General features: G+C 71.5%; 105 protein-coding genes and 1 pseudogene (1 of these 106 running past the window's edge). 48 read left to right on the forward strand and 58 right to left on the reverse strand.

All coding sequences use genetic code 11. From position 1 onward, the window contains the following. Positions 1-2,274 (forward strand): FxSxx-COOH system tetratricopeptide repeat protein (fxsT, locus tag ACZ59A_RS31385; RefSeq protein ID WP_470965622.1); only part of this gene is annotated, 2,274 nt, incomplete at its 5' end. Between the two features lie 22 nt (positions 2,275-2,296). Here fxsT and ACZ59A_RS31390 read toward each other — a convergent pair. The 5 genes and pseudogenes from ACZ59A_RS31390 to ACZ59A_RS31410 form a co-directional block, all read right to left on the reverse strand. Then, the gene (locus ACZ59A_RS31390) at positions 2,297-4,069 is read right to left on the reverse strand and encodes an HEXXH motif domain-containing protein (protein WP_470965625.1); all 1,773 of its coding nucleotides are present in this window, start codon (positions 4,067-4,069) and stop codon (positions 2,297-2,299) included. Beyond that, positions 4,066-4,242 carry a hypothetical protein gene (locus ACZ59A_RS31395; protein WP_470965628.1) on the reverse strand — a complete coding sequence of 59 codons (177 nt, stop codon included), beginning with the start codon at positions 4,240-4,242 and terminating at the stop codon, positions 4,066-4,068. Before ACZ59A_RS31395 ends, ACZ59A_RS31390 begins: the two co-directional genes overlap by 4 nt. A gap of 97 nt (positions 4,243-4,339) precedes the next feature. Then, positions 4,340-5,086 (reverse strand): DUF4232 domain-containing protein, encoded by a 747-nt coding sequence (locus ACZ59A_RS31400; protein ID WP_470965631.1) that lies wholly within the window; start codon positions 5,084-5,086, stop codon positions 4,340-4,342. A gap of 154 nt (positions 5,087-5,240) precedes the next feature. Next, positions 5,241-5,510, reverse strand: a complete 270-nt coding sequence (locus tag ACZ59A_RS31405; RefSeq protein ID WP_468044235.1) for a DUF1876 domain-containing protein — start codon at positions 5,508-5,510, stop codon at positions 5,241-5,243. 38 nt (positions 5,511-5,548) lie between these two features. Further along, positions 5,549-6,190 (reverse strand): annotated as a pseudogene (locus tag ACZ59A_RS31410) (phosphoribosyltransferase); the annotation flags it as partial. Between the two features lie 90 nt (positions 6,191-6,280). Between ACZ59A_RS31410 and ACZ59A_RS31415 the strand changes: the two are divergent. Next, a complete protein-coding gene (locus tag ACZ59A_RS31415) occupies positions 6,281-7,072 on the forward strand; it encodes a DUF72 domain-containing protein (protein ID WP_470965635.1) in 792 nt (263 codons plus the stop codon). Here the strand turns inward: ACZ59A_RS31415 and ACZ59A_RS31420 are convergent. The 4 genes from ACZ59A_RS31420 to ACZ59A_RS31435 are packed head-to-tail and all read right to left on the reverse strand — an operon-like array spanning position 7,062 to position 11,342. Continuing rightward, positions 7,062-7,886, reverse strand: coding sequence for a carbohydrate ABC transporter permease (locus ACZ59A_RS31420; RefSeq protein ID WP_470965637.1), 825 nt, complete (start codon positions 7,884-7,886; stop codon positions 7,062-7,064). The two genes, ACZ59A_RS31415 and ACZ59A_RS31420, sit on opposite strands and share 11 nt — an antisense overlap. After that, positions 7,883-8,791 (reverse strand): carbohydrate ABC transporter permease, encoded by a 909-nt coding sequence (locus tag ACZ59A_RS31425; RefSeq protein WP_470965640.1) that lies wholly within the window; start codon positions 8,789-8,791, stop codon positions 7,883-7,885. The genes ACZ59A_RS31420 and ACZ59A_RS31425 overlap by 4 nt, the downstream gene beginning before the upstream one ends. Beyond that, positions 8,788-10,221 (reverse strand): extracellular solute-binding protein, encoded by a 1,434-nt coding sequence (locus ACZ59A_RS31430; protein WP_470965643.1) that lies wholly within the window; start codon positions 10,219-10,221, stop codon positions 8,788-8,790. The genes ACZ59A_RS31425 and ACZ59A_RS31430 overlap by 4 nt, the downstream gene beginning before the upstream one ends. Before the next feature lie 11 nt (positions 10,222-10,232). Then, positions 10,233-11,342 carry a carbohydrate kinase family protein gene (locus ACZ59A_RS31435; RefSeq protein WP_470965646.1) on the reverse strand — a complete coding sequence of 370 codons (1,110 nt, stop codon included), beginning with the start codon at positions 11,340-11,342 and terminating at the stop codon, positions 10,233-10,235. 121 nt (positions 11,343-11,463) lie between these two features. Between ACZ59A_RS31435 and ACZ59A_RS31440 the strand changes: the two genes are divergently transcribed. From ACZ59A_RS31440 to rox, 8 genes are all read left to right on the forward strand, one after another. Continuing rightward, on the forward strand, positions 11,464-12,225 hold the full coding sequence (locus ACZ59A_RS31440) for a DeoR/GlpR family DNA-binding transcription regulator (protein WP_470965649.1): 762 nt from the start codon (positions 11,464-11,466) through the stop codon (positions 12,223-12,225). Then, complete coding sequence (locus tag ACZ59A_RS31445; RefSeq protein ID WP_470965652.1) at positions 12,222-13,595, forward strand: 6-phospho-beta-glucosidase; 1,374 nt, start codon at positions 12,222-12,224, stop codon at positions 13,593-13,595. The genes ACZ59A_RS31440 and ACZ59A_RS31445 overlap by 4 nt, the downstream gene beginning before the upstream one ends. Positions 13,596-13,871: 276 nt before the next feature. Continuing rightward, positions 13,872-14,633, forward strand: coding sequence for a DeoR/GlpR family DNA-binding transcription regulator (locus ACZ59A_RS31450; protein WP_468044254.1), 762 nt, complete (start codon positions 13,872-13,874; stop codon positions 14,631-14,633). Between the two features lie 68 nt (positions 14,634-14,701). Next, on the forward strand, positions 14,702-16,057 hold the full coding sequence (locus tag ACZ59A_RS31455; protein ID WP_470965655.1) for an ABC transporter substrate-binding protein: 1,356 nt from the start codon (positions 14,702-14,704) through the stop codon (positions 16,055-16,057). Continuing rightward, positions 16,050-17,015: a carbohydrate ABC transporter permease gene (locus ACZ59A_RS31460; RefSeq protein WP_470965658.1), complete on the forward strand. Its 966-nt coding sequence runs from the start codon at positions 16,050-16,052 to the stop codon at positions 17,013-17,015. Before ACZ59A_RS31455 ends, ACZ59A_RS31460 begins: the two co-directional genes overlap by 8 nt. Next, positions 17,012-17,890: a carbohydrate ABC transporter permease gene (locus ACZ59A_RS31465; protein ID WP_470965661.1), complete on the forward strand. Its 879-nt coding sequence runs from the start codon at positions 17,012-17,014 to the stop codon at positions 17,888-17,890. The genes ACZ59A_RS31460 and ACZ59A_RS31465 overlap by 4 nt, the downstream gene beginning before the upstream one ends. Next, entirely contained in the window at positions 17,887-18,876 is a 990-nt protein-coding gene (locus ACZ59A_RS31470; RefSeq protein ID WP_468044262.1) for a zinc-dependent alcohol dehydrogenase family protein, read from the forward strand. The genes ACZ59A_RS31465 and ACZ59A_RS31470 overlap by 4 nt, the downstream gene beginning before the upstream one ends. 184 nt (positions 18,877-19,060) lie before the next feature. After that, positions 19,061-20,488 carry a rifampin monooxygenase gene (gene rox, locus ACZ59A_RS31475; protein ID WP_470965664.1) on the forward strand — a complete coding sequence of 476 codons (1,428 nt, stop codon included), beginning with the start codon at positions 19,061-19,063 and terminating at the stop codon, positions 20,486-20,488. Positions 20,489-20,903: 415 nt separating this feature from the next. Here rox and ACZ59A_RS31480 read toward each other — a convergent pair whose 3' ends face one another. Continuing rightward, a complete protein-coding gene (locus ACZ59A_RS31480) occupies positions 20,904-21,674 on the reverse strand; it encodes an HpcH/HpaI aldolase family protein (RefSeq protein ID WP_470965667.1) in 771 nt (256 codons plus the stop codon). A gap of 224 nt (positions 21,675-21,898) precedes the next feature. Here ACZ59A_RS31480 and ACZ59A_RS31485 point away from each other — a divergent pair, with 224 nt between their 5' ends. Further along, entirely contained in the window at positions 21,899-22,690 is a 792-nt protein-coding gene (locus ACZ59A_RS31485; protein WP_470965670.1) for a DeoR/GlpR family DNA-binding transcription regulator, read from the forward strand. Between the two features lie 66 nt (positions 22,691-22,756). Here ACZ59A_RS31485 and ACZ59A_RS31490 read toward each other — a convergent pair whose 3' ends face one another. After that, a complete protein-coding gene (locus ACZ59A_RS31490) occupies positions 22,757-23,305 on the reverse strand; it encodes a snapalysin family zinc-dependent metalloprotease (protein ID WP_470965673.1) in 549 nt (182 codons plus the stop codon). Positions 23,306-23,552: 247 nt separating this feature from the next. Here ACZ59A_RS31490 and ACZ59A_RS31495 point away from each other — a divergent pair, with 247 nt between their 5' ends. Further along, positions 23,553-24,098, forward strand: coding sequence for a YceI family protein (locus tag ACZ59A_RS31495; RefSeq protein WP_470966507.1), 546 nt, complete (start codon positions 23,553-23,555; stop codon positions 24,096-24,098). 34 nt (positions 24,099-24,132) lie between these two features. Then, the gene (gene recQ / locus ACZ59A_RS31500; protein ID WP_470965676.1) at positions 24,133-26,007 is read left to right on the forward strand and encodes a DNA helicase RecQ; all 1,875 of its coding nucleotides are present in this window, start codon (positions 24,133-24,135) and stop codon (positions 26,005-26,007) included. 157 nt (positions 26,008-26,164) lie between these two features. Here the strand turns inward: recQ and ACZ59A_RS31505 are convergent, their stop codons facing one another. Both ACZ59A_RS31505 and ACZ59A_RS31510 read right to left on the reverse strand, forming a co-directional pair. Further along, positions 26,165-28,324, reverse strand: a complete 2,160-nt coding sequence (locus ACZ59A_RS31505) for an OmpL47-type beta-barrel domain-containing protein (RefSeq protein WP_470966509.1) — start codon at positions 28,322-28,324, stop codon at positions 26,165-26,167. A gap of 65 nt (positions 28,325-28,389) precedes the next feature. Then, a complete protein-coding gene (locus ACZ59A_RS31510; protein ID WP_470966512.1) occupies positions 28,390-30,780 on the reverse strand; it encodes a ThuA domain-containing protein in 2,391 nt (796 codons plus the stop codon). Positions 30,781-31,097: 317 nt separating this feature from the next. Here ACZ59A_RS31510 and ACZ59A_RS31515 point away from each other — a divergent pair, with 317 nt between their 5' ends. Next, positions 31,098-32,120, forward strand: a complete 1,023-nt coding sequence (locus ACZ59A_RS31515; RefSeq protein WP_470965679.1) for a multicopper oxidase domain-containing protein — start codon at positions 31,098-31,100, stop codon at positions 32,118-32,120. Positions 32,121-32,164: 44 nt separating this feature from the next. On the opposite strand, the gene ACZ59A_RS31520 is transcribed toward ACZ59A_RS31515, so the two are convergent. Together ACZ59A_RS31520 and ACZ59A_RS31525 are read right to left on the reverse strand one after the other, a co-directional pair. After that, positions 32,165-33,121, reverse strand: coding sequence for an FG-GAP repeat domain-containing protein (locus ACZ59A_RS31520; RefSeq protein WP_470965682.1), 957 nt, complete (start codon positions 33,119-33,121; stop codon positions 32,165-32,167). Positions 33,122-33,302: 181 nt separating this feature from the next. After that, a complete protein-coding gene (locus ACZ59A_RS31525; RefSeq protein WP_470965686.1) occupies positions 33,303-34,013 on the reverse strand; it encodes a FadR/GntR family transcriptional regulator in 711 nt (236 codons plus the stop codon). A gap of 185 nt (positions 34,014-34,198) precedes the next feature. On the opposite strand from ACZ59A_RS31525, the gene ACZ59A_RS31530 reads away from it, so the two are divergent. Beyond that, positions 34,199-35,464 (forward strand): SLC13 family permease, encoded by a 1,266-nt coding sequence (locus tag ACZ59A_RS31530; RefSeq protein ID WP_470965689.1) that lies wholly within the window; start codon positions 34,199-34,201, stop codon positions 35,462-35,464. Positions 35,465-35,488: 24 nt separating this feature from the next. Here the strand turns inward: ACZ59A_RS31530 and ACZ59A_RS31535 are convergent, their stop codons facing one another. Together ACZ59A_RS31535 and ACZ59A_RS31540 are read right to left on the reverse strand one after the other, a co-directional pair. Beyond that, positions 35,489-35,944: a lamin tail domain-containing protein gene (locus ACZ59A_RS31535; RefSeq protein WP_470965692.1), complete on the reverse strand. Its 456-nt coding sequence runs from the start codon at positions 35,942-35,944 to the stop codon at positions 35,489-35,491. Positions 35,945-36,191: 247 nt separating this feature from the next. Next, positions 36,192-36,935 (reverse strand): SDR family NAD(P)-dependent oxidoreductase, encoded by a 744-nt coding sequence (locus tag ACZ59A_RS31540; RefSeq protein WP_470965695.1) that lies wholly within the window; start codon positions 36,933-36,935, stop codon positions 36,192-36,194. 178 nt (positions 36,936-37,113) lie between these two features. On the opposite strand from ACZ59A_RS31540, the gene ACZ59A_RS31545 reads away from it, so the two are divergent. After that, positions 37,114-39,723, forward strand: coding sequence for a PA14 domain-containing protein (locus tag ACZ59A_RS31545; RefSeq protein WP_470965698.1), 2,610 nt, complete (start codon positions 37,114-37,116; stop codon positions 39,721-39,723). Positions 39,724-39,791: 68 nt separating this feature from the next. Here ACZ59A_RS31545 and ACZ59A_RS31550 read toward each other — a convergent pair whose 3' ends face one another. Both ACZ59A_RS31550 and ACZ59A_RS31555 read right to left on the reverse strand, forming a co-directional pair. Then, positions 39,792-40,265, reverse strand: a complete 474-nt coding sequence (locus ACZ59A_RS31550) for a hypothetical protein (protein ID WP_470965701.1) — start codon at positions 40,263-40,265, stop codon at positions 39,792-39,794. A 50-nt stretch (positions 40,266-40,315) separates the two neighbouring features. Continuing rightward, entirely contained in the window at positions 40,316-40,783 is a 468-nt protein-coding gene (locus ACZ59A_RS31555) for a hypothetical protein (RefSeq protein ID WP_470965704.1), read from the reverse strand. Between the two features lie 227 nt (positions 40,784-41,010). Here ACZ59A_RS31555 and ACZ59A_RS31560 point away from each other — a divergent pair, with 227 nt between their 5' ends. From ACZ59A_RS31560 to ACZ59A_RS31585, 6 genes are all read left to right on the forward strand, one after another. Then, complete coding sequence (locus tag ACZ59A_RS31560) at positions 41,011-42,600, forward strand: fatty acyl-CoA synthetase (RefSeq protein ID WP_470965707.1); 1,590 nt, start codon at positions 41,011-41,013, stop codon at positions 42,598-42,600. A 93-nt stretch (positions 42,601-42,693) separates the two neighbouring features. Continuing rightward, positions 42,694-43,602, forward strand: a complete 909-nt coding sequence (locus tag ACZ59A_RS31565; protein WP_470965710.1) for an amino acid ABC transporter permease — start codon at positions 42,694-42,696, stop codon at positions 43,600-43,602. Then, positions 43,599-44,387, forward strand: coding sequence for an amino acid ABC transporter ATP-binding protein (locus ACZ59A_RS31570; protein ID WP_470965713.1), 789 nt, complete (start codon positions 43,599-43,601; stop codon positions 44,385-44,387). The genes ACZ59A_RS31565 and ACZ59A_RS31570 overlap by 4 nt, the downstream gene beginning before the upstream one ends. Continuing rightward, a complete protein-coding gene (locus ACZ59A_RS31575) occupies positions 44,384-45,637 on the forward strand; it encodes a dipeptidase (RefSeq protein WP_470965716.1) in 1,254 nt (417 codons plus the stop codon). The genes ACZ59A_RS31570 and ACZ59A_RS31575 overlap by 4 nt, the downstream gene beginning before the upstream one ends. Before the next feature lie 71 nt (positions 45,638-45,708). Next, positions 45,709-46,656, forward strand: a complete 948-nt coding sequence (locus tag ACZ59A_RS31580) for a transporter substrate-binding domain-containing protein (protein WP_470965719.1) — start codon at positions 45,709-45,711, stop codon at positions 46,654-46,656. 11 nt (positions 46,657-46,667) lie between these two features. Next, the gene (locus ACZ59A_RS31585) at positions 46,668-48,533 is read left to right on the forward strand and encodes a CocE/NonD family hydrolase (RefSeq protein WP_470965723.1); all 1,866 of its coding nucleotides are present in this window, start codon (positions 46,668-46,670) and stop codon (positions 48,531-48,533) included. A gap of 37 nt (positions 48,534-48,570) precedes the next feature. On the opposite strand, the gene ACZ59A_RS31590 is transcribed toward ACZ59A_RS31585, so the two are convergent. The 13 genes from ACZ59A_RS31590 to ACZ59A_RS31650 all read right to left on the reverse strand — a co-directional run bounded on the left by ACZ59A_RS31590 (position 48,571) and on the right by ACZ59A_RS31650 (position 57,309). Continuing rightward, positions 48,571-49,662, reverse strand: a complete 1,092-nt coding sequence (locus ACZ59A_RS31590; RefSeq protein WP_470965726.1) for a DUF5937 family protein — start codon at positions 49,660-49,662, stop codon at positions 48,571-48,573. A gap of 36 nt (positions 49,663-49,698) precedes the next feature. Then, on the reverse strand, positions 49,699-49,962 hold the full coding sequence (locus ACZ59A_RS31595; protein ID WP_470966515.1) for a gas vesicle protein K: 264 nt from the start codon (positions 49,960-49,962) through the stop codon (positions 49,699-49,701). A 79-nt stretch (positions 49,963-50,041) separates the two neighbouring features. Next, positions 50,042-50,257 carry a gas vesicle protein gene (locus ACZ59A_RS31600; protein ID WP_470965729.1) on the reverse strand — a complete coding sequence of 72 codons (216 nt, stop codon included), beginning with the start codon at positions 50,255-50,257 and terminating at the stop codon, positions 50,042-50,044. Next, entirely contained in the window at positions 50,251-51,060 is an 810-nt protein-coding gene (locus ACZ59A_RS31605) for a GvpL/GvpF family gas vesicle protein (protein ID WP_470965732.1), read from the reverse strand. Before ACZ59A_RS31605 ends, ACZ59A_RS31600 begins: the two co-directional genes overlap by 7 nt. After that, complete coding sequence (locus tag ACZ59A_RS31610) at positions 51,057-51,443, reverse strand: gas vesicle protein (RefSeq protein ID WP_470965735.1); 387 nt, start codon at positions 51,441-51,443, stop codon at positions 51,057-51,059. Before ACZ59A_RS31610 ends, ACZ59A_RS31605 begins: the two co-directional genes overlap by 4 nt. Next, positions 51,440-51,811 (reverse strand): gas vesicle protein GvpO, encoded by a 372-nt coding sequence (gene gvpO / locus ACZ59A_RS31615; RefSeq protein WP_470965737.1) that lies wholly within the window; start codon positions 51,809-51,811, stop codon positions 51,440-51,442. Before gvpO ends, ACZ59A_RS31610 begins: the two co-directional genes overlap by 4 nt. Before the next feature lie 3 nt (positions 51,812-51,814). Further along, on the reverse strand, positions 51,815-52,066 hold the full coding sequence (locus ACZ59A_RS31620; RefSeq protein ID WP_468044311.1) for a gas vesicle protein GvpG: 252 nt from the start codon (positions 52,064-52,066) through the stop codon (positions 51,815-51,817). A 2-nt stretch (positions 52,067-52,068) separates the two neighbouring features. Continuing rightward, positions 52,069-52,851, reverse strand: a complete 783-nt coding sequence (locus ACZ59A_RS31625) for a GvpL/GvpF family gas vesicle protein (protein ID WP_470965740.1) — start codon at positions 52,849-52,851, stop codon at positions 52,069-52,071. After that, the gene (gvpJ, locus tag ACZ59A_RS31630) at positions 52,851-53,339 is read right to left on the reverse strand and encodes a gas vesicle protein GvpJ (protein ID WP_470965743.1); all 489 of its coding nucleotides are present in this window, start codon (positions 53,337-53,339) and stop codon (positions 52,851-52,853) included. The genes ACZ59A_RS31625 and gvpJ overlap by 1 nt, the downstream gene beginning before the upstream one ends. Before the next feature lie 27 nt (positions 53,340-53,366). Beyond that, positions 53,367-54,284: an SRPBCC family protein gene (locus tag ACZ59A_RS31635; RefSeq protein ID WP_470965746.1), complete on the reverse strand. Its 918-nt coding sequence runs from the start codon at positions 54,282-54,284 to the stop codon at positions 53,367-53,369. After that, complete coding sequence (locus ACZ59A_RS31640) at positions 54,284-54,793, reverse strand: hypothetical protein (RefSeq protein WP_470965749.1); 510 nt, start codon at positions 54,791-54,793, stop codon at positions 54,284-54,286. Before ACZ59A_RS31640 ends, ACZ59A_RS31635 begins: the two co-directional genes overlap by 1 nt. A 115-nt stretch (positions 54,794-54,908) precedes the next feature. Then, a complete protein-coding gene (glpK, locus tag ACZ59A_RS31645; protein ID WP_470965752.1) occupies positions 54,909-56,426 on the reverse strand; it encodes a glycerol kinase GlpK in 1,518 nt (505 codons plus the stop codon). A 10-nt stretch (positions 56,427-56,436) separates the two neighbouring features. Next, positions 56,437-57,309 carry an MIP/aquaporin family protein gene (locus tag ACZ59A_RS31650; RefSeq protein WP_470965755.1) on the reverse strand — a complete coding sequence of 291 codons (873 nt, stop codon included), beginning with the start codon at positions 57,307-57,309 and terminating at the stop codon, positions 56,437-56,439. Between the two features lie 229 nt (positions 57,310-57,538). Here ACZ59A_RS31650 and ACZ59A_RS31655 point away from each other — a divergent pair, with 229 nt between their 5' ends. Next, positions 57,539-58,828, forward strand: coding sequence for an FAD-binding protein (locus ACZ59A_RS31655; protein WP_470965758.1), 1,290 nt, complete (start codon positions 57,539-57,541; stop codon positions 58,826-58,828). A gap of 8 nt (positions 58,829-58,836) precedes the next feature. Here the strand turns inward: ACZ59A_RS31655 and ACZ59A_RS31660 are convergent, their stop codons facing one another. Continuing rightward, complete coding sequence (locus ACZ59A_RS31660) at positions 58,837-61,257, reverse strand: phosphoketolase family protein (protein ID WP_470965761.1); 2,421 nt, start codon at positions 61,255-61,257, stop codon at positions 58,837-58,839. A 156-nt stretch (positions 61,258-61,413) separates the two neighbouring features. On the opposite strand from ACZ59A_RS31660, the gene ACZ59A_RS31665 reads away from it, so the two are divergent. From ACZ59A_RS31665 to ACZ59A_RS31680, 4 genes are all read left to right on the forward strand, one after another. Then, entirely contained in the window at positions 61,414-62,043 is a 630-nt protein-coding gene (locus ACZ59A_RS31665; RefSeq protein ID WP_470965764.1) for a CBS domain-containing protein, read from the forward strand. Continuing rightward, positions 62,043-62,951: a universal stress protein gene (locus tag ACZ59A_RS31670; protein WP_470965767.1), complete on the forward strand. Its 909-nt coding sequence runs from the start codon at positions 62,043-62,045 to the stop codon at positions 62,949-62,951. Before ACZ59A_RS31665 ends, ACZ59A_RS31670 begins: the two co-directional genes overlap by 1 nt. An 849-nt stretch (positions 62,952-63,800) precedes the next feature. Further along, on the forward strand, positions 63,801-64,868 hold the full coding sequence (locus tag ACZ59A_RS31675) for an alcohol dehydrogenase catalytic domain-containing protein (RefSeq protein WP_468044330.1): 1,068 nt from the start codon (positions 63,801-63,803) through the stop codon (positions 64,866-64,868). 41 nt (positions 64,869-64,909) lie between these two features. Further along, positions 64,910-65,575 (forward strand): CBS domain-containing protein, encoded by a 666-nt coding sequence (locus ACZ59A_RS31680; protein ID WP_470965770.1) that lies wholly within the window; start codon positions 64,910-64,912, stop codon positions 65,573-65,575. A gap of 28 nt (positions 65,576-65,603) precedes the next feature. Here the strand turns inward: ACZ59A_RS31680 and ACZ59A_RS31685 are convergent, their stop codons facing one another. Next, positions 65,604-66,185: an Rv1733c family protein gene (locus tag ACZ59A_RS31685; RefSeq protein ID WP_470965773.1), complete on the reverse strand. Its 582-nt coding sequence runs from the start codon at positions 66,183-66,185 to the stop codon at positions 65,604-65,606. A 180-nt stretch (positions 66,186-66,365) separates the two neighbouring features. On the opposite strand from ACZ59A_RS31685, the gene ACZ59A_RS31690 reads away from it, so the two are divergent. Further along, complete coding sequence (locus ACZ59A_RS31690; protein ID WP_470965776.1) at positions 66,366-67,088, forward strand: response regulator; 723 nt, start codon at positions 66,366-66,368, stop codon at positions 67,086-67,088. Positions 67,089-67,195: 107 nt separating this feature from the next. After that, positions 67,196-68,227 (forward strand): Acg family FMN-binding oxidoreductase, encoded by a 1,032-nt coding sequence (locus tag ACZ59A_RS31695; RefSeq protein ID WP_470965779.1) that lies wholly within the window; start codon positions 67,196-67,198, stop codon positions 68,225-68,227. On the opposite strand, the gene ACZ59A_RS31700 is transcribed toward ACZ59A_RS31695, so the two are convergent. Genes ACZ59A_RS31700 through ACZ59A_RS31710 form a run of 3 tightly spaced genes read right to left on the reverse strand, consistent with a single transcriptional unit; the run spans position 68,166 to position 71,221 of the window. After that, positions 68,166-69,878, reverse strand: coding sequence for a sensor histidine kinase (locus tag ACZ59A_RS31700; protein WP_470965782.1), 1,713 nt, complete (start codon positions 69,876-69,878; stop codon positions 68,166-68,168). The genes ACZ59A_RS31695 and ACZ59A_RS31700 overlap by 62 nt on opposite strands. Before the next feature lie 20 nt (positions 69,879-69,898). After that, positions 69,899-70,381: an NUDIX hydrolase gene (locus tag ACZ59A_RS31705; protein ID WP_470965785.1), complete on the reverse strand. Its 483-nt coding sequence runs from the start codon at positions 70,379-70,381 to the stop codon at positions 69,899-69,901. A 36-nt stretch (positions 70,382-70,417) separates the two neighbouring features. Further along, complete coding sequence (locus tag ACZ59A_RS31710) at positions 70,418-71,221, reverse strand: methyltransferase domain-containing protein (RefSeq protein WP_470965788.1); 804 nt, start codon at positions 71,219-71,221, stop codon at positions 70,418-70,420. Positions 71,222-71,291: 70 nt separating this feature from the next. Here ACZ59A_RS31710 and ACZ59A_RS31715 point away from each other — a divergent pair, with 70 nt between their 5' ends. The 5 genes from ACZ59A_RS31715 to ACZ59A_RS31735 all read left to right on the forward strand — a co-directional run bounded on the left by ACZ59A_RS31715 (position 71,292) and on the right by ACZ59A_RS31735 (position 75,223). After that, complete coding sequence (locus ACZ59A_RS31715; RefSeq protein WP_470965791.1) at positions 71,292-71,798, forward strand: winged helix-turn-helix transcriptional regulator; 507 nt, start codon at positions 71,292-71,294, stop codon at positions 71,796-71,798. Between the two features lie 298 nt (positions 71,799-72,096). Next, on the forward strand, positions 72,097-72,774 hold the full coding sequence (gene def / locus ACZ59A_RS31720) for a peptide deformylase (protein WP_470965793.1): 678 nt from the start codon (positions 72,097-72,099) through the stop codon (positions 72,772-72,774). A gap of 141 nt (positions 72,775-72,915) precedes the next feature. Next, entirely contained in the window at positions 72,916-73,674 is a 759-nt protein-coding gene (locus ACZ59A_RS31725; protein ID WP_470965796.1) for a GNAT family N-acetyltransferase, read from the forward strand. A gap of 74 nt (positions 73,675-73,748) precedes the next feature. Then, a complete protein-coding gene (locus tag ACZ59A_RS31730) occupies positions 73,749-74,507 on the forward strand; it encodes a lysophospholipid acyltransferase family protein (protein ID WP_470965799.1) in 759 nt (252 codons plus the stop codon). Positions 74,508-74,692: 185 nt separating this feature from the next. Continuing rightward, positions 74,693-75,223 (forward strand): hypothetical protein, encoded by a 531-nt coding sequence (locus ACZ59A_RS31735; protein WP_470965801.1) that lies wholly within the window; start codon positions 74,693-74,695, stop codon positions 75,221-75,223. Between the two features lie 33 nt (positions 75,224-75,256). On the opposite strand, the gene ACZ59A_RS31740 is transcribed toward ACZ59A_RS31735, so the two are convergent. The 8 genes from ACZ59A_RS31740 to ACZ59A_RS31775 all read right to left on the reverse strand — a co-directional run bounded on the left by ACZ59A_RS31740 (position 75,257) and on the right by ACZ59A_RS31775 (position 84,273). Next, positions 75,257-76,015 carry a sugar phosphate isomerase/epimerase family protein gene (locus tag ACZ59A_RS31740; protein WP_470965804.1) on the reverse strand — a complete coding sequence of 253 codons (759 nt, stop codon included), beginning with the start codon at positions 76,013-76,015 and terminating at the stop codon, positions 75,257-75,259. Then, a complete protein-coding gene (locus ACZ59A_RS31745; RefSeq protein WP_470965807.1) occupies positions 76,012-77,967 on the reverse strand; it encodes a DUF2264 domain-containing protein in 1,956 nt (651 codons plus the stop codon). The genes ACZ59A_RS31740 and ACZ59A_RS31745 overlap by 4 nt, the downstream gene beginning before the upstream one ends. 70 nt (positions 77,968-78,037) lie before the next feature. Further along, positions 78,038-79,018, reverse strand: coding sequence for a hydroxyacid dehydrogenase (locus tag ACZ59A_RS31750; protein ID WP_470966517.1), 981 nt, complete (start codon positions 79,016-79,018; stop codon positions 78,038-78,040). Between the two features lie 62 nt (positions 79,019-79,080). Next, a complete protein-coding gene (locus ACZ59A_RS31755) occupies positions 79,081-79,968 on the reverse strand; it encodes a carbohydrate ABC transporter permease (protein ID WP_468044358.1) in 888 nt (295 codons plus the stop codon). Further along, the gene (locus ACZ59A_RS31760) at positions 79,965-80,915 is read right to left on the reverse strand and encodes a carbohydrate ABC transporter permease (RefSeq protein ID WP_470966519.1); all 951 of its coding nucleotides are present in this window, start codon (positions 80,913-80,915) and stop codon (positions 79,965-79,967) included. The genes ACZ59A_RS31755 and ACZ59A_RS31760 overlap by 4 nt, the downstream gene beginning before the upstream one ends. A gap of 77 nt (positions 80,916-80,992) precedes the next feature. Then, positions 80,993-82,342 (reverse strand): ABC transporter substrate-binding protein, encoded by a 1,350-nt coding sequence (locus ACZ59A_RS31765; RefSeq protein ID WP_470965810.1) that lies wholly within the window; start codon positions 82,340-82,342, stop codon positions 80,993-80,995. Between the two features lie 107 nt (positions 82,343-82,449). After that, positions 82,450-83,535 carry a LacI family DNA-binding transcriptional regulator gene (locus ACZ59A_RS31770; protein WP_470965812.1) on the reverse strand — a complete coding sequence of 362 codons (1,086 nt, stop codon included), beginning with the start codon at positions 83,533-83,535 and terminating at the stop codon, positions 82,450-82,452. A gap of 135 nt (positions 83,536-83,670) precedes the next feature. Further along, positions 83,671-84,273: a hypothetical protein gene (locus tag ACZ59A_RS31775; protein WP_470965815.1), complete on the reverse strand. Its 603-nt coding sequence runs from the start codon at positions 84,271-84,273 to the stop codon at positions 83,671-83,673. A 776-nt stretch (positions 84,274-85,049) separates the two neighbouring features. On the opposite strand from ACZ59A_RS31775, the gene ACZ59A_RS31780 reads away from it, so the two are divergent. From ACZ59A_RS31780 to ACZ59A_RS31790, 3 genes are all read left to right on the forward strand, one after another. Beyond that, a complete protein-coding gene (locus ACZ59A_RS31780; RefSeq protein ID WP_470965818.1) occupies positions 85,050-85,691 on the forward strand; it encodes a DUF4142 domain-containing protein in 642 nt (213 codons plus the stop codon). A 20-nt stretch (positions 85,692-85,711) separates the two neighbouring features. Continuing rightward, a complete protein-coding gene (locus ACZ59A_RS31785) occupies positions 85,712-87,259 on the forward strand; it encodes a DUF1996 domain-containing protein (protein ID WP_470965821.1) in 1,548 nt (515 codons plus the stop codon). Positions 87,260-87,435: 176 nt separating this feature from the next. Continuing rightward, entirely contained in the window at positions 87,436-88,251 is an 816-nt protein-coding gene (locus tag ACZ59A_RS31790; protein ID WP_470965824.1) for an RNA polymerase sigma factor, read from the forward strand. A 60-nt stretch (positions 88,252-88,311) separates the two neighbouring features. Here ACZ59A_RS31790 and ACZ59A_RS31795 read toward each other — a convergent pair whose 3' ends face one another. Then, the gene (locus ACZ59A_RS31795) at positions 88,312-89,490 is read right to left on the reverse strand and encodes a PucR family transcriptional regulator (RefSeq protein ID WP_470965827.1); all 1,179 of its coding nucleotides are present in this window, start codon (positions 89,488-89,490) and stop codon (positions 88,312-88,314) included. A gap of 511 nt (positions 89,491-90,001) precedes the next feature. Between ACZ59A_RS31795 and ACZ59A_RS31800 the strand changes: the two genes are divergently transcribed. The 4 genes from ACZ59A_RS31800 (at position 90,002) to ACZ59A_RS31815 (ending at position 93,997) form a co-directional block, all read left to right on the forward strand. Beyond that, complete coding sequence (locus ACZ59A_RS31800; protein ID WP_470965829.1) at positions 90,002-90,727, forward strand: hypothetical protein; 726 nt, start codon at positions 90,002-90,004, stop codon at positions 90,725-90,727. Beyond that, positions 90,724-92,235, forward strand: a complete 1,512-nt coding sequence (locus ACZ59A_RS31805; protein WP_470965832.1) for an NADH-ubiquinone oxidoreductase-F iron-sulfur binding region domain-containing protein — start codon at positions 90,724-90,726, stop codon at positions 92,233-92,235. Before ACZ59A_RS31800 ends, ACZ59A_RS31805 begins: the two co-directional genes overlap by 4 nt. Before the next feature lie 194 nt (positions 92,236-92,429). Further along, on the forward strand, positions 92,430-93,413 hold the full coding sequence (locus tag ACZ59A_RS31810) for an SCO0930 family lipoprotein (RefSeq protein WP_470965835.1): 984 nt from the start codon (positions 92,430-92,432) through the stop codon (positions 93,411-93,413). Between the two features lie 83 nt (positions 93,414-93,496). Then, complete coding sequence (locus tag ACZ59A_RS31815; RefSeq protein WP_470965837.1) at positions 93,497-93,997, forward strand: hypothetical protein; 501 nt, start codon at positions 93,497-93,499, stop codon at positions 93,995-93,997. Positions 93,998-94,025: 28 nt separating this feature from the next. On the opposite strand, the gene ACZ59A_RS31820 is transcribed toward ACZ59A_RS31815, so the two are convergent. After that, the gene (locus ACZ59A_RS31820; RefSeq protein ID WP_470965840.1) at positions 94,026-94,703 is read right to left on the reverse strand and encodes an HAD family hydrolase; all 678 of its coding nucleotides are present in this window, start codon (positions 94,701-94,703) and stop codon (positions 94,026-94,028) included. Between the two features lie 303 nt (positions 94,704-95,006). Next, the gene (locus ACZ59A_RS31825; RefSeq protein ID WP_470965844.1) at positions 95,007-95,945 is read right to left on the reverse strand and encodes a ScbA/BarX family gamma-butyrolactone biosynthesis protein; all 939 of its coding nucleotides are present in this window, start codon (positions 95,943-95,945) and stop codon (positions 95,007-95,009) included. A 109-nt stretch (positions 95,946-96,054) separates the two neighbouring features. Here ACZ59A_RS31825 and ACZ59A_RS31830 point away from each other — a divergent pair, with 109 nt between their 5' ends. Beyond that, positions 96,055-96,687 (forward strand): ScbR family autoregulator-binding transcription factor, encoded by a 633-nt coding sequence (locus ACZ59A_RS31830; protein WP_470965846.1) that lies wholly within the window; start codon positions 96,055-96,057, stop codon positions 96,685-96,687. Between the two features lie 12 nt (positions 96,688-96,699). On the opposite strand, the gene ACZ59A_RS31835 is transcribed toward ACZ59A_RS31830, so the two are convergent. From ACZ59A_RS31835 to ACZ59A_RS31875, 9 genes are all read right to left on the reverse strand, one after another. Beyond that, positions 96,700-97,497 (reverse strand): endonuclease I family protein, encoded by a 798-nt coding sequence (locus tag ACZ59A_RS31835; RefSeq protein ID WP_470965849.1) that lies wholly within the window; start codon positions 97,495-97,497, stop codon positions 96,700-96,702. A 137-nt stretch (positions 97,498-97,634) separates the two neighbouring features. After that, positions 97,635-98,339 (reverse strand): SDR family NAD(P)-dependent oxidoreductase, encoded by a 705-nt coding sequence (locus ACZ59A_RS31840; protein WP_470965852.1) that lies wholly within the window; start codon positions 98,337-98,339, stop codon positions 97,635-97,637. Beyond that, positions 98,332-99,546 (reverse strand): sialidase family protein, encoded by a 1,215-nt coding sequence (locus ACZ59A_RS31845; protein ID WP_470965854.1) that lies wholly within the window; start codon positions 99,544-99,546, stop codon positions 98,332-98,334. The genes ACZ59A_RS31840 and ACZ59A_RS31845 overlap by 8 nt, the downstream gene beginning before the upstream one ends. 116 nt (positions 99,547-99,662) lie before the next feature. Then, positions 99,663-100,682 carry an aldo/keto reductase gene (locus ACZ59A_RS31850; protein ID WP_470965857.1) on the reverse strand — a complete coding sequence of 340 codons (1,020 nt, stop codon included), beginning with the start codon at positions 100,680-100,682 and terminating at the stop codon, positions 99,663-99,665. Next, positions 100,679-101,575: an ATP-binding cassette domain-containing protein gene (locus ACZ59A_RS31855; protein WP_470965859.1), complete on the reverse strand. Its 897-nt coding sequence runs from the start codon at positions 101,573-101,575 to the stop codon at positions 100,679-100,681. Before ACZ59A_RS31855 ends, ACZ59A_RS31850 begins: the two co-directional genes overlap by 4 nt. Next, entirely contained in the window at positions 101,572-102,438 is an 867-nt protein-coding gene (locus ACZ59A_RS31860; RefSeq protein WP_470965862.1) for an ABC transporter ATP-binding protein, read from the reverse strand. Before ACZ59A_RS31860 ends, ACZ59A_RS31855 begins: the two co-directional genes overlap by 4 nt. Beyond that, positions 102,438-103,400: an ABC transporter permease gene (locus ACZ59A_RS31865; protein WP_470965864.1), complete on the reverse strand. Its 963-nt coding sequence runs from the start codon at positions 103,398-103,400 to the stop codon at positions 102,438-102,440. Before ACZ59A_RS31865 ends, ACZ59A_RS31860 begins: the two co-directional genes overlap by 1 nt. A 3-nt stretch (positions 103,401-103,403) precedes the next feature. Further along, complete coding sequence (locus ACZ59A_RS31870; protein ID WP_470965866.1) at positions 103,404-104,333, reverse strand: ABC transporter permease; 930 nt, start codon at positions 104,331-104,333, stop codon at positions 103,404-103,406. 3 nt (positions 104,334-104,336) lie between these two features. Further along, positions 104,337-105,911 (reverse strand): ABC transporter substrate-binding protein, encoded by a 1,575-nt coding sequence (locus ACZ59A_RS31875; RefSeq protein ID WP_470965869.1) that lies wholly within the window; start codon positions 105,909-105,911, stop codon positions 104,337-104,339. Positions 105,912-106,150: 239 nt separating this feature from the next. Here ACZ59A_RS31875 and ACZ59A_RS31880 point away from each other — a divergent pair, with 239 nt between their 5' ends. The 4 genes from ACZ59A_RS31880 (at position 106,151) to ACZ59A_RS31895 (ending at position 110,811) form a co-directional block, all read left to right on the forward strand. Continuing rightward, the gene (locus ACZ59A_RS31880; RefSeq protein WP_470966522.1) at positions 106,151-107,401 is read left to right on the forward strand and encodes a four-carbon acid sugar kinase family protein; all 1,251 of its coding nucleotides are present in this window, start codon (positions 106,151-106,153) and stop codon (positions 107,399-107,401) included. Continuing rightward, entirely contained in the window at positions 107,398-108,447 is a 1,050-nt protein-coding gene (pdxA, locus tag ACZ59A_RS31885; protein ID WP_470965872.1) for a 4-hydroxythreonine-4-phosphate dehydrogenase PdxA, read from the forward strand. The genes ACZ59A_RS31880 and pdxA overlap by 4 nt, the downstream gene beginning before the upstream one ends. Before the next feature lie 54 nt (positions 108,448-108,501). Beyond that, on the forward strand, positions 108,502-109,278 hold the full coding sequence (locus ACZ59A_RS31890; RefSeq protein ID WP_470966525.1) for a DeoR/GlpR family DNA-binding transcription regulator: 777 nt from the start codon (positions 108,502-108,504) through the stop codon (positions 109,276-109,278). A 564-nt stretch (positions 109,279-109,842) separates the two neighbouring features. Then, complete coding sequence (locus ACZ59A_RS31895) at positions 109,843-110,811, forward strand: alpha/beta hydrolase (RefSeq protein ID WP_470965875.1); 969 nt, start codon at positions 109,843-109,845, stop codon at positions 110,809-110,811. 27 nt (positions 110,812-110,838) lie between these two features. Here ACZ59A_RS31895 and ACZ59A_RS31900 read toward each other — a convergent pair whose 3' ends face one another. Beyond that, positions 110,839-111,429, reverse strand: a complete 591-nt coding sequence (locus tag ACZ59A_RS31900) for an HhH-GPD-type base excision DNA repair protein (RefSeq protein ID WP_470965877.1) — start codon at positions 111,427-111,429, stop codon at positions 110,839-110,841. Between the two features lie 235 nt (positions 111,430-111,664). Here ACZ59A_RS31900 and ACZ59A_RS31905 point away from each other — a divergent pair, with 235 nt between their 5' ends. Continuing rightward, entirely contained in the window at positions 111,665-112,450 is a 786-nt protein-coding gene (locus tag ACZ59A_RS31905; protein ID WP_470965880.1) for a sigma-70 family RNA polymerase sigma factor, read from the forward strand. 41 nt (positions 112,451-112,491) lie between these two features. Then, a protein-coding gene (locus tag ACZ59A_RS31910) for a dienelactone hydrolase family protein (protein ID WP_470965882.1) crosses the window boundary here: on the forward strand, positions 112,492-112,565 show its 5' end (the start). It continues 589 nt past the right edge of the window; the window shows 74 of its 663 coding nt (coding positions 1-74); it begins with the start codon at positions 112,492-112,494; the stop codon falls past the right edge of the window.

Here is a 112,565-nt window from a genome sequence, read left to right on the forward strand (position 1 = left end):
GAGCAGATCCGCCAGGCGCTGGTGCAGCTCGCCGACCGGCTCGGGCTGCAGGCGGGCATGGAGGCGAACACGGCGGTGCCCACCGTGCTCGACGCACTGCGCACCGGGCGCCCCTGCCGCAACTGGCTGCTGGTCTTCGACAACGCGGAGGAGCTGGAGACGGTCCGGCCGTTCTTCCCCGCGGGCGGCCCCGGCCGCATCCTGGTGACCTCGCGGAACGCCCAGTGGTCGCGGGCCGCCCGTACCGTCGAGGTGGATGTCTTCGAGCGCGAGGAGAGCATCCAACTCCTGCTGCGGCGGGGGCCGGAGCTGCCGCACGAGCAGGCCGACCGGGTCGCCGAGACCCTGGGCGACCTGCCGCTGGCGATCGAGCAGGCGGCGGCGTGGCTGACCGAGACGGGGATGCCGGTCGACGAGTATCTCCAGGTCTTCGAGGACGAGCGGGCCGACGTCAGCACCCGGCGCAACGAGCTGCTGGCGGCCGGGGTTCCGGTCGACTATCCCGAACCGGTCGCCGCCGCCTGGAACATGTCGCTGCGTCGCCTCGCGGAGCACCATCCGGGCGCCCTGCAACTGCTCCAGATGTGCTCCTTCTTCGCCCCCGAGCCCATCTCCCGGCGGCTCTTCTCGGGCATCCGGGGTGTCTCCCTCTCCCCCGAGCTGTCGGAAGTGCTTCAGGATCCGATCAAGCTCGGTCATGCGATCCGGGAGATCAACCGCTACGCCCTGATCAAGATCAATCACCGCAGCAACACCATCGAACTGCACCGGCTGGTGCAGGCGGTGCTGATCGGCCAGATGTCCCCGCAGCAGCAGGCCGACATGCGGCACAGCGCCCATGTGCTGCTGGCCTACGGTGACCCCAACGACGTCTCGCCCGCCAACTGGAGCCGCTACGCGGACCTGCTGTCGCACGTCCGGGCCTCTCGCGCGATGGACTGCGACGACAAATGGGTGCGGCAGATGGTCCGCAACCTGGTCCGGTTCCTCCATGTCTGGGGCGACCACGGGGGCGCGCTCGAACTCGGCAGCCGGGTACGGGACAAGTGGCTGGTCTCGCTCGGCGAGGACAACCCGGAGACGCTCGCCATCTCCCGCACGCTCGGCCATGTCCTCACCCTGCTCGGCCAGTTCGAGCAGGCCCGGGAGCTGAACAGCCGGACGCTCGAGCTGACGCGCGCCGGTCACGGCGACGACCACGAGAACACGCTGGTCACCATCGGGGCGGTCGCCAAAGACGCCCGCTACCAGGGTGACTACGCGCGCTCCGTGGAACTGGAGGAGGACCGCTGGCGGCGGACCATCCGGCTGTTCGGCGACGAGGACCCGTACACCATCGCCGCCGCGAACGACTACGCCCTGGCGCTGCGCTCGGCCGGTGACTACGCCCGCGCCCGCGAGGTGGACCAGAAAGCCCACAACATCGCCAAGGTCGTCCTGGGCGAGGACTCGCTGCTGACGATCCTGCTGGAGGCCAATCTCTCGATCGACGTCCGGGAGAGCGGCGACTACGTGACCGCCCGCACCATGCTGGAGCAGACCTGCGCCCGGGTCCGCCGACAGCTTCCGCAGAACGCGCCGATCGGCGTCTTCGCCCTGCGCAACCTCGCCGTGGCCCGCCGCAAGGCGGGCGACCACGAGGGGGCGCTGGAGGTCACCCGGGAGGTCCTGGAGCGGTATCGGCTGCGCTACAGCGAGCCCAATCTCCACATCACGGCGACCTCGCTGAACCTGACCATGGACCTGCGCCAGACCGCCGACCTCGACGGCGCCCGTGAGCTGGGCCGCACCTGCCTGGACGACATGCGGTCCGTGCTCGGGCCACGGCACCCGGTGACGCTGAGCGCGGCCATCGACCTGGCCGTCACGCTGCGGCTGCTGGGAGATACCGAGGCGGCGCTCGCGCTCAACAAGGAGACGCTGCCGGTGCAGGTCGAGCAGCTGGGAGCGGACCATCCGATCGCCTTGGCCTGCGCGATCAATCTGGCCAGCGACCACTACACGCTGGCGGACTACCAGGAGGCGCGGGACCTCGACACGGAGACGCTCGCGGCCTGCCGGTCACGGCTGGGCGAGGACCACCCCACCACGCTGGCCTGCGCGGTCAATCTGTCCGGGGATCTGCGCGCGCTCGGTGAGGGCCGGTCCGCCGAGGAGCTGCACAACGACTCCCTCGCCCGGATGCGCGCCGTCCTGACCCCCGGCCACCCGGCCACGGTCGCGGCGGCCCGGGGCATCCGCGCCGACTGCGACGTGGAGGCCATCGCCTTCTGACACCACTCCGTCGTCGGAGTCGTCAGAGGGAGTCCCCGATCCAGGTCGCCAGCGCGGCCGGATCGGGCACCTCGCCGCCGTCGTCCCGCAGCGCCCGGTGGACGGCGAGGACGGTCTCGGGCGCGCGGCGCAGCGCCGTCCTGGCCGCGCCGTCCGGCAGGGTGAGGGCAAGGCCCGCCCAGGCCGCGACATCGTCCGGGTCCCGGGCCAGCCGGCCGCGGTAGCCGTGCAGCGCGGCCGCCCGGTCGCCCCTGGCCCAGGCGAGATCGGCGCCGTCGCCGCCCTGCCCGGCCCGGAGCCGCTCCGGTTCGGTGAACCGGAGCCTGGCGAGCGCCGTCCGCGGCACCGTCTCCACCGGGGCGGGCTCGACCGAGGCGGGGGGCACCTCCCGGGGCGGCGTACCGCGCGTCCGCCAGGCCCGTACCCACCGGGCGAGCGGCGCGGGTTCGGGGCGCAGATGGCGCATGCGGTACACGAGCCGGTGGTCGATGACCAGATCCGCCGCCAGCCGCCGGGGTACGGACGGGACGGGCTCCACGAGCCAGTCGGCCAGCCGCTCCGCCACCTGATCGAGGAAGCTCCGTCCCAGGGGCGTCAGTTCGGCGTGGGTGCGCAGCGTCTCCAGCCCGTGGGCGGTCTGCTCCCGCCGGAGGGCGAATTCGAACGCGGCGGTGTCCCCCGCGGGCCCGCCGTCCGTACGGCGCAGGCGGTCCTGCCAGAAACCGGTCACGCCCAGGAACGCGTACACCCCCTGCAGCAGCCCCCGCAGCGGCCTCGGATCCAGCCGCCACGGCGCGTGATGGACCTCCTCCCGTCCCCCTTCGAGCAGGGGCACCAGATCCATCAGCGCGCTGAGCTTGATGTGCTGGGCCTCGTGCACCAGCGCGGCGGCCAGGTCCGGCTCGTCCACGGGCTCGTTCATCAGGACGCAGCCGTATGCCTCCGGGGACGAGGCGCTGAATGGTTCGGGGTGGGCCGCGTACGGTACGGGGACCACGGAGGCGATGCAGGCGGCGACCCCCGACGGATCCACGTTGCGCTGCTCGGCGACCAGCCGCCAGGCGCCCGCGAAACGTTCCTGCCAGCGCTTCCACGCGTCGTCGGTGAGCTGGTCCGGCGGTCTGCGGCAGAAGAAGTCGCGATAGGGGTCGAGATCGTCGAGGAACGGCGAGCAGATGTGGCCCTGATGGTCACCGCGCAGCCGTCTCAGGCCGCGCCACCCGGGGGCGTCCCGGGCGAAGCCGGGAGCGGGCAGCGGCACCGCGTGCGGCCCGGCCACCACGGCCGCCGTCCCCTCCGCCGTACGCACCACCTCGGCGAGGTCCGGCGCGCGGTCCGGTACGAGGGCGAAGCCCAGCGCGGGCAGCATCACCCCGCCGTCGCGCACCACGACCGCGATGCGGAAGTCGATGCCCGCGAGGAGCGCCGCCGAGGCCGCCATCGCGTACAGATAGCCGGTCTCGCTCCACAGGGGCGCGTCCGCCGGTTCCCGGCCGCGCAGCTGCCGCAGACACCGGCTCAGCCACACCCCCGTCTGCGGATGCAGCAACAGCCGCTCCACGGCGGCCGGGGAACGGCGCTCGGCTCGTATCAGCAGCCGCCAGGCCTCCCCGGCGGGCGGCAGCGGGCCGGGCAGGGCGGGGTGCGCGGCGGCCACGTCGACCAGTGCCCGCAACAGCAGCATCGCGCGGCTGCGCTGACCCGATCTCAGCTCGGCGACGGATGAGGCGCTTCCCGAACCCGCGGCCAGCTCGGTGAAGCACAGCGCCGATAAGTGATGGCGGGAGTCCGTCAACTAATGCAACCCTGCTGCGCATCGGAGGAGCTGGCGGACGTCGCCGGGTTCCGGACGGCGCCGATCAGCCGCAGCGCCACCGCGGCGATCCCTTCATCCCGGTCGAGGTCTTCCAGTGTCGCTCCCGAAAGGTCCAGCAGCTCCGTCTCGACCTCGGTCGCGACTCGCTCCATGACACCGCCCTCCTCCGGACGTTCCACACCGCCTCACGTGAGGCATCCCTATGGTGGCCTACCCCTAATGATTGCGAAAGGGTGAACACGGCCAGCGTCAGGCGCCCTTACCGGAGTGGACGGACTCGACCTCGAACACTCCACCGCAGACGCGGAAGGAGTGCGCCGGCACGGTCATGGAGGTGAAGGAGTCCGGCGGATAGGCCCGGATCCGGGCGGGGGTGCGCCAGCACGGTTTGTCCGTCGTGCCCTCGTTGAGGGTGTGCAGCATCGTGGAGGCGCTGCCGCCCGGCGGCAGGGCGACCGTGGAGCGCGAGGCGCCGCGCCGGGTGGCGGGGTCGCCGACCGCGGAGCCAGCGGAGTCCAGCAGCGAGACTCCGGGGAAGCCGCTGAGCGTGCAGGCCGTGGTGGATTTGTTGGTGAGCACCAGCGGCATGTACACGTTGCCCGCGCCCACGTCCTTCCGCCCGAGGGAGAGCCTCAGCTGTTCGGTGGGGCATATGCGCCGGGCGCCCGGACGCGACGCGGCGGTGTCCGCCACCGCCGCCGACGAGGAGCCGGAGGCGGGGTGCGTCGCGGGGTGCGAGGAGGCGTGGCGCGATGACGCGGGGCGCGATACGGGCGGTGCCGTGCGCCCGGTGTGCGCCGCGGACCGGGTGACGGACGAGGCGGCCGCGGCACCGCTGCCCGAGGCGCCGGACGAACCGGGCGGCGCGGATCCCTGGTCGCCGGTGTCGGCACCGCAGGCCGTCACCACGGCCATCGCGCCGAGGAGCAGTGCGCATAAGGGCCACGGCCGGGACCGCCGGGGCCCGGGCGTCGTGGTGTCGTTCCGTTGCGCCATGAGCGACCTCCCGGGGTCGTGTCCGCTCTCTTTTGGCTCCCCCTTCCCCGCATGGACGCCCTTATGTCTCCGGGAACATTGATCGCATTCCCCGGCAATTCCGCGCGCTGGTCAGCCCGCGCCCCGGTGACCCGGGAGCCACCGGAGCCGCCGGTCACATCGCCAGGTGTGCCTTGCTGTGGGTGACTTCCTCGATGTCGCCGCCCGCCTTGCCGATCAGCCGGTGGGCCAGGTTGCTCAGCGCCCTCGCCGCCGCGATCTCCTCGCCGACCCGCGGCTGTGCCGGGTCGTCGGGATTACGGTTCGCGCGGCCCTGGGCGAGCATCTCGGTGCCGTCGTGCATCCGCAGCCGGACGACCGCCTCGGTCAGCGGACCGATCTCACGGAATTCCATCTGTAGGTCGCATCCCACGATCGTCTCCATCACGATCACCTCCTGCGTCACCTTCCAGGATGCGCCTCCCCCCGCTGTCCGGTCGACCTGGTCAGCAGTTCCACCACCTCGGCGTCGCCGGTCTGGGAAAAGTCCTCGTACCACTCGCCGACCGCGGAGAAGTCCGGCGGCGTGGACAGGCACACCACCTCGTCCGCGTCCTCGCGCAGCGACGCGACCGCGTCCGGCGGCGCCACGGGCACGGCCAGGACGGACCGGGCCGCCCCCTGGGCCCGGGCGACCCGGCAGGCGGCCCGCGCCGTGGCGCCGGTCGCGATCCCGTCGTCCACGATGATCGCCGTACGGCCCTCCACCGGGATCCGCGGCCGGTCGCCGCGGAACCGCCGCGCCTGCCGGGCCAGCTCGGCCTGCTCGGTCCGCTCCACCTCGGCGATCTCTTCCTCGTCCGCCCGGCTCATCCGGATGATCGTCTCGTGGACGACCCGTACCCCGCCTTCGCCGATGGCGCCGAAGCCCAGCTCGCGGTGGGAGGGGACGCCGAGTTTACGGACGATGATCACGTCCAGTGGGGCGTTCAGCGCCCGGGCCACCTCGAAGGCCACCGGCACCCCGCCCCGTGGCAGCCCCAGCACCACGGGCTTCTCCTCGGTCAGCGGCCTCAGCCGCTCGGCGAGACGCCGTCCGGCGTCCACCCGGTCAGTGAAGATCATCGCTCACCCCCGGCACGTATTCCTCTCCTTCGAATCAAGCGGACAATTCCCCGCGCCGCAAACCGGCGGCCGCTCCGGCACCCTGGAGGCATGGGCGTCCTGGTCGGCACCTCGGGGTGGCAGTACAAGGACTGGCGCGGTGTTCTCTACCCCGCCGACTGTCCGCTACGGCTGTGGCTGGAGGAGTACGCCAAGGGCTTCACCACGGTCGAGAGCAATAACGCGTTCTATCGACTTCCCGATCACGATCAGTTCGCCGTGTGGCGGGATCGCACCCCCGACGGGTTCGTGATGGCGCTCAAGGCCAGCCGCTATCTCACCCACATCAAGCGGCTGCGCGACCCGAAGGAACCGGTGGCGCGGCTGATGTCCCACGCGGCCGGGCTCGGCGACCGGCTGGGCCCCGTCCTGCTCCAGCTCCCGCCGACCCTGCGGGCCGACCCCGGACTGCTGGACACCTGTCTCGCCTGCTTCCCGGCCGGTACCCGGGTGGCGGTCGAGCCGCGCCATGACTCCTGGTGGACCGGGGAGATCCGGGCGCTGCTGGAGGAGCACGGCGCCGCGCTGTGCTGGGCGGACGCGGGCTCGCGCCCGGCCGCCCCGCTCTGGCGGACCGCCGGGTGGGGGTACGTACGGTTCCATGGCGGCCGTGCCGAGCCCGCACCGCGCTACGGCCGCCGGGCGCTCGCCACCTGGGCGCGCCGCATCCAGGACACCTGGCCCGGCGAGGCCGACGTCTACGCGTACTTCAACAATGACACGGGCGGGGCGGCGGTCCACGACGCCGTCGTCTTCGCCCGTGCCGTCGCCGGGCCGGGCCGCGCGGTCAGCCGTACGCCCGCGCTCCGGCCCGCCTGCGGTCCGGGCGCCGCTACTCCTTGACCGCGCCGCCCAGCATGCCCTCGATGAACCGGCGCTGGAGTGCCACGTAGACCACCACCACCGGCAGTGCGATGAGCACCGACGCCGCCGCGAGCAGCGACGCATCCGAGCTGTGCTGCCCCTGGAAGAACGCGAGGCCGAGGGGGACGGTGCGATGGGCCTCGTCGCTGACCATCACCAGCGCCATCAGGAACTCGTTCCACGTCCACATGAAGGTGATGACGACCATGGTGGAGATCGCCGGACGGCCCATCGGGACCAGCACCCGCCACAGCGTGGTCCAGCTGTTCGCCCCGTCGATCCGGGCCGCCTCGATCACCGCCCGCGCACTGCCCCGGAAGTACGTCCGCATCCAGAACACGCCGAACGCCAGGGACTGCGCGGTCTGCGGAAGGATCAACGCCCAGTAGGTGTCGGTGAGTCCGGCGTACCGCAGATCGAAGTAGAGCGGGACGACCAGGGCCTCCTGGGGCAGGGTCAGCCCGATCACGAAGAGGTAGAACAGCAGGGTGGAGCCGGGGAAGCGCATCACCCCGAAGGCGTACGCGGCGAGCACCGCCAGCACGGTGGTGGCCGCGACCACGGCCGTGGTGACCAGTACCGAGTTGCCGAGGTAGGTGCCGAAGTGGCCGCGGCTCCAGGCGTCGGCGAAGTTGCCCCAGTGCGGCCCGCCGCGCGGCAGCGAGAAGCCGGTGTCCAGGGAGCCCTGCGAGCCGAAGGCGGTGGAGAGGATGCCGACGACGGGGACGAGCGAGAAGACGGCGAACAGGGTGAGAAGGGCGTAGGTGAGGCCGCGTTCGAGGCGTGTGGTCATGCCCTCCGCCCTTCCACGAGCCGGGAGACCGTGACGGTGAGGGCGAAGATCAGGACCGTGAGCGCCACCCCGACGGCGGCGGCCGAGCCGACCTGGTTGGTCTCGAAGGCCCGGTGGTACACCTCGTAGGCGGGTACGGAGGTGGCGTTCCCGGGGCCGCCGCTGGTCGTGACGTAGATGAGGTCGAAGTTGCGCAGGCCCGCGACGATGGTCAGGGTCAGCGCCACCGCGATGTGCGGCCTCAAGGCCGGGAGGGTGACGGCGAGGAACTCCCGGACCGGCCCGGCGCCGTCGATCCGCGCCGCCTCGTACAGCTCGCGCGGGATGCGCTGGACCCCGGCGAGGAAGAGCACCACGCACAGCCCGGTGCCCACCCAGGTGCCGACGACCCCGACGGCGGGCAGCGCCCAGGTGTAGTCGCCGAGCCAGGGGCGGGCGAGCGAGCCGAGACCGACCGCGCGCAGGGTGTCGTTGAGCAGTCCGTCGGGGGCGAGGATGGACCGCCAGGCCACCGCGACCACGATGAGCGCCAGGACCTGCGGCAGGAACAGCACGGTGCGGAAGAACGTCATGCCGTGGATCCGGACCCGGGACATCGCGGCCGCCAGCAGCAGCCCGATGGCCACCGGCAGGGCCGAGTAGAACACGAGCAGCAGCAGGGCGTGGGCGAACGGGGCGCGCAGCGCGGGGTCGCCGAACAGGTCACGGTAGTTGTCGAAACCGGCCGGGGTGGCGGCGGTCAGCCCGTCCCAGTGGAGGGACGACAGCCACACCGACTGCCCGAAGGGGTAGAGCAGGAACACCGCGTACACGAGCAGCGCGGGCAGGATGTAGAGATAGCCGACGGCGCGCGGTTCGCCGGGCGCACGGCGGCGGTAGCCCCTGATCGGGGCGGTGGGCCTCATCGCGACTCCGCCGGTGCGGGCTCGGCCGGGGCGTGGCGCTGCCGCTGCTTGCCCATGAAGGCGCCGTAGTCCTTCTGCAGGGTGGTGGCCAGCTTGTCCGGGGAGGTCTGGCCGCTGACGACGCCCTGGAGGGCGGCCGAGAGCGTGTCGTAGAAGGTGGGCGTGGCGTAGTCGAGGTACGGGACGAGGCCGTCGACGGCGCTGAGCCGCTTCCAGCCGTCGATCATCTGGCCGTCCACGGTGTCCGGGGCGACCCGTGCCGCGGCCGGGCCGGGGACGGCGGGCAGCACTCCGTGCCGGGTCATGACGTCCGAGGCGTGCGCGCTGGTGAGGAAGTCGAGGTAGGCGGCGGCCACTTCGGGGTGGCGGGAGCGGGAGGTGACGGACCAGGCGAGGCCCTGGCCGCCGGTGGTGACGGGGGCGCCGCCGGGCTTCGCGGGCGGCGGGGGCATGAGCCCGAGCTTGTCGCCCATCGTCTTCTTGAGGTCGGCCAGCAGCCAGGTGCCGGTCATCAGGTAGGCGCCGTCGCCGGAGGCGAACTTCTTGGCCGCGTCGTCGTATCCGAGGCCGTTGGCACCCTTCGGCAGATACCCGCGCTTCATCCAGTCGGTGAGGGTCGCGGCGGCGTTCCTGGTGGCCGCGGTGTCGAAGCCGGTGCCGCGGCCGAGGACGGTGTCGCGGGTCGCGGCGGCGGCTTCCTGGTCCTGGAGCACCCCGAAGGTGTGGATCGCGGGGTACTTGTCGAGGTTGCCGAACTGGACGGGCAGTTCGCCCCGCTCCTTGAGGCGGGCGAGCCCGGCGGTGAACTCGTCCCAGGTCTTCGGCGGCTTCAGGCCCGCCTTCCGCAGCAGGTCCTTGTTGTAGTAGAGGCCGACGAACTCGCCGGTCTGGGAGATGCCGTAGAGCCGTCCGCGGCCGAAGTCGGTGCCGTCGGCGGAGACCCGGTTGAGGTTCAGGAGGGTGTTCGGGTAGCGGGTGTTCCAGTCGTAGATCCCGGCGTAGTTGTCGAGCGGGGCGAGCAGCCCGGCCCGGACGAAGGAGACCATGTCCGGGTAGCCCTGGTTGGCTTGGACGACGTCGGGCGGGTTGTTGCCGGAGACGGCGAGCTTGAGCGTGGTCTTCAGATCGGTGAAACTGCGCGCCACCCGCTTGATGCGCACATTGGGGTACTTCTTCTCGAACTCCCGGTTCAGCTGGGTGATTTCGCCGTTCGTGCCGCCGCGGATTTCCTGGTCCCACACGGTCAGCGTGGTCTTTCCGGCCCCTCTCGGGTCGGGTACGGCGGTGGCGGCACCGGTTCCGGACCCGGCGGCCCCCGAGCCGTCGGTGCCGGGCACACAGCCCGCGGCGAGCAGGGTGGCGCCGAGGGCGAGGACGGCCGAGAGCGCTCGTGCGGGCCGGTGGCGCGCCCCGTAGCGGGGACATCCCATGCGGTTCTCCTTCAGGCCCCGCGGGCGTCGGCCGCCCGGAAGCCGATGGTGGGCAGGGCCCGCAGCCGCGGCCAGTCGTGCGCGCCGGCCGGGATCAGGCCGTCCAGGAAGCGGTGGCGGGCCACCAGTTCGCGGTCCGCCGAGCGTGCCGTACGGTCCCACCACGCGGCGACCTCGGCCCAGCCGGGCGCGGCGAGCGAGCCGCCGAAGTGCTGGACGGACAGGGCGGCGGTGAGGTTGGCGAAGGCGAGCCGGTCGGCGAGCGGCCAGCCCGCGAGCGTTCCGGTCATGAAACCGGCGACGAACACATCGCCCGCCCCGGTGGGGTCGAGCGCTTCCACGGCGAGGCCCGGCACCTCGGCGCTCTCCCCGGTGAGGGAGTCGATGCCGACGGCGCCCCCGGCTCCCCTGGTGACCACCGCGATCGGCACCAGCTCGGCCAGGGCGCGCACCGCCCGCTCGGGCGTGTCGGTGCGGGTGTAGCGCTGTGCCTCGGTGGCGTTGGGCAGGAAGGCGTGGGTGTACGGCAGGTCGGGGAGGGTGGCCAGGTCCCAGCGGCCGGACTCGTCCCAGCCGACATCGGCGAAGACCTTGGCTCCCTGGGCGTGCGCCTGGCCCACCCAGTCCTCCTGGCGGCCCGGTTCGTAGGCGGTCACACACGCCCGGGAGCGGGGCGGCGCGGGCCGGGTGGCGGGCGGCGGGGCGGGGTGTTCGTGCGTGACCATGGTGCGCTCGCCCTCGTACGCCATGGACACGGTGACCGGCGAGTGCCAGCCGGGGACGCGCCGGGAGTGGGCGAGGTCGACGCCCTCGTACTGCGCCAGGCTCTCCCAGCAGTAGTCCCCGTAGACGTCGGCGCCGAATGCCGCGGCGAGGGTGGTGTGCAGGCCGAGGCGGGCGAGGGCGGTGGCCATGTTGGCGATGCCGCCGGGGCTGGAGCCCATGCCGCGGGCCCAGGACTCGGTGCCGCGCACCGGGGCGTGGTCGAGGCCGGTGAAGATGATGTCCAGGAAGACGGTGCCGGTGAGGTAGACGTCGTGTTCGGGGTCGGCGGGGGTCCGCAGCGCGGCGAGCGGGTCGACCGGCTGTATCGGACCGGGGGCTGCGGACGTGGGGCTCACCGGCGCGCCCTTCCTTGTGTGTCGTGACGTCGGATGAGCGACACCATGCACCTCAGAGGGGCTTTGTGCAAGAGGTCGGTCATAGTCGCGCAGAGTCGCTCAGGTGGAGTACGTTGCCACCATGCTGCGAGAGACCCGCCACGAGAAGCTGCTGAGCATCCTCGGCGCGGAGGGCGTGCTGCCGATCGGGGAGATCGCCAAGCGCCTGGAGATCAGCGAGGCCACGGCCCGCCGGGACCTCGCCGAACTGGGCCGGGCCGGGCGGCTGACCCGGGTCTACGGCGGCGCGGTGGCCGCCCCCACCCCGGACGAGGAGCGCCCGTTCGGCGAGGTGGCGGTCGACGAGCCGGAGGAGAAGGCGGACGTGGCCCGGTGCGCGGCGGAGCTGATCGCGGACGGCGATGTGCTGCTGCTGGACATCGGCACCACCACGCTCCACCTCGCCCGGCTGCTGCGCGGCCGTCCGGTCACCATCGTGACCAGCAATCTGGCGATCTACGACGAGCTGCGCGACGACCCCGAGGTGACGCTGATCCTGCTCGGTGGGCAGGTGCGCGCCAACTACCGTTCCGTGGTCGGCTTCCTCACCGAGTCCAACATCCGGCAGCTGCGCGTGGGCCGTCTCTTCCTCGGCGCGAGCGGGGTGCTCTCCGACGGCAGCGTGCTGGACAGCACGCATGTGGAGGTGCCCGTGAAGCGGGCCATGCTCGCCTCGGCCCGGGAGGTGGTGCTGCTGGTCACCGCGGGCAAGTTCCCGGGCGACACCGGGCTGGCCCGGATCTGCGGCCCCCGGGAGATCGACACCCTGATCACCAACAAGACGGCCGATCCGGCGACGCTCGATGTGTTCCGAGCGGCCGATGTGGAGGTAGTGACCGTATGAGGCTGACCGTGCTGGGCGGCGGCGGTTTCCGGATGCCGCTGGTGTACCGGGCGCTGCTGGAGGACACCGGGGACGACGCCGGGCGCTGCACCGAGCTGGTCCTGTACGACACCGACCCCCGCCGGCTGGACGCGATCGGCGCGGTTCTGGCCGAGCAGGCGAAGGACCGCCCGGCCGGCCGGCCCGCCGCCCCCGCGGTGCGGGCCACCACCGACCTCGACGACGCGCTGCGCGGCACCGACTTCGTGTTCTCGGCGATCCGGGTCGGCGGCCTGGAGGGCCGCGCCCGCGACGAGCGGATCCCGCTCGGCGAGGGTGTCCTCGGGCAGGAGACCGTCGGTGCGGGCGGGGTGCTGTACGGGCTGCGCACCCTGCCGGTGGCGACGCGGATCGCCGAGCGGATCGCCGCCGTGGCCCCGGACGCCTGGGTCATCAACTTCACCAACCCCGCGGGCATGGTCACCGAGGCGATGCGGCGGGTGCTGGGCGACCGGGTGATCGGCATCTGTGACTCACCCGTCGGGCTGTGCCGCCGGGCGGCGCGGGCGCTGGGCCTGGACCCGGACCGGGCCGTCTACGACTACGTGGGCCTCAACCACCTCGGCTGGCTGCGGGGCGTGGTGGTGGACGGCCGGGACTGGATGCCCGAGCTGCTGGCCGACGCCGGAGCGCTGGAGTCCTTCGAGGAGGGCAAGCTGTTCGGGGCGGAGTGGCTGCAGACCCTGGGCGCCCTGCCCAACGAATATCTGCACTACTACTACTTCAACCGCGAGGCGGTGGCCTCCATCCGGCAGGCCCCGGCCACCCGGGGGGAGTTCCTGCGCGAGCAGCAGGCCCGGTTCTACGAGACGGCCCGCACCGCCGAGGGCGGGGCGCTCGGCGCCTGGGAGCGGACCCGGCTGGAGCGCGAGACCACGTATCTGGCCGAGAGCCGGGAGGCCACCGGCGGCTGGGAGCGCGACTCCTGCGATCTGGACGGCGGCGGCTACGACCGGATCGCGCTGGCCATCATGCGGGCCATCGCCCGCGACGAGCGCACCACGCTGATCCTCAATGTCGCCAACCGCTCGGCCGTCCCCGGGCTGGAGGCGGACGCGGTGGTGGAGGTGCCCTGCTTGGTGGACGCGGGCGGGGCGCGCCCCATGGCCACCGGCGCGGTGGCCCCGGACCAGCTCGGGCTGATGCTGACGCTGAAGGCGGTCGAACGCGCGACGGTCGAGGCGGCGGAGGCAGCCGGGACGGCCGGGGCCGGTGGCACCGCCGCCGCCCGGGGCGCGGCCCTGCGCGCCCTCGCGCTGCATCCGCTGGTCGACTCGGTCAACGTGGCGAGCCGCATTCTCGACGCCTCGGGGCTGCCGGCGACGGCGTAGCACATGTCCGAACGGGCTTTCCCTAGACCTTGATCACGCCCGAACGGGCTGCTTTTCGGTCGGGTTTTCGGAAGCGGGCGGGAAACGGGCACGCCCCGTGCCGACCCGGGCGTCCGCGATCCTCGCCGCGTACCCACTTACCGAAGCTGACCTGCTGAGATAACGTTCGGGAAACGGGCACATCCGGTCATGATCTGCCCCGTGCCAAGCCTGGCCTCCCCCGTTGCGCGCTTGTAAAACTTCTGGCCAAGGCCGAAGAGAAGCAGGTGATGCGGTGTGGACGCGGAGGAACGCCGTCGGGAGATCCTCGACATGGCGCGGCGTGCCGGAGTCGTCGACGTCGGCAAGCTCGCCGCGGACCTCGGGGTGTCCAAGGAGACGGTGCGCCGCGATCTGCGGGTGCTGGAGCAGCACGGTCTGGTCCGGCGCACCCATGGCGGCGCGTACCCCGTGGAGAGCGCCGGTTTCGAGACCACCCTCGCGTTCCGCACCACCATGCACGTCCCGGAGAAGTCGCGGATCGCGACCGCCGCCGCCGAGCTGCTGGGCGACGCCGAGACGGTCTACATCGACGAGGGCTTCACCCCGCAGCTGATCGCCGAGGCCCTGCCCCGGGACCGGCCGCTGACCGTGATCACCGCGTCCCTCGCGACCGCGAGCGGGCTCGCGGGCCGCGAGAACACCACGGTGCTGCTGCTCGGCGGGCGGGTCCGCGGCGGCACCATGGCCACCGTCGACCACTGGGCCACCCACATGCTCGCCGGTTTCGTCATCGACCTGGCGTTCATCGGCGCCAACGGCATCTCCCGGCAGTACGGGCTCACCACCCCCGACCCGGCGGTCAGCGAGGTCAAGGCGCAGGTGGTCCGGGTGTCCCGGCGCAAGATCTTCTCCGGGGTGCACACCAAGTTCGGGGCCGTCAGCTTCTGCCGGTTCGCGGACGTGTCCGACTTCGAAACCATCGTGACCGATACCGGGCTTCCCGTGACCGAAGCCCACCGGTATTCGCTGCTGGGTCCGCAGATCCTCCGGGTCTGACCCCACACCGCCCCGCCTCCCGCACGTCCCCCCCCCTCCTCCCCCACGTCCCTCCGATTGGATTTGTTATGCCAGTCCTGACCCTTCGTGCTGCCCGGATACCGGTCGTGGCCTTGACCGCGGGCGCGCTCCTCGCGGGGTGCGCCGGTATGGGCGGCGGCAGCTCCGGCGGCAACACCATCAATGTGCTGATGGTGAACAACCCCCAGATGATGGATCTGCAGAAGCTGACCGCGAAGCACTTCACCAAGGAAACGGGCATCAAGGTCAAGTTCACGGTGCTGCCGGAGAACGATGTCCGCGACAAGATCAGTCAGGACTTCTCCAATCAGGCCGGGCAGTACGACGTCGCCACGATCAGCAATTTCGAGGTGCCGTTCTACGCCGAGAACAGCTGGCTGATGCCGCTGGACGACCATGTCGCCAAGGACAAGTCATTCGGCCAGAAGGACATTCTTCCGCCGATGCGCCAGTCCCTGACAGCCGGTGACGGCCAGTTGTACGCGGAGCCGTTCTACGGCGAATCGTCGTTTCTGATGTATCGCAAGGACATTTTCGCCGAGAAGGGCCTGAAGATGCCCGCGCGGCCCACCTGGAACCAGGTGGCGGATCTCGCGGCCAAGGCCGACGGCGCCCGCAAGGGGATGAACGGCATCTGTCTGCGCGGGCTGCCCGGCTGGGGCGAGCTGATGGCCCCGCTCACCACTGTGGTGAACACCTTCGGCGGCACCTGGTTCACCAAGGACTGGAAGGCGCAGCTGACCTCGCCGGAGTTCGTCAAGGCGACCAAGTTCTATGTCGACTTGGTGCGCAAGCACGGCGAGGCCGGTGCTTCTCAATCCGGCTTCGCCGAGTGCCTGAACAACCTCACCCAGGGCAAGAGCGCCATGTGGTACGACGCCACCTCGGCGGCCGGGTCGCTGGAGGGCGCCAAGTCCCCCGTCAAGGGCAAGATCGGCTACGTCCAGGCGCCGGTGGAGAAGACCGACAGCTCGGGCTGGCTCTACACCTGGGCCTGGGGCATCCAGAAGGCCTCGCGCAACTCCGACAAGGCGTGGAAGTTCATCTCCTGGGCCTCCAGCAAGGAGTACGAGAACCTGGTCGGCAAGACCTTCGGCTGGTCCAACGTGCCCGCGGGAAAGCGGGCCTCCACCTACGCCAACCAGGAATACCGCAAATCCGCGGGTGCCTTCTCCGAGGTCACCCGAAAGGCCATCACCAGCGCGAAGCCGCGCGATCCCGGGGTGCAGGAACGGCCGACCATCGGCATCCAGTTCGTTGACATCCCCGAATTCGCCGATCTCGGCACCAAGGTTGCCCAGGAGATCAGCGCCGCCATCGCCGGGAAACAGTCCGTCGACGAGGCATTGAAGACGTCGCAGAAGCTGGCCGAGAAGGTGGGCGAGGAGTACCGAGATGAGTAATCCGACAACGGCGGTCCCCGTCCGCGGCGAGCGCCCGCCGACCGTGGCCACCGCCTCCCGGAAGCCCTCCCGGCCACCGAGGAACCGGGCCCGGGAGTGGGCCACCCGGGCACCGCTGCTGCCCGCACTGATCTTTCTGCTCGTGGTCACCCAGCTGCCGTTCGTGGCGACGCTGGTGATCTCCCTCTTCGACTGGAACTCGTTCCGCCCCGACAACCGCGAGTTCGCCGGGCTGGAGAACTACCAGACGGTGGCGAGCGACCCGGCGCTGCGCGAGTCGATCGTCACCACCGTGCTGCTGACCGCTACCGTGGTCATCGTCAGCGTGGTGCTGGGGCTGGCGCTGGCGCTGCTGCTGGACCGCAAGTTCCGCGGCCGGGGGCTCGTCCGTACGATGCTCATCGCGCCGTTCCTGCTGGTGCCGGTGGCCTCGGCACTGCTGTGGAAGCATGCGCTGTACAACCCCGAGTACGGGCTGTTCAACGGCGTGCTCAACTGGCTGGGCGGACCCCAGCCGGAATGGCTGAGCGATATGCCGCTGATGGCCGTGGAGGCGTCGCTGATCTGGCAGTGGACACCGTTCATGATGCTCATCCTGCTGGCCGGACTGCAGAGCCGACCGCTGGACATGATCGAGGCGGCCCGGCTGGACGGCGCGAGCAACTGGCAGATCTTCCGCTTTCTGACCCTGCCCCATCTGCGGCGCTATCTGGAGCTGGGCACCCTGCTCGGGTCGATCTACATCGTGCAGAACTTCGACGCCGTGTTCACCCTCACCCGCGGCGGGCTCGACACCGCCAACCTCCCCTACACGATCTACGAAACCTTCTACAACGCCCATGAGTACGGGCTGGCATCGGCGGCGGGTGTCCTGGTCGTGATCGGCACGATCATCATCGCCACCTTCGCGCTGCGCGTGGTGTCGTCCCTCTTCCGTGAGGAGGCGTCCCGCGCATGACCACCCTGACCGCCCCCGGAGCCATCACCTCGGAGCCGCCCGCCGCCCGGCGGGCCAAGCGCCGCGGTGCCGCGCTCGGCCTGCTGGCCTGGTTCATCGGCATCCTGTTCGTCCTGCCGGTCCTGTGGATGCTGCTCACCTCGTTCCACTCCGAGAGCGACGCCGCCACCAACCCGCCCTCGCTGGCCGCCCCGCTGACCCTCGACGGCTACAAGGCGTTCTTCGGCGTGGACGGCGGGGCCAGCCCCTGGCCCGCGCTGCTCAACTCGGTGGGCACGTCCGTCTTCTCCACCCTCTTCGTGCTGGTGCTGGCGCTTCCGGCCGCGTTCGCGCTGTCGATCCGGCCGGTCCGCAAGTGGACCGACGTCATGTTCTTCTTCCTGTCCACCAAGATGCTTCCCGTGGTGGCCGGGCTGCTGCCGGTGTATCTGTTCGCGAAGAACATCGGCTTCCTGGACAACGTCTGGCTGCTCGTCATCCTCTACACGTCGATGAACCTGCCGATCGCCGTGTGGATGATGCAGTCCTTCCTCGCCGACATCCCCGTGTCCATCATCGAGGCCGCCCAGATGGACGGGGCGCGGCTGACGACCATCCTGTGGCGGGTCGTCGCCCCGATCGCCGGGCCCGGCATCGCCGCCACCTCGCTGATCTGTTTCATCTTCAGCTGGAACGAGATGCTGTTCGCCCAGGTGCTCACCGGTGTGGTCGCCCAGACCGCACCGGCCTTCCTGACCGGCTTCGTCACCAGCCAGGGGCTGTTCCTGGCCCAGGTGTGCGCCGCGTCGATCGTCATCTCCCTGCCGGTGCTCGCCGCGGGGTTCGCCGCCCAGGACAAACTCGTCCAGGGCCTGTCGCTAGGAGCAGTCAAATGAGGGCCGCCGTCATCGAAGCGCCCGGCAAGGTCACCGTCGCCACGGTCGCGGATCCGACCCCGGGGCCCCGCGAGGTCGTCGTCGACGTGGCGGCCTGCGGGCTGTGCGGAACCGATCTGCACATCCTCCAGGGCGAGTTCGCGCCCACCCTGCCGATCGTCCCCGGCCATGAGTTCGCCGGAGAGGTCGTCGGCATCGGCAAGGACGTCACCGAGGTGGCGGTCGGCGACCGGGTCGCGGTCGACCCCTCCCTGCACTGCCACGAATGCCGCTACTGCCGCATCGGCCGGGGCAACCTGTGCGACAACTGGAACGCCATCGGGGTCAGCGTCCCCGGCGGCGCCGCCGAGTTCGCCGTCGCGCCGGTGGCCAACTGCGTCAAGCTGCCCGAGCACGTGGACGTCGCCGACGCGGCCCTCATCGAGCCGCTGTCCTGCGCGGTGCGCGGCTATGACGTCCTCAGCGGCAACCTGGGCGCCGAGGTGCTCATCTACGGCTCCGGCACGATGGGGTTGATGATGCTGGAGCTGGCCAAGCGGACCGGCGCCACCAGCGTCGACGTCCTCGACGTCAACCCCGAGCGGCTGTCCACCGCCAAGACTCTCGGCTGTTCCCGCGCCGGGGCCTCGGCCGACGAACTCGACCAGCCCCGCGGCTGGGACGTGGTCATCGACGCCACCGGCAACCAGGCCGCCATCCAGGACGGGCTGGGCCGGGTCGCCAAGGCGGGCACGTTCCTGCAGTTCGGCGTCTCCGACTACGCGACCCGCGCCACCATCGAGCCGTACAAGATCTACAACCAGGAGATCACCATCACCGGCTCGATGGCGGTCCTGCACAGCTACGAACGCGCCGCCGGTCTCTTCGCCTCCGGCGTCCTCGACCCGAAGATCTTCATCAGCCACCGGATGCCGCTCGCCGAGTACCCCGAGGCACTGGAGCAGTTCCGGTCCGGCCAGGGCCGCAAGATCGTGGTCGAGCCGTAGCCGTAGACGCGAAGGATGGCCCAGGCCCGCACCACGGGGCCTGGGCCATCACCGTTGGTCGCGAGCGCGGGGGCGTAGCCACTCCCCGCCACTCTTAACATATAGCGCACCGGGGGCCTTGCGGCAAGGCCCCCGTCCCCCCGCAGAATTGCCGATCGTTCGACGTGTCCACGTGGGGGGTTTCATGATTGACGTGATCGTGGTCGGTGGCGGACCGGCCGGTCTGATGCTGGCGGGCGAGTTGCGGCTGCACGGTGTGCGGGTGCTCGTGCTGGAGAAGTTGCCGGAGCCGACCGGCCAGTCCCGCGCGCTCGGCATCCACGCGCGCAGCGTCGAGATGATGGACCAGCGCGGTCTGCTGGACCGGTTCCTCGCGCTCGGGACGCGGCATGCGGCTCGCGGTTTCTTCGCGGGCATCGACAAGCCGTGGCCCGAGCGGCTGGACACCGCGCATTCCTACGTCCTCGGCATCCCGCAGAGCACCACCGAACGGCTGCTGGCCGAACACGCCACCGGACTCGGCGCCGAGATCCGGCGCGGCCACGAACTGGTCGGGCTGAGCCAGGACGGGCACGGGGTGACCGCCGAGCTGGCCGACGGCACCCGGCTGCGCTCGCGCTACCTCGTCGGCTGCGACGGCGGCCGCAGCACGGTGCGCAAGCTGCTCGGCGTCGGCTTCCCCGGCGAGCCCAGCAGGACCGAGACGCTGCTCGGCGAGGTGGAAGTGGCCGTGCCGCCGGAGGAACTGGCCGCCGTGGTGGCCGAAGTCCGCAAGACCCAGAAGCGGTTCGGCACCATGCCCATGGGCGACGGGGTGTACCGCCTCATCGTGCCCGCCGAAGGGCTGGCCGAGGACCGCACGGCGCCGCTGACCCTCGCCGGACTGAAGCAACGGGTACGCGCGCTCGCGGGCACCGACTTCGGCGCCCACTCACCACGCTGGCTCTCCCGCTTCGGCGACGCCACCCGGCAGGCCGAGCGCTACCGCGTCGGCCGGGTGCTGCTGGCGGGCGACGCGGCCCACATCCACCCGCCGACCGGCGGAATGGGCCTCAACCTCGGCATCCAGGACGCGTTCAACCTCGGCTGGAAGCTGGCCGCCGAGGTCGCCGGGTGGGCGCCGGACGGGCTGCTCGACAGCTACCACACCGAACGCCACCCGGTGGCCGCCGCGGTGCTGGACAACACCCGCGCGCAGACCGAGTTGCTGTCCACCGGGCCGGGCGCCCAGGCGGTGCGCCGCCTGGTGGCGGAGCTGATGGACTTCGAAGACGTCAACCGCTACCTGATCGAGAAGATCAGTGCGCTCTCGGTCCGCTACGACTTCGGCGAGGGCCACGAACTGCTCGGCAGGCGGCTGCGCGACGTGGCACTGAAGCGGGGGCGCCTGTACGAGCTGATGCACCGCGGCCGCGGCCTGCTCCTCGACCAGACCGGCCGCCTGTCGGTGACGGGCTGGGCGGACCGGATCGACCACGTAGCCGACACTACCGAGGAACTGACGGCCCCCGCCGTGCTCCTCCGCCCGGACGGCCACGTGGCCTGGGCAGGCGAGGACCAGACGGCCCTGCTCAGCCACCTGCCCCGCTGGTTCGGGAACCCCACCGCCTGACCCCGCCCCCGCGTCCCGAACGGGTGCCCATACGTCGCGCCGCCCCGCCCCCGGTGGTTCGGCACGCCGAAACTGGCGCGGCCCGATCGCCGCCACCGCCCCGACGCCACACTGGCCCAGCGCCCCGGTCAGCTGACCGCACAGCTACGCCCCGCACAAGCCGGGCTCGTTCGTCGCGCCGTCCCGACGCCACACCAATTCGGTGCGCCCGGCACCTCACCGCGCGGCTGCGCCCCGAGCGGGCGGGGCCGGTCGCCGTCGCTCCGAGGCCACGCGGGTTCAGCGCGTCCGCCCCCTGCCGACAGGGCCGGGGGCCGGGGCAGGCCCCGGTTTCGGGGAGGGCGGGGCCTCGGCGGGAAGCAGCTCCGCGCCTAGGCCCTGTCCGGCGGATCCACGAAGATCCGCCGGACATGACCTAGCCAGCGTTGGCGTCGCGGAGGTGGGCCGCGGCGGCCTGCTCCAGGTGGACCAGGTCACTGCTGACCGTGGCGAACGTGAAGCCCTCGGCCAGCCGCTTGGCGGCCGTGGCGCCGTCCGGGCAGTGGATCCCGGCCGCGATCCCGGCCGCCCGCGCGGCCTGCGCGACCTTCGTCAGGGCCGCGTCGAACCGTTCCGCCACCGCCGGGTCCGTGGACGTCCGCCCGCCGAGGGCGATCGTGAGGTCGGACGGGCCGATGTAGACGCCGTCCAGCCCCTCCGTCGCGCAGATCTCCGCCGTGTTGCCCAGCGCCTCCGCCGTTTCGATCATCACGACGCAGGCGACCTGCTCGTTCGCCTCGGCCGGGGTGGGGCCGACGCGCAGGCCGGAGCGCATCGGTCCGTAGCTGCGCACACCGAGCGGGGGGTAGCGGCAGGCGCTCACCGCGGCGGCGGCCTGCTCGGCGGTGTTGACCAGGGGGACGATGACGCCGCGGGCGCCCGCGTCCAGGGCCTGGCCGATCCAGAAGCCGTCGTTGGCGGGGACGCGCACCATTCCGGCGGCGGTGCCGCGGGCATCGATGGCGGTCATCGTGCCGAGGGTGCCCTTGTAGTCGAGCAGCCCGTGCTGGGCGTCGACGCACACGTAGTCGTAGCCCAGCCCGGCCAGCCGCTCGGTGCCGACCGGGTTGTCGAGGACGACCCAGTAGCCGAGGATCCGCTGGCGTGCGCGGAGCCGGGACGCGAAGTCGGCGGGGGAAGCATTCATGGTGTACAGCTTCTCTCGTTTTCTCCCGTCGGGTCGACAAGGGGACAAGGGCGCCTCGTCGACGAGCTACGTGCGTGTTATGAGCGAGACGCTCGGGCGTTTGCACGTAACGCGCAAGACTCTGGGCGATGCCGCCGACGAAACAGCGCGGAACGCGCAGACTGGTAGTGTTCTCCCCCAGTCACGCAGAGTCGCGGAAGGCGCGGAGAGGATGGCAGGCGAAGATGACATCCAACGGGGAAGGCCAGGGGCGACTGCGCGCCGCTGACCGCCGGGAACTGATCGCCCGCACCATCCGGACCGATGGCACGGTCGTGGTCGAGGCACTGGCGCGCTCCTTGGAGGTGACCCCCTCCACCATCCGCCGGGACCTCGCCCTGCTCACCGAGCAGGGCACCATCGCCCGCACCTACGGCGGGGCGATGAGCGCGGGGCACACCGCCGAGCCGACACTCGGGCAGCGCAGCGGGCTCGCGGTCGACGAGAAGGACCGCATCGGACGGTGGGCGGCCGAGCGGATCGCGCAGGGCGACACCGTCATCCTGGACGCGGGCACCACCACCGGCCGCCTCGCCCACCATCTGCGCGCCCGTACCGAAGTCACCGTCATCACCAGCGGGTTGACCGCGCTGCGCACGCTGGCCGAGGTGGACGGCATCGAGCTGATCACGCTCGCGGGGACGCTGCGCCATGTCAGCCAGGGCTTCGTGGGCCCGCTCGCCGAACTCACCCTGTCCCGGCTCACCGCGGACAAGGTCTTCCTGGGCGCCGACGGGCTCGACGCGCGGCGCGGGATATGCGAGGCCAGTCTGCAGCAGACCTCGCTGAAGGAGATGATGGCCGACCGCGGCCGCGAGGTGTATGTGCTCGCCGACAGCAGCAAGCTCGGCCAGTCCCCGTTCAGCGCCTGGGCCCCGCTGGACCGGCCCTGGACGCTGGTCACCGACAGCGGCGCCACCGATGACCAGCTCGAACCGTTCCGCGCCCTCCCCGACACGGAAGTGATCACCGTGTGAGGACGGGAGCGGGCGGGCCGGGAGTCCGCCCCCGGCCCGCCCACCTGTATCGCCCGGTCGCCCCGGTCAGTCCTTGTACGTACGTGCCGTCGCGCCGGACTTCTCCAGGAGCGCGAACGCGTCCTCGACCTCGGCCTTCTCGGCCGCGTTGGGGTTCGCGTTGGTGCAGGACGTACCGGCGCTCGCGCCGGACATCAGGCTGGAGCAGGGCCCCGGCTTCACATCGGGCAGGCCCAGGATGTGGCCCATCTCGTGCGAAGCGATCCGTACGGTGTTGTGGCCCTCGTCCACGGCCTGCCGTCCGAAGTAGATCGTGCCGCTGCCGAGGGCGGTGACCGAGGCGCGGGGCCAGCCGTTGTCCGCGACGATGCGGAGGTTGGCCCGCTGGCCGGAGGCCACCGGCTTGAGCTGCACGTTCTTTACGCTCTGGTTCCAGACCGCCGCACCCTTGGTCACGGCGTCCTTGAACTCGGCGGCCCCTCCGGCGTCATAGGTGACCACGCGCGCGGCCTCGGTGGTGGGCGCCGGGGCGGCCACCGCCTGACCGCCCGCCAGGGCGAGCACCGCCGTGAGGGCGGCGGCGGGTAGAGCACGGACGAGCCTGCTGGTTCTCACATGGGCCTCCTCGTGGGGAAAGGATCCATCTGGGCGTGGACATGACGAACCGTCACGTCCCAACGGCCACTGTGCCCACGCCCGCCCCCATCCAACCTGTTCGCCCGTCACCGCGTCACATCGGGGTCGGCGCGGCGGGGCGCGGCGGCGGATCGCAGATCTCCTGGCCAGATCCCTCCCGCCGCACCACGTGTTCTCCGTAAGCTGCAGGGGCAACGTGCCCCCTACCGACGAGGACGTGACCGCCATGGCGGACGCCGCCGACACTGCCCGTACCCCCGTCTCGCCGTCCGCCATCGGGGCGGGCCGCTGGGTCCTGGACCCGGCGGGCACCACGGTGCGCGTCCGGCACCGGACGTTCTGGGGACTGGTCAAGGTGCGCGGCGTCTTCACCGGCGTCAGCGGGGAGGGCGAGGTGCTGGCGGGCGGCTCCGCACAGGGCACCCTGACCATCGACGCCGCGTCGCTGGACACCCGGAACGCCAAGCGCGACACCCATCTGCGCAGCGCGGACTTCCTCGATGTGGAGCACCACCCCGAGATCGTCTTCGTGGTCTCGGGCGCGGTGCCCGGCGAGGACGCCACCGTCCGGGTCGAGGGTGAGCTGACCATCCTCGGCCGCGCCCGCCCCCTGTCCTTCACGGCGCGGCTCACCGAGGCCACCGCCGACGCCGCGACGCTCACCGCCGAGGTCGACATCGAGCGCGCCGACTTCGGCATGACCTTCAACCAGCTGGGGATGATGCCGGGCCCCGCCACGATGGACGTCACCGCGCGGTTCACCCGCCGTTGACCAGGGCCCGCCCCGGGACCTCTAGAATCGCCGGATGGCTCTTCCCGAAAACGGACCCGACGTCGTCAACGGCCCCGATGGCAGCGAAGCCCTGCGCGTGCTGCACCGCGTCTTCGGCTATGACGCGTTCCGGGGAGGCCAGCAGGAGATCATCGAGCATGTGATAACCGGTGGTGACGCACTGGTCCTCATGCCGACCGGCGGCGGCAAATCGCTGTGCTACCAGATCCCGGCGCTCGTGCGGAAGGGCGTCGGGGTCGTCATCTCGCCGCTGATCGCGCTGATGCAGGACCAGGTCGACGCCCTGCGGAACGTCGGCGTACGGGCCGGGTTCCTCAACTCCACCCAGGACCTGGACGAGCGGCGGCTGGTGGAGGCCGAGTTCCTGGCGGGCGAGCTGGATCTGCTCTACCTCGCGCCCGAGCGGCTGCGCGTGGAGTCCACGCTGCGGCTGCTGGACCGGGGTACGGTCTCGCTCTTCGCCATCGACGAGGCACACTGTGTGGCCCAGTGGGGGCACGACTTCCGGCCCGACTACCTGGCCCTGTCCGAGCTGCACGAGCGCTGGCCCACGGTGCCCCGGATCGCGCTGACGGCGACCGCCACCGAGGCCACCCACGGCGAGATCGCGTCCCGGCTGAAGCTTCAGGACGCCCACCACTTCGTGGCGAGCTTCGACCGCCCCAACATCCAGTACCGGATCGCCCCGAAGAACGAGCCGAAGAAGCAGCTGCTGGAGCTGCTGCGCACCGAGCACCCGGGCGACGCCGGAATCGTCTACTGCCTCTCCCGCGCCTCGGTGGAGAAGACGGCCGAGTTCCTGGTGAGCAACGGAGTCGAGGCGGTGCCCTATCACGCGGGCCTGGACGCCTCGGTCCGCGCCGAGAACCAGGCCCGCTTCCTGCGGGAAGACGGCCTGGTCGTGGTGGCGACGATCGCGTTCGGCATGGGCATCGACAAGCCGGACGTGCGGTTCGTCGCCCATCTGGATCTGCCCAAGTCCGTCGAGGGCTACTACCAGGAGACGGGCCGCGCCGGGCGGGACGGGCTGCCGTCCACCGCCTGGCTGGCGTACGGGCTCCAGGACGTGATCCAGCAGCGGAAGATGATCGACACCTCCGAGGGCGACGACGCCCACCGGCGCAAGCTGGGTGCGCATCTGGAGGCGATGCTCGCCCTGTGCGAGACCGTCGAGTGCCGCCGGGTGCAGCTGCTCGCCTACTTCGGCCAGCAGAGCACCGCGTGCGGCAACTGCGATACGTGTCTGACGCCGCCGGAGTCCTGGGACGGCACCATCCCCGCGCAGAAGCTGCTGTCGACGGTGGTCCGGCTCAAGCGGGAGCGGAACCAGAAGTTCGGCGCCGGACAGGTGATCGACATTCTGCTCGGCAAGAAGACGGCCAAGGTCATCCAGTTCGACCATGACGCGCTGTCGGTGTTCGGCATCGGCACCGAGCTGCGCGAGGCCGAATGGCGCGGTGTGGTGCGGCAGTTGCTGGCCCAGGGGCTGATCGGCGTCGAGGGCGACTACGGCACGCTGGTGCTCACGGACGGGAGCGCCGAGGTGCTGGGGCAGCAGCGCGAGGTCAGGCTGCGGCGCGAGCCCGAGAAGACGCGCGCCGGGAAGTCGGCGAAGACGGGCGCGGCCGGGTCGTCGTCGAAGCCCCGCAAGGCCGTGGTCGATCTGCCGGAGGAGGCGGTGCCGGTCTTCGAGGGGCTGCGCGCCTGGCGGGCGGCGACCGCGAAGGAGCAGGGTGTGCCCGCGTATGTGATCTTCCATGACGCGACGCTGCGCGAGATCGCGACCGTGGTCCCCTCGACGCTGGACGAGCTGGGCGCGGTGAACGGGGTCGGCGAGAACAAGCTGCTCAAGTACGGGCAGCAGATCCTGGACACGCTGGCGTCCTGACGGCGGCCGCCGAAGCCCCGCCCCGCTGGTCGGGGCGGGGCTTTGGCATGAGTTGCGCATGAGGGTTACCGTCGAGTATTACCTCCGGTAACCTGGGCGCGACGGTGGCCGCCGGGGACTGGGGTACTCCGGCGGCCACTCTCCTCTCTCCAGGCTGCTACAGCTCCTGGATCCGGATGTTGCGGAACGAGACCACATCGCCGGTGCTGTGGGTCTGCAGACCGATGTACCCGGAGGCGAACCGGCGGCCGTCGGTGCCCGGGTCGTCCGAGCGCGGCGGGGTGAAGTCCTGGCCCCCGGCGTTCTCGAACTCATTGATCAGCACACCGTTGCGGTAGATCGAGTAGTGCTGGCCGACCACCCGGACCTCGTAGTCGTTCCAGCTGCCCTTGGGCGCCACGCCCGCACCGCCGAGCCCCACCCGGTCGAAGCCGTAGATCGAGCCGGTCTTGTACATGTCGCCGTCGGGGCGGTCGTTGATCTGCACCTCGTGCCCGTACTTGATGGCGACCCACTCGGGGCGGGACTCCTCGGGGTGGTCGTGCACATCGGGGAAGCGGACGAAGACGCCGCTGTTGGCGCTGCCCGTCCCCGGGGCGTCGTCACGGAACTGCAGCTTCAGCGAGAAGTCGTCGTAGGTGCGCCGTGGGAACCACAGCATGCCCATGCCGTCGACCGTGGAGCTGCTGGTCATGGTGCCGTCACCGTTCAGCCCGAAGGCGCCGCCGCCCACATGCTGCCACTGGTCGAACGACTTCTTCGTACCGTCGAAGAGGTCGCGGTAGCCCTCGCTCTGGCCGGGCTTGCCGATCCCGGACTCGTCGGCGGCCTGGTTGATGGCGTCGCTCTCGCGCTGGTCGATGACGCCGTCGGAGAGCAGCTTCCCGGTCACCGAGGTGACGTGCTTCAGGAAGAGGGCGTGTGAGGACCAGTCCTTCTCGTCCTCGATCAGCTCGTTGATGGTGCAGCGGCTGCGGGTGATGCGGTTGGGGACGCCGGTGTCGACCGTACCGACGATCACGGTCAGCCGCTCGTCCCACTCGGGGCACGCGGGGGCGGGCACGCCGCCGCCCTCGTCCACGGTGAACGCGAGCGTCCTCGGCGACGAGGTGTTTCCGGCCTTGTCGGTGGCGCGGTGGGCGAGGGTGTGCCGCCCGACCCGGTCGACGACGACGGGGGTGGTGTACGCGAGATACGGGCCGCCGTCGAGGGAGTACTCGGTCTTCGCCACGCCGGACCCGGCGTCGGTGGCGGTGAGGGTCACCTTGGCGCTGCCGAGGTAGTTGCCGTCCGAGTTCTTGGTGCCCTCCGCCTTCGCGGTGGTCTCGGGCGGGGTGGTGTCCGTGCTCGGCGGCGCGACCACGGAGAAGCCCACCGATTTCGCCTCGGCGGTGTTCCCCGCCCGGTCGGTGGCGCGGTAGCGCACCGTGTGGGAGCCGTGAGTGTTCACCGTCACCGGTGCCGTGTACTTCGTGAAGTCGCCGCCGTCCAGGGCGTATTCGATGGTGTTGACACCGGACCCGGTGTCGGAGGCGGTGACGGTGACGGTGGCCGTGTCGTAGTAGTCACCGTTCGGGCCCTGCTTTCCGCTCACCGTCGCGGAGGTCTCGGGCGGTGTCTTGTCGTCCGTGGGCGGTGCCACCACGCGGAACTCCGCCGACTTCACCTCGGAGGTGTTCCCCGCCTTGTCGGTGGCCCGGTAGCGGAGGGTGTGGGTGCCCACCTCGTGGACCATCACCGGGGCGGTGTACGGCTGGAACGCCCCGTCGCCCACCGCGTACTCGATCCGGTCCACGCCCGAGCCCGCGTCGGTGGCGGACACCGTGACCGTGGCCATGCCGATGTACGCGCCGTCCGCGTCCTTCTCGCCCTCGACCTTCGCCGAGGTCTCGGGCGCGGTGGTGTCCTGGCCCCCGCCGTCCTCGGTGACCACGAGGATGCCCTGCATCTGGCCGTGGCCGGGGATGGTGCAGTGGAAGCGGTAGCGGCCGGGGGTGAGGGTGACCTCGGTGGTGTACTTGCCGCCGTTGTCGTCCCCGGGGTTGGCGAGGATGTTCAGCGGGACGTCGTTGTTGTACTCGGGATCCGACACGTCGAAGGTGAGGGTGTGCGGCATTCCCATGGTGTTGCCGGTGGCGGCGCTGTTCTCGAAGACGATGGTGGTCTTCCCGGCGACCGCCGTGGTGGGCGCGGAGACGTACTTGGTGATGTCGTCGCCCGCGGTCCAGGTCAGGGTCTGCTGTGCGGCCTTCCGGGGAGCGTCCTGCCCGGACGCGGCCGTGGCCGTGGACAGTCCCGTGCTCAGTCCGAGGACCATGAGCAGCGCGGCGAGCAGCGCCGTCAGGGGTCTCGGGGTTCTGGGGGGTTTCAGCCGCCGTCGTCTCACCGCTGCTCCGCCTTCCTGGCCACGTCCTTGGCGAGCGGGGTGGGCTCGCCGCCCTTGTAGGTGATGTGCCACAGCGCCGACTTGGCGTCGGAGGTGAAGAAGCCGCGCCCGTAGTCGAGCACGTAGAGCGAGCCGTCCGGGGCGAACTTCCAGTCCATGAGGTTGCGGATGCCGTCGGCGCCCACCGGGATGATCTTCTTGAGGGATTCGGCGTGCACGGGCAGCCCTCCCTTGCCGACGGTCCTGGGGTCGGTCACCACGGCGTGGCGCGGCTGGTCGGCGTCGTAGAAGTCGCCGACGAACCACTTGCCGTCCCAGTACGCGGGCCACTTGGTGGCGCTGTTGCTGGTCTCGTCGTACCGGTAGACCGGGCCGTTCATCGTGGCCTGGCCGCCGCCCTTGAGCCACGGCAGCAGGAACTTCGCCTCGGACGCCTTGTAGCTGGGGATGCCGTCGGCGTTGCGCGGATAGTCGGGGGCGCCGCCCTGCGGCGAGTACCAGATGGTGTTCCCGGTGACCGGCGGCAGGTTCACCAGGCCGTTGTTGTTGGGCGACTCGTTCTTGGGGGCGTCGCAGTCGTACCAGCCCAGCGGCTTGCTCGGGTCGGGCAGGTTGCGGTCGCGGTACGGCTGCTTGTTGCCCATGCAGAACGGCCAGCCATGGTTGCCCGCCGTGGTGATGGCGGCGAACGTGTCGTACTTGGCCGGACCCCAGGTGGTGCTGGGCTCGCCCGCGTCGGGGCCGACCCAGCCCGCGTAGAGGATGTCGGTCTTCTTGTCGACGAAGATCCGGGCTGGGTTGCGCACGCCCATCACATAGATCTCGCCACGGGTCTTGCCGCCGCCCTCGTCGGGCTCCTTGCCGGTGAAGAGATTGCCCTCGGGGAGGGTGTACGTGCCGTCGGCCTCGGGGTGGATCCGCAGGATCTTGCCGTTGAGGTTGTTGGTGTTCCCGGCGGTGCGGCGGGCGTCGGCGAAGGACACGCCCTTGTAGTTCGGCTGCGGGTTGTTGCCCGAGTAACCGTCGCTGAACTGCGAGGAGTTGTTGTCGCCGGTGGCGATGTAGAGATTGCGCTTGGAGTCCCAGGCCATGCCGCCGCCCGCGTGGCAGCAGCTGTGGATCTGCACCGGCCAGGACAGCAGCACCTTCTCCGAGCCCATGTCGAGCTTGTCGGTCTGCGGGTTCAGGGTGAAGCGGGAGACCCGGCGCTCGGCCATCCGGGTGTCGCGGTTGATCCGGGAGTGCGGGGTGTAGTGCAGATACACCCAGCCGTTGGTGAGGAAGTCCGGGTCCAGCTCGATGCCGAGCAGCCCTTCCTCGTTCTTGATCAGCTCATCGCCGCCGCCCTTGTTGCCGAAGACGGTGAGCGCGCCGGCGAGCGTCACCTTGCCGGTCTTGGGGTCGTAGACATGGATCTGGCCCTGACCCTTGCCGATGTCGGGGTTGTTCCAGTCGGTGACGACGGGCGCGCTGTTGTCGCTCCCGCCGCGGCCGATGTACAGCACCCGGCCGTCCGGGGCGGTGACCAGGCCGTGCGGCTCGCCGATCTGGTCCGCCTGGCCGGGCTGGTTGGGCTTGGTGACCCGCTCGGCCTTGTAGTTGGCGGTGATGGTGGCCTGGCAGTCGGCGCGGGCGAGCCGGGTGGTCCACAGCAGCGCGCCGCGCAGATGGGTACGGAAGTCCGCCTCCCGGAAACCGGCCGCGGTGCCGCCCATACCGGTGTAGAAGGACCGGCCGCCGTCGTAGTCACGGCACCAGGAGATGGGGTGGTCCCAGCCATTGGCGCCGGAGCCCGGCTGGTAGCTGCTCTCCCGGACCCGGGCGACGGTGTGCACCTGACCGGAGGGGTTCGTCTTCCAGTTGGGCCAGGTGTCGGGGCGCTTCCACTCCAGCGGCAGGTCCTTGGTGGCCGGGTGGGTGCGGTCGCCGACCTCGACGACGGCCCGCTGGGCGGTGTCGGGGCTGGTGGCCGCGGGGCGGGCGCCGATCAGACCGGTGAACCAGTCCGAGTACGGCTCGTTGCGGGCCGCGTCATGGATGCCGAGGAAGCCGCCGCCCGCCTCCATGTACGTTTCGAGCCCGGCTTCCTGCTCGGGGTCGAGCACATCACCCGCGCCGGTCAGGAACACGACCGCGTTGTACGTGCCGAGCTTCGGCGCCGTGAAGACGGAGGCATCGGCGGTGGCGTCGACCGTGAAGCGGGTGGCCGCCGGGCCCTGGTTGCCGATGCGTTCGATGGCCTCGATACCGGCGTCCACGGTCGGCGCCTCGTCCCCGGCCGCGCCGTGGAACACCAGCACCTTGACGTCGTCGCCGCCCGGCGGGGACGGCAGCGCCAGCCGCGGGCGCTCCTCGGGGCGGGCGGCGGCAGGGGTGCCGCCGAGCATGGTCGCGGTGACGGCCCCGAACAGCAGTGCCGCCAACGCCGCGCGTCTCCTCCGCGGCCGACGCTTCGTCAGCCGACGCCTTTCCGAGGGCTTTTGGTACGGTTCATCCCGCATGAGTAACCCATCCCTCTCCGGTACCGGATACACCGCGAAGGAAGCTAGACGCCTTTTCGCACTCCGCCAATAGCTATGACCGCAACTCGACGAACTTTGTCCTGAGTGTGGATGAACGAGCGTCCTCCCGCTACCGTGATGCCATCCCCGGGGCACGTGCGCATCGGCAACTACCTGAACTGCCGCACCGAGTTGGGAGAGCGATGAGCGACGCACCCGGCACCATGCCCAGACGCGGCTTCAGCCGTCGGCTGCTCGCCGGTGGCGCGGCCGCCGCGGCGATCGGCGGCCCGCTGCCCCTCGCCTCCCCCGCTGCCGCCGCCTCCGCGGAAGGCGCCTCGGGGGAAGGCCCCAAGCGCCGGGTGGCCACGGCGGCGGCCGGTGGCGTGGTCCGCCGCATCAAGATGTACGCGGAGAAGCTGCCGGACGGGCAGATGGGCTACGGCCTGGAAAAGGGCAAGGCGTCCATCCCCGGCCCGCTGATCGAGCTGACCGAGGGCGACACCCTGCACATCGAGTTCGAGAACACCATGGACGTCACCGCCAGCCTCCATGTGCACGGCCTCGACTACGACACCGCCAGCGACGGCACCCAGCTGAACCGCAGCGCCGTGGAGCCGGGCGGGACGCGTACGTACACCTGGCGCACCCATGTCCCAGGCACCCGCGCGGACGGCACCTGGCGGCCGGGCAGCGCGGGCTACTGGCACTACCACGACCACGCGGTCGGCACCCCGCACGGCACCGGTGGCCTCCGCAAGGGGCTGTACGGGCCGGTGGTGGTGCGCCGCGCGGGGGACATCCTGCCGCAGAAGCAGTTCACCATCGTCTTCAACGACATGACGATCAACAACAAGTCGGGCCATGACGCACCCGAGTTCCGGGCCACGGTGGGCGAACGTGTCGAGATCATCATGATCACGCACGGCGAGTACTACCACACGTTCCATATGCACGGACATCGCTGGGCGGACAACCGCACGGGCCTCCTGGAGGGGCCGGACGACCCGAGCCGGGTCATCGACAACAAGATCACCGGCCCGGCCGACTCGTTCGGCTTCCAGGTGATCGCCGGGGAGAACACCGGCGCGGGCGCGTGGATGTACCACTGCCATGTCCAGAGCCACTCCGACATGGGAATGGCGGGACTCTTCCTCGTCGCCAAGGCCGACGGCACGATCCCGGGCTACGACCCGCACCACCTGAGCGCGGGGCACAAGTCGTAGCTCACGGGCCGTAGCTCACGGGGCGTAGCTCACGCGTCGGTGCGTCAGCCGCCGAGGATGTGCACCTCGGTGGAGTTGCTGCCGGTGTTGCTCTTCTTCACCGCGACCAGGTCGGACGTGCCGTCGCCGTTCCAGTCCGCCATCCCGAAGTCGAAGGTGGCGTCGGTCTCGTGGAGCGCCGTACCCGTCTGGAGCGCGAACCGCTGGAAGTTGCTCGCGGCGGACAGCACGTGCACCTCGGTCGAGTTCGTGCCCGTGTTGCTCTTCTTGAGGGCCACGAGGTCCTGGCGGCCGTCCTTGTCCCAGTCCGCCACGCCGAAGTCGAAGGTGCCGTCGGTCTCGTGGAGCGCCGTACCGGTCTGGAGCACAAAGCGCTGGAAGCCGCTCGCGCCCGAGAGGATGTGCACCTCGGTGGAGTTGCTGCCGGTGTTGCTCTTCTTGATGGCGGCCAGATCCGGGCGGCCGTCCCGGTCCCAGTCCGTCACCGCGAAATCAAACGTCCCATCGGTCTCATGCAGCCCCGTACCGGTCTGGAGCACAAAGCGCTGGAAATTACTCGCACCCGAGAGGATGTGCACCTCGGTCGAGTTGCTGCCGGTGTTGCTCTTCTTGATGGCGACCAGATCCGGACGGCCGTCCCGGTCCCAGTCCGTCACCGCGAAATCAAACGTCCCATCGGTCTCATGCAACGCCGTACCGGTCTGGAGCACGAACCGCTGGAAATTACTCGCACCCGACAGAATGTGCACCTCGGTCGAGTTCGTACCCGTATTGCTCTTCTTGACCTCGATGAGGTCCGGACGGCCGTCCCGGTCCCAGTCGGCGACCAGGCTCGCGAACGTGTTGTCGGTCTCGTGGAGGGCCGTGCCGGTCTGGAGGAGGAACCCGCCGAACGGATTGGCGCGTACGCCCGAGTCGGCGGCCGACGCGCTTCCGGGGAAGGCGAGGACCATGCCCAGTAGTGCGGGGGCGACGGCACCGATGGCTCTCTTGACGCGCATAGAAACGTCTCCCTGCCTCGTGCCCTCGGGGAGCTCCCGAGAGCCGGGGTGATGCTATGGGCGAGTGGAGAAGATGGGAGTGCCCTGCGCGTCGCGTGGGGCGCCATAGGCCAAAAAACACGGCTGAGCGTCCGATTCCGGTCGGGGAGGCCCTGCGGGCACCGCGTGAAGACGGGCCGCGTCAGGTGGATTCGTCCGGGTCCCAGTTGAGCAGGCGCACCTGGGCGACGGTACGGACATGGCGGCGCATCGCCGCGGCCGCGGCCTTGGAGCGGCCCTCGGCGATGGCGTCGAGGATCTTGCGGTGCTGGGCGAACGACCGCTTGGGGCGGCCCGGCTGACGCAGCGACTCCTCCCGGCTCTCGCCGATCTGCTCGGCGATGGAGCGCATGAACTCGGCCAGCAGCGGGCTGTGGGCGGCGGCGGTGACCGCGGCGTGGAAGCGGCGGTCGCCCTCGACGCCGTGGCGGCCCGTCGCGATCTCGTCCTCCATCCAGTTGAGCGCCTGCTCCAGCGCGGCGAGGTCGTCGTCGGTGCGGCGCTCCGCGGCGAGTTCGGCGAGCTTGGCCTCCAGCGCCTCGCGGGCGTCGAGCACATCGGGCAGCCGCCGCCTGCGCTCCACCAGGCGCTCCACGGGCTCGGTGTCGAGGCTGTCGCGGAGCAGCCGCATGCCGCCGCCCTGGCGCACCTCGACCAGGCCCTGGACTTCGAGGACGACGATGGCCTGCTTGACGGAGGCGCGGCTGATGCCGAGCCGATCGGCGAGTTCGCGCTCGGTGGGCAGCCGGTCGCCCGCGCGCAGCCCGCCCTCCTCGACATAGGCGCGCAGCCGCTCCAGCACCTGCTCGTACAGGCGCTGACGGCTCATCGGGCGCAGTGCGTCGTCGGCCATACGAGCTCTCCCCCTGCTGCGGCTGGCTGCTGCGGTTGGTGACGGCTCCGATTCGCAGCGTAGCACCGGGCGAACGGAGGAGTGGTCGATTGGCTCAGCCAATATGCCACGCATGTATTGACTGTTGAACCGTCCCGCGCGCAACGTGTGTCGCGGCTGGGCCACTTGTGACGGGAGCGCGCTCGATGTCCGACGAACTGATCTCGATACTCGTGCTGGTGGTGGTCTTCGTGATCGCCACCACCAGATCGATCAACATGGGCGCGCTCTCCTTCGCCGCCGCGTTCGGCGTGGGGGAGCTGGTCGCCGGATTCGACGCGGACAAGATCTTCGCCGGCTTCCCGGGCGATCTGTTCGTGGTGCTGGTGGGCGTGACGTATCTGTTCGCGCTGGCGCGGGCCAACGGGACCACCGACTGGCTGGTGCACGCCTCGATCCGGCTGGTGCGCGGGCGGGTCGTGCTGATCCCCTGGGTGATGTTCGCGATCTCCGGCGTGCTGACCGCGATCGGCGCGGTGAGCCCGGCGGCGGTCGCGATCGTGGCGCCCCTCGCGCTGAGCTTCGCGGCGCGCTACAAGATCAGCCCGCTGCTGATGGGGGCCATGGTGGTGCACGGCGCCCAGGGCGGCGGCTTCTCCCCCATCAGCATCTACGGCTCGATCGTCAACGGCATCGTGGAGCGGGAGAAGCTGCCGGGCAACGAGGTCACCCTGTTCCTGGCCAGCCTCGTGGTCAACCTGCTCATCGCGGCCGTCGTGTTCGTCGTCTGCGGCGGGCTGAAGCTGCCCCGTACCGACGACGCGGCCGCGGCCGCGACGGAGAACGAGGAAAAGGCGGCGGACGCGGACACCCGGCTCACCCCGGCCCGGATCGCGACCCTGGTCGCGCTGGTGGCGCTGGTGGTCGCCGTCCTCGCCTTCGATCTGGACGCCGGGCTCACCGCGATCACCCTCGCGGTCGCGCTCAGCGTCTTCTGGCCGGACCACGGCAAGCGGGCGGTCAACGAGGTCACCTGGCCCACCGTGCTGCTGATCTGCGGTGTGCTCACCTATGTCGGGGTGCTGGACGAGATGGGCACCATCTCCTACGCGGGCAACGCGGTCACCGACATCGGCATCCCGCTGCTCGCGGCGCTGCTGCTGTGCTACATCGGGGCGATCATCTCCGCCTTCGCCTCCTCCGTGGGCATCATGGGCGCGCTCATCCCGCTCGCCGTCCCCTTTCTCTCCCAGGGGCACATCGGCGCGGTGGGCATGATCGCGGCGCTCTCGGTGTCGGCCACGGTCGTGGACGTCAGCCCCTTCTCGACGAACGGCGCGCTGGTGCTGGCGGCCGCGCCCGATGTCGACCGGGACCGGTTCTTCCGGCAACTGATGATCTACGGCGGCATCATGGTGGTCGCCGTCCCCGCCGCCGTCTGGCTGACGATGGTGGTCCCGGGCCTGGGCTGAGCGCCCGGCCCGGGACGACCGGGGTCAGCACATCTTGTAGTCGGCCCGGCTGCTGTTGTACGAGCAGGTGTCGACCGTGGTGCCGCCGCTCTTGCGGAGCGTGGCCTTGTCGCTGGTGTTGTTCCAGACGTAGGCGCGGCGGTCCTGGTACTTGGTGGCGGAGGTGTCCGAGCCGGTGCCGGTCCGCACCGTCACCGTCTTGCCCGCGCCGAGGGTGTACGACGGGAAGGTGTACGCGTGGCGGCTCGCGTCGACCACCACCCAGCCCTTGAGGCTCACCCCGCGCGAGGTGGAGTTCTTGATCTGCACGTACTCGGCGTTGAGACTGCCGTTGCTCCGGGTGTCCGTACCGGGAGAGTCGTAATAGATCTTGTGCAGATGGACGGAGCCCGCGGCCCCGGCCGGCGCCGCGGGATACAGCAGCGCGATGGCACAGCCCGCGGCGATTGCCGCGCCTGCCCTGGCGGTCTTGACGAACATGACGTCTCTCCCCTGGTGTCGCGGTGGTGCGCACACAGACGGACGGACGGCCGCGCCCGAGATGGTTTGGGAGTCACGAGGTGACTCCCTCGGTGCGGCCGTCCGTCCGTCTTCCCCCACCTGTGTGGGCAACCAGAGTGGACCGTGGGGCGCGGTGGCGGCAGGGCTGCGCGGCCCCTGATCAGGGGCCGTCCGGCCCTTGCGGCGCTCCCGTTCGGCGTAAACGGGGAGTTGGGGCGGGGGCGCGTCAGCGGCCGTACTGCGCCCCGCCGTTGATGTGCAGGACCTGCCCGGTGACATACGCGGCCTCCGGGGAGGCCAGATAGCGGATGGCGGCGGCTATTTCGGCGGGCACGCCCGGCTGCCCGGTGAGCGTCTGCCCGATCTGCTGCGCGATGAACTCGGGAGTGCCGCGCTCGCCGAAGAACTCGGTGTCCTCGACATAGCCGGGGGCCACCGCGTTGGCGGTGACGCCCTCCGCGCCCAGCCGCTTGGCCAGATCGAAGGTGTAGGTGTGCAGGGCGGCCTTGGTGCCGCCGTACGAACCGGGGCCGCGCAGCGCCGCCACCGACGAAAGGTGCACGATCCGGCCACCGGGGCGGGCGATATGCGGAATGAGGGCTTCGGTCAACAGGACGGCGGTGAGCACATTGGCCGCGAAGTTGCGCTGATACTGGTCGGCGATGCCTTCGAGGGTGCCGTCGTTGCCGGGGGCGACATTGCCTCCGGCGTTGGTGACGATCACGTCGACGGGGCCGTCGGCGGCGATTTCCCCGGCGGCGCGCCGGGCCTGCCCGGGGTCGCTGAGGTCGGCACCGGTCCAGCTGACCAGGCCGTCCCCGTGGGCGGCGTTCAGCTTGTCGGCGGCCGCGCGCAGCACTTCGGTGCGGCGGCCGACGATGACGACGCGGTCGCCGTCCGCGGCGAAGGACTCCGCGGTCGCCAACCCGATGCCCGTACCGCCGCCCGACACCACGATCCGTCGCCCCATTACGGCCTCCATCGTGCAAATCGTTGAATCTCGATCATATGCGTGAATCGACGCTAAGCAGAAAGCGCTTTCTCGTCAAGGGTGTTGGCTTGCGTTCAGTATTGACAGGTTCTGTCGCCAATGGCCGAATGATCGGCGCCCCAGCTTGTTCCAACAGCTGTTCCGGCAAGGAGGACATGTGCGTTTACGTTCGGCCCTCACCAGACCCGTTGTCGCGGCCCTCGTCATGGCGCTCGGCGTACTCGGTCTGCTGACCGCCCCCGGCCCCGCCGCGGCCGCCGCATCGGACGACCGCGACCCCGATCCCGTCGTCAACGGCCTGCGCGGCGACTACTACCTCCAGTCCGCCCCGGGAGCCTTCGACTTCCACGAACTGAAGGCGACCACCCTCGACAAGTCCCTCGACTTCGACAACCTGGAGCCGCGGCTGCAGACCGCCACCGGGCGGGCCGACGACGTCAGCGTCCGGTGGACCGGGCGGCTCGTCCCCGAGCGCTCCGGGGCGCACACCTTCTCGATCACCGGAGACAACGGCTTCCGGCTGTGGATCGACGGCCGGCCCGTCATCGACCACTGGGTCGACGACTGGGACAAGGAACAGGTCTCCGCACCCGTAGAGCTGACCGCGGGCCGGGCGTACGACATCAAGGTCGAGTACTTCGAGCACTACGGCGGCTCCAACTTCCACCTCGCGTGGACCCCGCCCGGCGGGACGAAGGAGCCGGTGCCGGGGTCGGCGTTCCGGCTGCCCCCGGACTTCGGCTACGAGGGCCCGGTGAACAGCGCCGTCCAGCCGGACGGCCGGACGCTGCTGATGGACTTCACCCGTCCCCTCGACGCTCCCCCGGCCGGGCTGACCGGCCACCTCACCGCCGTCATCGGCGGCGCGGCCTGGCCGCTGGGCCGGGCCCGGCTGGACCCGGCCGACCCCTCGCGGCTGCTGCTCGCGCTCAAGGAACCGGTGGTGGGTCGCGGCGGCGAGGCGATCGTGCGCTACGACGGCGAAGGGGGCCTGAAGAACGACAAGGGCGACGTCGGGCAGTTCCTCGCCTTCGGCGGCAACACCTCGACGTACCAGCTCAGCACCCCATGGGCCAAGGACGTCGGCCCGGACAACGCCCACCCCGAATATCCGCGCCCGCAGCTGACCCGCGACCGGTGGAAGAACCTCAATGGCAGCTGGCAGTTCGCCGCCGCGAAGGAGGGCCAGGCGCCCCCGTTCGGGCAGCGGCTGCGGGAACGCGTCCTGGTGCCGTACCCGGTGGAGTCCAAGCTGTCCGGGCTGGAGCGCCACGAGGACCGCATGTGGTACCGGCGCACCTTCACCGTCCCCGAGGGCTGGAAGGTCGGCGACGGGCAGCGGCTGAAGCTGAACTTCGACGCCGTGGACTGGCAGGCCCAGGTCTACGTCAACGGCACCCGGGTCGCCGAACACCGCGGCGGCTACGACCGGTTCAGCACCGACGTCACCGACGCCCTGCGCCCCGGCCGCACCCAGGAGCTGCTGGTCGGCGTGTACGACCCGACGGACGCCAAGGACGGCGAGAACCCGCCGATGGGCAAGCAGCGGCTGGACCCCAGCGGCATCTTCTACACCCCCTCCTCCGGCATCTGGCAGACGGTCTGGATGGAGCCGGTGGCCGCCGACCACGCCGACAGCCTCAAGCTGACCCCCGATGTGCCGGGCAAGGCGCTCACCGCGGAGGTCCGCGGGGTGCGGGACGGCGTGCCGGTCACCGCGACCGCGTACGAGGGGAAGCGCGCGGTCGGCAGCGCGACCGGGCGCACCGGCTCGGCGCTGACCGTGCCGGTGCTCTCGCCCCGGCTGTGGTCGCCCGACGACCCGTATCTGTACCGGCTGAAGGTGACCGTCGGGCGGGGCGCGAAGGCCGACCGGACCGAGAGCTACTTCGGCATGCGCAGCATCGCGGTCGAGGAGGTCGACGGCAAGAAGCGCATGGTGCTCAACGGGAAGCCGTTCTTCTCCATGGCCACCCTCGACCAGGGCTTCTGGCCGGACGGTCTGCACACCGCGCCGACGGACCAGGCCCTGGCGTACGACCTGAAGATGCACAAGCGGATGGGGTTCAACTCCGTGCGCAAGCACATCAAGGTCGAACCCGACCGCTGGTACTACTGGGCCGACCGGCTCGGCCTGATGGTGTGGCAGGACATGCCCGCCATGAACACGATCGCGCCCTCGGAGCGGGCGCAGGCACAGTACGAGCGCGAGATGAAGGCCATGATCGACCAGCACGTCAGCAGTCCGTCGATCGGCATCTGGGTCACCTTCAACGAGAGCTGGGGCCAGTACGGCGGCCCGAAGGTGCCCGCGCTCGCCAAGAGCTGGGACCCGACCCGGCTCATCGACGGCGCCAGCGGCTGGAACGACACGGGCAACGGCGACCTCGCCGACATCCACGCCTACCCGGGCCCCGGCGAACCCCGCCCCGACGCCGAGCGGGCGGGCGTCATCGGCGAGTACGGCGGTCTGGGTCTGGCCGTACCGGGGCACGCCTGGCCGGTGCAGCACACCTATGTGGGCGTGGACCAGGAGCAGTACACGGCCGAATACCTGAAGCTGCTGGACAAGGTGCGGCAGCAGGTCGCCTGCCATGGGAACAGCGGCGCGGTCTACACCCAGATCACGGATGTGGAGGGCGAGCTGAACGGGCTCATCACCTATGACCGCAGAGAGGTCAAACCCGATGTGGAACGGTTGCGCGAGGCGCACCGGTCCCTGATCCGCGCGGCGGAGGACCCGGCGTCGATGGAGTGCACCGGCTAGCCGGACGGTGTTCCGGGCGGGGCGTCGCCGCTTGTGCGCCGCCCCGCCCGGGCGTCAGGCCGGGGTGGTCACTCGTCGACCCTGAGCTTGAAGTGGAGGAGCGGGCCCGCGAGGGTGAGGGTGCCCTGGCCGTAGGCGGAGTGGTAGCGGCCGGTGCCGCCGACGATCGCCGTCTTGGCGGTGACCGTCGCCTGGCCCTTGTGGGTGACCTGGTCGCTGAGCACCAGCGACCCCTTCTTCAGGCGCAGCACCCGGGTGCACTGGACGACCAGCTTGCGGGCGGTGACTCTGACGGTGTCGCACCGCGAACTGCCGCTACCGGCGTACTTCTTGGTCTTCTCGGTGTACAGCTTCAGCCGGGTCTTCCAGCTGTCGCCGGGCTCGACCCGGTCCGGCTGGGTGGTGGCCACGGTGACGCCGAGCAGCGCCACCTTCTCGGCACCCCCGCCCGCGGCGGCCCCCGCGGCGGGCGGCGGGAGCAGGGTCAGGGCGGCGGCGAGGGCGGCGGTGGTGACGATGCCACGGGCGGCTGACGGGAACATGGAACCTCCAAGGCTCGGGGTGGGACCAACGGGCGGGGGGAAGCGGGGCGTCAGTCGTCAACGGCGAGGGAGAAGCGGATCCGGTCCCCCCGCACGGTGACGGTGCCCTGGCCCTCGGCGTCGTCGTAGTGGCCGGTGCCGCCGAGGATGGCGGTCCTGGCGGTGACCGTCGCGCGGCCCCGGTGGGTGATCAGGTCGCCGAGGACCAGCGAGCCCTTCTTCAGGCGCAGCACCCGGGTGCACTGCACGACCCGCTCGCGGGCGGTGACCTCGACGGCGGTGCACTGGGAGCTGCCGTCACCGGCGTGCTTCCGCCGGGGGGTGTAGAGCTTCATATAGGTCGTCCGGCTGTCGCCCGCCTCGACGGGCCGGTTGTCCGCCACCGGCACGCCGGTCACGGTGATCCTCTCGATGTCCTTGTCGCCCGCGTCGGCGAGGGCGAGGGAGGTGGGGAGCAGCACGCAGGCGGCGGTCAGAGCAGTGGTGGTGACGACGCCGCGGACGGCTGAACCGGTCATGGAACCCCCAGGCTCGCGGGATGCCCCGGACCTCCCGGAGCCCTGACCGGCATTCCACGTGGACGATCACTTCTGGGCAAGGCGGCCCGCATGAGCGGCCCGGTGTGCCACCCGGTCGGCTCCGTCGTCCGGGCCACGCCCGGGTTCGTTCGCGGTCTTGAAGGGCGCCTCGCGCCGTGTCAGCGTGACGAACCATCCGGCCCGTCCGACCATTCGGGAGACTCCTGGTGACCGCATCCTCCCCGCTGCCCGTGGACATCCTGCGCGCCCGGCGTCACGGCATCGCCGATCTGCTGGCGCGCAGCGCCGCCCGGCTGCCCGGCAAGACGGCCGTGGTGTACGGCGCGCTGCGCCAGACGTACGCGGAGCTGGACGCGCTGGTGAGCCGGACGGCGGGGGCGCTGGCGGCGCGCGGTGTCGGCAAGGGCGACCGGGTGGTGCTGTACGCGCGCAACTCGCACGGCTATGTGGTGGCGTACTTCGCGCTGGCCCGGCTGGGCGCGGTGTCGGTGCCGGTCAACTTCATGCTGAGGCCCCCGGAGGTCGCGTACCTCCTCGCCCACTCGGGCGCGGTCGGTGTCATCGCGGGCGGCGAGCTGCTGGAGGCGGCCGACGCGGCGCTGGCCGAGGCCGCCCCGGCCCGCGTCGTGCTGCGCGCGGCCATCGGCGGGGAGGGACGGGAGGGCTGGGAGGACTTCGCCGCGCTGGGCGAGGAGCACGGCCGTCCGGTGCCCGACCCCGCGCTGGGGGACGACGATCCGGTGCAGCTCATGTACACCTCGGGGACGGAGTCGCGGCCCAAGGGCGCGATCATGACGAGCCGCTGTCTGATCTCGCAGTATCTGACGACGATCGTGGACGGCGGGATGGCGGCCGACGACATCGAGGTCCACGCGCTGCCGCTGTACCACTGCGGCCAGCTGCACGTCTTCCTCACCCCGGACGTCTATCTGGGGGCCACCTCGATCATCCTGCCCGGCCCGGACCCGGCAGCGCTGCTGGCGGCGATCGAGGCGGAGGGGGCGACCAAGCTGTTCGCGCCGCCCACCGTGTGGATCGCGCTGCTGCGGCATCCGGACTTCGCGACGCGCGATCTGTCGTCGCTGCGGAAGGGGTATTACGGCGCCGCGGCCATGCCGGTCGCCGTGCTGGCCGAGCTGCGCCGACGGCTGCCGGGGCTCGCGCTGTACAACCTCTACGGGCAGACCGAGATGTCGCCGATCGCGACCGTTCTGGGCCCGGCCGACCAGGAGCACAAGGCCGGGTCGGCGGGGCGGGCCGCGCTCAACGTCGAGACGCTCGTGGTGGACGAGGACGACCGTCCCGTACCGCCGGGCACGGTCGGGGAGATCGTGCACCGCGGCCCGCACACCATGCTCGGCTACTGGCGGGACCCCGAGCGCACCGCGGAGGTGTTCCGCGGCGGCTGGTTCCACAGCGGCGATCTCGGGGTCATGGACGAGGAGGGCTATCTGACGGTCGTCGACCGCAAGAAGGACATGGTCAACAGCGGCGCGGAGAACGTGTCGGGGCGCGAGGTGGAGGAGGTCCTGCACACCCATCCCGCGGTGGCGGAGGCCGCGGTGTTCGGTGTGCCCCATCCGTACTGGATCGAGGCCGTGGCGGCGGTGGTGGTGGCCAGGCCGGGAGAGCGGCTGACGGCGGAGGAGGTGATGGCGCACTGCGGGGAGCGGCTGGCCGGGTTCAAGGTGCCCAAGTACGTGGTGCTCGCGGCGTCCCTGCCGAAGAACCCCAGCGGCAAGATCCTCAAAAGGGAGCTGCGCGACACCTACGGACACCTCGGCGCGGACGGTTGACGGTTCTGTGTCAACTGTTCGAGAGGGCCCCGGAACACGGATTTAGGATGCGGTATTCCCCTGCCGAGACGACGAACCGCCCGAGGGCCCTCCATGAGCAAAGTCCTGAATCTTGATGCCCTACCCGAGCCATCCCGGCTCAAACGGGTGAAGCGACGGCGTCCTGGGGTGCTGGTGGCCAATGGCGTGGTGCTGGTGTTCGCCGCGATGGCGGTGACCACGGTATTCACCAACCCCCGCTTCGAGTGGCACACCGTCGGGAAATACTTCTTCGAGATCCGCATCATGAAGGGTATCGGGGTCAGTCTCGGCATGACCGCCGCGACCATGGCATTCGCCCTCGTGCTGGGCACCGTTGTAGCGCTCATGCGGATGGGTTCCTCGCGGCTGATGTCGGCGGCCGCGGGAGGGTTTATCTGGGTGTTCCGTTCGATTCCCATGCTGGTGCAGCTGCTTTTCTGGTACAACCTGGCGGCACTGTTTCCCACCCTGTCCCTCGGAATTCCCTGGGGCCCCAGTTTCGTCACCTTCGATTCGAATTCCCTGCTGGGTCCGCTTACCGCCGCGGTCATCGGCCTGACCTTGCATGAAACGGCGTACGTGGCGGAGCTGATCCGTTCCGGTCTGCTGTCCGTACCGGAGGGTCAGCGGCAAGCAGCCGCCGCGCTCGGTTTGACGCCGACTCAGATCTTCTTCCGTATCACCCTCCCTCAGGCGCTGCGCGTGATCGTGCCGCCGATGGGAAATGAGCTGATATCTCTCCTCAAGGCCACATCTCTGGTCAGCGTGATCTCTCTGGCCGATCTGCTCTACTCGGTGCAGCTCATTTATTCAAAGAACTTCCAGACCGTCCCCCTGTTGATCGTGGCCGCGATCTGGTACATGATCATCACTGGCGTCATCACCCTTGCGCAGCAGCGCCTGGAGCGACGTCTGGGGCGACACACGCTGATACCGGCCGATAAGGTCACCAAAGTGAAGAGGATCGAGCACTCGGTATGACCGTGGCATCGGAAAGGGGAGCGCAGCCCATCGTCTCCCTGCGCGGGATCGTCAAGTCGTTCCGTTCCACGGAGGTGCTGCGCGGCATTTCCCTGGATATCCACCGGGGTGAGACGGTCTGTGTCATCGGCCCGTCCGGTTCGGGCAAGAGCACGCTGCTGCGCTGCGTCAACCATCTGGAGGTCCCGGACGACGGCCTGGTCGTGGTCGACGACCACGTCATCGGCTACCGGCTGCGCGGCACCTCCCTGCACGAGCTGGGCCCCCGGGAGCTCGCCGCGCAGCGCTCGGTCATGGGCATGGTCTTCCAGAGCTTCAACCTGTTCCCGCACCTCACCGCCCGCGAGAACATCGTGGAGGCGCCGCGCCGGGTCCTCGGTCTTTCGAAGACGAAGGCCGACGCCCGGGCCGAGGAGCTGATGCGCCGGGTCGGGCTCGCCCACAAGCTGGACAGTTACCCCGAGCAGCTCTCCGGCGGCCAGCAGCAGCGCGTGGCCATCGCCCGGGCGCTGGCGATGCGGCCGAAGGTGATGCTGTTCGACGAGCCGACCTCGGCGCTGGACCCCGAGATGGTGCACGAGGTGCTGAACGTCATCCGGGACCTGGCCCAGGAGGGCATGACGATGGTGGTCGTCACGCATGAGATGCGCTTCGCCGCCGAGGTCGCCGACCGGGTCGTGTTCATGGACGACGGGCGGATCGTCGAGGAGGGCCCGCCGGACCGGCTGTTCGACTCCCCCTCCCACGACCGCACCCGTACGTTCCTGTCGAAGGTCAGCGCATGAACACCGGACGTCCTCTGCCCGCCAAGACCCGCGCCCGGCTGGAGCTGTGGGACGACTACCGCTCGTACCACTACCTGGAACCGGGCGCGGACTTCCAGGACTTCGAGCTGGTGCCCGCGGTGGGCCGGGTGCCCGATTCGGCGCCCGTGTGGAGCGAGGACGTCGAGGCCCGGGCGCGGGACTTCGAGGAACGCCATCTGGTGATCTCCGCGCACGACCATCTGTCGCTGCGGCCCGCGGACCCCGGCGACTTCGCCGCCTTCCGCCGCCAGGGCCGGGAGGCGATTCCGTACGAGGGCATCGCCCACTCGGGCGTGGATCTGTTCTTCGACGGCGGCCCGGCCGCCGTCAGCATGATCCGCTCGCACACGCCCTGGGACTGGGACGACGCGGTGAGCGATCTGGCCATGCGTCAGGCCGACTTCGCCCATCAGCGCCTGGTGGCCCCGGTCCGCACCCTGGAGGACGCGGAGCGGGCGCGGGCCGGGAACCAGGTGGGCGTCGTACTGACCCTGGAGTCCGCGTCCCCCATCGGCAACGACGTCGACCGGCTCGATCTGCTCTACGGGCTGGGCGTGCGGCTGCTCGGCCTGGTGTACAGCGAGAGCAACCAGCTCGGCTCGGGGCTCGCGGACACCGGCGACACCGGGCTGACGGTGCTCGGCCGCCGCGCGCTGCGGCGGATGAACGACCTCGGCATCATCGTCGACGTCTCGCACTCCGGGGACGCGACGGCGCTGGACGCGGTGCGCCGCTCCACCGACCCCGTGGTGATCACCCACGCCGGGTCGCGGGCGCTGTGGCCGACCCCGCGGATGAAGCCCGACGATGTGATCCGGGCGTGCGCGGGCTCCGGCGGATTCATCGGCGTCGAGGCCGCGCCGCACACCACCATCACCGCCCGGCACCCCCGGCACAGCCTGGAGTCGGTGATGGAACACGTGGAGCGCTGTCTGGACCTGGTCGGCATCGACCATGTCGCCTTCGGCCCCGACACCAACTTCGGCGACCACACCGCCTGGCACCACACGTTCGCCCCGCTGTTCGGCAAGGACGACGCGGTCGACGGCCAGAGTTCGCAGCCGCCGCCGCACGAGCCGGTCGCTTTCGTCCACGGCTGTGAGAACCCCGCGGAGGCCGTCGGCAACATGATCCGCTGGCTGTTCGACCACGGCTACTCCGAGGAGGACGTGGCGAAGCTCGCGGGGGGCAATGTGCGGCGGGTCGCCGAGACCGTCTGGGGCCGCTGACCCTCCCCGATCCATCACCCCCACGTTCCCTTCATCCGGATCAGCCGGATCTCCCGAAACGGAGCACAGTCATGGCCCCCCGACCCCGCGCCGCCGCGTGCGCCCTGTTCGTCTCCCTCGCGATCACCCTCACCGCCTGTTCCGTCGACGACACTCCGGACGACAAGGGCAACGGCAAGGAGGCCATGCCCACGCCGACCCTCAATCTGGAGCCGAAGGACGATGCGCTGGCGGCCCAGGTGCCCGCGGAGTACAAGAAGAAGACCCTGGTCATGGGCGTCAGCGAGTACGCCCCGTATGTGACCATCGGCTCCGACGGGAAGATCACCGGTCTGGTCCCGGATCTGGCCAAACAGCTCGCCTCCCAGCTCGACATCAAGATCAAGGTGGTGCGGACGCCGTTCGACGCGGTGATCCCGGGGCTGAAGTCCGGCCGGATCGACCTCAGCGCGCCCTCCGGTGACTTCGTCGAGCGCCAGAAGGAGGTCGACTTCGCCGACTTCGCGCAGAGCCAGATCACCGTGATGGTGAACAAGGAAAGCGGGTTCCGCCCGGAGTCCGGCATCGGCGTCTGCGGGCACAAGGTCGGCGTCGAGAAGGGCGCGGGCACCGAGAACGTCCTCGAGGGGCTCAGCAAGCGGTGCGCTAAGCAGGGCAAGTCGGCGGTGAAGCCGCAGGCGTACGCGGATCTGGCCGCCGCGAGCCTGGCCCTGCAGAGCAAGCGGATCGACGCGGTGGTCGCGCCCAGCGCCTCCAACACCAACGTCAGCGAGAGCTCGGACGACAAGTTCGAGACGCTGGAGCTGGACGACATGCTCACCCTTCCCGCGGCTACGGCGATCTACGGCATCCAGGCCAAGAAGGGCACCGGTCTCGCCCCCGTGATCGTCAAGGGGCTGCGGGAGATGCAGGAGTCGGGCACCTACGCGAAGCTGTTCGGCGGCTGGCAGATGCCGCTGTCCACGATCACCCGGTCGCAGATGCTCTTCAACGGCTCGAAGCAGTCCCAGACCAAGTGAGCGTCTCCCCCATGGCACCGACCGGGCGGACCGAGGCCGCCGAACACCTCGGCGGAGGACTCTGGCGACACCTGCTGCGCGTGCCCGTACGGGACGGAGTGGTCCTCGCGGCGGATCTGTACGCGCCCGAGGAGCGGCCCGGCCCGCGGCCGGTCATCCTGGAGCGCACCCCGTACGGCCGCCGCGACATCCGCGAGTCGGACCGCTGCCGCCACGACGAGCCGGTGCCGGCCCCCGAGGAGACGTCCGCGTTCTTCGTCCGGGCCGGATACCACGTGGTGCGGCAGGACTGCCGCGGCCGGGGCGACTCCGAGGGCACCTTCGTGAAGTACCTGGGCGAGGGGCCGGACGGCGCGGACACCCTCGACTGGATCGCCGCCCAGCCCTGGTGCGACGGGCGGGTCGCGATGATGGGCGTGTCCTACTCGGCACACGCCCAGACGGCGGCCGCGGCCGAGTCCCCCGCCCCGCTGGCCGCGATGTTCATGGACTCCGGCGGCTTCGCGAGCGCGTACGAGGCGGGCATGCGGATGGGCGGCGCCTTCGAACTCAAGCAGGTCACCTGGGCGTTCCGGCACGGCGAGGAGAGCCCGGAGGCGGAGCGGGACCCGCTGGTGCGCAAGGCGTTCGCCGGAACCGACCTGCGGGACTGGTTCACCGTGCTGCCGTGGCGCACCGGGGTCTCCCCGCTGGCGCACGTCGGCCAGTACGAGCGGTATCTGCTGGACCAGTGGCGGCACGACGCGTTCGGCGAGTACTGGCGGCAGCCCGCGATCTACGGGCGGGGGAACTACGACCGCTTCCCGGACGTGCCGACGCTGCACATGGCGAGCTGGTACGACCCGTATGTGCGCTCCACCATCGAGAACTTCACGGCCATGGGGCGGCTCAAGACGTCCCCGGCGTATCTGGTGATGGGGCCGTGGACGCACGGCGCGCGCTGTGTCACCTTCGCCGGTGACGTGGACTTCGGGCCCGCCGCCACGTTCAGCGACAACGTGGACACCTCGTATCTGACCTTCCGGCAGCACTGGTTCGACGCGGTGCTGCGCGGCGGCGGCCTCGGGGCGATCCCGCGGGTGCGGTACTTCCTGATGGGCGGGGGCGACGGCCGCCGCGACGCGGCCGGGCGGATGCGGCACGGCGGCCGGTGGCACACCGACTCCCGGTGGCCGCCGTCCGGGACCCGGGAGACCGCGTTCTACTGCCACACCTCGGGTGAGCTGAGCCGGGAGAGACCGGCGGAGACGGACGCGTGGGTCGAGTACGACTTCGATCCGGGCGACCCGGTGCCGACCCTGGGCGGACAGGTGACCTCGGGCGAGCCGGTGATGGTCGGGGGCGCCTTCGACCAGGTGCCGGACGAGCGCTTCTACGGGGCGCGCGAGCCGTATCTGCCGCTGAACTCGCGGCCGGATGTGATCTCGCTGGTCACCCCGCCCCTGGACGAGCCGCTGGTGGTGGCGGGTCCCGTCACCGCCCGGCTGTTCATCTCCTCGACCGCGCCGGACACCGACTTCACGGTGAAGCTGATCGATGTGCACCCGCCGAACGAGGACTATCCGCACGGGTTCGCCATGAACCTCACCGAGGGCATCTTCCGGTGCCGCTTCCACGCCTCGTTCGAGCGGCCCGAGCCGCTGGTGGCGGGCGAGGTGTACGAGATCGAGATCCCGGCGCCGGACACCGCCAACCTCTTCGGTGCCGGACACCGGCTGCGGGTGGACATCTCGTCGAGCAACTTCCCGCGCTTCGACGTCAACTCCAATACCGGCGCGCCCGAGGCCGTCACCCGGCGGAAGGCGGTCGCCACCAACCGGGTGCACATGGACGCGCGGCACCCCTCGGCGGTGCTGCTGTGGACGCGGCCCGAGTGACGGCGTCGCGGGTGACCGGCGCCGCGGGTGACCGGCGTCAGCGCATGATGGTGGCCAGCACGTCCTGACCCAGCCGGAGCAGGGTGCTGGTGGCCAGCCGGTGGTAGACGTACTTGCCCTCGCGCTCGGACTCCACGAGCCCGGCGTCCCGCAGCTGCCGCAGGGTGCGCGAGACCTGCGTATCGTCCAGGCCCATGCGCTGGGCCAGCTCGGAGGTGGTGATCGGCTCGCCCAGCAGATGGCGGCACAGCTCCATCCGGCCGAGTGAGGCCAGCGCGGACATCCGGGCCCGCAGCTCCGCCTGGGTCAGCTGCCCGTCGGCCTGCCCTTCCAGCGCGGCGAACTGCAGCACGACCGGATGGGACTCCTCGTCCTTGACGGTCAGATGCGGCCAGACATGGACCGAGGGAACCAGGAAGAGCGGGCGCGGCCCGATCTCGATCTCGGCGACGGCCAGCTTGTCGTAGCGCACCCGCGTACCGCCCTGGGAGACGACCGCGGTGGGGCTGAGCCCGGCCAGCACCTCGGCCAGGCCGCTTCGGCGGATATCGGTGCGGAACCGCACCACGGCCGCCTCCAGCCGGTCGTACACCGCGCGCCACTCGGCCTCGAAGAACGCGGCGCCGCAGCGCTCCAGGAAGTCGATCAGCCGGTTCCGCGTCCCCTCGGGCGAGGCCATCAGCTCATGCGCCAGCTCGCCGCGCCGGAACGAGCGCCGCTCGCACTGGGTGATGAAGCCGCAGGCGGCCTGCGGGTCGTTCAGCAGGCGGTGCGCGTCGGGCACCCGCTCCCGGAAGCCCAGCACCCCCTGCGCGCACAGCTCCGTGAACTCCTCCAGCGGCAGCTTCTCCAGCAGCCGCAGCTCGTCCCCGAAGGACTGGTCCAGCGGCAGCGCGAGCGGGAACAGCAGCCGGCAGCGCAGCCGGGCCCACAGCGGGGACAGGGCGCTCATCTCCTGGGTGAGCGACACATCGAAGGTCGTCCCGAGGCGGCGCGTCCAGCGCTGCGCCTCGGGGTGGTGGTCCGGCTCGGACAGGATGTGCAGCACCGACATCAGCTCCGCGAGCGGCGAGCGCCCCACGTGGACGTCGGCCGCCCGTGCTGACCGGAGGTTGAACGTGATCCCCACCCGCGCAGCGTACCGCCGCGGCGGCCGGGCGGGGGATCAGTCGCGGGGCAGCAGGGGGCCGAGCGGACCGAGGTCGAGGTTCAGGTCGTCCTCGGTGAGCCCGAAGTGTTCCCGCAGCTCCTCCATGTTCTTCTCCAGCGCCATCAGCGTGAGCCCGAGCTTCTCGATCTGCTCGTCGCTGACGCCGCCCTGATCGACGCGGCGCAGCGCCTGCCGCTCCATGAGCTGGCGCAGCAGCTCCACGATGGTCAGCACCAGACCGGCCAGGCTCTTGCGCACCGACTCCTCGTCCACCTCCAGCCGACGGGGGCGGTGGGCGTCGGGGCTGCGGGTGTCGGGGCTGCGGGTGTCGGGGTGGCGGGTGTCCGGGCGACGGTCGTCAGGGGGACGGTCCGGGCGGCGCTCGATGCTCATCTGCGTCTTCCAGGTCTTCTATCCGTACGGAAGCGATCAGCGCGCGAAGGGAGATGCGCACCAGATCGATGTCGGCGATGCTCAGGGTAATCTCCCCGGCGATCACGACGCCCCCGGCCAGCACCCGGTCGAGCAGATCGACCAGGGCCACCTCGCGGCGCTCGATCGCGTGGGTCACCATGCCTCCCTGTCGTCGGGCGGCACGCGCTCGGGCGGCGCGGTGAACGAGTACGGCGGCCACGGCCCGCTCAGCTCCAGGTCGACGCCCGGGTACCGCTCCCCCAGCCCGGTCACCGCGGCGGTGAACTCCTCCGTCCGGTCGTCCGGCACCAGATACGAGTTGTTCAGCACCATCCAGCCCTCGTACGCGGCCAGCCGGGCGTCCTGCGGCGGATGGGTGGCGGACGCCACGGCCAGCGCGGCGAGGGCGGTGTGGATCTCCTCCGCCCGCTCGGTGGCCCGCAGATGGGCCGTTTCCTTGTCGTCCCGCTGGGCGCGGCGGCGCAGCAGATAGGAGGTGCCGGGGCTGTCGCCGCCGGTGGCCTCCTCGTCGCCCGGGTCGGGCAGGAAGGCGCGCGGGTCGACATACGCCTTGACGCCCCACTCGGTCCGTCCGGCCACCCGCGCCAGCGTGGCCGTGAAGTCGTCCCGCCGCTCCTGGAGCATCGTGCGGACCCGGCCGTCGTCGTGGTAGATCGTGGCGAACCGCAGCGGAATGACCTGGCCGTATCCGGCCGCCCGGCCGATGACCCGGTGGTGGGCCCTGGCCGCCCGCTCCAGCCAGGGCAGATCCTCCAGATGGGCGCGCAGCGGCTCCTCGCCGAAGTCGTCCAGCGGTACGGAGCCCACCACGGCGGCCAGTCCGGCGTTCTCGACCAGCCGCACCGGTTCGTCCGCCACGCCGGTGAGCCCGGGCGGGGCGCCGCGCTCCTCGCGGGCCGCGGTCACCGCGTACAGCCAGGTGGCAAGGGCCTCCTCGGTCACGGTCCGTCCTCCCGTCCCCGGTCGCGGTTGCGATCCGGCGCGCGCTCCAGGTCGTCGCGGCCGGACTCCAGCTCGCCGACGCGGCGCCGCAGCCGCTCGTTCTCGTCCAGGACGTCGCGGGCGCCGGAGGAGAGCGTGGGGTCGTGCTCCCACCAGTCGATGCCCATCTCCTTGGCCCGGTCCACGGAGGCGATCAGCAGCCGGATCTTGATGGTCAGCAGCTCGATGTCGAGCAGGTTGATCTGGATGTCCCCGGCGATGACGATGCCCTTGTCGAGCACCCGCTCCAGGATGTCGGCCAGGCTCGCCGACTCCCGGCGGGCCGGTTCCGGCGGGCCGCCCATGCGCCGGCTCGGCACGTTCCACTCGGCGCCCTGGCTCATGCCTGCTCCTCGGACCTGCCGCGGTAGTAGCGCCGGGCGCGGCGGTACGAGACGAGTCCGCCCTCGCCGTCGACCTCGACCCGGTACTCGGCGAGGATGTCGGTGGAGTCCGGGATCCGGTGGGTCTCCAGCACTTCGACGCCGATGAGCCAGCCGTCCTCGTGGCGCTCCACCGAGGTGATGCTCTCCGGGTCGTGTCCGGTCAGATCGCGCAGCTCGCGGGCGGCGCTCCGGGCGGCCGACCGGGCCGTGGTCGCGGGATGCCGCGTATCGGCCGGGGGCCGGCGACGGGCGTCGCCGGAGGGGCGCCGGGCGCGCCGGGGCCGCTCCTCGCCGTGGTCGCGTCCGTCCCGTTCCTCGCGGACCACGGCTCACACCTCCAGGCCCCCGCCGGGCGGGCCACCGGCCATCAGCCGACGGACCAGTTCATCCTCCTGCCGGGCCGCCTCCTCCTCGGTCAGCTCCCCGGATTCCCGCTGCTCCGCGACCTCTTCCAGCCGCTGCTGGATCACCCCGGGGTCGTACAGCTGCCGGTGGGCCTCGTCGTGGAGCCGCTCGGCGATCCAGGCGACGCCGCGCACCGGGGCCAGCGGCCAGGTGACCAGTCCGCTGAACAGTCCCATGGCTATTCGCCCTCCTTGGCCGGGCTCATCGCGTCGGCCACGAAGTCGTACGGGGCCAGGGGCCCGAGCAGGCGAATCCGGACCCGGCCGTTCCAGTGCTTGGCCAGTTCCTCGGCGGCCTGCTCGAAGGCCGTCCTCCGTTCGTCCTCGACCAGGAACGAGGCGTTCACCAGGCCCTCGGCGGAGGACGGTTCCGTGCTCAGCGAGGCGAGCGCGCACGGGCCCAGCCTGCGGTCCACCTCCAGCGCGTCCACGGCCCGTTTGGCGGCGATGGCGTCCATGACCAGCTGTCCCAGCTGGATGCGCTGGTCGTATCCGGCCTCCTCCGGGAGCCCCTGCAGTTCCTCGCGGAGCCGTACGGCCTCGGGCTGCTCGGTCAGCACCTCGCGCAGCACCGCGTCCTGCAGATAGCGGGCGCGCAGGGTGAACTGGGAGCGGCCGCGCAGCCGGTCGAGGGCGCGCGCGAAGTCGTCGTGTCCCTCGTCGAGCAGTTCATCGGCCACCGCGGTGGTGTCGCGCACCACCGTGCCGAACCGGAACGGCAGCACCGGGGAGGACCTGGCCGCCAGGGAGTCCAGCACCCGGGCGTGGGCGCGCAGATCCTCGGGGGTGCCCAGCGGCTTGTCGAGGGGCACCTCGCTGACCACCGCGGCCTGGCCGCCGTGGCGCACCAGGGTCACCACCGCCTCCGGATCGCCGACGGCGGTCAGATCCCTGACGGCGTCGTCGCTCCGGTCCTCCGGTACGACCCCGTAGACGTAGCAGGCACGTTGGTCCTCGGCCATCACCGCTCGCGCTCCCTGCTCGCACTCCGCCGGTGCCGGGGCCGGTCACCGGATTCCCTTCGGCGCGCTCCTTCGCGCTCCCCCGCCTCGTCCTCGTACGCTTCGTCGTCGCCCTGGTCGCCCTCGTCGCTGTCGTCGTCCTTGAGCAGGTCGGAGACGGTGTCCTTGACGCCTTCCAGGGCACCCTTGGTCTTCTTCCGCCCGCCGCTCTCCTGGATCTCGTCCATGAGGCCGGGCAGTCCCTTGGTCTCGGTGCCGCTGCGGGCGAGGTCGAGACGGTTCGTCGCCTCGGCGAAGCGCAGATAGGTGTCGACGCTGGCGACGACGATGCGGGCGTCGATCGTCAGGATCTCGATGCCCACCAGGGAGACCCGGACGTACACGTCGATGACCAGTCCCTTGTCCAGGATCAGGTCGACCACGTCGACCAGGGCGCTGGAACTGGCCCGGTCCAGATACTGACTCTGCTGGCTTGCTACGGTCACCACGCTCACCTGTTCCGGGAGCAGGAGCCGTCAGCGCCGCGAAGGCTGCGCCGGCTCCTTGTCCTCCTCGTACTCCTCCTCGTACTGGTCCTCGTCGCCGTACTCGTCCTCGGGCTCGCCCTCTTCGCCCTCTTCGCCTTCCTCAGCCTCTTCGGCCTCTTCGTCCTCGGCCTCCACGACCTCGCCGTCGCGTATCTCGCCGCGCCAGCCCTCGATCTCGTCCGGGTTCAGCAGCACCTCGGCCATCAGATGGCGGCGGAAGTGCTTCAGCTCCAGGCGGACCCGGCGGCCCTGGGCGCGCCAGATGTTCCCGGTCCGTTCGAAGAAGCCCTGGGGGTAGTACTGGAGGACGACCATGATCCGGGTCAGCTCGGGTGCCAGCTCATGGAAGGTGATCGCGCCATTGACGTGGCCCTTCTCGGCACGCGACTTCCAGACGATCCGCTTCTCGGGAATCTGCTCGATGATCTCGGCGCGCCACTTGCGGTGCGACCAGAAGACCTGGGCCTTCCACTCCATCTCGGTCTCGGACTCCTGCTGAACGTCCTCCACCTTCTTCATGAAGGTGGGGAAGTCCTCGAACTGCGTCCACAGGTCGTACGTGAGGTCGATGGGGGCACCGACGTCGATCTCCTCGACGATGTTGGTGACCTTGAGCTTCTTGTCCTTGTCGCCGTCCTTGCCACCATCCCCGCCGAGGCCCGGGATGGCTTCCTTGGCCTTGTCCACGGTCTTCTCCTTGAGCTGGTTCAGCCCGGCCTTGATCAGCGGCTTCACAGGGAGGCTGAACCCGGAGCCGCCGCCGTCGGCGAGGTTGGTCACCGAAGTCAGGGCCTTCTCGCCGACCGCGGTGACCAGGTTCTGCGCTTCCTTCATCAGCCGCTCGGTGGGCAGCTCCTTGACGAGCGTGCCGAGCCCGCCCGTCTGCTGGTCCGGTCCCTCAGCCATCACCGATCACCCTTGTCGCCCTTGTCGTCCCCGCTCTTCCGGCCCTCGCCACCGCGGCGGCTCTCGGACGCGGGGCGCCTCCGGGGCCGGTCCGTACGGTCGCCCGAGGATCGCGCCCGCTCCCCGCGCGACGACTCGGCGCGCGACGACTCACCACGGGACCGCCCGCCGCTGCCGCGGCGCTCGTGCTCCTCGTCGTCCGCCTTGTGTCCGTCCGGGCCGTGGCCGTTCGGACGCAGCGACTCGGCACGGTGCTCCAGCCGGTCGCTCAGCGCGTCCATGCGGTGACTGGCCGCCGACAGCGCCGCCGACCGCCCCGCGGACATCAGCTGGCCGCGCAGCCGCCCGATTTCCGAGGACGCCAGATCCTGCATACCGCCCGGGAGGTGTCCGGACGCGAGACTCCGGCCTGCCGCCATCCCGGCGAGGGTGAGCGCCAAGCCCACCTTGTGGCCACGCCCGAAGAGGTAGCCGCCGGTGAAGGCCAGCGCCGTCTGGCCGCTCTTCATGATCGCTCCTCCTCCTGCCCTGCACAGCGATACACCCATATGGGCTCATTAACCAAGTATGGTGCATTTCACCCATTCAGCCATCGGGGAGCTGCAAGGCGGGCGCGAGGCGGGGTCAGTCCACCGGGACCCAGTTCAGGGTGCGCTCCACGGCCTTCTTCCAGCCCGCGTAGCCCTCCGCGCGCTGCTCCTCGCTCCACTGGGGCTCCCAGCGCCGGGATTCGCTCCAGTGCGAGCGCAGCTCGTCGGTGTCCCGCCAGAAGCCGGTGGCCAGGCCCGCGGCGTAGGCGGCACCCAGGGCGGTGGTCTCGGCGATGACGGGGCGGCTGACCGGGACGCCCAGGATGTCGGCCTGGATCTGCATGCACAGCTCGTTGTCGGTGACACCGCCGTCCACCCGCAGGACGTCGAGGTGGATTCCGGCGTCGCGTTCCATCGCCTCCACGACGTCCCGGCTCTGGTAGCAGATGGCCTCCAGCGTGGCCCGGGCCAGGTGGCCGCCTGTGTTGTAGCGGGTGAGGCCGACGATGGCGCCACGGGCGTCGGAGCGCCAGTACGGGGCGAAGAGGCCGGAGAAGGCGGGGACGAAGTAGACCCCGCCGTTGTCCTCGACGGTGCGGGCGAGCCGTTCGCTGCCCGGGGCGTCGTCGATGACCTTCATCTGGTCCCGTAGCCACTGGACGGCCGAGCCGGTGACGGCCATGGAGCCCTCCAGGGCGTAGACGGCGGGGCTGTCGCCGAACTGGTACGCCACAGTGGTGAGCAGCCCGCTGGTCGAGCGGACCAGCTCGGAGCCGGTGTTCAGGAGCAGGAAGTTTCCGGTGCCGTAGGTGTTCTTGGCCTCGCCGGGGGCGAAGCACACCTGTCCGACGGTGGCCGCCTGCTGGTCACCGAGGACGCCGGTGATGGGGGTGGCGGTGCGCAGCGGGCGGGAGGTGCGGGCCTGGCCGTACGCCTCGGGGTGGGAGGAGGGGTTGATGACGGGGAGCATGGCGCGCGGGATGCCGAAGATGCCGAGGAGTTCGTCGTCCCAGTCGAGGGTCTCCAGGTTCATCAGCATGGTGCGGCTGGCGTTGGTGACATCGGTGGCGTGGATGCCTCCGGAGGGCCCGCCGGTGAGGTTCCACAGCACCCAGGCATCGGTGTTCCCGAAGAGGGCGTGGCCCGCTTCGGCGGCCTCGCGGACCCCGTCGACGTTCTCCAGAATCCACTTGATCTTGCCGCCGGAGAAGTAAGTGGCGGGCGGCAGCCCCGCCTTGCGGCGGATGGTCTCGCCGTGGCCGTCGCGTTCGAGGGCGGAGGCGATGGTGTCGGTGCGGGTGTCCTGCCACACGATGGCGTTGTAGTACGGGCGGCCGTCGCGCGGGTCCCAGATGACGGTGGTCTCGCGCTGGTTGGTGATGCCGATCGCGGCCAGGTCGGCGGGCGAGAGCCCACCGGCGCGCAGGGCGTTCTGCATGACGGAGTTGGTGCGCTCCCAGATCTCCACCGGATCGTGCTCGACCCAGCCCGCGCGGGGCAGGAGCTGGTGGTGTTCGAGCTGATACCTCGCCACCTCGCCGCCGTCGTGGTTGAAGATCATGAAGCGGGTGCTGGTGGTCCCCTGGTCCACAGCACCGACGAAGTCCGGCATGCCCACTCCTTCAGCTCTCGGGACCCTCGGGGGCCGGAACGCGTCCCACTTCCTGCGGTCCGGCCTTCAGGAGGAACCGGCTGATCAGGACCTTGTAGAGGGCGGCGCCGACGAGTCCGCCGATGAGCGGGCCGACGATGGGCACCCAGAAGTAGAGGTTTCCGTACTGGTCCCGCCAGGCCGTGTGATAGCCGGTGAGGAAGCTGGCCAGCCGGGGGCCGAAGTCACGGGCCGGGTTGATGGCGTAGCCCGCGTCCGCGCCCCACGCCATGCCGATCCCGACCACGACCAGGCCGATGATGAAGGGCGCCAGGTTGGCCTTCGGCGGGTCGTTGAGGAGATCGGTGAGGGCGAAGATCAGCAGCACCAGGATCGCGGTGCCGATGATCTGGTCGCGCAGCGCGCCCCACTCGCTGACCGGCAGCGCTCCGTTGCCGGGGAGAGTGGAGAACACGAACTGCGTCTTGAAGGTGTGGCCGGGATCGGCGTGGCCCAGCACCTCGGTGTAGTTCCAGCGCACGAGGAGCGCCGCGACGAACGCGCCGAGGGTCTGGGCCCCTACGTACGGCAGCACCTTGCGCCACGGGAAGCCCTTGAAGGCCGCCAGGGAGAGGGTGACCGCCGGGTTGATGTGCGCGCCGCTGAGCCGCGCCGCCACGTACACGCCGAGGGTGACACCGAGCCCCCAGGCCCAGGCGATGGAGTCGTGGTCGCCGAGCCCGCCCGGCGGCTTGGTGAGCGCCCCGCCCGCCACGACCTGGGCCACCACACCACAGCCGAAGAGGATGAGGATCATGGTTCCGGCGAACTCGGCGCAGAGTTCGCCGAGCATGCCGCCACGGATGCCGGTGTTCTGCTCCCCGGTGTTCTTCTCGTCCGCCATGGCCGCCCCTCTCCAGCGGTGCGCGAGCGGCGGTACCGATCGCGTTCCGCACCATCGTGTGCGCGGCCCCGGTCCGGCGGCCCGTCCTGCTGCTCCGTCCGGGTCACATCGGGTGGCGGCACGGCGGTCTGTACGGATCAGGGGGCGGGCCTGTACCAAGGTCCTTGCCACCACTCATCACCCCAGGCCCGGAGCGGGCCCAGCCCCCCAGCAGGAAGCAGGAGCGTGGATGCTGACCACCGGAGCCACCACCAACTGGGCAGGGAACATCACCTTCGGCGAGGCCCGGCTGCACCGCCCGGCCTCGCTCGGCGAACTGCGGCGGATCGTCGGCTCCGCCGACCGGGTCCGGGTGCTGGGCACCGGTCACTCCTTCAACCGCATCGCCGACACCGACGGCGACCTGGTGTCCCTGGAGCGGATGCCGCACCGGGTCGAGATCGCCCCCGACGGCGCCACGGCCACCATCGCCGCGGGCATGCGCTACGCCCAAGTGGCCGAGGAACTGCACATGGCGGGCTACGCCCTGGCGAACCTCGCTTCGCTGCCGCACATCACGGTCGCCGGTGCCTGTGCCACCGCCACCCATGGCTCCGGCAATGCGCAGCGCTGTCTGGCCGCGTCGGTGGCGGGTCTGGAGATCGTGGGCCCGGAGGGCGAGGTGACCGAGCTGCGCCGGGACTCCGAAGCCGACCGGCTGTCCGGTGCGGTGGTCGGGCTCGGCGGGCTGGGCGTCGTCACCGCGATGACACTGGACATCGAGCCGGGGTACGAGGTGGCGCAGTGGGTGTGGACCGGGCTGCCGCTGGACCGGCTGGAGGACAGCTTCGAGGAGATCTTCGCCGCCGCGTACAGCGTCAGCGTCTTCACCGACTGGCACTCGGGCGACGGCGTGGTGTGGCTGAAGTGCCGTACGGACCTGCCGGGCCCGCCGGAGCCGGGCCAGCCGTGGCTGGGCGGCCGCCCGGCCGACCGCCACCACCATCCGGTGCCCTCGATGCCACCGCTGCACTGCACTGAGCAGCTGGGCTCGCCCGGGCCGTGGCATGAGCGGCTGCCGCACTTCCGGCCGGACTTCACACCCAGCAACGGCGACGAGTTGCAGTCGGAGCTGATCCTGCCGCGCACCGCGGCCGCCGATGCCTTCGCGGCGCTGCGCGGCCTCGGGGACCGGATCGCGCCGCTGGTCCAGGTGTCCGAGGTGCGCACGGTGGCGGCGGACGACCTGTGGCTGAGCCCCGCGTACGGCCAGGACTGCGTGGCCCTGCACTTCACCTGGGTGCCGGACCACGCCGCGGTCATCGAGGTGGTGGCCGCGATGGAGGAGCTGCTGCTGCCGCTGGGGGCGCGGCCGCACTGGGGGAAGCTCACGGCGACGGCTCCCGGGCGGATCGTCGCCTCGTACGAGCGGGCCGCCGACTTCGGGCGGCTGCTGGCCGACCACGACCCCGCGGGGAAGTTCCGCAACGCCTTCCTGGACGGCTACTTCCCGGCGGACTCCTGGCGGGCTTCCCGGTAGACCGGCGGCTAGCCGGTCCAGGACCACTCGGCGACCTCGGGCATGTCGGTGCCGTGGTCGCGGATCCACCGGTGGTGGCGGGTACGGGCGTCCTGCATCCGCTGCCGTACGGACACGGCGCGCACCGCGAGCCCCGGGGTGCGGTCGATGACGTCCATGACCAGGCGGTAGCGGTCCAGGTCGTTGCGGACCACCATGTCGAACGGTGTGGTGGTGGTACCCGCCTCCTTGTAGCCGCGCACATGCAGATGCGGGTGGACCGCGCGGCGGTAGGCCAGCCGGTGCACCAGCCACGGATAACCGTGGTAGGCGAAGATGACCGGCCGGTCGCGGGTGAACAGGGCGTCGAACTCGGCGTCCGGCATCCCGTGCGGATGCTCCTCCTTCGGCAGCAGCCGGGTCATGTCGACGACGTTGACGACGCGCACGGCCACATCCGGCAGATGGCGGCGGATGATCCCGGCGGCCGCCAGCACCTCCTGGGTCGGCACGTCGCCCGCGGCTGCCAGCACCACATCGGGCTCGCCCGCGCCGGTCTCCGTACCCGCCCACTCCCAGCTTCCGGCGCCGCGGGCGCAGTGGGCCCGGGCCTGATCGAGATCGAGCCAGTCGAAGCAGGGCTGTTTGCCCGCGACGACGACGTTGACGTAGTCGCGGCTGCGCAGGACGTGGTCGGCCACGCACAGCAGGGTGTTGGCGTCCGGTGGCAGATACACCCGTACGACCTGGGGGCTCTTGTTGAGCACATGGTCCACGAAACCGGGGTCCTGATGCGAGAAACCGTTGTGGTCCTGCCGCCACACATGGGAGGTCAGCAGGTAGTTGAGGGAGGCGATGGGGCGCCGCCAGGGCAGGTCGCGGGCCGTCTTCAGCCACTTGATGTGCTGGTTGACCATGGAGTCGACGATGTGCACGAACGCCTCGTAGCAGGAGAACAGGCCGTGCCGTCCGGTGAGCAGATAGCCCTCCAGCCACCCCTGGCAGAGGTGTTCGGAGAGGACTTCCATGACCCGGCCGTGCCGGGTCAGATGCTCGTCGGTGACGAGGATGTCCTCCTGCCAGGTCTTGCCGGTGGCCCGGTAGATGGCGTCGAGCCGGTTGGAGGAGGTCTCGTCGGGGCCGACGAGGCGGAAGTCCCGGCGGTCGGCGGTGTCCTCCATGATCTGCTCCAGCAGCCCGCCGAGCACCCGGGTCGGCTCGTGCAGAGTGGCGCCGGGCTTGTCGACGGGGACCGCGTACCGCGCCAGGCCGGGGACGGGCAGGTCGCGCAGCAGCCGTCCGCCGTTGGCGTGCGGATTGGCGCCGAGCCTGCGGTCGCCCTCGGGCACGCAGGCGAGGACCTGCGGGCGCGGGCGGCCCTGGGCGTCGAACAGCTCCTCGGGGCGGTACGAGCGCAGCCACCGCTCCAGCAGCCGCAGATGCTCCGGGTTCTCCCGGACGCCCGGCAGCGGCACCTGGTGGGCGCGCCAGGTGTTCTCGACGGGCAGGCCGTCGACCTCGGCCGGGCCGGTCCAGCCCTTGGGCGTACGGAGCACGATCACCGGCCAGCGCGGGCGCTCGGTGGCGTCCTCCTCGCGGGCGGTGCGCTGGAGCAGGGCGATCCGGTCGAGCGCCCGGTCCATGGCCCGGGCGAGCTCCCGGTGCGTCTCCAGCGGATCGTCCCCGGGCTGCGCGGCGACGTGGATCGGCTCGTGGCCGTATCCGCGGAGCAGGTCGTCCAGCTCCGGTTCGGGGAGCCGGGCGAGCACCGTCGGGTTGGCGATCTTGTAGCCGTTGAGGTGGAGGATCGGCAGCACGGCGCCGTCGTGGACCGGGTCGAGGAACTTGTTGGCGTGCCAGGAACCGGCCAGCGGGCCGGTCTCGGCCTCCCCGTCCCCGATGACGCAGACGGCCAACAGTCCGGGGTTGTCGAGGGCGGCGCCGTAGGCGTGCGCCAGGGAGTAGCCCAGCTCACCGCCCTCGTGGAGGGAGCCGGGGGTCTCCGGGGCGACATGGCTGGGCACCCCGCCGGGGAAGGAGAACTGCCGGAAGAGCCGGGCCATGCCCGCCGCGTCCCGGCTCACGTCCGGGTAGACCTCGGCGTAACTGCCGTCCAGCCAGGACCCGGCGAGCACCGCGGGCCCGCCGTGGCCGGGGCCCCATACGCAGATCGCGTCCAGGTCGCGGGCCTTGATGACCCGGCCGAGGTGGGTGTGGACGAGGTTCAGACCGGGTGAGGTGCCCCAGTGGCCGAGCAGCCTCGGCTTGATGTGCTCGGGGCGCAGCGGTTCGGTCAGCAGGGGGTTGGCCAGCAGATAGATCTGACCGGCCGCGAGGTAGTTCGCGGCGCGCCAGTGGGCGTGCAGGGCGTGCAGCTCCTGCACGTCGTGCTCGGCGGGGTCGGTGGGACCGGTGGGGTCGTTCGGCGCCGTCCTTGCTGCGTCGGGCATGGGCCTCTCTCTCCACTCGTCCGGTATGAGTGATGCGTACCCCTTTTGCCGATCGGGTCACGGCCGGACCGGGCCGTTCGGCCCGCGGACCCGACCCCGGGCAGCCCAAGTGGGCGGGCGGGCGGCCGGTGGAGGCTGGTCCGCGAGGAGGCGGGGATGAAGCATCGCAAAATCGGCAACGTGATGTCCGACGATGTCGTACGGGTCGGCCATGGAACCTCGTCCGACGAGGTCGGCGCGCTGCTCGAACGGAACGGGATCGGCGGGCTGCCCGTGGTGGACGAGGACGACAAGGTCATGGGCGTGATCACCGGCACCGACCTGGTGGGCCGGGCCGACGGCGCCGTCCCGGCCGGGCAGCTGATGTCGCGGCCCGCCGTCACCGTGCGCCCGCAGGACACCATCGTGGACGCCGCGCGCTCCATGGCGCGCCATCGCGTGGAGCGGCTGCCCGTCGTGGACGAGGAGGAGCGGCTGATCGGCATCGTCACCCGCCGCGATCTGCTCCGCGTCTTCCTCCGCCCGGACGACGAGATCCGCGCGGAGGTCATCGACGAGGTGCTGGTGCGCTCGCTGTGGCTCCGGCCGCAGTCGGTCGCGGTGACCGTCACCGACGGCGTCGTACGGCTGGAGGGGGAGCTGGACCGGCACAGCGAGATCCCGATCGCGGTGCGGATGGCCGGGCAGGTGGACGGGGTGGTGGCGGTCGTGGACCGGCTCACCTACCGCGTGGACGACTCCCGCCCGGCCGCCCCCGCGGGCGGTGCGCCCGGAGGTGGGGCGTGATGACCGGACCCGTACGGCCGACACGGAACGGCGGCCGGGTCGTGGTCGGTCTGGACGGCTCCGACAGCGCCTGGCACGCCCTGGACCGGGCGGTCGGCGAGGCGCGGCGGCGCGGCGCCACGCTGGAGATCGTGCACGCCTGGCCCTGGGCGCGGACCGATCCGCTCGCCTTCGACACCGCCGCCGAACCGCAGCGGCCCCCGGTCGAGGTCGCCCGGACCGTGCTGCGGCTGGCCATGGCACGGGCCGCCGAGCAGGACCCGGAGCTGCGCGTCGTCCCCACCCTCACCCCGCAGGACGCGGTGCCCGAGCTGCTGCGGATCGGCGAGCGCGCCTCGCTCATCGTCATCGGCACCCGGGGGCTCGGCGGCTTCACCGGGCTGCTGCTGGGCTCGGTCGGGCTGCGGCTGGCCGCCCACACCCACCGCCCGCTGCTGGTGGTGCGCGGCGACGCGCCGGCGCCCGCGTACGGGTCGGAGGGCCACGGCAAGGTGCTGGTCGGGGTGGAGAGCGGCGCGGACGAGGCGGCGGCCCGGTACGGGTTCGAGGACGCGATACGGCGCGGCGCGCGGCTCCGCGTGCTGTACGCCTGGGCCCGCCCCCGGCTCTTCGCGGGCGACCACGCGCTGCCCTCGCGCGAGGCCGTGGCCCTGCGGGCGGAGCGGGAGCAGGAGGTCACGCACCGCGTGGTGGCCGCCCTGCGCGAGGAGTTCGGCCAGGTGTGGGTGCAGGAACACACGGCGCACAGCGCACCGGCCCAGGCCCTGGTGGAGGCGTCACGAGCGGCGGACGTCCTGGTCCTGGCGGTCCAGCGCCGGACGGCGAAACTCGGCATGCAGCTGGGCCCGGTAACCCACGCGGTCCTGCACCACGCCCACTGCCCAGTAGCCCTGGTCCCAGTGCCCTAACCCCCTGGCCGGTCCCGCCAAGCCGGAAGCCCAGGCCCACGGCCCGGACCTGTCGATCCGGCCCGTCCAGCCAGGACCAGAGGCTTCCCCTGACCCCGCCGGGACCGGCGGGGGTCCGGGGGCCTGCCCCCGGTTGGATCAACCACCCCCGCGGCCCCGCACACAAGCCACGGCCCGGACCCAGCGCAGCCCAGAGCGACCCGCCGATCCGGCCCGTCCAGCGAGGACCGGAGGCTCCCCCGACCCCGCCGGGACCGGCGGGGGTCCGGGGGCGTGCCCCCGGTTTCGGGAAGAGGCGGGGTCGGCCCCGCACACAAGCCACGGCCCGGACCCAGCGCAGCCCAGGGCGGACCGCCGATCCGGCCCGTCCAGCGAGGACCGGAGGCTCCCCCGACCCCGCCGGGACCGGCCAACGTGCCGCGCCAACTCCCGGTCCGCCGGGACCCCGGCGGGGGTCCGGGGGCCTGCCCCCGGTTTCGGGAAGGGGCGGGGTGGGGGATCAACCGCCCCAGCGGCCCCGAGCACAAGCCACGGCCCGGGCCCGGCGAGGGGCGGAGGCTTTCCCGGACCGGGCGGGGGCCGGCGTCCCCGGTTTCGGGTTGGGCCGGATGACCTGGGCGGGGGCCGGTTGGCCCTAGGCGGTGGGTACCCCTGGCGTGGTCGCCTGGAAGCGGCACCGGGGGCATTCGACACGACGCGGAGAAGCGGACCGGTCAAGCGCCACGTACCGCGCACCGCGCAATCCGGGCCCACGAGAAGCGGGCGGCCCCCGGCGCCGCGTACCCCGTACGCGGCGCGAGCACCGGCGGCGCCGCGCGCATCGCACGCCCCGCACGAGAGGAAGCGGCCATGAAAGCACTCGTCTTCCAGGGGCCCGGGCTGTTCTCCTGGCAGGACGTGCCCGACCCCGCCATCGAGGACGCCACCGACGCCATCGTGCGCGTCGACACGGTCACCGTCTGCGGCACCGATCTGCACATCCTCAAGGGCGAGGTGCCGGATGTCCGGGCCGGGACGGTGCTCGGCCATGAGGCGGTCGGCGAGGTGGTCGAGACCGGCGACGAGGTGCGCGGCGTACGCCCCGGGGACCGGGTGCTGGTTTCGTGCATTTCGGCCTGCGGCCACTGCCGGTTCTGCCGGGAGCGGGCGTACGGGCAGTGCCGTGGCGGCGGGGGCTGGATCCTGGGGCGTTCGATCCACGGCACCCAGGCCGAGTACGTCCGGGTCCCGTTCGCCGATCTGTCCACGCATCCGCTGCCCGCCGCGGCCGACGCGCAGTACGCGGTGCTGCTGGCGGACGTCTTCCCCACCGCCTACGAGGTGGGCGTGCTCAACGGCCGGGTCTCGCCGGGCGACACGGTGGCGGTGGTCGGCGCGGGCCCGGTGGGGCTCGCCGCGATCGCCACCGCCGAGTACTTCTCCCCCGGCCGGATCATCGCCGTCGACCTCGCCCCGCACCGGCTCGACGCGGCCAAGCAGGTCGGCGCCGACGCGGTGGCCGACGCCGCCGAGGAGCCCGAGCGGCTGATCGACGACCTCACCGAGGGGCTGGGCGCCGATGTGGTGATCGAGGCCGTGGGGACGCCGCGGAGCTTCGAGATCTGCACCCGCATGGTGCGGCCGGGCGGCCGGATCGCCAACGTCGGCGTACACGCCCGGCCCGCGACGCTGCACCTCGAAGAGCTGTGGAAAAAGAACATCACGATCACCACCGGGCTGGTCGACACGTACTCCACGCCCACGCTGCTGTCCATGCTGGCCGCCGGGCGGCTGCCCGCGTCCTCGCTGATCACCCACCTGTTCGAACTCGACCAGATGGAGGAGGCGTACGACGTGTTCGCCCGGTCCGCCGACACCGGCGCGCTCAAGGTCGCGATCGGCGGGCACCATCCGCCCCTGGTCACCCGGGGGAAGTGAACGGCGGGCCCGGCCGGCATGACGCTGAACAGGAGGATCCCGTGTCCCGGACCGCGCGCATCGTGAGCGATGTGATGACCCATACCGTCGTCGCCGTCGGCCGCGAGGCGCCGTTCAAGGAAATCGTCAGGACGCTGGAGCAGTGGAAGGTGAGCGCCCTGCCGGTGCTGGCGGGCGAGGGCCGGGTCATCGGTGTGGTGTCCGAGGCGGATCTGCTGCCCAAGGAGGAGTTCCGGGACAGCGATCCGGCGCGCCTGGCCCAGCTGGGCGACCTCCCCGGCATCGCCAAGGCGGGCGCGGTGTGCGCCGATGAGCTGATGACGACCCCGGCCATCACGGTGCACGCGAACGCGACGCTCGCCGAGGCGGCCCGGATCATGACCCACAAGCGGGTCAAGCGGCTTCCGGTGGTCGACGGCGAGGGTCGGCTGGAGGGCATCGTCAGCCGCGCCGACCTGCTGAAGGTGTTCCTGCGGCCGGACGAGGAGATCGAGGAGGAGGTGCGCCGCGAGGTGGTGGCCCATCTCTTCCCGGCGCCGGGACAGACGGTGGAGGTACGGGTGAGCGAGGGCGTGGTCACCCTCACCGGGCGGGTCCGGGACGCCGTGCTGATCCCGGCCGCGGCCCGGCTGATCCGGGCCGTCGAGGGCGTCGTGGACTTCGACAACCAGCTGACCACCGCACATCTGACGGGGCCACCGGCCTGAGATCACCAGCTGGCTGTGGCGGGATGGTTCAGGTGTGGCGGCGCGTCCAGCGCGGGCCGACCTCGGCCCAGGCCCGCTCCCACTCGCGGTCCCGGCCGCGGTCCAGCCGCCACCGCACCACCCCACGGCCCACCAGCGACACCAGGCATACCCCCGCCGACGCCGACGCACCGGCCAGCGTCGCCCGGGTCGCCGCCTGCCGCTCGGTGGGCGGATCGGGGACGAGACGGCCGCGCTCATCGGTCCAGACCGTGGTGGCCGTACCGGTGCGCCTGCCCTCGTCCACCCGCGCCGTGCCGGTGTGCACGACACCGTCGGGCGCGGTCCACTTCACCAGGGCGCGCACCCGGGCGGTGTCCGTGCCGTCGGCGGCGGGCAGCGCGGCGGGCGCGTTCTCCATCAGCACCGCGGGCACCCGGTGCCGGTCCGCGCGCTGCTGCTCCAGGTTGGCCGCCACCGCGTCGCCGGTCGCGACGCCCGCCGCCGGGCCGCCGACCACCATCACCAGGCCGGCCACCAGGACCACCCAGGCTTCCATCACGTCCGAGCGGCGTTTGAGGGGATTGCGCCGCCATCGCCACAACCACCGCCCCCGCACGTTCGTGCCCATGATTCAGACCGTGGCACGCGCGCGAAGGGGATACGAGGGCCGGGCAGCCCCCTCCGCCGGGGACCTTTCGGTCCCGTCGCGGCCGCTCGGGGGCCCGTTCGGCCCTGGCAGGCACGTGGTGGGATGCGCGACGCTCGGCTATCGGGGGACCGGGGGCACGGACGAGGGTGCGAGGGCGTCATGACCGAGACCTGGGCCGGGACACGGGTGACCCCACCGGCGCCCGTCAGGGTGTTCCTGCTCGACGACCACGAGGTCGTACGGCGCGGTCTGCACGACCTGCTGGACGCCGAGCCGGACATCGAGGTGGTCGGCGACGCGGGAACGGTGGACCACGCGCTGGCCCGGGGCCCGGCGCTCCGCCCCGACGTGGCCATCCTGGACGTCCGGCTGCCGGACGGCGACGGCATCACCGTCTGCCGTGAGCTGCGCTCCCGTATGCCGGGGCTGGCCTGTCTGATGCTCACCTCGTTCGACGACGACGATGCGCTGCTGGACGCGATCATGGCCGGGGCCGCGGGCTATGTGCTCAAGCAGATCAAGGGGTCCGACCTGGTGTCCGCCGTACGGACCGTCGCGTCCGGCCAGTCGATGCTGGACCCGGCCACCACCGCCCGGCTGATGAGGACCCTGCGCGGCGACGACACCCCGCAGGAGCCCCGGGACGAGGCGCTGGCCGGGCTGTCGCCGCGGGAACGGGAGATCCTGGCGCTGATCGGCGAGGGACTGACCAACCGGCAGATCGGCAAGCGGCTCTTCCTGTCCGAGAAGACGGTCAAGAACCACATCTCACGGCTGCTGGCCAAGCTGGGCGTCGAACGCCGTATCCAGGCCGCCGTCCTGGCCAGCCACACGCCCCCGGCGCAGGTCCCGGACACCCGCCCCGCCCCGCCGCCCCGCTGACCCTGTGGCCCCTGCCCCTGTGGCCCCGCGGCCCCTTCGACTCCGACGACCGACGACGACCATTCGACCGTGACCATGTGACCGGCCCGCCCGGCGAGGAGAAGACCATGGAGCCCGCAGTACTGGACGCGGCGACGCTGGAGAAGCTGATCTCCGCCGCCGTCGCCGCTCCGTCGATGCTCCACGCCCAGCCGTGGCGGTACCGGCTGAACCCGGACACCGTCACCCTGGAGGTCCGGGCCGCGCCGGAGCGCGGTCTGCGGCAGGCCGACCCGATGGGTCGGTCGCTGTGCGTCTCCGCCGGTGCCGCCGTGTGCAACCTGCGCGTGGCCGTGGCCCACTTCGGCTGGGAGCCGGTGGTCCGGCTGCTGCCGCACCGCTCCCAGCCGGACCTGCTGGCCACCGTGCGGCTGACGGTGTCCCCGCGCGACACGGCCGCCCCGCACCCGGACGGCCTGTACGACATGATCTGGCGGCGGCCCGGCAGCCGGTACCCGTTCCCGGGGCACCGGCTGGCCCCGCGGGAGCTGGGCGCGTTCGCCGACGCCGCGCGCGGGGACGGTGCGACGCTGTATCCGGCGGGCCCCGAGGAGACCACACGGCTGCTGCGGCTGACCGCGGAGGCCGAGCGTCGTGCGGCGGAGGACCACCATCGGCGCGGGGCGGTCGACGGCCGGGTGCGCGAGTACGGCACGTACGGCACCCCCGTGGATGTCCCCAGGGGCTCCCCCATGGACGACGTCCCCAGGGGCGCCCCCGTGACCGCGCTCGGCCCCCGGGACACCGCCGGACGGTTGCCGCCGAAGCACCGCGGCGGCCCGGTGGACGGCCGTCCGCCGACCGCGGTCGTCGAGAGCCGCCCGACCATCGCCGTGCTCACCACCGCCCATGACCGGCGTGCCGACTGGCTGCGGGCCGGTCAGGCGCTGGAACACGTCCTGCTGCTGGCGACGGCGCGCGGCGTCCGGGCCTCGCTGCTGCACCAGGCGCTGGAGTGGTCCGATCTGCGCTGGGCGCTGAGCGACGGGCGGCGCGCGCCCGGCCATGTCCAGATGCTGATCCGGCTGGACCCGGAGGTCAGCGGTCCGGCAGGGGGACGGCCCACACCAGCCGGGTGCCGCCTTCCCTGGGCGCGATGAGATCCAGTTCGCCGCCCAGCTTCTCCGCTCGCTCCGCGAGGTTGCGCAGGCCGCTGCGGCGGCCGCCGTCCGGTACGCCGACGCCGTCGTCCGTCACGGTGAGGGTCAGCCGTCCGCCGTGCACGATCAGCGACACCTCGGCGGCGTGCGCCCGCGCGTGCCGGGCCACGTTGGACAGCGCCTCGGCGAGCACCGCGACCATGTCGTCCGCGACCGGCCGCGGCACTTCGGTGTCGACCAGTCCCTCGGTGCGCAGCGCGGGGGTGAAGCCGAGCGCGGGCACGGCCTCCTCGATCGTCTTGGCGGTACGGACCCGCAGCCCCTGCACCGCGGGGCCCGCCTCGTGGGAGCGCAGCCCGAAGATCGTGGAGCGGATGATCTTGATGGTGTCGTCGAGGTCGTCCACCACCCGCAGCAGCCGTTCGGAGCCCTCGGGGTGCTGGACGAAGCGCACGGTGCTCTGGAGCGTCATCCCGGCCGCGAACAGCCGCTGAATGGCCAGGTCGTGCAGATCGCGGGCGATCCGGTCGCGGTCCTCCAGCAGGGCGAGCTGTTCGGCGTCGCGCCGCCGCTCGGCCAGCTTCATGGCGATCGCCGCCTGGCCCGCAAAGCCCAGCAGGGTGTCCGTCTCGATCTGAGTGAAGGCGGGGCTGCGCACGGTACGGGCGAGGGAGAGGACGCCGCCGACCCCGTCGCTGGTGCGCATGGGGACCGCGACGGCCGGGCCGAGGCCGTTCCAGCGCTGGGGGCCGAACGTGATCCGGGGGTCGTTGGCGACATCGGTGCTGGTGACCGGCTCGGACGCGGTGAAGGCGGCGCCCGCGAACGTGCCCTCGCGGGGCAGCACCAGACCGCGGTGCGCCTCGGCGTCGGTGCCCGACGCCAGCGCGACCTGGAGGGAGTCGGAGCCGGTGACGGGCAGCATCAGCACGCCCAGGTCGGCGGCGAGGATCCGGCGGGCGTGGTCGACGATCAGCTCCAGCACCCCGGTCTCGTCCACCCCGGACAGCAGGTGGTTGGTGACCTCGGCGTTCGCCTCCAGCCAGTGCTGGCGGTGCCGGGCCTCGTCGTACAGCCGGGCGTTCTCGACGGCGACCCCGGCGGCCACGGCGAGGGTGGACAGCACCGTCTCGTCCTCGCCGTCGAACTGCTTTCCGCCGCGCTTCTCGGTGAGGTAGAGGTTCCCGAACACCTCGTCCCGCACCCGGATGGGCACGCCCAGGAAGGAGTGCATCGGCGGATGGCCGGGCGGGAAGCCGTACGAGGCGGGATGCTCGGACAGCTCGGCCAGCCGCAGCGGCTCGGGGTGGCGGATCAGCTCGCCCAGGATGCCGTGCCCGGCGGGCAGCGATCCGATCGCCGCGCTCCGCTCCGGGCTGATGCCCACCGGCAGGAACTCGGCCAGCCCCTGGTCGTCGCCGACCACGCCCAGCGCCCCGTACTCGGCGTCCACCAGCACCACCGCGGCCTCGACGATCCGCCGCAGCACCTGCCGCAGATCCAGTTCGCGGCCGACCGAGAGGACCGCTTCCAGCAGGCTGTGCAGCCGGTCCTGGGTGCCGCGCACCGCGTCGATGCGCAGTTGCAGCTCCTCCAGCAGCTCGTCGAGGCGCAGCCGGGGCAGGTAATCGGAACTCCTGACGTTCTCCATGCCCACCACCGTGTTTCCCGTCAGTCTGTCCCGGCCGCCCCGCCCAGCAGCTCGCCGAGCCGGTCGAGGAAGATCTGCTGCTTCGCGACGATCTTCGTACGGGCCCGGTCGAGGTCCAGCCAGGCGACCCGGTCGATCTCCGCGAACTCCCGCGTCCGGCCGGAGCCGCGCGGCCATTCCATGGTGAACGTGCCGGGGGTGATCCGATCCGGGTCGAGGTCGCCCGCCACGGCCCAGACGGTGACCAGCTTGCCGCCGGTCTGCCGTACGGTGCCCAGCGGAAGAAGGTCGCCCGCGGGCGGCGGCAGCCCCAGCTCCTCCCGGAACTCGCGCCGCGCGGCGGCCTCCGGAAGCTCGTCCCCCTCGTACTCCCCCTTGGGCACGGACCACGCGCGCTCATCCCGGGTGGCCCAGAACGGCCCGCCCATATGGCCCAGCAGAACCTCGGTGGCCGGGCCCGTCCCGCGGTAGAGCAGGAGCCCGGCGCTGCGTTTTCCCGTCACAGTGCCAGTGTGCGCCGGAACGCGCGGGCTGCCCGTTCAGCCGCCGGAGGGCGGTCGGTCCCGCAGGGCGTATCCGAGGTAGGTGACCCGCGGACGAGCGTCCGGGGCCAGTACGAAATCGGCCATCGGCGGGATCTGCTCGTCGGTGATCCGGCCGCGGCGGCGGGCGACGGTGGCCTTGACGAGGCTGCGCGGATCCCGGGGCCGGAAGTCGCAGATGTCCTCGTTGCGCAGGCCGTGCCGGTCGAGGGCGGCGGTCAGCGCGGCGGGGGTGCGCAGCCGGGCCGCCGTGTAGCGGCCGGGGGGCATGATCCGGGTGAGCGGGAGGCGCTGGAAGGCGCCGAGGTAGACGAGCCGGGACAGCGGGGTGCGGTTGACGGTGTCGTAGACGAGGACGCCGCCGGGGCGCAGCACCCGGGCGGCCTCCGCCAGCACCCTTTCGAGATCGGGAGTGATCTCGAAGGTGTCGGCGTAGTGGGCGACGTCGAACGAGGCGGCCGCGAGGCCCAGTTCCTCGGCGGGCGCGGTCCGGTAGTCGACGGCCGGGTGGTCGTGCGGGTGCGTGTCGCGGGCGATGCGGGTGGCGGCGGCGGACGGGTCGACGGCGGTGACGTCGAAGCCGAGCCCGGCCAGGCCGCGCGCGAGCAGCCCGCGGCCGCTGCCCACGACCAGGGCCGGGCGGCCGGAGGGGGTGCGGCCGAGTGCGGCGAGGGTGTCGCGGAGGTACGCGAGGCGGCACTCCTGGAAGGCGACGGCCCTGATCTGGCGGCCGTCGACGGCCTCGGGCGAGTCTGCGTCGAGCGCGATGCGCGGGGCGGCGGCCATGGTCTGCTCCCTCATCCCGGAGTTGGGTTCCCTGAGGGAACTTAACACCTCGGGTTCCCTCGGGGAACTCGGCTAGGGTCGGGGCATGACCCGTACTCCGCTCGCCGACGTGGCCTGCTCGATCGCCCGCGCCACCGATCTGTTCGGTGACGCGTGGACCGCGCTGATCATGCGGGACGTGCTCAGCGGGGTCGGCCGCTTCGACGACCTCGCCCATGACCTCGGCATCTCCCGCAAGGTGCTGGCGGCCCGGCTGTCCCGACTGGTCGAGGAGGGCGTCCTGACCAAGGAGCGCTACCAGGAGCGGCCGCCGCGCGAGCACTACCGCGCGACCGAGAAGGGCGAGGAGCTGTATCCGGTGCTGCTGGCACTGATGAACTGGGGCGACCGCTGGTGCTCCGGTACGGACGGGGCACCGGCCCGCGTCCGCCATCTCACCTGCGGCCGGGACACCACCCCCGTCACCGCGTGCGCGCACTGCGGCGATCCGCTGACCGTGCACAACACCACCCAGCTCCCGGGCCCCGGCGGGCACACCGGCCCCGGCACCCGGGTCCTGGGCCCGCTGCTCGCCTCCCGCGCACCGCAGTGACGGCCGGGAAGTGGCCGGGGGCTGCCGCTCCGCCGTGTACAACCGGGGAGAGACACCGCGGAGCGGCAGCGAACCGGGTCCCGGGGGGACCCGGATGAGCCGCGGAGGCGTGGGATTCCCAGGCGGCTCATGGGCGGGTACGGAGCGCGTCCGTACGGCGTTCACCGTTTGTCCGATCGTGAGCACGAGGCGGAGGCGCCCATTCCGGGGGCTGCCGGAGGGACGTCGTCAGGCCGCCGCCGGACCACCGCCCGCCGACGGGATTGCCCCCGCCCGGCCTCCTTGCCAGGCTGTTCCCATGTCCACCACGCCCCTGCCCGAGCTGGTCGAAGAACTGCTCGACGGCTGCCGTCCGGTCCCCATCGTCTCCGCGGGCGTCTCCGTCCTGCGGCAACCGGCCCTCCCCTACGACGGCCAGCTGTCCGACGGCCAATTGGAGCGGCTGCTGCGGGCGATGCGCGAGACGATGCACAACGCACCCGGGGTGGGGCTGGCCGCGCCGCAGATCGGCGTGCCGCTGCGGCTCGCGGTGATCGAGGACCCGGCCGAGGTGGCGGCCGAGGTGCGCGAGGCGCGCGGCCGGGTGCCGCAGCCGTACCGGGTGCTGGTGAATCCGTCGTACGAACCGGTCGGCGACGCCCGGGCGGCGTTCTTCGAGGGGTGTCTGAGCGTCCCCGGCTGGCAGGCCGTGGTCAGCCGTCCCGAGCGGATCCGGCTGCGCGGGCAGGACGAGACGGGACGCGAGCTGGACGAGGAGTTCACGGGATGGCCCGCCCGGATCGTCCAGCACGAGACGGACCATCTGGACGGCGTGCTCTATCTGGATCTGGCCGAAACCCGCTCCCTCTCGTCCGCGCAGGCCGTCGCCGACCACTGGTCACAGCCCACCCCGACCGCCGCGGCCCGGGCGCTCGGCTTCCCGCTCCCCGCAGAACACGGGGATCAGCGGCGCCAGCTCCCCCAGGACACCCCCTAGCACCTCGCCGTTCGGTCTGTGGCATGTTTTCGTCATCGACTGGCAGTCGCCGAATCACCACGCGGACACTGTGCCGTTCGGAGCCGGAGCGAGAGTGGTGGCCTCACCGCTCCTGACGGTCCCCCTGAACGGAGAACAGGAATGTCCGTGCTCACGACGTCCCCGGCTGCGGCCTCCACGAGCTCGTACGTCACCTCCATCGCACATACCGAGGAGCAGATCCACGCCGCGCAGCGGCTGCGCTACCAGGTGTTCGGCGAAGAACGGGGCGGGGTGCTGAACTCACCCTTCCCAGGCCGTGACGTGGACGAGTTCGACGACGTCATGGACCACCTGATCGTCACGGACACCGCGACGAACACCGTGGTCGGCACCTACCGGCTGCTGCCCCCCGGGCGCAGCGAGCGGCTCTATTCGGACACCGAGTTCAATCTGCGGGGGCTTCCCGAGGAGGTGCGCTCCTCGATGGTCGAGGCGGGCCGCGCCTGTGTGCACCCCGACCACCGCTCCGGCGCGGTGATCAACCTGATGTGGGCCGGTCTCGCCCGCTACGTCCTGCTGTCCGGCCACCGCTACCTCGCGGGCTGCGCCTCGGTCCCGCTCGGCGAGGGGGAGCAGGCCGCGGCGAACGCCTGGCTGCTGGGCACCACCAAGCACGCCGCCCCGTCCGAGCTGCGGGTCCACCCGCTCGACCCGTGGGTTCCGACGCAGACGCTGGACGCCCGGCCCAGCTACGCCGAGCTGCCGCCGCTGCTCCGCGGCTATCTGCGGGTCGGCGCCTGGATGTGCGGCTCCCCGCAGCACGACCGGAGCTTCAACGACGCCGACTTCTTCGTCCTGCTGGACACCGAGCGGATGAACGACCGCTACCGCCGCTACTTCCTCGGCGACCCCCGGTGACCGTGCCGGTGAGCGTCAACGCCAGCCTTCCGGCCCACGCGTGGGCGGCCTGGTCGCCGTGCTCCCCCAGCTGTGTGTCCCACGCCGCTGCACGGCTGCCCGCCACCCGGATCGCCCGCCGTTACGCGGCGTTCGGTCGGGCGATCATGAGCGCGCTGATCCGCGGCGAGGGCCTCGCCGACCCGGAGGCACTGCGCGCGCTCGCCGCCTCGATGCTGGACGCGCTGGACATCCGGCTGGAGGTGGCGGGCGACCGCACGCTCAGCGCACCGGGCGGCACCGGCACCCTGGTGGTGGCGAACCACATCTCCTGGCTCGACATCATCGCGCTGCTCGCCGTCGAGCCGGTGGTCATGCTGGCCAAGCGGGAGGTGGGCACGTGGCCGGTGGTCGGTCCGCTGGCGAAGCGGGCGGGCACGATGTTCATCGACCGCGGCTCCCTGCGCCAACTGCCGGGCAGCGTAGGGGAGATGGCGGAGCTCCTGCGTTCCGGGCAGTCGGTGATGGTCTTCCCGCAGGGCGTCACCTGGTGCGCCGGGACGGGCGGCAGCTTCCGCCGGGCCACCTTCCAGGCGGCACTGGACGCGGGCGCCCCGGTCCGGCCGGTTTCGCTGGACTACGTTCAGCACGGCGCACCGACCACGGTGGCCGCCTTCGTCGGCGAGGACGACTTCGGCGCCTCGCTGCGCCGGGTGGCCAGCGCCACCGGGCTCACGGTGCGGGTGCGCACGCACCGGCCGCTGCTGCCCGTACGCGGGGCCGACGACCGGCGCACCCTGGCCGCCCGTGCGCAGGCGACGGTGTGCGGTGCGCAGCTGTCCGTTCACGTCTGACAGATGACAGAGGACGACTGACAGACGACGGCTGACAAGTAGCGGATGACAGCTGACAGATGACGTACGGTGTCCGGCATTCCCCGGACACCGTACGTCGTTCCCGGCCGGGGCGGCGCTGAACAACCGGTTCCCCTCGTACGTATCCCTTGAGCGACGGCCGAGCCAGAACGAGAGGGAGCCCGATGGAAGCTTCACCCCACCCGGTCGGAACGCGGCGGCGCCCCGGTCGGCGCATCGCGCCGGTGCTGGCGGTGGCGAGCGTGCTGCTGACCGCCGGTTGCGGCGGCGGCAGCGGTTCGGCGGACGCCAACACCGGCGGCAAGGCGGGCAGCGGCGGCGAACGCGGGACGGCGCGGCCGAGCGACGGCGCCGGCTCCGCGCCCAAGCCCGCGCGGGTGGAGCAGCTGGCAAAATCCGTGGGCTGCAAACCGGACTTCACCACCGAGGTGGACGACTACCGGCAGGCGATCTGCCGCAACGCCAAGGGGAAGTTCCTCTTTCTCGACTTCATCAGCATGAAGGCGCAGCGCGACTGGCTGGAGACCGCGCAGATGTACGGCGGGGTCTATCTGGTCGGCAACCGCTGGGCGCTGTCGTCGTCGCCGACGAAGAACATGAAGACGCTCCGGAGCGAGTTCGGCGGCACCATCGAGGAGAGCGGCGCGTTCGGCTCCTCGCCGGGCGGGGCGGCCTCCTCGCCGGGCGCGGGCTGATGGCCCACGCCCGGCCGAACAGCTGACAGCCGCTCACACGGCGGCGAGTGCCCGGAGCGTCGCCGCCTCCCGGGGCAGCAGCCGCTCGTCGTCCCCGGGGACGAACTCCAGCAGCACGTCCAGCGGTGCGGCGCCCTGGCCGCTCAGCCGCTCGAACGCGCGGCGCCACAGTGGGGCGCGCGCGGTCAGCGGCAGCCGGGTGGTGCCGGGCCACCAGGAGAAGGCGTGTACGGCGGCGACCCGGCCGCCGAGCGTGTCCAGCCCGGTCAGCGCCTCCGCGTCGGGCAGGTCGACCGGCGGCTGCCAGTAGGTGCGCACCGCGGCGCGGTCCACTTCGTCGAGCAGGCGGAGGGTGTGGGCGGCGCCGTCGGTGAGCGTGTTGCGGTGGAACTCGTAGGCGAGTTCCACGCCCGCGTCCGCCGCGAGCGCCGCGGCCCGCCGGGTGTCCTCGACCACCGCCCGGCGCTGTTCGGGCGGGGTCGCGTCGGTGCCCGTGGCGCCCGCCCAGATCCGCACCCGGGGCGCCCCGAGCGCCACGGCCGAGCGCAGCACGGCGTCGAACTCTCCCGGGTCGGTGTGCCCGGCGCGGTAGTACGAGCCGTACGAGGCGACCGCGAGCCCCGCGTCCACGGTGGCCTCGCGCACTGCCCGGGCGACGGTCGTATCGCCCGGGGGCACATGGACGTCGCCACCCCATTCGACACACTCCAGGCCCGCACCGGCCACGGCGGAGATCACCCCGGCCGGGTCGAGGTGGCGGAGGGTTACCGAGCAGATGCCCAGCCTGCTCACGCGCTCTCCTCCCGCACGGTGGGGACGGTGTGCGCGGCCCCGTCGCCGAAGTCCACGACGGTACGGGTGCCGTCGGGCCAGCGCACGGTGACGGTGTGGCCGCTGACCTCGGCGGCGGCGAGCCCGGTGAGCGGGGCCGGTCCAAGGTCGGCGGTGAGCGAGGCGAGCGCGGCGAAGAGGGTGCCGCCCGGGTCCTCGCCGACGGTGCCGGTCAGCTCGGGGACCAGGGCCCAGGGGCCGTACGCGGTGCCCCGGGGCGCCCGTACCGTACGGGAGGTGTCCCAGCCGTGCAGGCCGAGGAGCTGGCCGGTGACCTCCGCCCCGGCGAGGGACACTTCGGGCGCCCCCTCGGTGGCGTCGGTCTCGGTGGCCGTGCCCGGGGGCAGGGCGATGGCCCAGCCGGTGTGGTGGACCGTGGTCCCGGCGGGGATGTTCACCGTGCGGTGGACCCGCAGTTCGAGCCTGCCGCGCACCAGCGTCAGGCTGTCGAGGCGCGCCGCGGGCAGGACGGGGCCGCCGGGCGGGAAGAGCGGGGTGTGGGAGGAGGCCAGCCAGCCGGGGCCCGCGGCGAGCGGCTGGATGCGCAGCCGGTCGCTGCGTACGCCGCGCGTCCGCAGCGCGATGTGGTTGTCGGGGATGTTGTCGGCGCTGGTGGGGCCGGTGCGGGTGGAGTAGGCGAGCCGCCCGTAGAGGGGTTCGGCGGGTGGCTGCTCCCCCTCCCAGGGGCGCACCTTGCAACTGCCGTGGTTGTGCAGCCGCACCAGGCCGTCGCTCGCGGTGGTCTGGACGAGCAGCCCGGGGGCGGGCAGCACGAGCGCCCGGTCGGGCCCTTCGGCCGGGGCGCTCTCCTCGGGGGCGGTCCACACGGGGTGGTCGGGCGGGAGCAGCAGGCCGAGGAAGCCCTTCGACGCCCAGTAGGGCGAGGCGGGCCCGGAGTAGCGCTGCACGGTCGGCACATGCGGCCCGTACCAGCCGAGGCCGAGAATGCCGTCCGCGGTGAGCGCGCCGCGGTCGAGGAAGTGGCGGAGCGCGCCGCTGAGGAGGCGGCGGGTGGTGCCGGGCGCGAGCGGGGTGTGGCCGGTGAGCGCGCCGAGCGCCACGGCGGCTCCGGCGGCGAAGCGGTAGGTGAGGGAGCGCCCGTGGTGGATGGGGGCGCCGTTGCCGTCGAAGAGGAGCGAGAAGCCGTCGAGGAATTCTTCGAGGCGGGGGCCGAGGTGGTCCAGCAGGGCGCGGTCCCCGGCGAGATGGGCGTGCAGCAGCGGATACATGTGCAGCGCCCAGCCGTTGTAGTGGTCGAAGGCGCGTCCGTCGCCGTCGGAGTACCAGCCCTGCCCCTGGTACCAGCCGTCGAGCAGGCCGAGTGCCCGGTCGATGGCGCGGGTGGTTTCGGCGTCGCCACGTCCGACGGATTCGAGGAAGCCCGCGACGGTGAGCTGGAAGAGATACCAGTTGTTGGGCGCGGGCGCGTGGCGCAGCGCGCCGCGCAGCCACTCCTCGGTGCGGTCCCGGGCGTCGGGCGTCAGCGTGTCCCAGGTCCATGGCGCGGTCAGGCGGAGCCCGAGCGCGATGGAGGCGGACTCCACCATGGGCTGTCCCTGCACTCCGTGGTGTCCGATGAGCGGCCACGACTCGGCGTCGTCCCGCCCGGGGGTGCGGGTGCCGTGGTCGATGCCCTCGGTGTAACGCTCCAGGAAGCCGTGCGGGTCCTTGCCGTACGCACCGGCGCCGCGGAACGCGGCGAGCAGAAAGGTGCGGGCGAACCCTTCGAGCCCGTCGGAGCGGACACCGGACCGGGACGGCTGCCCCGGCAGGTCGAGCAGTGCGTGGTGGGGGGTGGCGAAGCGGAGCGCGGCCCGCAGCAGTCCGTCGGCGGCGGCTTCCCAGTGGGCGCGGGTGTATCCGGTGTGCGGGCTGAGGGAGCGGTCGTCTTCGGGGAGGTCGAGTCGGAACATGTGGGGGTGTGTCTCCTTGTCCGGGGCGGCCGTGCGGCGGGGGCGGTCGCGCTACGGCGGGGCGGTCGCGCTACGCGGAGCGGTCCAGCCGTTCGTGGAGTACGGGGTGTGCGAAGTCCCGTCCGGCCACATAGTTTTCGACCTCGCCGATCGCGAGGTCGGCCAGGCGCCGCAGCTCACCGCTCTTCGACCCGGCGATGTGCGGGGTGAGGAGCACGTTGTCGCAGGTGTACAGCGGCGACTCGGGCGGCAGGACCTCCGGCACGGTGACGTCGAGTACGGCGTGGAGGCGCCCCGCCACCAGCTCGTCGGTCAGCGCCGCCTGGTCCAGCACCGCACCCCGCGCGGTGTTGATCAGGGTGGCGCCGTCCGGCATGGCGGCCAGCAGCTCCCGGCCGACCAGGCCACGGGTGGCGGGCAGCAGCGGGGTGTGCACGCTGACGATGTCGCTGGTGGCGAACAGCTCCCGCAGGCCCACCTGCCGTACGCCCAGCGCCCGGGCGTCCGGCGCCGTCACATACGGGTCGTACAGCTGGACGTCGAGGTCGTACGGTTCCAGCAGGGCGATCACCCGGCGGCCGATTTCCGAGGCGCTGAGGATGCCGACCGTTCTGCGGTAGTTGCCCGCGTCCGGGTAGCGCGCGCTCCAGTCGACGGTGCCCCGTTCGGCACGGTAGTCGCGGGCCATGCCGAGGACGCGCTTGTTGGAGAGCAGGATCATCGCGAGGGTGTACTCGGCGACGGGTACGGCGTTGGCCGCGGCCGCGGAGGAGACCGCGATGCCGCGCTCCCAGCAGGCGTCGGTGATGTGGTGGCGCACCGTCCCGGCGGTGTGGACGACGGCGCGGAGCCGGGGCGCGGCATCCAGCGCGCGGCGGTCCAGCGGCGGGCAGCCCCAGCCGGTGACGAGGAGTTCGGCGTCGGCCAGGGCGCGGCGCGCGGCGGGGGTGGTGAAGTCGTCGAGGACGACGTCCGGATCGAGGTCGAGGAGCGTGGTGAGCCGGTCCAGCGCGCCGGAGCCGAGCACCTGGCGTGCGGTGCGCTCCGTCATGGCCAGGGCGGCGCGCGGGCGAGGGCCGAACGGCGGCTGCGGTTGCGGCGGCTGCGAGGCGATCACTTGACACTCCCTGCGGTCAGTCCGGACTTCCAGTAGCGCTGCAGCATCACGAACGCCACGATCAGCGGCACGACGGCGAGCAGCGAGCCGATGACGACCAGCGGGTAGTACTCGGGCGAGACGGTGGCGGAGCTGTTCCAGGTGTAGAGGCCGAGGCTGAGCGGATACAAGTGCTGGTCGGACAGCATCACCATGGGAAGGAAGAAGTTGTTCCAGATGGCCGTGAGCTGGAACAGGAAGACGGTCACGAAACCGGGGCCGAGCATGCGCAGGCTGACGCGCACATAGGTCTGCAGTTCGCCCGCGCCGTCGACCCGGGACGCCTCCAGCACCTCGTTCGGTACGTAGCCGCTGCTGAGCAGGCGGGCGAGGTAGACGCCGAAGGGGTTGAAGAGGACGGGGATGAAGACCGCCCAGAAGGTGTTCACCATGCCGATGCCGGACGCCACCAGGTAGAGCGGCAGGGCGAGGACGGTGGGCGGCACCATGACGCCCGTGAGCACGAGGGCGAACAGCTTCTCCTTGTGCCGGAACTCGTACTTGTCGAACGCGTAGCCCGCGGCGACGCTGATCAGGGAGCCGGTCAGGGCGCCGACGACCGCGTACAGCAGGCTGTTGACGTACCACTCGCCGTAGAGCCCGCCGTCCATGGAGAACAGGTCGGAGAGGTTGCTCGCGAAGGAGAAGTTGCCGAAGGAGAGGATGTCGCTGCCGAAGAGGGCGTCGGCGTTCTTGGTGGACGCCAGCAGCAGCCACAGGGCGGGCAGCATGGTGTAGAGGGCCGCGATCAGGACGACCGCGTTGGCCACGCCGCGGCTGGTCAGCCGGGAGCGGCCACCGGCTCTGGGGGTACGGAGGGTGCTGGTCGGGGTGGTCGTGGTCATCGCGCGCTCCGTTCCCGGCGGCCCGACCAGCGCGTCACGGCGTACGACAGGGCGCAGGTGACGATCAGGAGGATGACCGAGGCCGCGGAGGCCAGTCCGTAGTTGTTGCGGCGGAAGGCCGCGTCGTAGATGTACATGTTCGGGGTGAAGCGGGAGTTGACCATCGGGGTGGCCTGGTTCATCAGCATGGGCTCGGTGAACAGCTGCAGCGCGCCGATCAGGGAGAACATGCACACCATCACCAGGGAGCCCCGGATGATGGGCACCTTGACCTGGAGCGCGGTACGGACGCGCCCGGCGCCGTCGATGGTCGCCGCCTCGATCACCTCGCGCGGCAGCGCCTGGAGCGCGGCGTAGAAGATGATCATGTTGTAGCCGAGTCCGCTCCACAGGGCGATGTTGACGATCGACGGGAGCACGGTGTGCAGCCCGAGGAAGTCGATGGTGATGTCGGCCTGGGCGAAGAGCTTGATGATCGGGCTGAGTCCGGGGGTGTAGAGGTACAGCCAGATGACGGCCGCGATGATGCCGGGGACGGCGTGCGGCAGATAGAGCAGCATCTGCGCGGTCCGCCGCAGCCGGACCAGGCCCGAGTCCAGCAGCAGGGCGATGGCGAGGGCGCCGAGGACCACGAGGGGAACGAAGATCACGCAGTACAGGGCGATGGTGCCGAACCCGGTGAGGAAGCTCGGGTCCTGGAGCACCGCGAGGTAGCTGCGCAGCCCGGTGAAGACGGTATGCCCGCCACCGAAGCCGAGCCCTTCGTGGTCCTCGGCGAAGAAGCTGAGGTAGATGGCGTAGCCGACGGGGACCAGGAACACGCCGACGAGCAGTGCCGTGAACGGGGCCAGCAGCACGGCGGCGGCGGTCCGCTGCTGGCGCCGCCCGGCTCTGGAGGGCGGTTCGGCGGCGGCCGCCGGTGGCGGTGCCGTCGGTTTCGGGGAGATGACGGTACTCACGGGATACCTCGGCTCACGTGAAGGGGAAACCGGCTCAAGGGAGGACACAGCGCGGGTGGCGGAGTTCAGCGGGTGGTGACCGACAGGCCGAGGCTCTTCAGATCGGGCATCGTCCGGCTCTGGGCATCGCGCAGCGCCTCCAGGACACCGCCGCTGCCGGCACCGGCCTTGGCGAGCCCGTCGTCACCGGAGGTGGTCGTCGACACCATGCGCGGGCCCCACTTCCAGGTGGAGGTGATCAGCTTGGCCTGCTGATCGAAGAGGCCGAAGATGTCCTGGCCGGAGAAGTAGCTGGTGTCCATCTCCTTGCGGGCGACCGGGACCAGACCGGGCACGGAGGGGTAGGCGCTGCTGACGCCGCTGGCGAGCTTGGCGCGCAAGGCGTCGGGGCTGGTGACCATCCAGGAGATGAACTCCATGGCCTCCTTGGGATGGTCGCTGTCCTTGGTGACCATGAAGGTCGAGCCGCCCTGGGTGCTCACCATCGGCTTGGCCGGGTCCCACTGCGGCATCGGCGCGATCGCCCATTTGCCCTTGCCACTGGGGGTGGACGCCATCATCGAGCCCGCGGCCCAGGCGCCCGCCAGATATCCGGCCGTCTCACCGTTCTGCACATGGGCCCGCCACTGCTGGCTGGACCCGGGCTCGACGCGCACCAGGTCGTCGTCCTTCAGGCGCTGCCAGTAACCGGCGACCTTGCGGGTGGGGGCGTCGTCCATGTTGACGCGCCAGGTGTCGCCGGAGGTCTCGTACCACTTGGCCCCGGCCTGCCAGGCGTACCCCGCCATGTAGAGGGTGCCGCCGGTGGTGAAGAGGCTGGCGATACGGGACCGGGGCTGGGCCTGCTTGAGCTTGCGGGCCGAACTCTCGAACTCCGCCCAGGTCTTGGGGACCGGTATGCGGTTCTTGGTGAAGATGTCCTTGCGGTACAGGAACACCATCGGCTCGATGTCCACCGGTACGGCGTAGGTGCGCCCGTCGAAGGTGGTGAGGTCCAGCGCCTGCGGCAGGATCTTGCGGCGCACCGAGTCGGGCAGCAGCTTGCTGATGTCCCGGGGCACCCCGTCGATGGTGAAGCTGGGCAGCTGGGGGTATTCGACGGTGGCCACATCGGGGGCGTTGCCCGCGCGGGCGGCGTTGCTGAGCTTGGCCCAGCCGCCCTGTTCGCCCGAGGGGACCTGCGCGAAGTCGACCTTGATGTCGGTGTGGGTGCGGTTGAACGCGTCCACCACCTCCTGGCTGCCGCGCAGCGCGGACCAGAAGGTGAGGCGGACGGGGCCGTCCTTGGCGGTGTTCGCCCCGCCGCCGCTGGAGCAGCCGGTCAGCAGGAGGGCGATCAGTGTGAGCAGTGCCGTTGTTCCGGCTGTCGCCCGGCGTCCGGTAGCCGCGCGTCCTGGGCGTCTGAGGCCAGGCATGGACCCTCCCCTGTTCGCGGTGGAGCGGTGGAGTCAGGGGGAATCCTGATCGCTTGACAGAAATACCGTCAAGAGATCGAACAGAAGAAACCAAAACGGTCAAACGATCAGGAGAGCGGAGCGGTCGAATCCCGTGCCACCAGACCGGGCAGCAGCTCCAGATGGCGGGCGGCTCCCGGCCACCGGCCCTCCCGGGCGTGGTCGAGCTGCCGGAGCAGCAGCCCGAGCGCGGCCCGGCCGACCTCCGCCTTGGGCGGGGCGACGGCCGTGAGCGCGATCTGGCCCATGTCGGCGACCACGTCGTTGTACGCGACCACCGAGCAGTCCCGCGGCACCTCGACGCCGGCTTCCCGCAGCCGCTGGACCAGCACCAGCGCGTCCATGTCGCTGTGGATCAGCGCCGCGGTGGCCCCGGTCCGGCGCAGCGTCTCCGCCAGGTCGACCGCCCGCGGATCGGCGGCGCGCGGGTCGGGGCCCGCGGTGCGCGAGCTGAGGATGGCCGTACAGCCCTCGCCGAGACCGCGGGCCGCCGTCTGCGCGGCGAACTCCGACCGGATCACCCTGGCGGTCGGGCTGTCGTCGCGCGCGGCCAGCACGATGCGCCGGTGGCCGAGGGAGGTCAGATGGCCCAGCGCCAGATGCACCCCGTACGCGTGGTCCGAGCGCACGCAGTCCAGCCCGTAGAGGGAGCTGCCGCGCTCGGGGCGGCGCTCCAGCAGCACCACGGGGACGTCCAGGGCGCCCAGCCAGGAATGATCCCGCGCCGCCTCGGCCGCCGTGCGCCAGTGCGGCGAGAGCAGCAGCCCGCGCGCGCCCGCCTCCAGCGCCGAGCGCACCGCGGTGCGCTCGGCGTCGTGCTCGTCGGCCGCGATGTGCAGCGCGAGCCGCAGCCCCGCCTTCTCGGCGGCCTCCCGGGCCGCCTGCACGGCCTCGGTCAGATAGGTGTTGCGCTCCGGGATCACCATGCCGACGGTGTCGCCGGTGACGGTGGACTCCGCGGCCATCGGCTGCAGCGAGCGGGCCACCCCATGACCACGCCGCACCTCGCCGCGGCGGGCCAGCTCCTCGATGTCCCGCCGTACGGTGACGACGGAAACCCCCAGCTCATCCGCGAGATCGGTGATCCGCGCGATGCCCCGGGACTCCACCAGATCCGCGATACGCGCCTGCCGCTTCCGCGCCGGCTCCCGCATGTCCCACCGCCCGTCTCGCCGGACGCGCGCGGCCGGACTGTGCGTCGACGCGATCGGCTTTCGTTATCCGCTGAACACCGCCATAGTAGCGATCATTCGATCAGTGGCAGCGGGGGCGTCGTCACACAGGCGTTCTCACACACCGGACGGGCAGGTGTCGGGGAAGCCGTCAGGGGGGTAGCGGCGCATCAGCCACTCGGCCTGCACCTCCAGAACACGTTGCTTGCGCCGGCCCGCGCGGAGCATCAGGAGCAGCGCGATCTCCAGGACGACGAAGAAGGCGACCGGGATCAGCAGCACCGGCTTGCCGGTCTGCGTCAGCTGTACCACCAGCCCGACGACGACGAACAGCACCAGCACCATCGCCGGGACCAGCTTGACGAGGCTGCGCTCCCGCTCGATCATCTCGGCGTGGTTCCGGGCGGCCCGGGCGCTGCGGTCGTGGAAGGCCGGATGCCGGGCGGCCACCTCGAAGGGAGTGCCGGGCGGCACCGCCTCCCGCTGCGCCCCGGCGTCGTGGTCCGGTACGAAGACGCGGTAGCGGAGCGACTTGGAGCCCCGGGTCCGATGGTGGCGGTAGCCGTACGCGGTGGCCAGCTGGACCGCCTGGTCGGGGCGGAGTTCGGTGGTGGAGATGTCCACTTCGGGCCGCCCGTCGAAGAGATGGGCGTAGTGGCCGGGCAACTCCCGCCGCGCCTGGGCCACCCGCTTCGACAACGTCCCTCGCACCGCGGCCACGTCCCACCTCTTGTTGCACCCTGCACGACCGGCTGACCGGGCACACGCTACCTGCGCCATGGGTGGGCCGTATCAGCAGGTCAGAGGTAGGGAAACCGCGCTCCGGCATAGTGCCATACGTCAGGAAACCGACGATGACGGCCGGTCAGCGGGCCCGGCGCACTACGCGGCTTCGGGTCCGCCGGGTGGCCGCCCGGGACGGTCCTCTCCCCTATAACGCCTGTCCCCTATATAGAGGACAGGCCGGAAGGGGGGACGCGGAGCGGAAAGACGGCCCGGGACGGGCCCCACTTCGCCACCGCCTTCGCCGCCGTCTTCGCCGCCACCGTCCGGTGGAAGACCCCGGCCACCGGGGAGCAGCCGGATATGTGGTGCCGAGGTCCGGTCACAGGCCGGGGGCAGCACCGGCACCCGAGGCTTGCGCGCGGGACGGTCTCCCGGAACGGTCCGCGAAACGCTGGTCACCGATGTCGGGTTCATCGCGATCGCTCGCACGGCTTGGGCCCTTCCGGTCGTGGTGATGGCGGGGGGTTCTCCCAGTCGTACGTAGCGCCGCGCCGCTGTGCTCAACGCGGCGGAAAAAAACTTTGAGCGATGCGGATCCGGTGCGGATTCCGGTACGTAACGGGGTGAATCCACGGCTCCAACGCGCGGGCGCGGAGAGTACCAAGGAGTAGAGATCTCTGTCCCGGCTTTATTCACTAGTGATGAGGTCTCCACGACCGTGCCACACCAGGCACTAGCGTCCGGTGTCACTCCGAAGCAAGGAGGGCGCTGTGCGATCAGCAAACCTGAGCAGATCCATCGCATCCAGCCGTACGCTCGGCAGCGGGCTCATCATTGGTGCGCTCGCCGTTACGCTCGCGGCAATTCTCATCCCCGTGAGCCTGTTCAGTTCGAGCAGCGCCGCGGTACTGCCCAACGGTGTCTCCGACGACGGTGGCGGGACCGTCACCACCCAGTACGGACCACTCACGCCGACCGATCGGGACTTCGTACGCAAGGTCAAGCTCGCCGGACTCTGGGAACTCCCCTCTGGACGCATGGGCAAGGAGCGCGGTACCACAGAGGCCGTCAAGACCGCGGGCCAGCACCTGATCGACGGCCACACCGAGCTCGACCGCCGTACGAACGAGGTCGCGCAGGCCCTGGGTGTCAGCCTGCCCACCCAGCCCAACGACCAGCAGCAGGGCTGGCTGAACGAGATGTCCCAGGCACCGAACAGCGCAGAATTCGAGCGCTTGTTCGCGCAATTCCTGCGCAGTGCACACGGGAAGGTGTTCAATCTGGTGGCACAGGTACGTGCCCAGAGCAAGAACTCCATGGTCAGGTCTCTGGCCACCAGGGCCAACACCATCGTTCTCGACCACATCACGGTCCTCGAGGACACCGGGCTTGTCGACTACGACGCCCTCTAACGACTAAGTGAAGTGATCTCATGAGGCAACAGACCCACAAGCGCGGGCGGTTCAAGAACAAAACGGTCGCCATCGTCGCCGCTCTGGCACTTGGCGGCGGCGGGGCCGCGATCATCACCGCGAACGCGTCCGCAAGCGGTGACAAGAATTCTTCCGCTCAAGGTGGCGCCGTATCGGCCAAATCCGCCGGTGGCACGATCAACTGCCCCGACGTGAGCCAGAAGTTGAGCGGCGATGTGCCGAAGGGTTCCCAGGCCAAGGTCGCCAAGGGCCTCGGTGAGCTGGACAACCAGGTGGCCACCGCCTACCAGCAGATGAACAAGGGCCAGGCCTCGGGCGACGAGGTGCTGAGCAAGCTCAATGAGCAGCGCCAGCAGACGCTCAGCCAGATGGGCCAGGCGATGGGCCAGGGCGGCGGGCAGAACGCCCAGCTGCAGGGCATGAGCGAATGCAAGATGCAGCAGGTCGCGCAGGCCGGTCAGCAGCAGGGCCAGCAAGGTGGTCAGCAGCAGGGCCAGCAGGGTGACCAGCAGCAGGGCCAGCAGGGCGGTCAGCAGCAGGGCGGCGACCAGGGCGGCCAGCAGCAAGGCGGCGACCAGCAGCAGGGCGGCGACCAGGGCGGCCAGCAGCAGGGCGGCGAGGGCGCCAACGACGTGCCCGGCAACGCCGGTGGCCAGGCGGGCAACGGCCCCGCGCAGAACGACTTCGTCGACATCACCCAGGTGCAGCCGAACGCCGAGAAGGCGCCGCAGGCCAATGGCAACGGCTCGACCGGCACCTTCACCTCGGAGTGCGGCGTCGGCGAGGCGGGCCTGCGCAACAGCGACAACGTCATCGTCGCCCCCGGTGTGTCCAACGGCGCCCACCACATGCACGACTACGTGGGCAACGACGCCAACGACGCCTTTGCCAACAACCAGACCTTCGAGCAGGCCGGCACCTCCTGCTCCAACGGTGACAAGTCGACCTACTACTGGCCGGTGGTCCGCCTCCAGGACGGCAAGGACGAGGCCGACGCCAACCAGCTCGGCGGTGGCCAGGAGGGCAACGTCGGCACGATCCTGACCCCCAAGGCGTCCAAGATCGAGTTCAAGGGCAACGCCCAGAGCAAGGTCACGGCCATGCCGAAGTTTCTCCGGATCATCACCGGTGACGCCAAGGCCTTCACCAACGGTGATGCCAACGCCAACGCCTCCTGGAGCTGCAGCGGCTTCGAGGACCGTCAGCTGACGGACAAGTACCCGCTCTGCCCCGAGGGCAGCGACCTGCTGCGCACCTTCGACTTCCAGGGTTGCTGGGACGGCCAGAACATCGACAGCGCCAACCACCGTGACCACGTGTCCAACGCCGGCGACGACGGCTCCTGCCCGCAGGGCACCAAGGCCATTCCGCAGCTGGTGAACACCATCAGCTACGAGAACCCGGGTGACACCCCGTTCGCCGTGGACGGTTTCCCCGAGCAGTTGCACAAGCCCATCACCGATCACGACGACTTCATCAACGTGATGCCGGATGACCTCATGAGCAAGGCCGTTGACTGCATCAACAGCGGTCAGCAGTGCACCTGATGGGTGGCGAACACCAGGCGCGCGTCGGCCGCAAGGCCGGCGCGCGCCGCGCTGCGTCCTACCCTCGTGCCGGGGGTGACGCGGCCGCCGACGACTCCGCCGGGCACCAACCCGGCCACTCCGGCCACTTCGACCGTCCGGTCCTTCCCGCCACGTGGGAGCCGGGCGGTCCGTGCGTGCGTGGGGTATCCGCCACCACCGGCCCCGGTGCGCTCTCCGACCAGGAGCTGACCCACCGGCTCAGGGAGGAGTACGCCTCGGGCGCCACCAGCCCGGCCTCGGGCGACATCCTGTACCGCCGCCACCATCGGGCGACGCTGTCGTACGCCCGGACCTGCTGCCGGGCGCTCCATGACGCCGAGGACCTGGCCTCCGAGGCGTTCATCCGCACGTTCCAGGCGGTCAGGGCGGGTGGCGGCCCGCGGGGCCCGTGGCGGCCGTATCTGCTGACCGTCGTGCGTCACACGGCGCTCGAATGGAGCGAGGGCGCGCGTCAGATCCTGCTGACCGCGGACTTCGAGTCCTGGCGGCAGTACGCGCCCACGGCCGATCCGCAGTGGCATCTGGTGGCGCGCGAGGACCGCCAGCTGCTCGTCCGCAGTTTCCGCAGGCTTCCGGAGCGCTGGCAGACCGTGCTGTGGCACACCCTGGTCGAGGAGGAACCCCCGCAGCGCGTGGCGTCCCTCATGGGCATCTCCCCCAGCGGGGTCACCTCGCTGGCGTTCCGCGCCCGCGAGGGGCTGCGGGAGTCGTATCTGCAGTCCCATCTGGAGTCCGCGGCGAACGACCGCTGCCGCCACTTCAGCGCGATGCTCGGCGCCTCGGTGCGACGTGGCGGAGTGCGTGGTCACGCACTCGCGCGCCATCTGGCCGAGTGCGCCTTCTGTGCCCACGCGTACAAGGAATTGCTGGGCCTCAACGCCGCGATGCGCACGGCGAACACCACCGCGAACCGCACGGCGACTCCCCCAGCGTCGCCGTCGGTTCGCTGACCACGCACGGACTGCCGACCGCGCGAGCGCGGTCGGCAGTCCTTTGTGGTGCCGGTGCGGTCAGAGTCCGTTGACGCGTGCTTCCCGGGCGATTCCCAGCGGACGGACGCCTGGGGCAGCGCCGGTGCGGGGTCGTCGGCTCACCCGGGACGCATGGCGCCGGATGCGGTCCATCTGCGCCATCAGCCTGCGGCCGCGCAACGCCATCTCCAGCTCGAACCGTATTCGCGGGTCGCGCAGGCCCGGGCCGAAGAGCTTCTCTATCTGGCGCAGCCGGTACCGCACGGTCTGCGGGTGCACCTTCAGCGCCTTGGCCGCCTCGGGGGCGCCACCTCCCTCCAGCCAGGCCAGCAGTGTCATCTGCAGCCGTTCGCTCTGCCGGGGGGTCAGCCCGACCAGTGGCTTGAGCCAGCGCGCGGCCAGCGCCCGGACCAGGGACTCGTCCTGAAGCAGCAGCAGCATCGACAGATGGTCGTCGACGAAGAGCACCCGGGGCTCGGGGCCGCCACGGCCGGGGGCCATGGTCAGCAGCCGCCGGGCCCACCGGACCGATGACGCCGCGTCGTTGAGCGGCACCACATGGCCCACGGACGCGGTCCGGCCGCGCAGCGCGGTTTCCAGCGCGCCACGGACACCGGGGTCCGCGGCCGGTTCCCGGTCCAGGTCCCGTTCGCCGTCCTGGAGTCGCTCCGCTCCCTGGTCGGGGGCGGGTTCGGAGTCCGCGTCCGGGTCGGGGATCAGCAGGCACAACTCGTCGCCGACGGCGCCGATGAGGGTGTCTCCCAGTACGGCGGCCAGTGGCGGCGCCTCGCCCGGGGTGGGCAGGGCGATGGCCTGGACCGTCTCCGGCAGCGGCCAGCGGGCCGCCCGGGACAGCTCGGCCAGCGTCCGTTCGGACACCGGGACTTCGCCGATCAGCGCCTCGAAGAGGTCGCGCCGGGCCCGCTCGGGCGGTATGTCCGTGGGCGGCTCCTCGCCGTACGCGGCGTCGGAGAGGGCCGGTGTTCCGGCGCCCTCCTCGCCCGCCTTCCGGTGGCCGAGCGCCGCCAGCAGAGCCTGCTCGACTTCCCAGCGGACCTTTTCGCGCTCGGTGTCCTCCAGAAGGTCGGCGAATCCCGGGATTCTGTGCCGGAGGTTCTCAACCACCTCGTCGGCCAGGGACGGGAGCTCATTGCGCAGCACGCGGGTCCACTCGCCACGGGGGCGGGACCAGATGCGGTTCACCAGTTCGCCCATCATTACCTCGTTCTTGCCGGGGGGAGGTCCGACCGTTGGGGGGTCGGTCGGACCCGTGGAGGTTGCCTCCGTCTCCGGCTCGTCCGGTCCGGAAAGGGAGTCGAGGGTCCTCCGTCACCTCATAGAGGACCCTCGCCCCTACCGGTCCCGACGCTTTGCCGGGTCTTTGCCATCGGGATGACAGTGGATCAGCCGAAGACGGTCTGGGCAGTGTTCATACACGAGAAGTTGTCACGTTACGACAAATCTTATGGAGATCACGTGTAGTTCCGAGAAGCTGCTGCCCCCAAGACGACTTTGACGTATCTCGTCATCCGCGCGGAACACGCGCGATCGGGAGGCTCCAATGTCCATGTCCCAAACGCCTTCTCCCTCACAGGGGCGCCACGGGGGACGCCAAGCACCTGGAGGACGACGAGCCGCTCGCCGGACTCGGCCGGACCAGCCCGGAATCGGGTGGTCCCGGAACATCCGCATCTACGCTATCGTCGCGACCCTCGTGCTGTCCCTCATCGTGACGTACAACGCTGGCGCTTTCAGCCAGACTTTCGCGTTCCTCGACTTCGGCGCCGGGGTGCTCGCCCTGGTCTGCCTCAGCTCAGCGGTGCTGTGGGGGCTCGCCGCAACCGACCAGATGATCCTGCACTCCAACCACCGGCTGATCGCCCAGGGCATCCACCGGGCTGCCGCGGTCGCCGGCCTCCTTTTTCTCGGCGTTCACATCTGGGTGAAGGTCGCCGAGAGCCACACGAACGCAGCTTCGATCGTGCTACCGTTCGCTGACGCAAAGCAGCCGGTGCTGATCGGGCTGGGCACCATTGCCGGTTACCTCTTCGTCATCGCGGCGGTGACCGGAGCGGTCCGCAGCTCGTTCGCCGCCGCGGGCAACTCCCGCTGGCGTTACCGCTGGTGGCGGGCGCTCCACGTGGGCGCCTACCCCGCCTGGGGTCTTGCGCTCGTCCATGGTCTGAAGGCCGGTCGTGAGGCCAAGATCTGGGCGACCTACGGCTACATCGCGGCTCTCGCCGGAGTGGCCATCGCGCTGTGGATGCGGCTCGCGGCCCGGCGCACTCAGGACGACGATCGAGGGGATGGCATCTCGGTGAGGAACCCGCCCGCCCGTGGCCTCCATGAAGGCCGCACCCGGCGCGCCGCGCCCACTGTTCCCCGCCCCCGCTCGGCCGACTCGGGCCGACGGGACGGTGAGCGGCTCGGTGCCTCCCGTGGGTGGGACCGGTGATCAAGACCAAACCCAGGCTGGCCTGTGTCGATCCGCCCCGGCTGCTCGCCGGGCTGGACGAGGCCTACCGGCTCGACCGGGTCGGCCACTTGACGGTGCACGGCACGATGCCCGCCCTGCGGGCCGACGAACTCGTCGCGCTCGCGGAGAACATCGATCTCCGCGGGCGCGGCGGGGCCGGTTTCCCGTTCGCCAAGAAGGTCACCGCGGTCGTCGAGTCGGCAGGCCGACGCGACGGCCGCTGCGCCGTGGTGGTCAACGGCAGTGAGGGCGAGCCGAGTTGTCTCAAGGACACCGCGCTGCTGCTGCACACGCCGCATCTGGTCATCGACGGCGCCACGCTGGCCGCCGAGGCCATCGGCGCCGAGGAAGTCGCCATCGCGGTGCACCGGGCGGACGTCGAGGAATCGCTGAACGCCGCCGTGGCCGAGCGCGGCCCCAGCGGTGTTCCGGTGTCGGTGAACCGCACGGACGACCGGTTCGTGGCCGGTGAGGGCGGCGCCGTCATCAACGGCATCAGCGGCGCCCCGGCCATCCCGAACGGCCGGAAGATCCGGACCAGCGAAAACGGGCTGGGCGGGCTGCCCACCCTGCTGTCCAACACCGAGACCTACGCCCAGCTCGCCATCGCGGCGCGGATGGGCGCCCTGCCGTACCGCTCGGTGGGGCTGCCCACCGAGCCGGGCACCACGTTGCTCACGGTCGGCGGCAAGTACGTGATGGAGACGCCGACCGGGGTGCCGCTGACGTACATCCTGGATCTGTGCGGGCTCTCCCCCGGCCAGGGTGTGCTGGTGGGCGGCTACCACGGCAAGTGGCTGGACCCGAAGAGCATCAACGCCACCACGATCTCGCGCGAGTCGATGAAGAAGTACGGCGCCCGGCTGGGCGCGGGCGCGGTGCTGCCCATTCCCGAGGACACCTGCCCGCTCGGCGAGACCGCGCGGGTGGCCCGCTGGCTGGCCGCCGAGACGGCCGGCCAGTGCGGCCCCTGCTTCATCGGGCTGCCCGCGCTGGCGGACGCCATCGGCCAGGTGGAGCGGGGCGGCGGCCAGTCGTCCATCGACAATGTGCGCGCGTACATCAATTCAGTGCGCAAACGGGGCGCGTGCAGCCATCCCGACGGCACGGCCGGTTTCGTGACCACGGCGCTGGACGCGTTTCCCGAGGAGTTCGAGGCCCATGCGCTCGGCTCCGGGTGCGGGCGGCCCACCATCGGTGTGCTGCCGCTGCCCGAGGAGTCCCAGCCGCTGGCCCTGCCGCCCGGTCCGGCCCCGCCGCCGCGCGCGGAGCGGCAGCAGCGTGGCCCGACGGAGAAGCTCCTGGTGGACTGGTCGCTGTGCCAGGGCCACGGGCTGTGCGCGGACATCCTGCCGCCCGAGGTGCTGACGCTCGGCATCGACGGCTATCCGTCCTCCGCCCGGATGGATGTGCCCCGCCAGCTGCGCGGCCAAGCGGTGCGCGCGGTGCGCCGCTGCCCGGCGCTCGCGCTGCGCATCGAGGAGTAGTCCGCCCCGAAGTCCCTTCGCCACGACGGCCGTTGCTTAACGGCCGTCGCTTGCTGTGCGCTCACGGATCCAGCGTTTTTTGCGTCTGGTGACAAATTTTTAACTGGCTGAACGTCGCTCGGCACGGGCTCCGTATGGGCATGGTGTCGGCGCCTACACCGCCGGACACCGATGAGGATTCGCAGGGAGTGGTCATGGAGAAGCGGCGTCAGATCGCATTCGCGGGAGTGTCCGTGGCAATGGTCATGCTGACGGCGGCGTGTGGCAGCAATGACACCTCCGCGGGCAGCGCGAACGTCCAGCCCGTGGGCGGCAGCAGCCAGACGGCGGGTGCTGGTGCTTCGGCGTCGGCGGGGGCGGGTGCGGCGGCCGCGGGGGCCGGCTCGGCTGCGGGCAGCGACACCGGCGCGGCGGCGGGCAGTGGCGCGGCGGGCGGCGCGGCGGGCTCGGCGAAGCAGCTCGCGGTCAAGAACGACGCCAAGCTGGGCAAGTTCGTCGCCGACAGCGCCGGTATGACCCTCTACCGGTTCGACGAGGACACCCCCAAGCCCGCCAAGTCCAACTGCAACGACGCGTGCGCCACCAAGTGGCCGCCGGTGCCCGCCGACGACGCCACCGCCGGTACCGGTATCGAGGCCAGCAAGCTCGGCAAGGTCAAGCGCTCCGACGGCACCGAGCAGCTGACCCTGGAGGGCTGGCCGGTCTACCGCTACGCGGGTGACACCAAGGCGGGCGACACCAAGGGCCAGGGCGTGGGCGGCACCTGGAACGCGCTGGCCCCGGACGGAAAGCCGGCCGGCAAGAAGGCCGGGAGCGCCGCCCTGGAGCTGATGGTCGCCAACGACGCCAAGCTCGGCAAGATCATGGTGGACGGCAAGGGCATGACCGTCTACCGGTTCGACAAGGACAGCGCCTGGCCGATGAAGACGGCCTGTGTCGACGCCGCCTGCCTGAACACCTGGGCGCCGGTCAAGGCCGTCGACACCACCAAGGTCGCCGGGGTGGACGCCTCGAAGGTCACCTCCTTCAAGCGCCCCGACGGCACCAAGCAGGCGGCCTTCGACTGCTGGCTGCTGTACACCTTCGCCGGTGACAAGAAGCCCGGGGACACCAACGGACAGGGTGTGAAGGGCACCTGGTTCGCGGTGACCGACAAGGGCAAGAAGGCGGGCCAGTAAAGACGGCATGATGGTCCACCCCGGCGGAGGTCCGAAGAGCGCTGCGCTCCGGGCCTCCCGCCGGATGTCGACGGGAGGTTGATGTGTCACGCGCACTTCGTGCCACCGCGCTCTGCGCGGCGGCGCTGTTGATGAGCGCCGTCGTGAGCGGCTGCGGTGGGAGCAGCCAGGCCGACGGAAAGAAGTCGGAGAAGGAGAAGGCGCACGCCGCCAAGGAGCTGGGGAAGCCCGGGAAGCCCGCGGCCCTGACGCAGATCGCCGATGCCATCGGCTGCAAGGCGACCATCGTCACCGAGGCGGACGAACTGCGCCAGGGGAACTGCGAGTCCAGCAAGGGCGACCGGTACACCATGGTCACCTTCGCCACCAAGAAGGGCCAGACGGACTGGCTGAACACCTCGAAGGACTACGGGGGCATGTATCTGGTCGGCGCCCGCTGGTCGGTCACCGGTCAGTCCTCGGGATCCCTCAAGCCGCTGCGGGCGAAGCTCGGCGGGGCCATCGAGCAGGGCTCGATGATGCACCACGGTGGGGGGAAGTCCCAGGGTGGTTCCACGTCCCACGACGGGATGAAGATGGACTGACCGGTGACCGGTGTTCGGGTCAGAATGCTCAAGCCACCCTGGATTCGGCCCACTTGAGCAGGTCGGGGTCGGCGAGCGTGGAGACCCACAGATCCACCGGCGGAGGCTCGTCGACCGGTTTACGGGGTCCCACGCCGAGCACCCTCAGCCCGGCCCGGGAGGCGGACAGGAAGCCGCAGTGGGAGTCCTCCACCGCGAGCGCGTCGCCGGGGGCCGCACCGCACAGGCGGGCGGCCGCCAGATACACATCGGGGTGGGGTTTGGGCCGGACTTCCCCGCCGGGGACCAGCACATGGTCGAAGTAGCGCAGCAGCCCGGCCTTGGAGAGACCGTCCTCGACCACGTCGCGCGGGCAGTTGCTCGCCACGGCCAGCGGGGCGAACGCCGCCGCCTTGTGGACCAGTTCGGCCGCCCCCGGCATGGTGACCGGGTCATCGGCCACCAGTCTGCGGAATGCGCTCAGCAGCTGCCGGGTCATTTCGTCGGCGAGATCGGGGAGTCCGGCGTATTCGGCCAGCATGCGGCCGCATTCGGTGTAGTGGAGCCCCTTGGTGCGCTGCGCGAACTCCTCGTCGGTGACGGTCCCGTAGTCCGCGAGCACCACTTCGCGGGCCTTTACCCAGTGCCGTTCGGAGTCCATCAGAGTGCCGTCACAGTCGAAGACGATGGCGGCGGGGGTCCATGCGAGAAGCGTTTCTGCTGTCATCTGCCTGCCGTTCCAGGAGAGCTGGGGGGAATCGGCGCAGGGGCTGCCTGTAACCACGGGGAGCAGCGCGGTGAATTCTCGTGGGGCGCTGCGCGCGAAATGCCGGGCGCGATGTGGAAAGCCGTACAGGCGAAGAATTGCCTGCCCCGAAACATAACGATCACTACGTTAGTGAGATGACCCGGAGTAAGCAAGAGGTCACTCAACGTCGGCGATTTGTTCGTCGCCCGTAGCGTTCGTCGCTCAGTACGTTCGTCGTGCGTCGCGTTCGTCGCACGGGGTGTTCGTCGTCCTGGTGCGCGGTCAGCCGTACTGGAGCACACCGACCGCCGTGCAGATGTCCGCCTGGCGCAGCCGGAAGACACACGTCCTGCCGTGGGAGACGCACTCGACCACGGCGGGCGGAAGGGACTCGGTGAACCGGATCGCCTTCATCCGGCAGACCAGGGGCCGGATCAGCAGGCTCCCGGTGGCCAGCGCCGCGGCCTGCCGGGCGGCCTCCAGCAGGACCAGCCCCGGCACATGGTCGCTCCAGTGGTCGAAGAAGAACGGATGGCGGGGGTCCGCGGGGTCCAGATACACCACTCCCCCGTCCCGCACCACCAGCACGTCCCGGGCCGCTGATACGCCCAACTGCGCAGGTGAGGGCCGTACGGCGGCACGCAGGCGGCGCCTCGCGGTCTGGCCCGAATGCGCGGAGCGGGTCTCCGCGTACGCCGTGCCGTCGAGGAAACGGGCGGTGCCCCCGGCCCACGCGAAGATCCGGCCACCGGCCCACAGGCCGACGTCGAGCCGCATCCCGGACACGAACCGCCCGGAGGGTGCCGCGGTGCGGACGTCCGTCACCGCGATCCGGCAGGTGATGTCGGTCGCCCCGTACGGGGCGCGGGGCTCGGTCTCCGGGTCGAGCCGGAAGAACAGGTCGCGGATCAGGAAGTGCGCGCCCGCGGGCACCGCGTAGTACCGGGTCGGGATGTAGATTCCCAGTTCGCGCAGGGTCTCGGCGATCATCAGCGGGTGGTGCCGGCCGTCCCCGCCGTGCGGGAACGTGGGATGGGACCGGGGCCACTGGGCGGCCGCCTCGAACCGTCCGTCACCCAGCGTGCGGACGTCGGTGAGCAGCACCTCGGCCACCGAGACGCGGTGCACCGCTTCACGCGCCACGGTGCGGGACCAGCTGAGCGGCCGCCCGGTGGGACCGGACGGTTCCGAAAGGCCGCGAGCCTCACGAACGATCACCATAAAATACTAATAATGTTTGACCTGTCTGTCCTCGCCAGCATCACCGGCCGAAAGTCCGCTAAGTTCACTCCGTCACACCGGACCGGCTGATTGATAGGACGACGAACACGTGCAAGAGCGGGCCGAACAAACACGCCGGTCTCTTCTGGAAGCGGCCGCATCCCTTTTCGACGAACGCGGATACGCCGGAACGAGCATCAGCGACATCACCGCCCGGTCGGGTCACACCAGTGGCGCCATTTATTTCCACTACACCAGCAAGGAAAGACTCGCCCTCGCCGTGGTGCAGGAACACTTCGCCACCTGGCCGCCCCTGATCAACCGGCACACCGGGCTTCAGGTGTCCGCCCTGGAGCAGCTCGTCCGGCTCAGCTTCGCGGTGGCCCGGGCCTTCCGCGACGACATCGTGGTGCGGGCGGGGGCCCGGCTGTGGACCGAGCGCTCCCTGATCGCGGCGCCCTTCCCGCCCCCGTTCATCGGCTGGATCGACGCCATCGGGGCCATGCTGGAACGGGCCCACGGCGAGGGCGAGCTGGCCGCCCACGTCGATCCGCTGCCCGCCGCCCGGACCATCGTGTGCGCCTTCTTCGGCCTGCACACGGTGTCCGAGGCCCTCGACGGGCGGCAACTCGTCGAGGACCATCTGGCCGAACTGTGGACCCTGCTGCTGCCCTCGCTGCGGGCCGGGCCCGGACACCCCGGACACACCGCCGAGCTGCTGGCGGCGGCCCGGGGTGCCTGACCCGGGACCGGGCTACTTCCAGATCTCGGCGACCCACTCCGGGTGGTCGATGAACGGGTTCCGGTTGTGCTGGAAGTCGTCGAAGATGACCTGGTTGCGCTTCTTCTCGAAGGCGTCCGGCGGGTCCTCGTCGCTCCACTTCTTCAGCACGGAGAGCCGCCCCATGAACGGCTGGCTGCCGTTGTCGACCTTGTCGTTGGGCTCCAGGTCGGGGTAGCCCTCGCCACCCTCGTAGCGGACCGACATGTACAGGATCATCCGGGCCACATCGCCCTTGACCTGGTCACGGGGCTCGAAGGAGTCGTCGTCGGTGCGGTTGCCCGGCGCCTCCCCCACCTCCGAGCCGCCCTCGTCGAAGTCCTTGTTGCCACGGGTGCTGTTGACCGAGACATCGGTCGGGCGCAGATGGTGGATGTCCGTGCCGGGGCCGGTGGAGGTGCCGAAGTCGCCGTGCGACTTCGCCCAGACGTGTTCACGGTTCCAGTCGTCGGCGTTTCCGCCGTTCGAGTCCTTGCTCTGGGAACGGCCGGTGTAGAGCAGGATGACGTTGGCGGAGTTGTCCGGGTCCTCGTCGGTCTTCTTGAGGGCGTCCCAGACCTCGTCGTACGACAGCTTGCTGACGTCCTTGCTGATGATCTGGTGCAGGGCGTCCTTCAGCTGGTCCCCGGTCTTGCCCATCGCGTCCTGGTAGTACGTGTCGTCGTACGCGGTGGCGGTGGGTTCGGCAGTGGCCGGGGTCTGCGCCGTGACGGCGACCGTCACGACGCCGGCCAGCAGCGCCAGGGATTTCCAGCGGGTCACACGGGTCATGTGTGGTGTCCTCTCCCCGAATTACGACCGTTGTTCGATCCCCGAAAGCGTGTCAGACACAGGATCGTCCAATGGTGAACATCAAGAAGAGGTTCTGTGTCAGGGCCATGACCGCACCGAGCCCCCGGCCCCCGCTGTCACAGCGAGGCGCCCCCGCACATCACCAGCGTCTGCCCGGTCACCGAACCGCCCTCCGGGCCCAGCAGGAACCACGTCAGCCCGGCCACCTCCTCGGGGCGTACGAGCCTCCCGAGCGGCGGCAGGACGGGCGGGGTACGGCTGCGGCCCGGGTCCCGCAGCATCGGGGTGTCCGTCGGCCCCGGCGCCACCACGTTCACGGTGATACCGCGCGGCGCCAGTTCGGCCGCCCACGACCGGGCCAGGCCCGTCAGCGCCGCCTTGGTGGCGGCGTACTGGCTCTTGCCCGGTACGCCGGTCATCGTCCGGCTGCCCACCAGCACCACCCGGCCGCCATCCCGGACCCGGTCCACCATCGTGTCCGCCAGGACGGTGGCCGCCTGGACGTGGATGCGCCACATGAGGGAGCCGTCCTCGGCGTCCAGTTCGCCCAGCCGGGCGGAGCGCTGGACACCCGCCGCGTGGACGAGGGCGTCCAGCGGGCCGCCCTCGGCCATCGGGGTGAGCGCCTCCGGCAGCTCCTCCGGCCGGGACAGGTCGGCCGGGAGCCAGCGCAGCAGCGCGTGTCCGTGGGGCGGGGCCGTACGGCTGATCCCGGTGACCCGCCACCCCTCGTCCAGCAGCCGGGTGGCGACGGCGGCGCCGATGCCGGAGCTGACGCCGGTGACCACCGCGTGGCGGGGCTCGCCCAGGGGCTCAGACATCGGCCGCCCAGTCCGGGTGGACGCGGACGTACTTGATGGCCTGGCGGTGGAATGTGTAGGCGATGTGCAGCGTGCCGTCCGGGGTCTGCCGGATGGTGGGATACGACAGCTCCCGGTTGAGCCGGTCGCGTGAGTTGTTGGTCAGGCAGTGTCCGTCGCCGGTGTCGAGGTCGCGCCGTACGGGCCAGGTGCGGCCGCCGTCGGCGGACAGCGCGAGGGTCATCGGCGCCCGGGGCGCGCCCCAGAAGGCGCCGGGGGCGTCCTCGGCCCGCGCGGCCGGTGCGGGCGCGGCGGCCGGGGAGTCGCCCGCCTGCCCGTCGTCGTCGATCTCGTCGTACAGCGAGGTCCGGCGGGCCGTCGCGTCCGCGCGGCTGCTGTGGTTGTACACCAGCGCCAGCCGTCCGTCGCCGAGCGGGACGTACTGCACGGAGGAGTTGTTGTTGGGCAGTTCGGTCGGCTCCGGCTCGCTCCAGCTCTCCCCGCCGTCCGTGCTGTGCGAGCGGTACACCGCGTCGGCCCAGCGGCTGCGGAACAGGGCCAGCAGCGTGCCGTCCGGGAGCGGGTGGACGTTCATGTGCACACACCCCGTGGACCCCGGCACGGGCCGCTCCCGCCACGTACGGCCCTGATCGTCGCTGATCATCACCGCGCTGGTGTCATGGTCGCCCACCCATTTGGCGCCGGGCGTGGACACGCAGTGGAACACCGGCAGCAGCCACCGGCCGTCGCCCTGCACCGCGATCGGCTGACGGATGAACACCCCGCCCTCGTCGGTGGCCGGGAAGAGGGTGCGCGGCGCGCCCCAGGTCTCCCCGTTGTCGCCGGACACCCGCACCCGGACCTCCGCGGTGTCCTGGTTGCCCGCCTGCTGGGCGGTGTAGAGCAGCCACAGCTCACCGGCCGGGGTGGGGAACAGCAGCGGGTTCTGCTCGGAGCGCGCCGGGTCGTCGGAGAGCCGGACCGGCTCCGACCAGGTGTCGGACCCGGGTGCCAGCCGGGAGAACCACACGGAGATGTCCGGTACGCCCTCCTGGGTGCCGCCGAACCATACGCAGCCGAGGTCGCCGCCGGGCAGCACGGTCAGGTTGGCGGCGTGGTTCTGGACGGCCGGTGCGGGCAGGAACGCCTCCTGGCGCGCCGGGTCACCCGGCCGCGGCCGGAGCCGCCCGTCCGTCGGCGGTATCGCGGTGTCATGGTCGGCGGTCATGGCGCCGGGCTCCTCAAGGTCGCGGTGGTACGGATGTACGTCATCGGCCGGCCGGTACGCCCCGCCCTGGCCCCACCCCGGGGCGGCACGGCGGGACGCCGTCCGGAATCACGGGCTCAGCGGTTGTACGGGGGCATCGGGCCCCTCAGCCGGGCGCCCACCTCGTCGCACGCCGCCACCACGTCCCGCGGCAGCGGACCCGCGGCGGCCGCCGCCAGGTTGGCCCTCAGGTGCTCGATCCGGGAGCCGCCCAGGAGCAGCGCGTCCACCCCGTCCCGGCCCAGCAGCCAGCGCAGCGACAGGTCCGTCAGCGGGATGGACGCCTCGTCCGCGATCCGCCCCAGGTCGCCCACCGCCTCGAAGAGGCGGGGGTCCCAGTAGCGCTTGCGGTACATCTCGGCGAGCTTCGAGTCGCCGAACCGGCCGGACTCGGGGGTCTCCGCGAAGACATGACGGCCCGTCAACAGGCCGCCACCGAGAGGGTTGTAGACCATCGTGCGCAGACCACTGGTGGCCGCGTACTCCCGGTACTCCTCCTCGACGCGCCGGGCCAGCAGGTTGTACAGCTGCTGCGCCACCACCGGGCGCGGGGCGCCGACCCGGTCGGCGGTGTGGGTCAGCTCGGCGATCTGCCAGGCGGCGTAGTTGGAGACGCCGAGCGCGCGGATCTTGCCCTCGGCGACGAACTCGGCCACCGTGCTCAGCGTCTCCTCCAGCGGGGCCGCGCGGTCGGGCTGGTGGAGGTAGAAGAGGTCGACGTGGTCGGTGCCGAGGCGGCGGAGGCTGCCTTCGAGGGCCGCGCGCATGCCGCGCGCGGACAGCGGGGAGTGCTCACCGGCGTCGGCGTGCGGCATCCCGGCCTTGGTGGCGAGGACGATCCGGTCGCGGCGGCCGGGCAGCAGCTCGGCGAGGAGGGTTTCGGTGGCGCCCCCGACGTACGCGTTGGCGGTGTCCACGCCCGTCACCCCGGCGTCGAGCGCGGCGTCCAGCATCGCCGCGGCGCCCTCCCGGTCGACCGTGTCGCCGAAGGTCATGGTGCCCAGCACCAGCCGGGAAAGCGGCACCGGGGCCCCGGGCACGGTCACCCCGCCGGGCGATGCCTGGGAGGTGGTGTGGGTCTGCGGGTGCGCGTTCACTGCGTCGCTCCTGTTTTCTGGTCTCGGTCACGGTCCTGGCCATGATCCTTGCCATGGTCCCGGCCATGGTCCTGGTCGGTCACGATCGCGGACACCAGGGCGCGCGGCTTGCGTCCCCGCATCGTCGCCGGGTCGAGCGCCGCGCGCCGCAGCGTCCTGGTGTACGGCTGGGTGGGCGCGGCGAGCACGTCCGCGGTCGGTCCCGATTCGACGATCCGGCCGCCGCGCATCACCACCACCTCGGAGCTGATCTCGCGGACCACTCCGAGGTTGTGGGAGATGACGATGTAGGCGAGGTTCTGTTCGGCCTGGAGTTCGCGCAGCAGCTGGAGCACCTGGGCCTGTACGGAGACGTCCAGCGCGGACGTGGCCTCGTCGCAGACCAGCAGCTCGGGCCCGCTGGCCAGGGCGCGGGCGATGCCGATCCGCTGGCGCTGGCCGCCGGAGAACTCGGCGGGGCGCCGCTGGAGGGCGGTGGCGGGCAGGCCGACCTGGTCGATCAGCCGGGCGGCCCGGCGGCCGCGTTCGGCGGCGGACCGCATCCCGGCCAGCCGCAGCGGCTCGGCCACGATCTCCTCGGCGGTCAGATGCGGGTCCAGTGAGCCGTACGGGTCCTGGAAGACCATCTGCACCCGGCGCCGCAGCGGCCGCAGCCGCCGCTCGGGCAGCGCCGCGATGTCGGTGCCGTCGAGCAGGACGCGCCCCTCGGTGGGGCGCAGCAGCCGGACGATGGCGCGGGCAATGGTGGACTTGCCGCAGCCGGACTCGCCGACGATGGCGAGCGCACCGCCGGGCGCGACGGTGAAGCCGACGCCGTCCACGGCGCGGAACACGCCGCCCGGGACCGGGTATTCGACCACCAGGTCCTCGACGGCCAGCAGGGGTGTGGTCATAGCGACGCCTCCTCGGGGGAAGATGCGGCGGGGGTCTCGTCCCAGGGGCCCAGGGTGGGGACGGCGGCGAGCAGACCGCGGGTGTACGGCTCGGCGGGGTGTTCCACGATCTGCTCGACGGGGCCGGACTCCACGAAGCGGCCGTCGCGCATGACATGGATGCGGTCGGAGACCAGCCGGGCGACCCCCAGATCGTGGGTGATCATGAGGATTCCGATGCCGGTGCGTTCCTGCAGCTCCATCAGGAGATCGAGGACGCCCGCCTGGACCGTGACGTCGAGGGCCGAGGTCGGCTCGTCGGCGACCAGCAGCTCGGGCTCGGCGGCGAGCGCGATGGCGATGAGGACGCGCTGCAGCATGCCGCCGGAGAACTGGTGGGGGTAGGCGCCCCACCGGGTCTCGGGGCGGGGTATCCGTACCCGGCCGAGCAGTTCGATGCCCTTGGCGCGGGCGTCGGCGCGGGACAGCTCCGGGTGGCGGATCCGCAGCGCCTCGCCGAGCTGGCGGCCGATGGTGTGCACCGGGCTGAGCGCGGTCATCGGGTCCTGCGGGATGAGGGAGACGCCGCGGCCGCGGATCCGGCGGGCCGCCCGGGGGTCGGCGATGACGTCGACGCCCTGTACGCGGGCGGTGCCGGACAGCACGGCCAGCCCCTCGGGCAGCAGCCGCAGCAGGCCCATCGCGGTGGTGGACTTGCCGGAGCCGGACTCGCCGATGAGGGTCACGGTCTCGCCCGCGGCGAGGGTGAAGGCGACACCGTCGACCGCGCGGACCACGCCGCGGTCGGTGATCAGCTCGATCTGGAGGTCCTCGACCTCAAGCAGCGGGGCGTGCCGGTCGCCCGTAGCGGTCGCGTCGCTCATCAGGAGCCCTCCGTCGTACGTCGGCGGGTACGGTCGCGCAGGCCGTCGCCCAGCAGGTTGACCCCGACCACCAGCAGCGCGATGACGAGGCCGGGCAGGGTCACCAGCCACCAGGAGGTGGTGATGTAGTCCTGGCCGTCGGAGATGATGCGCCCCCAGGTGGCGAACGGCCGCTGGGGTCCGGCGCCGAGGTAGCTGAGCGCGCTCTCCAGCAGGACGGCCTGGGCGAGCAGCAGCAGGACGACGAGGGACGCCTGGCGGACGATGTTGGGGATGATGTGGCGGGCCAGGATGGCGATCTGGCGCAGCCCCAGCACCCGGGTGGCGGCCACGTACGGCTTCTCCCGTTCGACCAGCACCAGCGAGCGGGTCAGCCGGGCCACTTCGGGCCACTGGGCGATGGCGATCACGCAGGTGATGACGGTGACGGACGGGCCGAACAGGGCGACGACGAGCAGCAGCATCATCAGCAGCGGCAGCGACATCTGCGCCTCCAGCAGCCGGGAGACGATCGCGTCCACCCAGCGGCCGAAGTATCCGGCGGCCGCGCCCGCGACGATGCCGATGAGGCCGGAGACGAGGACGGCGAGCAGACCGATCGACAGGGACACCTGGCCGCCGTGCAGCACCCGGGAGAGCAGATCGCGGCCGAGCTGGTCGGTGCCGAAGAGGTGGCCGTCGGTCAGCGGGGGAAGCCGTCGCCGGGAGAGGTCCTGGTCGCCCGCGCCGGGCAGCGGCAGCACCTGTGCGAGGGCGACGGGCACCACCACCAGCAGGGTGCACACCGTGCCCACCCACAGCTTGAGGCTCGCGCTGCGGCGGCGCCGGGTGGCGGTCGCGCGGGCCAGCTGGCGGGCGGTGACCCGGCTGGGGCGGGGCGCGGGCGTGGCCTCGGCGGGGGCCTGAGGGCCGGTGGTGGCCGGGGCTCCGGTGGGGGCCGGGGGTTCGAGGGCGCCTTTCATCTCTCAGGCCGCCTTTCCCAGGCGTACCCGCGGGTCGAGCAGCGGGTAGGCCAGGTCGATGAGGAGTTGGACGAAGACCGCCAGCGCGGCGGTGACCAGGACGGTGGCCTGGATCAGCGGGTAGTCGCGGGTCTCCAGGGCGCGGACGACCAGTGAGCCGACGCCGGGCCAGCCGAAGACCACCTCGACCACCACGACGCCGTTGAGCATCGCGGCGAACCGGGTGCCGAGCGCGGTGAGCACCGGGATGGCGGAGTTGCCCATGGCGTAACGCCAGGTCAGGGCGCGCTCGGAAACACCGCGGGAGCGGGCGGTGGTGACGTACGGCGAGCTGAGGGCCGCGGCCATCTCGCGCCGCACCAGCCGGGAGATGAGCGCCATCTGAAGTGTCGCCACGGTGACCGTGGGCAGCACCAGACCGCTCCAGGTGGTGAAGCCGGAGGCGGGCAGCACCGGCATCAGCACGGCGAAGACGGTCAGCAGCATGACGCCGATCCAGAAGTCCGGCATGGACTGTCCGGCGATGGTCAGCACATTGGCGCCGAGTTCGCGCTTGGTGTCGGCGCGGCGCGCCATCCACACCCCCAGCGGCACGGCGACCACCGTGGTGAGCACGATCGCGGAGAGGGCCAGGGTGATGGTGTAGGGGACCCGGTCGAACACCACCTCGAAGGCGGGGGCGTGGAAGGAGTAGCTGGTCCCGAGGTCGCCGGTGAACAGATCGCGCAGGAAGACGCCGTACTGGGTGAGCAGGCTCTGATCCAGCCCGAACTGTTCACGGATCCGGGCGAGGTCCGCGGTGCTGGGGTTGGGTCCGGCCAGGGCGGCGGCCGGGTCGCCGGGTGCCATGCGCACCAGGACGAAGACGGTGGAGAGGGTCAGGAAGATGGTCAGAACGCTCTGGCCCAGGCGGCGTATCAGATAGCGCAGCACGGCTCAGCCCTCCAGGCGCACGGCGGCGAGGTCGTAGGAGTTGAGCTGGAGGAGCCGCACATCCCGGACCCGGGAGCGGCGGGCCAGCACCACGTCGGGGACGAAGGCCCACAGGCAGGGGCGGGTGTTCCAGATCTCCTTCTGGACGGCGGCGAGCTTGGCGTTCCGGGTCTTCTCGTCGGTTTCGGCGGAGGCGTCGGCCAGCCGGTCGGCGATCTGCGGGAAGACGTAGCCCTGATAGGTGTCGCGGGTCTTCTCCTTCTCCGCGGTGCCGCCGTACATGCCCTGAAGGCTGGTGCTGGCGTGTCCGGTGGGGACGGAGAAGCCGTTGCCGAGGACATCCCAGTCGCCGCGGCGGCCCTGCCGCCACTGCTGGATGTCGCCGCCGGGCTCGAACTGCTGGAGCGTCGCGCGGACTCCGACGCCGCGCAGCATCTCCAGCACGGCTTCCATCACCGAGGTGTCGCCGGGGAACTCCCCGGACTCCCAGATGATTTTCACCTTGAGGTCGCGGTGGCCCAGCGCGGCGAGCTGCTTGCGCGCCTTGCCTGGGTCGTGGACGTAGCCGCCGGTGCGTATCGCGCCCTTGAGGGCGAGCGGGACCACTCCCTCGGCCTGCTGGGCGGAGCCGGTGAGCACATCGTCGACGAGGGACTTGCCGTCGATGGCGTAACTCAGCGCCGCGCGCACCCGGGGGTCGGCGAGCGGATGGCCGCGGGGCTTGCGAAAGTTGAAGAACAGCTGGTTGACGCGGGTACCGGTGGTGCGGTCGAGGCGTACCCCGGGCAGTCCGCGCAGCTGTTCGGCCGAGTCGGGGGTGATGGTGTCGATGACGTCCAGCTCGCCGCTGCGGAGGGCGACCACGCGGCTGGACTCCTCGGGGACGAAGCGGACCCGCACCCCCGGGGTGGCGGCGCGCCGTCCCCAGTAGTGCCGGTTGACGGCGAGCGCGTATTCACCGGTGCCGGAGTTCGCCGAGGTGACCACGTACGGACCGGAGCCGACGCCGCCGGACAGCTCCTCGGGCCGGTTCTTGGCCGCCGGGCTGATGAGGATGTTGGCCATCAGCTGGTCGAGGATGGGGACCGGGCGCTTGGTGTGCAGATAGAAGGTGCGCTCGTCCACCGCTTCGATGGCGGGCCGCTCGGGGAAGAGCCCGACGATGAACGAGCCGTTGACGCCCCAGTACATCTTCAGCGCGGTCGCCACGTCCTTGACGGTGACCGGGCTGCCGTCGGAGTAGCGCACCCCGGCCCGCAGCCGGACCGTCCAGCGGGTGGGCTCGGTCATCTCGAACCGGTCGGCGAGCACCAGCTCCGGCTGGAGCCCCTTGCCCATCCGGGTCAGGCCCTGGCGGACCGCGCGCTGCACCGTGACGGCCGCGTCGAATTGGTTGAGCTTGTTGTCGAGGCTGACCAGGGAACGGTTCAGCCCCAGGGTGATGGCACCGGGGCCGGGGCCACCGGTGGGGCCCGCGCACCCGGCGAGCGGGGCGAGGGCGATACCTGCGGAGGTGCCCGCTCCGAGGCGGAGCATGGCCCGGCGGCTGACGTCCGGACCTTGGGGGATTCGGGTCATCGTTGACCTCTCGGCGGTTCTGAGGCGAGCGACCGGCTCACTCGACCTGCCCGGGCGGGGCTCGGACGGGTCAAGGTGTCGCGGCGGTCACCGTGACATGACTGCGCGCTTTACGCAATACCTCTCGCGCGATTCGCGCAACGTGTGTCATCATCGAGACCACGGAGACAGCGTGTCCGCCATCCGATCACGTCTGCTCACTCCCCCTGTCATGGCCATTCAAGGAGGTACCGGTGGAGATGCCGCCCTTCCGCAGGGTGCTGGCCATCGCGGACGACCTGTCCGGCGCCGCCGAGACCGCCGCCGGACTGCGATCGCGCACAACGCGCAGTCGCCTGCTCCTCGTTGGGCCATCCGGGGCACCTCCCGCGACAGGTCCCGAGCCGGGCACGACCGTGCTGGACCTCGACTCGCGCTACCGCCCGGCGGACGAGGCGGCCGACGCCGTCCGCGGCGCGCTGCGGCTGGCACCCGCGGGCGACACCCTGGTCCTGAAGAAGATCGACTCACTGCTGCGCGGCAATGTCGCCGCCGAGGTCGCCGCGCTGGCCGCGGACGGGGCGGGCGTGGTCGTCGCCCCCGCCCTGCCCGTCGCCGGTCGCGTGGTGCGCGCGGGCGTGGTGCACATCGGCGGGGTGCCGCTGCACGAGGGCGGGACCTGGCGCGCCGAGTCCACGGCCCCGCCCTCGTCGCTGGCCGACGCGCTGGGCGGGCTGCCCACCGCGCTGATCCCGCTCGCGACCGTGCGCGCCGCGCGGCCCGCCCTGCTGTCCGCCCTGCGGGCCGCGGTGGCGGCGGGACGGGTGGCGGTCTGCGACGCGGAGACGGACGCCGACCTGGACGCGATCGTCGGGGCCTCGCTCGCCGACGGCCCGCGGCTGCGCCTGGTCGGCACCGGCGGACTGGCGGTGGCCCTCGGCCGCCACCTGGCGGCGGACGCCGGCCCCGCCCCCGTGCCCGACGCGTGGCCGACGGCAGCGGTGACGGAGGCGGCGGACCGGCCCCCCGTGCTGGTCGTCGTCGGTACGGCCGAGCCGGGCGCCGTCGAGCAGGTGCGCCGACTGGTGGCCGACGGCGCCGCGCACATCCCGCTCGACGTGCCCGGCCTGCTGACGGAGCCGCCCGCGGCCGCCCTGCCCCCGCCGACGGCCCCGGTCACGGTCGTCACCCTCGCCCCGGCGGCCGGTCCCGTACCGGCCCGGCGGCTGGTCCACGGGCTGGCCCGGACCGTCGCCGCCGCCCTCGCCGCCCACGACGGGCGGGCCGACCTCGTCCTGACCGGCGGGGAGACGGCGCGCCGGGTCCTGGACGCGCTCGCCGTCGACCGGCTCGACCCCGTCGGGCAGGTGCACCACGGCGCCGTACACCTCCGTACTCCCGACGGGCGATCCGTCGTGACCCGCCCGGGCAGCTTCGGCGATCCCGATTCCCTGCGCCACATCGTCCGGGCGCTGCGCCCCCACCCGACCGAACGGAAGGTCACCTCATGAACTCACCCACCAACCTCGCCCCCGCCGGGTACGCGGCCGGTGCCGCCGGTCCGCTCCCGCTCATCGCGGTCACCATGGGCGACGGCGCGGGCATCGGGCCCGAGGTGATCGTCCCCGCCCTGCTCGCCCCGGAGACCGTGCGGCGCTGCCGACCGGTGGTCATCGGGGACGCGGAGCGGCTGCGGCAGGCGGCCCGGCTGCGCGGCATCGCGTGCGAGATCGTCACGGTCGGCGCGCCCGCCGACGCCGAGTTCACCCCGGGCCGGATCAACATCATCGACCTCGGGCTGCTCCCCGCCGACCTGCCCTGGGGCGAGCTGTCCCCGGTCGCCGGGGACGCCGCGTACCAGTACGTACGGGCGGCCGCCCGGCTCGCCATGGACGGTGAGGTGCAGGGCATCTGCACCGCGCCGCTGAACAAGGAGGCCCTGCACGCGGGCGGGCATCTCTTCCCCGGCCACACCGAACTGCTGGCCCATCTCACCGGTGTCGAGGAGGTGTCGATGATGCTGGCCACCCCGACGGTGAAGGTCATCCATGTCACCACCCACATCGGGCTCATCGACGCCGTCAACAGGATCGAGCCGGGTCTGGTCGAGCGCACCGTGCGCCGCGGCCACGACGCGATGGTCCGGGCCGGTACCCCGCAACCGGTGATCGGGGTGTGCGGCATCAATCCGCACGCCGGGGAGAACGGGCTGTTCGGCTACGGCGAGGAGGAGGAGAAGATCGTGCCCGCGCTGGAGGTGCTGCGCGCGGACGGCATCGACGCCCGCGGACCGCTGCCCGCCGACACCGCCTTCTTCCTGGCCGGGCGCGGCGACTACGACCTGATCGTGGCCATGTACCACGACCAGGGGCACGGCCCGGTCAAGGTGCTGGGCCTGGAGGCCGGGGTCAACCTCACCGTCGGACTCCCCGTCATCCGCACCTCCGTCGACCACGGAACCGCCTTCGATATCGCCGGTACCGGCAAGGCCGACGCCGGTAGCATGATCGAGGCGCTGCGGCAGGCCGCCGAGATGTCGCCCTCGCCCGCCCGCTGAAGTCCGGACGCCCAGCAGCCCATTGGCCGAGAAGACCGAGAAGGACGAGTGACATTGCCGGTACAGGGAGCACGGGCCCGGCGCGACCAGATCGTCCACCTCGCGACGACCACGGGCCTCGCCAGCGTGGAGGAGCTGTCCCGCGCCTTCGGGGTCACCGCCTCCACCATCCGCCGCGACCTCGCCCAGCTGACCGCCGACGGACGGCTGGCGCGGACGTACGGCGGGGCCATGGCCCTGGTCGCCCACCCCGAGGCGTCGCTGCGCCAGCGCACCGGCGAGGCGTTCGAGGCGAAGCAGGCCATCGCCCGCTGGGCGGCGTCGACCGTCCGTACCGGCGAGACCGTGCTGCTGGACGCGGGCTCGACCGTCGGCGCCCTCGCCCATGAGCTGCGCGCGGCCGAGGGGCTGACGGTGGCCACGACCGGGCTCACCGCGCTCCAGGAGCTGGCCGACGTGGAGTCGGTGCGGGTCGAATGCCTGGGCGGTACGCTCCGGCCGCTGAGCCAGAGCTTCCTGGGCCCGCTCGCCGAGGCGGCGCTGGAGCGCATGACGTTCGACCGGGTCTTCCTCGGCGCCGACGGGGTGACGGCCGAACACGGCATCTGCGAGGCGGATCTGCGCCAGACCCGGCTCAAGGAGCTGATGGCCCGGCGCGCCGAGCGGGTGTACGTGCTGGCGCACGCGGCCAAGGTCGGCAGGCGCCCGTTCCACACCTGGATACGGCTGCCGCCCGGCTGGACCCTGGTGACCGACAGCGGCGCCGACGAGGAGGAGATCCGGTCGCTGCGCGCCGGGGGCGTCGAGGTCACGATCGTGGACGCGGACTGACGGCGGGTACGGCGTCCCGCGGCGTACGGTGGAGGCGCCGGAGGCCATGCGTGGCCCCGGGGATATCGGGCACCCGCCCCGCAGGGCACCAGCCCCGCAGGCAGGACATGGCCACCGTCTCACGCGCTTTGGGAGGACACCGTGGCACGGCAGACCGACCCGCTTCACACCGCCTACCCGGCACAGCCCGACGACCCCGTGCCGCCGAGCCCGACCCCGTCGCCCGGACCGGGCGGCCCCGAGCCGGGACCCGCGCCGGGGCCCGTGCCCGGACCGCCTCCGGGGCCGCCGCCGGACCCGGTGCCGTCGCCTCCGCCCGAGCCGCCGGGGCCCGTGCCGGGGCCGCCTCCGGGCCCGTCCCCGGACCCCGTGCCCAACCCCCCGGGCCCCGATCCGGTCCCCGATCCCTCCCCGGCGCCGGGCCCGCTGACCTGATCCTCGGCGCGCGACCCGGCGGCCGGGAGTAGCCCTGGTGGCGTAAGCGGACGGGTGCGGGCGCGGGCGCGGTGAGAGGGTCGTAAATCCCCGGCCGCCTCGGAATCCCGGACCGCCAAGGAGCCGCAGATGCCGCGCACCGCCCCGCACCACCCCGTTCTGGAGCCCGCGGCCGCCGCGTTCGCCGAGGCCACCGCGAAGCCGCCGTATCTGTACCAGATGTCGCCCTCGGAGGGCCGCAGGACGGTCGACGCGGTGCAGTCCGGGGAGGTCGCCAAGCCCGAGGTGGACGAGGAGTGGATCAGCGTCACCGGGATTCCGGCCGGTGGGGTGAAGGCGCGGATCGTCCGCCCGCCGAATGCCTCCGGGACCCTTCCGGTGATTCTCTATGTGCACGGCGCGGGCTGGGTGTTCGGCAACGCGCATACGCACGACCGGCTGGTCCGGGAGCTGGCGGTCGGAGTCGGCGCGGCCGTGGTGTTCCCCGAGTACGACCTCTCCCCCGAGGCCCGCTACCCGGTGGCGCTGGAGCAGTGCTACGCGGTCGGGCAGTGGATCGTGGCGCACGGCGAGGGCGCCGGGCTCGACGCGGACCGGCTCGCGGTGGCCGGGGACTCGGTGGGCGGCAACATGACCGCCGCGCTGACGCTGATGGCCAAGGAGCGCGGCGATGTCTCCCTCGTCCAGCAGGTGCTGTTCTATCCGGTGACCGACGCGAACTTCGACACCGGCTCGTACGAGCAGTTCGCCGACGGCTACTACCTGACCCGCCAGGGCATGCGGTGGTTCTGGGACCAGTACACCACCGACCCCGAGCAGCGGGCCGAGATCACCGCCTCCCCGCTGCGCGCGGACACCGGCCAGCTCAAGGGGCTGCCGCCCGCGCTGGTCATCACCGGTGAGGCCGATGTGCTGCGGGACGAGGGCGAGGGTTACGCGGACAAGCTCCGGGACGCCGGTGTGCCGGTGACCGCGCTGCGGATGCAGGGCATCATCCATGACTTCCTGATGCTCGACGCCCTGCGGGACACCCATGCGGCGCGGGCCGCGCTCACCCTGGCCGTGGACACCCTGCGCGGCGCGCTGGGCACGGCCTGACCTCGGTGTCCGGCCCGGTTCCGGGGCTCAGCTCCCGGCGCCGCCCGCCTTGGCCTGCTTCTTCATCTGCTGCTTGTAGGCGCGCACCTTGTCCAGCGACTCGGGGCCGGTGATGTCGGCCACCGAGCGGTACGAGCCCGCCTCGCCGTAACCCCCCGCCGCCTCCCGCCAGCCCTCGGGCCGCACCTCGAACCGCTTGCCGAGCAGGGCGAGGAAGATCTGCGACTTCTGCTTGCCGTAGCCGGGCAGGGCGTTCAGCCGCCGGAGGAGTTCGGCGCCGGTGGGGACATCGCGCCACAGGGCGGCCGCGTCGCCGTCGTGGTGCTCGACCAGGTACTGGCACAGCTGCTGGACCCGCTTGGCCATCGATCCGGGGTAGCGGTGCACGGCCGGTTTCTCCGACAGCAGCGCCGAGAACCGCTCGGGGTCGTACGCGGCGATCTCCTGGGCGTCCAGGTCGTCGGCGCCCATCCGCCGCGCGATGGTGTACGGGCCGGTGAACGCCCATTCCATGGGGACCTGCTGATCGAGCAGCATGCCGGTCAGAAGGGCCAGGGGGCTGCGCGCGAGCAGGGCGTCGGCCTCGGGTTGCTGGGCGAGACGAAGGGTGGCGTCCATCCCCGGCGGATACCCATCGCTGCGATCTCGAATCACCCCACGTCACAATTCCCCCCAAAGACGCAGGAAAGGTAGGTCGATTTGGCCGAATTGCACGACCTTGGGGGGCATGCGAGCCTGGTTTCGACCGCAGAACCGACCGTGAAACCGATCGCCCTTCAGAGAGCGGGACCTCACCGCATTCACCGCTGTGCCGCGGGCAGGCCGTGACATCGGACCACGGAGGCGAGTGACCATGTCAGCAACCGCGACTCGCCGCCGACACCACGACGACACCCCCGACACCGGCGGCGCCTTTCTGCGACTGTCCCGGCTGCCCTCCGGAGCCGAGCGCGACGCGCTGCGCGAGGCGATCATCTGCGAGTGGCTGCCGGTCGCCAAGCGCCTGGCGCTGCGCTACCGCAACAAGGGCGAGAACATCGAAGACCTCACCCAGGTCGCCTCGCTGGCCCTGGTGAAGGCCGTCGACCGCTACAACCCGGACCTCGGCCACGCCTTCCCCTCGTACGCCATCCCCGTCATCACCGGCGAGCTGAAGCGGCACTTCCGCGACTATCTGTGGACGCTGCACATTCCGCGCAACATCCAGGAGGTCCGCTCCCGCACCCGCTCGGCGCGCGACGCGCTGGAGCAGGAGCTTGGCGGCCGCACGCCCACCGTCGGGGAGATCAGCACCCGCACCGGCATGCCGCAGGAGGACGTACGCGCCGGTCTGGAGGCCAGCGCCTCCTGCACCCCGCTGTCCCTCAACGCCGCGGTGCAGGGCGCAGAGGAACGGCTGCTCGCCGAGACGGTCGGCGCGGACGACGCCGCGATCGAACGGGTCGTCAACCGCGAATCGCTGCGGGTGCTCATCGCGGACCTCTCCGAACAGGACCGCTACGTGCTCTACCTGCGGTTCTTCGCCGGGCTTTCGCAGAGCCAGATCGGCGAGATCCTCGGCTTCTCGCAGATGCACATATCCCGTCGGCTGTCCCGGCTCTACAGCGAGCTGCGCCAGGGGCTGCTGGCCCACGCGTGACCCCCGTACGCAGCCCCCGCTCCCCCGGCAGGAGGTGGCCGATGCGCTCCGAGACCGCCCGTATCGCCGCGGACGACGCCCTGCTCGTGGGCGATCTGGTCCTTCCCGAACAGCC

The sequence above is a fragment of the Streptomyces sp. NPDC040405 genome, from assembly GCF_055595765.1.

Bases quoted from the DNA above. Each gene is read 5' to 3' on its own strand.
- ACZ59A_RS31785 (WP_470965821.1), top strand. From the start codon at position 85,712: ATGAGGCAACAGACCCACAAGCGCGGGCGGTTCAAGAACAAAACGGTC.
- ACZ59A_RS31810 (WP_470965835.1), top strand. From the start codon at position 92,430: ATGGAGAAGCGGCGTCAGATCGCATTCGCGGGAGTGTCCGTGGCAATG.
- ACZ59A_RS31865 (WP_470965864.1), bottom strand. From the start codon at position 103,400: ATGAAAGGCGCCCTCGAACCCCCGGCCCCCACCGGAGCCCCGGCCACC.
- ACZ59A_RS31405 (WP_468044235.1), bottom strand. From the start codon at position 5,510: ATGGAGACGATCGTGGGATGCGACCTACAGATGGAATTCCGTGAGATC.
- ACZ59A_RS31665 (WP_470965764.1), top strand. From the start codon at position 61,414: ATGAAGCATCGCAAAATCGGCAACGTGATGTCCGACGATGTCGTACGG.
- ACZ59A_RS31735 (WP_470965801.1), top strand. From the start codon at position 74,693: ATGGAAGCTTCACCCCACCCGGTCGGAACGCGGCGGCGCCCCGGTCGG.
- ACZ59A_RS31470 (WP_468044262.1), top strand. From the start codon at position 17,887: ATGAGGGCCGCCGTCATCGAAGCGCCCGGCAAGGTCACCGTCGCCACG.
- ACZ59A_RS31400 (WP_470965631.1), bottom strand. From the start codon at position 5,086: ATGGCGCAACGGAACGACACCACGACGCCCGGGCCCCGGCGGTCCCGG.
- ACZ59A_RS31445 (WP_470965652.1), top strand. From the start codon at position 12,222: ATGAGGCTGACCGTGCTGGGCGGCGGCGGTTTCCGGATGCCGCTGGTG.
- ACZ59A_RS31835 (WP_470965849.1), bottom strand. From the start codon at position 97,497: ATGACCCGTGTGACCCGCTGGAAATCCCTGGCGCTGCTGGCCGGCGTC.
- ACZ59A_RS31420 (WP_470965637.1), bottom strand. From the start codon at position 7,886: ATGACCACACGCCTCGAACGCGGCCTCACCTACGCCCTTCTCACCCTG.
- pdxA (WP_470965872.1), top strand. From the start codon at position 107,398: ATGAACTCACCCACCAACCTCGCCCCCGCCGGGTACGCGGCCGGTGCC.
- ACZ59A_RS31510 (WP_470966512.1), bottom strand. From the start codon at position 30,780: ATGCTCGGCGGCACCCCTGCCGCCGCCCGCCCCGAGGAGCGCCCGCGG.
- ACZ59A_RS31695 (WP_470965779.1), top strand. From the start codon at position 67,196: ATGGAGCCCGCAGTACTGGACGCGGCGACGCTGGAGAAGCTGATCTCC.
- ACZ59A_RS31820 (WP_470965840.1), bottom strand. From the start codon at position 94,703: ATGACAGCAGAAACGCTTCTCGCATGGACCCCCGCCGCCATCGTCTTC.
- ACZ59A_RS31530 (WP_470965689.1), top strand. From the start codon at position 34,199: ATGTCCGACGAACTGATCTCGATACTCGTGCTGGTGGTGGTCTTCGTG.
- ACZ59A_RS31655 (WP_470965758.1), top strand. From the start codon at position 57,539: ATGCTGACCACCGGAGCCACCACCAACTGGGCAGGGAACATCACCTTC.
- recQ (WP_470965676.1), top strand. From the start codon at position 24,133: ATGGCTCTTCCCGAAAACGGACCCGACGTCGTCAACGGCCCCGATGGC.
- ACZ59A_RS31660 (WP_470965761.1), bottom strand. From the start codon at position 61,257: ATGCCCGACGCAGCAAGGACGGCGCCGAACGACCCCACCGGTCCCACC.
- ACZ59A_RS31480 (WP_470965667.1), bottom strand. From the start codon at position 21,674: ATGAATGCTTCCCCCGCCGACTTCGCGTCCCGGCTCCGCGCACGCCAG.
- ACZ59A_RS31900 (WP_470965877.1), bottom strand. From the start codon at position 111,429: ATGGACGCCACCCTTCGTCTCGCCCAGCAACCCGAGGCCGACGCCCTG.
- ACZ59A_RS31845 (WP_470965854.1), bottom strand. From the start codon at position 99,546: ATGACCGCCGACCATGACACCGCGATACCGCCGACGGACGGGCGGCTC.
- ACZ59A_RS31465 (WP_470965661.1), top strand. From the start codon at position 17,012: ATGACCACCCTGACCGCCCCCGGAGCCATCACCTCGGAGCCGCCCGCC.
- ACZ59A_RS31880 (WP_470966522.1), top strand. From the start codon at position 106,151: ATGCCGCCCTTCCGCAGGGTGCTGGCCATCGCGGACGACCTGTCCGGC.
- ACZ59A_RS31675 (WP_468044330.1), top strand. From the start codon at position 63,801: ATGAAAGCACTCGTCTTCCAGGGGCCCGGGCTGTTCTCCTGGCAGGAC.
- ACZ59A_RS31440 (WP_470965649.1), top strand. From the start codon at position 11,464: ATGCTGCGAGAGACCCGCCACGAGAAGCTGCTGAGCATCCTCGGCGCG.
- ACZ59A_RS31515 (WP_470965679.1), top strand. From the start codon at position 31,098: ATGAGCGACGCACCCGGCACCATGCCCAGACGCGGCTTCAGCCGTCGG.
- ACZ59A_RS31425 (WP_470965640.1), bottom strand. From the start codon at position 8,791: ATGAGGCCCACCGCCCCGATCAGGGGCTACCGCCGCCGTGCGCCCGGC.
- ACZ59A_RS31770 (WP_470965812.1), bottom strand. From the start codon at position 83,535: ATGCGGGAGCCGGCGCGGAAGCGGCAGGCGCGTATCGCGGATCTGGTG.
- ACZ59A_RS31690 (WP_470965776.1), top strand. From the start codon at position 66,366: ATGACCGAGACCTGGGCCGGGACACGGGTGACCCCACCGGCGCCCGTC.
- ACZ59A_RS31635 (WP_470965746.1), bottom strand. From the start codon at position 54,284: ATGGCTGAGGGACCGGACCAGCAGACGGGCGGGCTCGGCACGCTCGTC.
- glpK (WP_470965752.1), bottom strand. From the start codon at position 56,426: ATGCCGGACTTCGTCGGTGCTGTGGACCAGGGGACCACCAGCACCCGC.
- ACZ59A_RS31555 (WP_470965704.1), bottom strand. From the start codon at position 40,783: ATGACCGGTTCAGCCGTCCGCGGCGTCGTCACCACCACTGCTCTGACC.
- ACZ59A_RS31710 (WP_470965788.1), bottom strand. From the start codon at position 71,221: ATGAGGGAGCAGACCATGGCCGCCGCCCCGCGCATCGCGCTCGACGCA.
- ACZ59A_RS31575 (WP_470965716.1), top strand. From the start codon at position 44,384: ATGAACACCGGACGTCCTCTGCCCGCCAAGACCCGCGCCCGGCTGGAG.
- ACZ59A_RS31550 (WP_470965701.1), bottom strand. From the start codon at position 40,265: ATGTTCCCGTCAGCCGCCCGTGGCATCGTCACCACCGCCGCCCTCGCC.
- ACZ59A_RS31905 (WP_470965880.1), top strand. From the start codon at position 111,665: ATGTCAGCAACCGCGACTCGCCGCCGACACCACGACGACACCCCCGAC.
- rox (WP_470965664.1), top strand. From the start codon at position 19,061: ATGATTGACGTGATCGTGGTCGGTGGCGGACCGGCCGGTCTGATGCTG.
- ACZ59A_RS31610 (WP_470965735.1), bottom strand. From the start codon at position 51,443: ATGAGCCAGGGCGCCGAGTGGAACGTGCCGAGCCGGCGCATGGGCGGC.
- ACZ59A_RS31725 (WP_470965796.1), top strand. From the start codon at position 72,916: ATGTCCGTGCTCACGACGTCCCCGGCTGCGGCCTCCACGAGCTCGTAC.
- ACZ59A_RS31570 (WP_470965713.1), top strand. From the start codon at position 43,599: ATGACCGTGGCATCGGAAAGGGGAGCGCAGCCCATCGTCTCCCTGCGC.
- ACZ59A_RS31700 (WP_470965782.1), bottom strand. From the start codon at position 69,878: ATGGAGAACGTCAGGAGTTCCGATTACCTGCCCCGGCTGCGCCTCGAC.
- ACZ59A_RS31765 (WP_470965810.1), bottom strand. From the start codon at position 82,342: ATGCCTGGCCTCAGACGCCCAGGACGCGCGGCTACCGGACGCCGGGCG.
- ACZ59A_RS31685 (WP_470965773.1), bottom strand. From the start codon at position 66,185: ATGGGCACGAACGTGCGGGGGCGGTGGTTGTGGCGATGGCGGCGCAAT.
- ACZ59A_RS31745 (WP_470965807.1), bottom strand. From the start codon at position 77,967: ATGTTCCGACTCGACCTCCCCGAAGACGACCGCTCCCTCAGCCCGCAC.
- ACZ59A_RS31855 (WP_470965859.1), bottom strand. From the start codon at position 101,575: ATGACCACACCCCTGCTGGCCGTCGAGGACCTGGTGGTCGAATACCCG.
- ACZ59A_RS31795 (WP_470965827.1), bottom strand. From the start codon at position 89,490: ATGATGGGCGAACTGGTGAACCGCATCTGGTCCCGCCCCCGTGGCGAG.
- ACZ59A_RS31715 (WP_470965791.1), top strand. From the start codon at position 71,292: ATGACCCGTACTCCGCTCGCCGACGTGGCCTGCTCGATCGCCCGCGCC.
- ACZ59A_RS31460 (WP_470965658.1), top strand. From the start codon at position 16,050: ATGAGTAATCCGACAACGGCGGTCCCCGTCCGCGGCGAGCGCCCGCCG.
- ACZ59A_RS31565 (WP_470965710.1), top strand. From the start codon at position 42,694: ATGAGCAAAGTCCTGAATCTTGATGCCCTACCCGAGCCATCCCGGCTC.
- ACZ59A_RS31895 (WP_470965875.1), top strand. From the start codon at position 109,843: ATGCCGCGCACCGCCCCGCACCACCCCGTTCTGGAGCCCGCGGCCGCC.
- ACZ59A_RS31585 (WP_470965723.1), top strand. From the start codon at position 46,668: ATGGCACCGACCGGGCGGACCGAGGCCGCCGAACACCTCGGCGGAGGA.
- ACZ59A_RS31535 (WP_470965692.1), bottom strand. From the start codon at position 35,944: ATGTTCGTCAAGACCGCCAGGGCAGGCGCGGCAATCGCCGCGGGCTGT.
- ACZ59A_RS31430 (WP_470965643.1), bottom strand. From the start codon at position 10,221: ATGGGATGTCCCCGCTACGGGGCGCGCCACCGGCCCGCACGAGCGCTC.
- ACZ59A_RS31485 (WP_470965670.1), top strand. From the start codon at position 21,899: ATGACATCCAACGGGGAAGGCCAGGGGCGACTGCGCGCCGCTGACCGC.
- ACZ59A_RS31495 (WP_470966507.1), top strand. From the start codon at position 23,553: ATGGCGGACGCCGCCGACACTGCCCGTACCCCCGTCTCGCCGTCCGCC.
- ACZ59A_RS31875 (WP_470965869.1), bottom strand. From the start codon at position 105,911: ATGACCCGAATCCCCCAAGGTCCGGACGTCAGCCGCCGGGCCATGCTC.
- ACZ59A_RS31600 (WP_470965729.1), bottom strand. From the start codon at position 50,257: ATGGTGACCCACGCGATCGAGCGCCGCGAGGTGGCCCTGGTCGATCTG.
- ACZ59A_RS31580 (WP_470965719.1), top strand. From the start codon at position 45,709: ATGGCCCCCCGACCCCGCGCCGCCGCGTGCGCCCTGTTCGTCTCCCTC.
- def (WP_470965793.1), top strand. From the start codon at position 72,097: ATGTCCACCACGCCCCTGCCCGAGCTGGTCGAAGAACTGCTCGACGGC.
- ACZ59A_RS31520 (WP_470965682.1), bottom strand. From the start codon at position 33,121: ATGCGCGTCAAGAGAGCCATCGGTGCCGTCGCCCCCGCACTACTGGGC.
- ACZ59A_RS31825 (WP_470965844.1), bottom strand. From the start codon at position 95,945: ATGGTGATCGTTCGTGAGGCTCGCGGCCTTTCGGAACCGTCCGGTCCC.
- ACZ59A_RS31455 (WP_470965655.1), top strand. From the start codon at position 14,702: ATGCCAGTCCTGACCCTTCGTGCTGCCCGGATACCGGTCGTGGCCTTG.
- ACZ59A_RS31650 (WP_470965755.1), bottom strand. From the start codon at position 57,309: ATGGCGGACGAGAAGAACACCGGGGAGCAGAACACCGGCATCCGTGGC.
- ACZ59A_RS31860 (WP_470965862.1), bottom strand. From the start codon at position 102,438: ATGAGCGACGCGACCGCTACGGGCGACCGGCACGCCCCGCTGCTTGAG.
- ACZ59A_RS31620 (WP_468044311.1), bottom strand. From the start codon at position 52,066: ATGGGACTGTTCAGCGGACTGGTCACCTGGCCGCTGGCCCCGGTGCGC.
- ACZ59A_RS31540 (WP_470965695.1), bottom strand. From the start codon at position 36,935: ATGGGGCGACGGATCGTGGTGTCGGGCGGCGGTACGGGCATCGGGTTG.
- ACZ59A_RS31505 (WP_470966509.1), bottom strand. From the start codon at position 28,324: ATGGTCCTCGGACTGAGCACGGGACTGTCCACGGCCACGGCCGCGTCC.
- ACZ59A_RS31750 (WP_470966517.1), bottom strand. From the start codon at position 79,018: ATGACGGAGCGCACCGCACGCCAGGTGCTCGGCTCCGGCGCGCTGGAC.
- ACZ59A_RS31640 (WP_470965749.1), bottom strand. From the start codon at position 54,793: ATGAAGAGCGGCCAGACGGCGCTGGCCTTCACCGGCGGCTACCTCTTC.
- ACZ59A_RS31415 (WP_470965635.1), top strand. From the start codon at position 6,281: ATGGGCGTCCTGGTCGGCACCTCGGGGTGGCAGTACAAGGACTGGCGC.
- ACZ59A_RS31670 (WP_470965767.1), top strand. From the start codon at position 62,043: ATGACCGGACCCGTACGGCCGACACGGAACGGCGGCCGGGTCGTGGTC.
- ACZ59A_RS31395 (WP_470965628.1), bottom strand. From the start codon at position 4,242: ATGGAGCGAGTCGCGACCGAGGTCGAGACGGAGCTGCTGGACCTTTCG.
- ACZ59A_RS31625 (WP_470965740.1), bottom strand. From the start codon at position 52,851: ATGGCCGAGGACCAACGTGCCTGCTACGTCTACGGGGTCGTACCGGAG.
- ACZ59A_RS31525 (WP_470965686.1), bottom strand. From the start codon at position 34,013: ATGGCCGACGACGCACTGCGCCCGATGAGCCGTCAGCGCCTGTACGAG.
- ACZ59A_RS31755 (WP_468044358.1), bottom strand. From the start codon at position 79,968: ATGACCACGACCACCCCGACCAGCACCCTCCGTACCCCCAGAGCCGGT.
- ACZ59A_RS31840 (WP_470965852.1), bottom strand. From the start codon at position 98,339: ATGTCTGAGCCCCTGGGCGAGCCCCGCCACGCGGTGGTCACCGGCGTC.